The sequence below is a fragment of the Dorea sp. OM07-5 genome, assembly GCF_003481355.1.
Taxonomy (GTDB): domain Bacteria; phylum Bacillota; class Clostridia; order Lachnospirales; family Lachnospiraceae; genus Dorea_D; species Dorea_D hominis.
The window spans coordinates 57,672-173,014 of sequence record NZ_QUKZ01000002.1 but is presented as its reverse complement, the minus strand read 5'-3'; the positions used below and the strand labels follow the sequence as shown (position 1 = coordinate 173,014).

The 115,343-nt window shown below is 41.8% G+C and carries 120 protein-coding genes (2 of these 120 cut by a window edge); 56 read left to right on the top strand and 64 right to left on the bottom strand.

Annotated features, from left to right (window positions below; genetic code table 11):
* The 11 genes from DXC04_RS02655 to DXC04_RS02610 all read left to right on the top strand — a co-directional run.
* Nucleotides 1-648: the 3' portion of a DUF2953 domain-containing protein gene (locus DXC04_RS02655; protein WP_118659793.1), read on the top strand. It extends 381 nt beyond the left edge of the window; 648 of the gene's 1,029 nt are visible here — the last part of the coding sequence; its start codon lies beyond the left edge, outside the window; the stop codon is at nucleotides 646-648.
* 17 nt (nucleotides 649-665) lie between these two features.
* Nucleotides 666-1,049 (top strand): GerW family sporulation protein, encoded by a 384-nt coding sequence (locus DXC04_RS02650; protein WP_021860477.1) that lies wholly within the window; start codon nucleotides 666-668, stop codon nucleotides 1,047-1,049.
* Nucleotides 1,050-1,129: 80 nt separating this feature from the next.
* A complete protein-coding gene (locus tag DXC04_RS15685) occupies nucleotides 1,130-1,267 on the top strand; it encodes a hypothetical protein (RefSeq protein WP_186855190.1) in 138 nt (45 codons plus the stop codon).
* 166 nt (nucleotides 1,268-1,433) lie between these two features.
* On the top strand, nucleotides 1,434-1,622 hold the full coding sequence (rpmB, locus tag DXC04_RS02645) for a 50S ribosomal protein L28 (RefSeq protein ID WP_021860476.1): 189 nt from the start codon (nucleotides 1,434-1,436) through the stop codon (nucleotides 1,620-1,622).
* A gap of 194 nt (nucleotides 1,623-1,816) precedes the next feature.
* The gene (locus DXC04_RS02640; RefSeq protein ID WP_118659791.1) at nucleotides 1,817-2,176 is read left to right on the top strand and encodes an Asp23/Gls24 family envelope stress response protein; all 360 of its coding nucleotides are present in this window, start codon (nucleotides 1,817-1,819) and stop codon (nucleotides 2,174-2,176) included.
* 19 nt (nucleotides 2,177-2,195) lie between these two features.
* Nucleotides 2,196-3,857: a DAK2 domain-containing protein gene (locus DXC04_RS02635; protein ID WP_021860474.1), complete on the top strand. Its 1,662-nt coding sequence runs from the start codon at nucleotides 2,196-2,198 to the stop codon at nucleotides 3,855-3,857.
* 72 nt (nucleotides 3,858-3,929) lie between these two features.
* Complete coding sequence (gene recG / locus DXC04_RS02630; protein WP_021860473.1) at nucleotides 3,930-5,960, top strand: ATP-dependent DNA helicase RecG; 2,031 nt, start codon at nucleotides 3,930-3,932, stop codon at nucleotides 5,958-5,960.
* An 84-nt stretch (nucleotides 5,961-6,044) separates the two neighbouring features.
* Entirely contained in the window at nucleotides 6,045-6,251 is a 207-nt protein-coding gene (locus tag DXC04_RS02625) for an alpha/beta-type small acid-soluble spore protein (protein ID WP_021860472.1), read from the top strand.
* A gap of 152 nt (nucleotides 6,252-6,403) precedes the next feature.
* Nucleotides 6,404-6,970 (top strand): 16S rRNA (guanine(966)-N(2))-methyltransferase RsmD, encoded by a 567-nt coding sequence (gene rsmD, locus DXC04_RS02620; RefSeq protein ID WP_021860471.1) that lies wholly within the window; start codon nucleotides 6,404-6,406, stop codon nucleotides 6,968-6,970.
* Nucleotides 6,964-7,458 (top strand): pantetheine-phosphate adenylyltransferase, encoded by a 495-nt coding sequence (gene coaD, locus DXC04_RS02615; RefSeq protein WP_021860470.1) that lies wholly within the window; start codon nucleotides 6,964-6,966, stop codon nucleotides 7,456-7,458. The genes rsmD and coaD overlap by 7 nt, the downstream gene beginning before the upstream one ends.
* Nucleotides 7,458-8,102 (top strand): hypothetical protein, encoded by a 645-nt coding sequence (locus DXC04_RS02610; protein ID WP_021860469.1) that lies wholly within the window; start codon nucleotides 7,458-7,460, stop codon nucleotides 8,100-8,102. Before coaD ends, DXC04_RS02610 begins: the two co-directional genes overlap by 1 nt.
* A 36-nt stretch (nucleotides 8,103-8,138) precedes the next feature.
* Here the strand turns inward: DXC04_RS02610 and DXC04_RS02605 are convergent, their stop codons facing one another.
* Nucleotides 8,139-9,056 (bottom strand): nucleoside recognition domain-containing protein, encoded by a 918-nt coding sequence (locus tag DXC04_RS02605; protein ID WP_021860468.1) that lies wholly within the window; start codon nucleotides 9,054-9,056, stop codon nucleotides 8,139-8,141.
* Between the two features lie 111 nt (nucleotides 9,057-9,167).
* Between DXC04_RS02605 and DXC04_RS02600 the strand changes: the two genes are divergently transcribed.
* From DXC04_RS02600 to rsfS, 37 genes are all read left to right on the top strand, one after another.
* The gene (locus DXC04_RS02600) at nucleotides 9,168-10,616 is read left to right on the top strand and encodes an aminoacyl-histidine dipeptidase (protein WP_021860467.1); all 1,449 of its coding nucleotides are present in this window, start codon (nucleotides 9,168-9,170) and stop codon (nucleotides 10,614-10,616) included.
* Nucleotides 10,617-10,938: 322 nt separating this feature from the next.
* Nucleotides 10,939-11,619, top strand: a complete 681-nt coding sequence (locus DXC04_RS02595; RefSeq protein ID WP_117537406.1) for a M23 family metallopeptidase — start codon at nucleotides 10,939-10,941, stop codon at nucleotides 11,617-11,619.
* A 128-nt stretch (nucleotides 11,620-11,747) separates the two neighbouring features.
* Nucleotides 11,748-13,133, top strand: a complete 1,386-nt coding sequence (locus DXC04_RS02590) for an RsmF rRNA methyltransferase first C-terminal domain-containing protein (RefSeq protein WP_021860465.1) — start codon at nucleotides 11,748-11,750, stop codon at nucleotides 13,131-13,133.
* Nucleotides 13,133-13,846: a pseudouridine synthase gene (locus DXC04_RS02585; RefSeq protein WP_118519373.1), complete on the top strand. Its 714-nt coding sequence runs from the start codon at nucleotides 13,133-13,135 to the stop codon at nucleotides 13,844-13,846. Before DXC04_RS02590 ends, DXC04_RS02585 begins: the two co-directional genes overlap by 1 nt.
* 74 nt (nucleotides 13,847-13,920) lie before the next feature.
* Nucleotides 13,921-15,882, top strand: a complete 1,962-nt coding sequence (locus DXC04_RS02580) for a YgiQ family radical SAM protein (protein WP_021860463.1) — start codon at nucleotides 13,921-13,923, stop codon at nucleotides 15,880-15,882.
* Between the two features lie 4 nt (nucleotides 15,883-15,886).
* A complete protein-coding gene (locus tag DXC04_RS02575) occupies nucleotides 15,887-16,648 on the top strand; it encodes an SDR family NAD(P)-dependent oxidoreductase (RefSeq protein ID WP_118519372.1) in 762 nt (253 codons plus the stop codon).
* A gap of 63 nt (nucleotides 16,649-16,711) precedes the next feature.
* The gene (locus DXC04_RS02570; protein ID WP_021860461.1) at nucleotides 16,712-17,287 is read left to right on the top strand and encodes a hypothetical protein; all 576 of its coding nucleotides are present in this window, start codon (nucleotides 16,712-16,714) and stop codon (nucleotides 17,285-17,287) included.
* Nucleotides 17,288-17,310: 23 nt separating this feature from the next.
* Nucleotides 17,311-18,333: an RluA family pseudouridine synthase gene (locus DXC04_RS02565; RefSeq protein WP_118659789.1), complete on the top strand. Its 1,023-nt coding sequence runs from the start codon at nucleotides 17,311-17,313 to the stop codon at nucleotides 18,331-18,333.
* Nucleotides 18,291-18,836 carry a Holliday junction resolvase RecU gene (locus tag DXC04_RS02560; protein WP_021860459.1) on the top strand — a complete coding sequence of 182 codons (546 nt, stop codon included), beginning with the start codon at nucleotides 18,291-18,293 and terminating at the stop codon, nucleotides 18,834-18,836. Before DXC04_RS02565 ends, DXC04_RS02560 begins: the two co-directional genes overlap by 43 nt.
* A gap of 106 nt (nucleotides 18,837-18,942) precedes the next feature.
* Nucleotides 18,943-20,202: an ATP phosphoribosyltransferase regulatory subunit gene (gene hisZ / locus DXC04_RS02555; RefSeq protein WP_118519370.1), complete on the top strand. Its 1,260-nt coding sequence runs from the start codon at nucleotides 18,943-18,945 to the stop codon at nucleotides 20,200-20,202.
* A 25-nt stretch (nucleotides 20,203-20,227) separates the two neighbouring features.
* Entirely contained in the window at nucleotides 20,228-20,863 is a 636-nt protein-coding gene (gene hisG / locus DXC04_RS02550; protein ID WP_021860457.1) for an ATP phosphoribosyltransferase, read from the top strand.
* Between the two features lie 18 nt (nucleotides 20,864-20,881).
* Complete coding sequence (gene hisD, locus DXC04_RS02545; protein WP_118519369.1) at nucleotides 20,882-22,177, top strand: histidinol dehydrogenase; 1,296 nt, start codon at nucleotides 20,882-20,884, stop codon at nucleotides 22,175-22,177.
* Between the two features lie 14 nt (nucleotides 22,178-22,191).
* Nucleotides 22,192-22,779, top strand: a complete 588-nt coding sequence (gene hisB / locus DXC04_RS02540; protein WP_118519368.1) for an imidazoleglycerol-phosphate dehydratase HisB — start codon at nucleotides 22,192-22,194, stop codon at nucleotides 22,777-22,779.
* An 18-nt stretch (nucleotides 22,780-22,797) separates the two neighbouring features.
* Nucleotides 22,798-24,081 (top strand): bifunctional phosphoribosyl-AMP cyclohydrolase/phosphoribosyl-ATP diphosphatase HisIE, encoded by a 1,284-nt coding sequence (hisIE, locus tag DXC04_RS02535; RefSeq protein ID WP_021860454.1) that lies wholly within the window; start codon nucleotides 22,798-22,800, stop codon nucleotides 24,079-24,081.
* 75 nt (nucleotides 24,082-24,156) lie between these two features.
* Complete coding sequence (locus tag DXC04_RS02530) at nucleotides 24,157-24,459, top strand: hypothetical protein (protein WP_118519367.1); 303 nt, start codon at nucleotides 24,157-24,159, stop codon at nucleotides 24,457-24,459.
* Nucleotides 24,460-24,498: 39 nt separating this feature from the next.
* Entirely contained in the window at nucleotides 24,499-25,356 is an 858-nt protein-coding gene (rfbD, locus tag DXC04_RS02525) for a dTDP-4-dehydrorhamnose reductase (protein ID WP_118659787.1), read from the top strand.
* Nucleotides 25,349-26,638 carry a dicarboxylate/amino acid:cation symporter gene (locus tag DXC04_RS02520; protein WP_118519365.1) on the top strand — a complete coding sequence of 430 codons (1,290 nt, stop codon included), beginning with the start codon at nucleotides 25,349-25,351 and terminating at the stop codon, nucleotides 26,636-26,638. Before rfbD ends, DXC04_RS02520 begins: the two co-directional genes overlap by 8 nt.
* Before the next feature lie 21 nt (nucleotides 26,639-26,659).
* A complete protein-coding gene (gene bioB, locus DXC04_RS02515) occupies nucleotides 26,660-27,643 on the top strand; it encodes a biotin synthase BioB (RefSeq protein WP_118519364.1) in 984 nt (327 codons plus the stop codon).
* A 9-nt stretch (nucleotides 27,644-27,652) separates the two neighbouring features.
* The gene (locus DXC04_RS02510) at nucleotides 27,653-28,219 is read left to right on the top strand and encodes a chromate transporter (protein WP_118519363.1); all 567 of its coding nucleotides are present in this window, start codon (nucleotides 27,653-27,655) and stop codon (nucleotides 28,217-28,219) included.
* The gene (locus DXC04_RS02505; RefSeq protein ID WP_021860960.1) at nucleotides 28,216-28,776 is read left to right on the top strand and encodes a chromate transporter; all 561 of its coding nucleotides are present in this window, start codon (nucleotides 28,216-28,218) and stop codon (nucleotides 28,774-28,776) included. The genes DXC04_RS02510 and DXC04_RS02505 overlap by 4 nt, the downstream gene beginning before the upstream one ends.
* 376 nt (nucleotides 28,777-29,152) lie before the next feature.
* Complete coding sequence (locus DXC04_RS02500) at nucleotides 29,153-30,412, top strand: DUF819 family protein (RefSeq protein ID WP_021860961.1); 1,260 nt, start codon at nucleotides 29,153-29,155, stop codon at nucleotides 30,410-30,412.
* A gap of 141 nt (nucleotides 30,413-30,553) precedes the next feature.
* The gene (locus tag DXC04_RS02495) at nucleotides 30,554-31,525 is read left to right on the top strand and encodes a dipeptidase (protein WP_021860962.1); all 972 of its coding nucleotides are present in this window, start codon (nucleotides 30,554-30,556) and stop codon (nucleotides 31,523-31,525) included.
* A 202-nt stretch (nucleotides 31,526-31,727) separates the two neighbouring features.
* Nucleotides 31,728-33,593 carry a TIGR03960 family B12-binding radical SAM protein gene (locus DXC04_RS02490; RefSeq protein ID WP_118659785.1) on the top strand — a complete coding sequence of 622 codons (1,866 nt, stop codon included), beginning with the start codon at nucleotides 31,728-31,730 and terminating at the stop codon, nucleotides 33,591-33,593.
* A 19-nt stretch (nucleotides 33,594-33,612) separates the two neighbouring features.
* The gene (locus DXC04_RS02485) at nucleotides 33,613-34,323 is read left to right on the top strand and encodes a TIGR03936 family radical SAM-associated protein (RefSeq protein ID WP_243112088.1); all 711 of its coding nucleotides are present in this window, start codon (nucleotides 33,613-33,615) and stop codon (nucleotides 34,321-34,323) included.
* 54 nt (nucleotides 34,324-34,377) lie between these two features.
* Nucleotides 34,378-34,863 carry a Cys-tRNA(Pro) deacylase gene (ybaK, locus tag DXC04_RS02480; protein WP_118659781.1) on the top strand — a complete coding sequence of 162 codons (486 nt, stop codon included), beginning with the start codon at nucleotides 34,378-34,380 and terminating at the stop codon, nucleotides 34,861-34,863.
* 79 nt (nucleotides 34,864-34,942) lie between these two features.
* Nucleotides 34,943-35,551 (top strand): HAD family hydrolase, encoded by a 609-nt coding sequence (locus DXC04_RS02475; protein ID WP_118659779.1) that lies wholly within the window; start codon nucleotides 34,943-34,945, stop codon nucleotides 35,549-35,551.
* A gap of 48 nt (nucleotides 35,552-35,599) precedes the next feature.
* Nucleotides 35,600-36,952, top strand: a complete 1,353-nt coding sequence (locus DXC04_RS02470; protein WP_118659777.1) for an aspartate kinase — start codon at nucleotides 35,600-35,602, stop codon at nucleotides 36,950-36,952.
* Between the two features lie 15 nt (nucleotides 36,953-36,967).
* Nucleotides 36,968-37,390: a CBS domain-containing protein gene (locus DXC04_RS02465; protein ID WP_118519359.1), complete on the top strand. Its 423-nt coding sequence runs from the start codon at nucleotides 36,968-36,970 to the stop codon at nucleotides 37,388-37,390.
* On the top strand, nucleotides 37,380-38,183 hold the full coding sequence (locus tag DXC04_RS02460) for an amidohydrolase family protein (RefSeq protein WP_118659775.1): 804 nt from the start codon (nucleotides 37,380-37,382) through the stop codon (nucleotides 38,181-38,183). The genes DXC04_RS02465 and DXC04_RS02460 overlap by 11 nt, the downstream gene beginning before the upstream one ends.
* 95 nt (nucleotides 38,184-38,278) lie before the next feature.
* On the top strand, nucleotides 38,279-38,587 hold the full coding sequence (gene rplU / locus DXC04_RS02455) for a 50S ribosomal protein L21 (RefSeq protein WP_021860970.1): 309 nt from the start codon (nucleotides 38,279-38,281) through the stop codon (nucleotides 38,585-38,587).
* A 15-nt stretch (nucleotides 38,588-38,602) separates the two neighbouring features.
* Entirely contained in the window at nucleotides 38,603-38,935 is a 333-nt protein-coding gene (locus tag DXC04_RS02450; RefSeq protein WP_021860971.1) for a ribosomal-processing cysteine protease Prp, read from the top strand.
* Between the two features lie 5 nt (nucleotides 38,936-38,940).
* Nucleotides 38,941-39,225 (top strand): 50S ribosomal protein L27, encoded by a 285-nt coding sequence (gene rpmA / locus DXC04_RS02445; protein ID WP_021860972.1) that lies wholly within the window; start codon nucleotides 38,941-38,943, stop codon nucleotides 39,223-39,225.
* A 126-nt stretch (nucleotides 39,226-39,351) separates the two neighbouring features.
* Nucleotides 39,352-40,635 carry a GTPase ObgE gene (gene obgE, locus DXC04_RS02440; RefSeq protein WP_021860973.1) on the top strand — a complete coding sequence of 428 codons (1,284 nt, stop codon included), beginning with the start codon at nucleotides 39,352-39,354 and terminating at the stop codon, nucleotides 40,633-40,635.
* Between the two features lie 25 nt (nucleotides 40,636-40,660).
* A complete protein-coding gene (gene yhbY / locus DXC04_RS02435) occupies nucleotides 40,661-40,951 on the top strand; it encodes a ribosome assembly RNA-binding protein YhbY (protein WP_021860974.1) in 291 nt (96 codons plus the stop codon).
* A 46-nt stretch (nucleotides 40,952-40,997) separates the two neighbouring features.
* Nucleotides 40,998-41,606 carry a nicotinate-nucleotide adenylyltransferase gene (nadD, locus tag DXC04_RS02430; protein WP_118659773.1) on the top strand — a complete coding sequence of 203 codons (609 nt, stop codon included), beginning with the start codon at nucleotides 40,998-41,000 and terminating at the stop codon, nucleotides 41,604-41,606.
* Nucleotides 41,596-42,180: a bis(5'-nucleosyl)-tetraphosphatase (symmetrical) YqeK gene (gene yqeK, locus DXC04_RS02425; RefSeq protein ID WP_118659771.1), complete on the top strand. Its 585-nt coding sequence runs from the start codon at nucleotides 41,596-41,598 to the stop codon at nucleotides 42,178-42,180. Before nadD ends, yqeK begins: the two co-directional genes overlap by 11 nt.
* Before the next feature lie 2 nt (nucleotides 42,181-42,182).
* Complete coding sequence (gene rsfS, locus DXC04_RS02420) at nucleotides 42,183-42,524, top strand: ribosome silencing factor (protein WP_118659769.1); 342 nt, start codon at nucleotides 42,183-42,185, stop codon at nucleotides 42,522-42,524.
* 200 nt (nucleotides 42,525-42,724) lie between these two features.
* On the opposite strand, the gene lexA is transcribed toward rsfS, so the two are convergent.
* Nucleotides 42,725-43,342 carry a transcriptional repressor LexA gene (lexA, locus tag DXC04_RS02415; RefSeq protein ID WP_021860978.1) on the bottom strand — a complete coding sequence of 206 codons (618 nt, stop codon included), beginning with the start codon at nucleotides 43,340-43,342 and terminating at the stop codon, nucleotides 42,725-42,727.
* Between the two features lie 271 nt (nucleotides 43,343-43,613).
* Between lexA and DXC04_RS02410 the strand changes: the two genes are divergently transcribed.
* From DXC04_RS02410 to DXC04_RS02400, 3 genes are all read left to right on the top strand, one after another.
* Entirely contained in the window at nucleotides 43,614-43,973 is a 360-nt protein-coding gene (locus DXC04_RS02410) for a LysM peptidoglycan-binding domain-containing protein (protein ID WP_118659767.1), read from the top strand.
* A 344-nt stretch (nucleotides 43,974-44,317) separates the two neighbouring features.
* Entirely contained in the window at nucleotides 44,318-45,313 is a 996-nt protein-coding gene (locus tag DXC04_RS02405) for a dipeptidase (protein WP_021860980.1), read from the top strand.
* A gap of 444 nt (nucleotides 45,314-45,757) precedes the next feature.
* On the top strand, nucleotides 45,758-46,813 hold the full coding sequence (locus tag DXC04_RS02400) for a tyrosine-type recombinase/integrase (RefSeq protein WP_021860981.1): 1,056 nt from the start codon (nucleotides 45,758-45,760) through the stop codon (nucleotides 46,811-46,813).
* A gap of 71 nt (nucleotides 46,814-46,884) precedes the next feature.
* On the opposite strand, the gene DXC04_RS02395 is transcribed toward DXC04_RS02400, so the two are convergent.
* The 8 genes from DXC04_RS02395 to DXC04_RS02360 all read right to left on the bottom strand — a co-directional run bounded on the left by DXC04_RS02395 (nucleotide 46,885) and on the right by DXC04_RS02360 (nucleotide 53,474).
* Entirely contained in the window at nucleotides 46,885-47,529 is a 645-nt protein-coding gene (locus DXC04_RS02395) for a cytidylate kinase-like family protein (protein WP_021860982.1), read from the bottom strand.
* A gap of 117 nt (nucleotides 47,530-47,646) precedes the next feature.
* Nucleotides 47,647-48,567: an RluA family pseudouridine synthase gene (locus DXC04_RS02390; RefSeq protein WP_118287870.1), complete on the bottom strand. Its 921-nt coding sequence runs from the start codon at nucleotides 48,565-48,567 to the stop codon at nucleotides 47,647-47,649.
* On the bottom strand, nucleotides 48,533-49,054 hold the full coding sequence (gene lspA / locus DXC04_RS02385; RefSeq protein ID WP_118287871.1) for a signal peptidase II: 522 nt from the start codon (nucleotides 49,052-49,054) through the stop codon (nucleotides 48,533-48,535). Before lspA ends, DXC04_RS02390 begins: the two co-directional genes overlap by 35 nt.
* Before the next feature lie 18 nt (nucleotides 49,055-49,072).
* On the bottom strand, nucleotides 49,073-49,828 hold the full coding sequence (locus DXC04_RS02380) for a YlmH family RNA-binding protein (RefSeq protein ID WP_118287872.1): 756 nt from the start codon (nucleotides 49,826-49,828) through the stop codon (nucleotides 49,073-49,075).
* Nucleotides 49,829-49,848: 20 nt separating this feature from the next.
* The gene (locus tag DXC04_RS02375; RefSeq protein WP_021860986.1) at nucleotides 49,849-50,400 is read right to left on the bottom strand and encodes a cell division protein SepF; all 552 of its coding nucleotides are present in this window, start codon (nucleotides 50,398-50,400) and stop codon (nucleotides 49,849-49,851) included.
* A gap of 24 nt (nucleotides 50,401-50,424) precedes the next feature.
* Nucleotides 50,425-51,120, bottom strand: coding sequence for a YggS family pyridoxal phosphate-dependent enzyme (locus DXC04_RS02370; protein ID WP_021860987.1), 696 nt, complete (start codon nucleotides 51,118-51,120; stop codon nucleotides 50,425-50,427).
* A gap of 12 nt (nucleotides 51,121-51,132) precedes the next feature.
* Complete coding sequence (locus DXC04_RS02365) at nucleotides 51,133-52,512, bottom strand: HlyD family efflux transporter periplasmic adaptor subunit (RefSeq protein WP_118659765.1); 1,380 nt, start codon at nucleotides 52,510-52,512, stop codon at nucleotides 51,133-51,135.
* Nucleotides 52,513-52,523: 11 nt separating this feature from the next.
* Nucleotides 52,524-53,474 carry a TIGR01212 family radical SAM protein gene (locus DXC04_RS02360; protein WP_021860989.1) on the bottom strand — a complete coding sequence of 317 codons (951 nt, stop codon included), beginning with the start codon at nucleotides 53,472-53,474 and terminating at the stop codon, nucleotides 52,524-52,526.
* Nucleotides 53,475-53,568: 94 nt separating this feature from the next.
* Here DXC04_RS02360 and DXC04_RS02355 point away from each other — a divergent pair, with 94 nt between their 5' ends.
* The gene (locus tag DXC04_RS02355; RefSeq protein ID WP_021860990.1) at nucleotides 53,569-53,772 is read left to right on the top strand and encodes a DUF378 domain-containing protein; all 204 of its coding nucleotides are present in this window, start codon (nucleotides 53,569-53,571) and stop codon (nucleotides 53,770-53,772) included.
* Between the two features lie 51 nt (nucleotides 53,773-53,823).
* Here the strand turns inward: DXC04_RS02355 and DXC04_RS02350 are convergent, their stop codons facing one another.
* The 31 genes from DXC04_RS02350 to DXC04_RS02205 form a co-directional block, all read right to left on the bottom strand.
* Entirely contained in the window at nucleotides 53,824-54,858 is a 1,035-nt protein-coding gene (locus DXC04_RS02350) for a D-alanyl-D-alanine carboxypeptidase family protein (protein WP_118659763.1), read from the bottom strand.
* Nucleotides 54,842-55,237 carry a methylglyoxal synthase gene (gene mgsA / locus DXC04_RS02345; protein WP_021860992.1) on the bottom strand — a complete coding sequence of 132 codons (396 nt, stop codon included), beginning with the start codon at nucleotides 55,235-55,237 and terminating at the stop codon, nucleotides 54,842-54,844. The genes DXC04_RS02350 and mgsA overlap by 17 nt, the downstream gene beginning before the upstream one ends.
* A gap of 12 nt (nucleotides 55,238-55,249) precedes the next feature.
* Nucleotides 55,250-56,374: an FtsW/RodA/SpoVE family cell cycle protein gene (locus tag DXC04_RS02340; protein WP_118287875.1), complete on the bottom strand. Its 1,125-nt coding sequence runs from the start codon at nucleotides 56,372-56,374 to the stop codon at nucleotides 55,250-55,252.
* Nucleotides 56,371-56,583: a cell division topological specificity factor MinE gene (locus tag DXC04_RS02335; protein ID WP_118287876.1), complete on the bottom strand. Its 213-nt coding sequence runs from the start codon at nucleotides 56,581-56,583 to the stop codon at nucleotides 56,371-56,373. Before DXC04_RS02335 ends, DXC04_RS02340 begins: the two co-directional genes overlap by 4 nt.
* A 12-nt stretch (nucleotides 56,584-56,595) precedes the next feature.
* Complete coding sequence (minD, locus tag DXC04_RS02330) at nucleotides 56,596-57,387, bottom strand: septum site-determining protein MinD (protein WP_021860995.1); 792 nt, start codon at nucleotides 57,385-57,387, stop codon at nucleotides 56,596-56,598.
* On the bottom strand, nucleotides 57,369-58,031 hold the full coding sequence (locus tag DXC04_RS02325; protein WP_118659761.1) for a septum site-determining protein MinC: 663 nt from the start codon (nucleotides 58,029-58,031) through the stop codon (nucleotides 57,369-57,371). The genes minD and DXC04_RS02325 overlap by 19 nt, the downstream gene beginning before the upstream one ends.
* Before the next feature lie 19 nt (nucleotides 58,032-58,050).
* Nucleotides 58,051-60,990 (bottom strand): penicillin-binding transpeptidase domain-containing protein, encoded by a 2,940-nt coding sequence (locus tag DXC04_RS02320; protein WP_199692516.1) that lies wholly within the window; start codon nucleotides 60,988-60,990, stop codon nucleotides 58,051-58,053.
* On the bottom strand, nucleotides 60,983-61,501 hold the full coding sequence (gene mreD, locus DXC04_RS02315; protein ID WP_118519354.1) for a rod shape-determining protein MreD: 519 nt from the start codon (nucleotides 61,499-61,501) through the stop codon (nucleotides 60,983-60,985). Before mreD ends, DXC04_RS02320 begins: the two co-directional genes overlap by 8 nt.
* Before the next feature lie 16 nt (nucleotides 61,502-61,517).
* Nucleotides 61,518-62,387, bottom strand: a complete 870-nt coding sequence (gene mreC / locus DXC04_RS02310) for a rod shape-determining protein MreC (RefSeq protein ID WP_021860999.1) — start codon at nucleotides 62,385-62,387, stop codon at nucleotides 61,518-61,520.
* A gap of 1 nt (nucleotide 62,388) precedes the next feature.
* Nucleotides 62,389-63,411, bottom strand: coding sequence for a rod shape-determining protein (locus tag DXC04_RS02305; RefSeq protein WP_021861000.1), 1,023 nt, complete (start codon nucleotides 63,409-63,411; stop codon nucleotides 62,389-62,391).
* Between the two features lie 17 nt (nucleotides 63,412-63,428).
* Complete coding sequence (gene radC, locus DXC04_RS02300; protein ID WP_117537200.1) at nucleotides 63,429-64,130, bottom strand: RadC family protein; 702 nt, start codon at nucleotides 64,128-64,130, stop codon at nucleotides 63,429-63,431.
* Between the two features lie 42 nt (nucleotides 64,131-64,172).
* The gene (locus DXC04_RS02295; RefSeq protein ID WP_021861002.1) at nucleotides 64,173-64,433 is read right to left on the bottom strand and encodes a DUF4321 domain-containing protein; all 261 of its coding nucleotides are present in this window, start codon (nucleotides 64,431-64,433) and stop codon (nucleotides 64,173-64,175) included.
* A 96-nt stretch (nucleotides 64,434-64,529) separates the two neighbouring features.
* Nucleotides 64,530-66,155 (bottom strand): NAD(P)/FAD-dependent oxidoreductase, encoded by a 1,626-nt coding sequence (locus DXC04_RS02290; RefSeq protein ID WP_118659759.1) that lies wholly within the window; start codon nucleotides 66,153-66,155, stop codon nucleotides 64,530-64,532.
* A gap of 29 nt (nucleotides 66,156-66,184) precedes the next feature.
* Nucleotides 66,185-67,450, bottom strand: a complete 1,266-nt coding sequence (locus DXC04_RS02285; protein ID WP_118659757.1) for an NAD(P)/FAD-dependent oxidoreductase — start codon at nucleotides 67,448-67,450, stop codon at nucleotides 66,185-66,187.
* A 22-nt stretch (nucleotides 67,451-67,472) separates the two neighbouring features.
* Entirely contained in the window at nucleotides 67,473-68,756 is a 1,284-nt protein-coding gene (locus tag DXC04_RS02280) for a methionine gamma-lyase family protein (protein WP_021861005.1), read from the bottom strand.
* Nucleotides 68,757-68,780: 24 nt separating this feature from the next.
* On the bottom strand, nucleotides 68,781-69,731 hold the full coding sequence (gene miaA / locus DXC04_RS02275) for a tRNA (adenosine(37)-N6)-dimethylallyltransferase MiaA (RefSeq protein ID WP_118659755.1): 951 nt from the start codon (nucleotides 69,729-69,731) through the stop codon (nucleotides 68,781-68,783).
* On the bottom strand, nucleotides 69,731-71,851 hold the full coding sequence (gene mutL / locus DXC04_RS02270; RefSeq protein WP_118659753.1) for a DNA mismatch repair endonuclease MutL: 2,121 nt from the start codon (nucleotides 71,849-71,851) through the stop codon (nucleotides 69,731-69,733). Before mutL ends, miaA begins: the two co-directional genes overlap by 1 nt.
* A gap of 3 nt (nucleotides 71,852-71,854) precedes the next feature.
* Entirely contained in the window at nucleotides 71,855-74,500 is a 2,646-nt protein-coding gene (gene mutS, locus DXC04_RS02265) for a DNA mismatch repair protein MutS (protein ID WP_330426408.1), read from the bottom strand.
* Nucleotides 74,501-74,578: 78 nt separating this feature from the next.
* Nucleotides 74,579-74,998, bottom strand: coding sequence for a putative ABC transporter permease (locus DXC04_RS02260; RefSeq protein ID WP_118659751.1), 420 nt, complete (start codon nucleotides 74,996-74,998; stop codon nucleotides 74,579-74,581).
* A gap of 82 nt (nucleotides 74,999-75,080) precedes the next feature.
* Nucleotides 75,081-76,514 (bottom strand): tRNA (N6-isopentenyl adenosine(37)-C2)-methylthiotransferase MiaB, encoded by a 1,434-nt coding sequence (gene miaB, locus DXC04_RS02255; protein WP_243112083.1) that lies wholly within the window; start codon nucleotides 76,512-76,514, stop codon nucleotides 75,081-75,083.
* A 27-nt stretch (nucleotides 76,515-76,541) separates the two neighbouring features.
* Nucleotides 76,542-76,718, bottom strand: coding sequence for a DUF4250 domain-containing protein (locus DXC04_RS02250; RefSeq protein WP_118659748.1), 177 nt, complete (start codon nucleotides 76,716-76,718; stop codon nucleotides 76,542-76,544).
* The gene (locus DXC04_RS02245) at nucleotides 76,718-77,275 is read right to left on the bottom strand and encodes a 5-formyltetrahydrofolate cyclo-ligase (protein ID WP_243112082.1); all 558 of its coding nucleotides are present in this window, start codon (nucleotides 77,273-77,275) and stop codon (nucleotides 76,718-76,720) included. The genes DXC04_RS02250 and DXC04_RS02245 overlap by 1 nt, the downstream gene beginning before the upstream one ends.
* On the bottom strand, nucleotides 77,253-77,486 hold the full coding sequence (locus DXC04_RS15815; protein WP_021861013.1) for a DUF896 domain-containing protein: 234 nt from the start codon (nucleotides 77,484-77,486) through the stop codon (nucleotides 77,253-77,255). Before DXC04_RS15815 ends, DXC04_RS02245 begins: the two co-directional genes overlap by 23 nt.
* 61 nt (nucleotides 77,487-77,547) lie before the next feature.
* Nucleotides 77,548-77,898, bottom strand: coding sequence for a hypothetical protein (locus tag DXC04_RS02240; protein WP_021861014.1), 351 nt, complete (start codon nucleotides 77,896-77,898; stop codon nucleotides 77,548-77,550).
* 58 nt (nucleotides 77,899-77,956) lie between these two features.
* Complete coding sequence (locus DXC04_RS02235) at nucleotides 77,957-79,615, bottom strand: putative polysaccharide biosynthesis protein (protein WP_021861015.1); 1,659 nt, start codon at nucleotides 79,613-79,615, stop codon at nucleotides 77,957-77,959.
* Nucleotides 79,616-79,628: 13 nt separating this feature from the next.
* Nucleotides 79,629-80,123, bottom strand: coding sequence for an rRNA maturation RNase YbeY (gene ybeY, locus DXC04_RS02230; protein ID WP_118659746.1), 495 nt, complete (start codon nucleotides 80,121-80,123; stop codon nucleotides 79,629-79,631).
* The gene (locus tag DXC04_RS02225) at nucleotides 80,123-81,121 is read right to left on the bottom strand and encodes a PhoH family protein (RefSeq protein WP_021861017.1); all 999 of its coding nucleotides are present in this window, start codon (nucleotides 81,119-81,121) and stop codon (nucleotides 80,123-80,125) included. The genes ybeY and DXC04_RS02225 overlap by 1 nt, the downstream gene beginning before the upstream one ends.
* On the bottom strand, nucleotides 81,096-82,403 hold the full coding sequence (locus tag DXC04_RS02220) for a sporulation protein YqfD (protein WP_118659744.1): 1,308 nt from the start codon (nucleotides 82,401-82,403) through the stop codon (nucleotides 81,096-81,098). Before DXC04_RS02220 ends, DXC04_RS02225 begins: the two co-directional genes overlap by 26 nt.
* A 16-nt stretch (nucleotides 82,404-82,419) precedes the next feature.
* Complete coding sequence (locus DXC04_RS02215; RefSeq protein WP_021861019.1) at nucleotides 82,420-82,668, bottom strand: YabP/YqfC family sporulation protein; 249 nt, start codon at nucleotides 82,666-82,668, stop codon at nucleotides 82,420-82,422.
* A gap of 82 nt (nucleotides 82,669-82,750) precedes the next feature.
* Nucleotides 82,751-83,437, bottom strand: coding sequence for a SanA/YdcF family protein (locus tag DXC04_RS02210; protein WP_118519346.1), 687 nt, complete (start codon nucleotides 83,435-83,437; stop codon nucleotides 82,751-82,753).
* A gap of 94 nt (nucleotides 83,438-83,531) precedes the next feature.
* Nucleotides 83,532-83,975 (bottom strand): GNAT family N-acetyltransferase, encoded by a 444-nt coding sequence (locus DXC04_RS02205; protein WP_021861021.1) that lies wholly within the window; start codon nucleotides 83,973-83,975, stop codon nucleotides 83,532-83,534.
* Between the two features lie 325 nt (nucleotides 83,976-84,300).
* Here DXC04_RS02205 and DXC04_RS02200 point away from each other — a divergent pair, with 325 nt between their 5' ends.
* The gene (locus tag DXC04_RS02200; protein WP_021861022.1) at nucleotides 84,301-84,579 is read left to right on the top strand and encodes a type II toxin-antitoxin system HicB family antitoxin; all 279 of its coding nucleotides are present in this window, start codon (nucleotides 84,301-84,303) and stop codon (nucleotides 84,577-84,579) included.
* A gap of 140 nt (nucleotides 84,580-84,719) precedes the next feature.
* Here DXC04_RS02200 and DXC04_RS02195 read toward each other — a convergent pair whose 3' ends face one another.
* Nucleotides 84,720-86,039: a M18 family aminopeptidase gene (locus DXC04_RS02195; RefSeq protein ID WP_021861023.1), complete on the bottom strand. Its 1,320-nt coding sequence runs from the start codon at nucleotides 86,037-86,039 to the stop codon at nucleotides 84,720-84,722.
* 220 nt (nucleotides 86,040-86,259) lie between these two features.
* On the opposite strand from DXC04_RS02195, the gene DXC04_RS02190 reads away from it, so the two are divergent.
* Both DXC04_RS02190 and DXC04_RS02185 read left to right on the top strand, forming a co-directional pair.
* Nucleotides 86,260-86,592 (top strand): PadR family transcriptional regulator, encoded by a 333-nt coding sequence (locus tag DXC04_RS02190; protein ID WP_117537206.1) that lies wholly within the window; start codon nucleotides 86,260-86,262, stop codon nucleotides 86,590-86,592.
* Entirely contained in the window at nucleotides 86,589-87,206 is a 618-nt protein-coding gene (locus DXC04_RS02185; RefSeq protein ID WP_117537207.1) for a hypothetical protein, read from the top strand. Before DXC04_RS02190 ends, DXC04_RS02185 begins: the two co-directional genes overlap by 4 nt.
* A 57-nt stretch (nucleotides 87,207-87,263) precedes the next feature.
* Here the strand turns inward: DXC04_RS02185 and DXC04_RS02180 are convergent, their stop codons facing one another.
* The 18 genes from DXC04_RS02180 to DXC04_RS02095 form a co-directional block, all read right to left on the bottom strand.
* Entirely contained in the window at nucleotides 87,264-88,622 is a 1,359-nt protein-coding gene (locus DXC04_RS02180) for an MATE family efflux transporter (RefSeq protein ID WP_118659742.1), read from the bottom strand.
* 102 nt (nucleotides 88,623-88,724) lie between these two features.
* Nucleotides 88,725-89,204 (bottom strand): 23S rRNA (pseudouridine(1915)-N(3))-methyltransferase RlmH, encoded by a 480-nt coding sequence (gene rlmH, locus DXC04_RS02175; protein WP_021861027.1) that lies wholly within the window; start codon nucleotides 89,202-89,204, stop codon nucleotides 88,725-88,727.
* 17 nt (nucleotides 89,205-89,221) lie between these two features.
* Entirely contained in the window at nucleotides 89,222-91,261 is a 2,040-nt protein-coding gene (locus tag DXC04_RS02170; protein ID WP_118659890.1) for a HelD family protein, read from the bottom strand.
* Between the two features lie 49 nt (nucleotides 91,262-91,310).
* Nucleotides 91,311-92,084 (bottom strand): ZIP family metal transporter, encoded by a 774-nt coding sequence (locus tag DXC04_RS02165; RefSeq protein WP_021861029.1) that lies wholly within the window; start codon nucleotides 92,082-92,084, stop codon nucleotides 91,311-91,313.
* 158 nt (nucleotides 92,085-92,242) lie between these two features.
* Complete coding sequence (gene gltA, locus DXC04_RS02160; RefSeq protein WP_021861030.1) at nucleotides 92,243-93,628, bottom strand: NADPH-dependent glutamate synthase; 1,386 nt, start codon at nucleotides 93,626-93,628, stop codon at nucleotides 92,243-92,245.
* The gene (locus DXC04_RS02155; protein ID WP_021861031.1) at nucleotides 93,628-94,515 is read right to left on the bottom strand and encodes a sulfide/dihydroorotate dehydrogenase-like FAD/NAD-binding protein; all 888 of its coding nucleotides are present in this window, start codon (nucleotides 94,513-94,515) and stop codon (nucleotides 93,628-93,630) included. The genes gltA and DXC04_RS02155 overlap by 1 nt, the downstream gene beginning before the upstream one ends.
* A 282-nt stretch (nucleotides 94,516-94,797) precedes the next feature.
* Complete coding sequence (locus DXC04_RS02150) at nucleotides 94,798-95,979, bottom strand: iron-containing alcohol dehydrogenase (protein WP_021861032.1); 1,182 nt, start codon at nucleotides 95,977-95,979, stop codon at nucleotides 94,798-94,800.
* Nucleotides 95,980-96,327: 348 nt separating this feature from the next.
* On the bottom strand, nucleotides 96,328-97,869 hold the full coding sequence (locus tag DXC04_RS02145) for a chitobiase/beta-hexosaminidase C-terminal domain-containing protein (protein ID WP_118519341.1): 1,542 nt from the start codon (nucleotides 97,867-97,869) through the stop codon (nucleotides 96,328-96,330).
* Between the two features lie 82 nt (nucleotides 97,870-97,951).
* The gene (locus DXC04_RS02140) at nucleotides 97,952-100,381 is read right to left on the bottom strand and encodes an FtsK/SpoIIIE family DNA translocase (protein ID WP_118519340.1); all 2,430 of its coding nucleotides are present in this window, start codon (nucleotides 100,379-100,381) and stop codon (nucleotides 97,952-97,954) included.
* 68 nt (nucleotides 100,382-100,449) lie between these two features.
* Nucleotides 100,450-101,136, bottom strand: a complete 687-nt coding sequence (locus DXC04_RS02135; RefSeq protein ID WP_118519339.1) for a ClpP family protease — start codon at nucleotides 101,134-101,136, stop codon at nucleotides 100,450-100,452.
* A 71-nt stretch (nucleotides 101,137-101,207) separates the two neighbouring features.
* A complete protein-coding gene (locus DXC04_RS02130; RefSeq protein ID WP_117537210.1) occupies nucleotides 101,208-102,488 on the bottom strand; it encodes an O-acetylhomoserine aminocarboxypropyltransferase/cysteine synthase family protein in 1,281 nt (426 codons plus the stop codon).
* 40 nt (nucleotides 102,489-102,528) lie between these two features.
* Nucleotides 102,529-103,287 carry a CFI-box-CTERM domain-containing protein gene (locus tag DXC04_RS02125; RefSeq protein WP_243112081.1) on the bottom strand — a complete coding sequence of 253 codons (759 nt, stop codon included), beginning with the start codon at nucleotides 103,285-103,287 and terminating at the stop codon, nucleotides 102,529-102,531.
* A 27-nt stretch (nucleotides 103,288-103,314) separates the two neighbouring features.
* The gene (locus tag DXC04_RS02120; RefSeq protein WP_117537212.1) at nucleotides 103,315-104,046 is read right to left on the bottom strand and encodes a YebC/PmpR family DNA-binding transcriptional regulator; all 732 of its coding nucleotides are present in this window, start codon (nucleotides 104,044-104,046) and stop codon (nucleotides 103,315-103,317) included.
* Between the two features lie 57 nt (nucleotides 104,047-104,103).
* Nucleotides 104,104-104,895, bottom strand: coding sequence for a hemolysin family protein (locus DXC04_RS02115; protein ID WP_021861094.1), 792 nt, complete (start codon nucleotides 104,893-104,895; stop codon nucleotides 104,104-104,106).
* A 24-nt stretch (nucleotides 104,896-104,919) separates the two neighbouring features.
* Complete coding sequence (locus DXC04_RS02110) at nucleotides 104,920-105,267, bottom strand: type II toxin-antitoxin system PemK/MazF family toxin (protein WP_021861095.1); 348 nt, start codon at nucleotides 105,265-105,267, stop codon at nucleotides 104,920-104,922.
* Nucleotides 105,268-105,343: 76 nt separating this feature from the next.
* Entirely contained in the window at nucleotides 105,344-106,510 is a 1,167-nt protein-coding gene (gene alr / locus DXC04_RS02105) for an alanine racemase (protein WP_117537213.1), read from the bottom strand.
* Nucleotides 106,511-106,522: 12 nt separating this feature from the next.
* Entirely contained in the window at nucleotides 106,523-108,022 is a 1,500-nt protein-coding gene (locus DXC04_RS02100) for an NAD(P)H-hydrate dehydratase (RefSeq protein ID WP_118659738.1), read from the bottom strand.
* 173 nt (nucleotides 108,023-108,195) lie between these two features.
* Nucleotides 108,196-108,852 (bottom strand): redox-sensing transcriptional repressor Rex, encoded by a 657-nt coding sequence (locus DXC04_RS02095; RefSeq protein WP_118519335.1) that lies wholly within the window; start codon nucleotides 108,850-108,852, stop codon nucleotides 108,196-108,198.
* Between the two features lie 134 nt (nucleotides 108,853-108,986).
* Here DXC04_RS02095 and abc-f point away from each other — a divergent pair, with 134 nt between their 5' ends.
* Complete coding sequence (abc-f, locus tag DXC04_RS02090) at nucleotides 108,987-110,912, top strand: ribosomal protection-like ABC-F family protein (protein WP_118659736.1); 1,926 nt, start codon at nucleotides 108,987-108,989, stop codon at nucleotides 110,910-110,912.
* Between the two features lie 157 nt (nucleotides 110,913-111,069).
* Here abc-f and ppk1 read toward each other — a convergent pair whose 3' ends face one another.
* The 4 genes from ppk1 to DXC04_RS02070 form a co-directional block, all read right to left on the bottom strand.
* On the bottom strand, nucleotides 111,070-113,154 hold the full coding sequence (ppk1, locus tag DXC04_RS02085; RefSeq protein WP_118659734.1) for a polyphosphate kinase 1: 2,085 nt from the start codon (nucleotides 113,152-113,154) through the stop codon (nucleotides 111,070-111,072).
* Nucleotides 113,155-113,243: 89 nt separating this feature from the next.
* The gene (locus DXC04_RS02080; RefSeq protein ID WP_117537217.1) at nucleotides 113,244-114,449 is read right to left on the bottom strand and encodes an NADP-dependent isocitrate dehydrogenase; all 1,206 of its coding nucleotides are present in this window, start codon (nucleotides 114,447-114,449) and stop codon (nucleotides 113,244-113,246) included.
* Nucleotides 114,450-114,493: 44 nt separating this feature from the next.
* Nucleotides 114,494-115,147, bottom strand: a complete 654-nt coding sequence (locus DXC04_RS02075) for a GntR family transcriptional regulator (RefSeq protein WP_117537218.1) — start codon at nucleotides 115,145-115,147, stop codon at nucleotides 114,494-114,496.
* Between the two features lie 28 nt (nucleotides 115,148-115,175).
* Nucleotides 115,176-115,343, bottom strand: the final stretch of a protein-coding gene (locus tag DXC04_RS02070; RefSeq protein ID WP_117537219.1) for a 2-isopropylmalate synthase. It continues 1,224 nt past the right edge of the window; only the last 168 of its 1,392 coding nucleotides appear in the window; the start codon falls outside the window, past its right edge; the stop codon is at nucleotides 115,176-115,178.

Here is a 115,343-nt window from a genome sequence, read left to right as displayed (position 1 = left end):
GAGCCAGAGAAAAAGAGGTCTGTTGAAGCGTATGAAGAGCCAGAAGTGGAAGAAGAATTACAGGTGGCTGAAAAAGCACAAGATGTTAAGAGACTTCCGCAGACGGTACAGTGTGAAGAAGATAAAGAAAAATCTGGACAAGTTTCAGAAGATCCTGAAAAAACTGAAAAGAAAAAATCTAAACGGAAGAATCCGGATAAAAAAGAATCTTACATTCAGAGGATTGTAAAGAAGATAAAGAGAACGCGCGATAAGATGCGTGAGCAGAAGCAGACAGTTGTGGATAAGAAAGAGCAATTGATGTCCTTTCTTCGGGACGAGACGCATAAAGCTGCATTTGAAAAAGCTAAAAAAGAGCTTTTCCGTTTTCTGAAAGCGTGGAAACCAAAGAAGCTGGAAGGAAAGATAAGATTTGGATTTGAAGATCCGGCTTATACCGGTGAAGTGCTGGCTGTATTAAGTGTATTTTATCCGCTCTTTGGGTCGGCATTTGAAGTGCATCCGGATTTTGAACAGGCAGTATTTGGAGGAAGCCTTCTCTGCAAAGGAAACTTACGGTTAAATCATCTTGCGAGACTTGCATGGGTATTGTTCTGGAACCGGAATATCAGAACGACCTATCGGGATATAAAAAATTATGAAAGATAAAGTCAGGAGGAAATAATATGGCAGACAATAATTTTAAAGGAACAGTAGAAGCATTGTTCCGGGGAATGGATAGTGTTGTTTCATCAAAGACAGTTGTCGGAGATGCAATTCACATCGGAGATACGATCATTCTTCCACTTGTAGATGTCTCTTTTGGTATCGGAGCCGGCGCATTCAGCGGCGATAAGAAGGAAAAAGGGGCAGGAGGTGTCGGCGGTAAGATGTCTCCGTGTGCGGTGCTTGTGATCCAGAATGGTAAAACAAAACTTGTAAATATCAAGAATCAGGATACGATGACGAAGATCCTGGATATGATTCCGGATGCCATCGACAAGTTTACCGGCGATAAAGATGACAAGATGACGGAGAAAGATGTTATGGATATTCTTGATGAGGAATAACCAGGCAGAGAACTTTGTAATGTTTTCCGGCAAATTTGCATAAAATAATATGAAAAGAATTGATAAAGGCAGTGAGAATTATGAAGAAAGTAATCGGATTTGCTTTGTTCTGGGTTGCTGTCGGGCTTATTCTGTCTATGATCTTACCGAATGCTTTTATAGAAGTGATCTGTATTATTTTATGTATACTGGCAGGGTATAATCTGTTCTGCTGCTAGCAGGCGGTGCAGACAGGAGAGAACACTTTTGCCGCCTTGAAAACATATTTTCATCTTAAGATTACATTTTTATAAAAAATACTTGCAATTAGATAACAAGTCTGTTACAATGTCAATGTTGCGAGTCTGGAGAACAGACTTATTATGAGCGTTAGGAGGTGCAGTCATGGCTAAATGTGCTATTTGTGAAAAGGGTGCTCACTTTGGTAACAATGTAAGTCACTCACATAGAAGATCACCAAAGATGTGGAAATCAAACGTAAAATCAGTTCGTGTTAAGACAGAAGGCGGAGCTACAAAGAAAATGTATGTTTGTACTTCTTGCTTAAAATCAGGCAAAGTTGAACGTGCTTAATCAAGAATGTGATTGGAATTAAAAACTCAGGTTCGATTTGGAATCTGAGTTTTTTATATGACAAAAAATTACATTTTTATGACAGAACAGGCGCTGTCTGCTATGCGTGACTTGTAATAAATGAGCAAACAGGGTATAATATAGAAGATTAGACTATACTTAAAATGATAAATAGAAGAAGTGGAGGTTGCAGTATGAAGGGATGCGTTAGTACAGATCTTGGAATTATTACAATTGATCCTGAGGTTATTGCAAAATATGCCGGAACCGTTGCAGTAGAATGCTTTGGTATCGTTGGTATGGCTGCTGTTAATATGAAGGATGGTTTTGTACATTTGCTTAAAAGAGAGAGCCTGACACGTGGTATTCAGGTTCACATTTCTGATGACAATCACATCAGTCTTGATTTTCATGTGATCGTCGCATATGGTGTCAGTATCTCTGCAGTAACAGAGAACCTGATCAGCAATGTACAGTATAAAGTAGAAGAATTTTCAGGTATGCCGGTTGATAAGATCAATATCTATATCGAAGGTGTAAGAGTCATCGATTAGTTAAGGAGGAACATAAGAAGTGGCTACAAAGACAATTAATGTGGACATGCTTGCAAAGATGTTTCTTGCAGGTGCACAGAATATAGAGGCAAAGAAAGAATTTATCAATGAGCTGAATGTTTTTCCGGTTCCGGATGGAGACACAGGAACGAACATGTCACTGACAATTATGTCTGCAGCAAAGGAAGTAACAGCACTTGAGAATCCGGGTATGAAAGAGCTTGCAAAAGCAATCTCATCCGGTTCCCTGCGTGGCGCAAGAGGTAACTCCGGTGTTATCCTGTCACAGCTTTTAAGAGGATTTACCAAGTCAATCCGCGAAGAGAAAGAGATTGACGTGATCGCACTTGCAGCAGCATGCACAAGAGCGCGTGATACAGCTTATAAAGCAGTTATGAAGCCGAAGGAAGGAACAATTCTTACAGTTGCCAGCGGTATTGCTGAGAAGGCTTCTGAGCTGGCACAGGAGACAGATGATCTCGAAGAGTTCATCCCGGCAGTGATCGAACATGCAAAAGAAGTGCTTGCAAAGACTCCGGAGATGCTTCCGGTTCTTAAAGAAGCCGGCGTTGTAGATTCCGGCGGACAGGGACTTCTGGAAGTGATTTCAGGAGCATATGATGCATTCCTTGGAAAAGAAGTAGATTACAGTGCAATCCAGCCTGCCGGCGGTGTGACTGTAACGAAAGTGAATGCAGAAGATACGGCAGATATCAAGTTCGGATATTGTACAGAGTTCATTATCCTTACAGAGAAAGAATTTACAGAAGCAGATGAACATGATTTTAAAGCATATCTGTCATCCATCGGCGATTCTATCGTATGCGTTGCAGATGACGATGTTGTGAAGATCCATGTGCATACAAATGATCCGGGACTTGCGATTCAGAGAGCGTTGACTTACGGACAGCTTTCCCGCATGAAAATTGACAATATGCGCGAGGAGCATCAGGAAAAACTGATCCGTGATGCCGAGAAACTTGCGGCAGCACAGGAAGAAGAGAAGGCTAAAGAGCCTAGAAAACCAATGGGATTTATTACGGTATCAATTGGTGAAGGACTGAATTCCATTTTCAAAGAACTTGGAGCTGATTATATTATCGAAGGCGGTCAGACAATGAATCCGAGTACGGAAGATATGCTCAAGGCAATTGATGCAGTGAATGCAGACAGTGTATTTATCCTTCCGAACAATAAGAATATTGTCCTTGCTGCAAATCAGGCAAAAGCGCTTGTGGAAGATAAAGAGATCATTGTAATTCCGACAAAGACAGTACCACAGGGAATCACAGCACTGATCAATTTTGTGCCGGACGCAGATGCGAAGAGCAACGAAGAGACGATGCTGGAAGAGATTAAGAATGTTAAGACCGGACAGATCACATATGCAGTCCGTGATACGAAGATTGATGAGAAAGAGATCCATGAAGGAGATATCATGGGAATCGGTGACAGCGGAATCCTTTCTGTTGGAACGGAAGTGGAGGCAACAGCGCTGGATATGCTGGAGCAGCTTGTAGATGATGATTCGGCACTGATCAGCCTGTATTATGGAGCTGATGTATCAGAAGAAGATGCAGACGCATTTACAGAGAAAATAACGGAGAAATATCCGGATGTAGATGTTGATGCGCAGTTTGGTGGACAGCCGATCTATTATTACGTATTGGCAGTTGAATAGAAAAAAAGCAGGATAAAAGGGGACTTTAAGCGGTCCTCTTTTTGTTATTGATGTTACTACGCAGGAGCAGTTATGATCACAGAAACAAGTATTAAAGAATTAAAAGGAATCGGAGAGAAAACAGAAAAACTGTTTGCGAAGATTGGTATTTCTACGGTAGGAGATATGCTCCGTTATTATCCGAGAGGCTATGATATATATGAAGAGCCGGTGCCGATAAGCGATGTAAGAGAAGGACAGATAGTGGCAGTAAACGGCATGATTTTTGGCCGTGTTCAGGTATCCGGGAGCCGCAGCCTGCAGGTGACGACGATGCATGTGAAAGATCTGACCGGAACGATTAAGGTTATCTGGTTCCGGATGCCGTATCTTCGTAATACATTTCAAAAAGGCGGTGCAGTTACGCTCCGCGGTAAGATTGTGCGAAAACGAAACGAACTTGTCATGGAACATCCGGAGGTCTTTTATCCGCCGGAACAGTATGACGGGAAAAAAAATACGCTGCAGCCAATCTATGGTCTGACAGCCGGACTTTCCAATCATGCCATTATGAAAGCAATGCATCAGGCGCTTGACGGGATGGATCTGACCAGAGAACGTCTGCCGAAGGAACTGCGTATGCGTTATGAACTTGCAGAGTACAATTATGCGGTCCGGGGAATTCATTTTCCAGAGGACAAAGCTGTTTTCATGCATGCAAGAAAGCGTCTTGTATTTGAAGAATTTCTTCAGTTTATTCTTGCAATCCGAAAATTAAAAGATAAGAATGAAAAACTGGAAAATGAATATGTGATCCCGGTACACCCGGATATAGATGCATTTATAGCGAAGCTTCCATATAAACTGACAAATGCACAGAAGAAAGTCTGGAAAGAGATTGCAGCAGATATGGCGGGAGAGATGACCATGTCACGTCTGGTGCAGGGGGATGTCGGTTCCGGAAAAACGATCGTTGCAGTTCTGGCGCTTTTTAATACAGCGCTTTCAGGATGCCAGGGCGCAATGATGGCTCCGACAGAAGTTCTTGCAAGACAGCATTACGCGTCAATATGTAATATGCTGGAAACCTATGATATTCCAGTGAAAGCAGTGCTCCTGACAGGTTCCATGACCGCAAAGGAAAAACGGCGTGCCTATGACCGGATAGAGTGCGGATTTGCGAAGATTATCATCGGAACCCATGCGCTTATACAGGATGCGGTAAATTATGATAATCTGGCGCTTGTTGTGACCGATGAACAGCATCGTTTTGGCGTGAAGCAGAGAGAGAGTTTCGCGCAGAAAGGCGGTACACCGCATGTGCTTGTTATGAGTGCGACACCGATTCCGCGCACGCTTGCAATCATTTTATACGGTGAACTGGACATATCGGTGATCGATGAGCTTCCGGCAAATCGTATCCCGATCAAAAACTGCGTCGTAGATACCGGATACAGGCAGACTGCCTATCAGTTTATGAAAAAACAGATCGCAGAAGGAAGACAGTGTTATGTTATCTGTCCGATGGTCGAAGAGAGTGAGAACATGGAAGCAGAAAATGTCACGGACTACAGCAGGATGCTTCAGGATGAGATGGGCGCAGATGTGCAGGTGGGCTGCCTGCATGGAAAGATGAAACAGGTATACAAAGATGAGATCATGCAGCAATTTGCAGAAAATCAGATTCAGATCCTTGTATCCACTACGGTAATTGAAGTCGGAATCGATGTGCCGAATGCGACAGTTATGCTGATTGAAAACGCGGAACGTTTTGGACTTGCCCAGCTCCATCAGCTCCGGGGACGTGTCGGAAGAGGTGCATATCAGTCTTATTGCATTTTTATGACCGGTTCTGATGCAAAAGAGACGAAAAAAAGACTGGATATTCTGAATCATTCCAACGATGGTTTCAAAATTGCAAGTGAAGATCTGAAGCTTCGTGGTCCGGGTGATCTGTTTGGCATCCGTCAAAGCGGTCTTATGGATTTTAAAATCGGAGATATTTATCAGGATGCGGCAATCTTGCAAATGGCAAATGAAGCGGCAGACTGGATTTTAGAAGAATATCCGGAATGGTTGAAAAAAATTCCAGATTATGAAAGAACTTCTAGTGTAATAATTTAATTCCTCCATATACTAGGATTGTAACCAAAACAAATATTACAAAAGGTTACAGAACAACACAGAGATTAAAAGGAGGAGTATAAAATGGCAAATCGTTCATCAAACAGAGCCGCCGTACCGGAGGCAAAAGGAGCATTAGACAAATTCAAATACGAGGTAGCAAGTGAACTTGGTGTACCATTATCAGACGGGTACAACGGAGACCTGACATCAAAACAGAACGGATCTGTTGGTGGTTATATGGTTAAGAAAATGATCGAAGAACAGGAAAAACAGATGTCCGGTAAATAAGGAAAAGAAAAATCGGCGCATGGCAGAAAATGCTGTGTGCCGATTTGACTTTTATATAGTAAATACGTATAATGAACGGGAAAAAGATATTTTGCTGAAAGAAGAAATATTAATAGAAGAACTATATAATAAGCGAAGCAAGTGAGGATGTTATGAGAGTAATAGCAGGATCTGCCAAAAGATTACAACTGAAAACGATTGAAGGAATGGACACACGTCCGACAACCGACCGGATCAAAGAGACATTATTTAATATGATTACACCGAGCCTTTATGACTGCCGGTTTCTGGATCTGTTTGCCGGAAGCGGCGGTATCGGAATCGAGGCTTTAAGCCGTGGCGCGAAGGAAGCCGTGTTTGTTGAGAAAAATCCGAAAGCAGTTTCATGTATCAAAGAGAATTTAAAATATACAAAACTGGATTCCAATGCACAGGTAGTGGCAACAGATGTATTAAGTGCACTGGCAAGACTTCGCGGAACCAGTGCGTTTGGCATTATTTTCATGGATCCGCCGTATAACCATAATCTGGAGAAACAAGTACTTGCGAGTCTGAATGATTCAAATCTGGTGGATGAAGATACACTGCTGATCGTAGAAGCGTCCAAAGAGACAACGTTTGACGATGTAGAAGCACTCGGTTATTCGATTATCAAGGAGAAATTATATAAGACAAATAAACATGTATTTTTGGAGAAAACAGGAGGAACGGTATGTTAAGAGCAATTTATCCGGGAAGTTTTGATCCGGTGACGAACGGACATCTGGATGTGATCAGAAGAGCAAGCGGACTTGTTGACGAACTCATTGTCGGAGTGCTGAATAATAAGGCAAAAACCCCGTTGTTTTCCGTAGAAGAACGTGTTAAAATGTTAAAAGAAGTTACAAAAGAACTGCCGGGAGTGAAGATTGTACCATTTGAAGGACTTCTGATCGATTTTGCGAAAGAGATGTCAGCGAAGATGGTCGTGCGTGGCTTGCGTGCTGTGACAGATTTTGAATATGAATTGCAGATGGCACAGACGAATCACAAGCTGGCAGAGGATATTGAGACAGTGTTTTTAACAACAAGTCTGGAATATTCTTATCTCAGTTCCACGATAGTAAAGGAAGTGGCAGCTTTTGGAGGGGATATATCTCAATTTGTTCCAGAACATGTTGAGGAGAAAATAAAATCGAAGATCACGAAAAAAGGAGAGTGTGAATAATGAGCAGCCGTATTGAGCAGATTATTGAAGAAATTGAGGAGTATATCGACAGTTGTAAATTTCAGCCGTTATCTACAACGAAGATTATTGTAAATAAAGACCAGATGGACGAGCTTCTTCGTGAACTGCGTATGCGTACGCCGGAAGAGATCAAGCGTTATCAGAAGATTATTGCAAATAAAGATGCAATCCTTGCTGATGCACAGAACAAAGCAGACAATATGATCGAGGAAGCGCACATTCAGACGAATGAACTTGTCAGTGAGCACGAGATCATGCAGCAGGCATATGCCCAGGCAAATGAAATCGTAACCGCAGCAACTGACCAGGCACAGGAGATTCTGGATAATGCGACAAGAGATGCGAATGATATCCGTATCGGAGCGATCCGTTATACTGATGATCTGCTTGCCAATGCAGAGAGCATTATTGGACATACACTGGACAGCTACACTACAAAATATGATGGGCTTGTCAATTCTCTGCAGGAGTGTTATGACCGCGTACATAACAATCGTCAAGAATTAGAAGTTCCGGATCAGAATATGGTTCAAGAAGAACCGGTCTACGAAGAGGCGGAAGAGATTCCGGAAGTAGAAGAACCGGTCTATGAAGAGGCAGAGAATGTTGAATACAAGGAATAATTTCTGTATAAAACAGAATATAATATAGATCCTGTTTTAAAAACAAAAGATATATATGTAAGCAAGCAAGCTGGTTATCCCTGTGATGATCAGCTTTTTTGCTATGTAATCGCCAATAGAAAGACCGCTTCCACGGATCATGCTGTACGTCTGTGCCACGGAACACCAGCCTCCAAACGAAGCCAGTCCGGTTGCAAGTACAAAAGCCAGGTCTGTCGGAACTCCCGAATTACAGATTAAAGCAATACCATTTGTAATTTCAAGGGAAGGAAGAAATAGGAAGGTCAACAACGGATGTGTAAATGGCAATTCTTTACCAAACTGCAGAAAAACGGAAAAGATAATAATATAACCGCCAATTTTTGTGATTGTCTCAAAAGACTGCATGATGCAGTCATCCAGCATATTCCAGGTAAAATGAGGTGAAGGAGAAGAAGCGCTGGATGTGACAGCGGGGCAGTATATTTTGCGGAACGGAATACTCATAAGGATAGGAACGCCCTCGATCAGGAGCATACCGGGGAACAGAAGATCCGGACGCTTTAAATGAATGTAGAAAATGTAACTGATCAGAAACATTGGACTTGTCTGGTTGCAGAAAGAAAGCAGATAAGAGGCTTCGTTTACTGTGATTTTACCTTCTCTTTTTAAATCAGCCGTGACTTTACTTCCCATCGGATAGCCGCATAAGAAACCGACAAGCAGTGCGAAAGAACCATAGTCGGAGATACCGAACAGAGGACGGAGTATGGGACGGACAAGTCTGGAGATCAAGAAGAATCCGTTGCTTTTTAAAAGCAGGGCTGTCAGTATTAAAAATGGCAGCAATACAGGAAGGACTGTCTGAAACCAGAGCATCAGACCAAGGCTTGCCCCACAGATCGCAGTCTGCGGAAAAAACAGCATCAGGAAAAAAATGATAATTGTAACTACGATAAAAAAATAACAATCCATAATTCAGACTTTCGTAAGAAGATTCTTAATTTATTTTATGAATTAAGTTGATTTTTTATGATTTGTATACCATAATATAGATAGAATTTGTCGAAAAGAGAGGTAAGAAAAATGGCAGTATTAGAAAATTTAGAACCTAAGAAAGTATTTCACTTTTTTGAGGAAATCAGCAAAGTTCCGAGGGGAACATTTGATACGAAGAAGATCAGTGACTTTTGCGTTGAGTTTGCAAAAGAAAGAAATCTTGAGTACATTCAGGACGACACGAACAATGTAATTATCAAGAAACCGGGAACAGCAGGATATGAGAACAGCGATCCGGTGATCATTCAGGGACATCTGGATATGGTCTGCGAGAAGAGACCGGGAAGTACACATGATTTCAAAAAAGATGGACTGGAGCTTTATGTAGAAGATGGTTTTGTAAAAGCCAAAGATACAACGCTTGGTGCTGATGATGGTATTGCGGTTGCGATGGCAATGGCATTATTAGACAGTGACGATATTCCACATCCACCGATCGAAGCAGTTTTTACAATTGATGAAGAAACAGGCATGTATGGTGCGATTGCTTTAGATTTCAGTAACTTAAAAGGCAAGACACTGATCAATGTGGATTCTGAGATTGAAGGCATTCTGACAACTGGATGTGCAGGTGGAATTAACATTGAAGCAAGAATTCCATTCCACAGAGAAAAGATGGATGGAACAGAGGTGTTGGTGAAAGTTCACGGACTGCTTGGGGGACACTCCGGTATGGAGATTGACAAACAGCGCGGTAATGCAAATAAGATGATGGGACGTCTTCTGGATGCCGTTTCCAAAGAAGTTAAATTCCATATGGTATCCATCAATGGAGGATCCAAGGATAATGTTATTGCTCGGAATTGTGAGGCAGTTTTACTTGTAGCTGAGAGTGATATTGAGAAAGTAAAAAAATGTACAGATCAGATGAGAGAAATCTGGACAGCTGAATTTGTCGGTGAAGAACCAACATTGGAACTGGATGTAGAAGTCAAAGGTCAGACAACGATGGATGCTTTTGATGATGAAGCAACAGATCATATTATTACATATATTATAATTTCGCCAAACGGATTGGTTGAATTCAGCCGTTCCCTGAAAGGTCTTGTAGAGACTTCCCTGAATATGGGTGTTGTCAGCACGGATGAAGATCATGTAAAAGTAAGATACCAGATGCGAAGCTCTTTCGAATCCAAGAAGCAGGAGATGCGTGCAGAAATCGAACGGTGCTGTAAAGCAGTCGGAGCGGAAGCTGTTATCAACGGAGAGTATCCGGCATGGCAGTACAATCCGGAATCTAAATTACAGAAATTGATGTCTGATATATACGAAGATATGTATGGAAAGAAAGCGGTTGTATTTGCTACGCACAGTGGGCTGGAATGTGGTTTCTTCATGGATAAGTGTCCGGGATTGGATTGCGTATCTATGGGACCGGATATGCTGGATGTACACTCTTTCAATGAAAAACTGGATATTGCTTCTACAGAGAGAACATGGGATTATCTGAAAGCAATTCTTGCGAAATTAAAATAATACGCAGTATCTGAAGAGTAATAATACAGAACGCTGAAGGATGTTTAATTAGCAGTTTAATAAGTTTAATAATTGAATAAGAAAAATAAAACACGGGCACTGTGGATCATAACGATCTGTAGTGCCTGTGTTTTGCTTTTTCAATCATTAATCGAAAGCAGAGTCGCTATAACAGAAGATTATATAAAGAATTATGTTGTATGATACGCCAGGGCATAATGATATGCTTAAAATACATATAGTGGTATTAAAAAGAACTAATAATAAATGCGAAATGAAACGAAGATTCAAAACAAAAAGAAATAACTGCCGAAAAGTGGGAATGTATATTTTGATAATGCTGATAGTGGTTCTAATTAAAACCACCTATGATAATAGCGCGAATAAAAGCATAGAAAAGAATATGCTTGTTGAAGAAATACGCGCGGGATTCGCGTCGGAAAAACTTGAAAAATCCAGTAGCAAAAATACAGATGTCCTGCAAAAATACCACAGGTGGACGAAACAGGTAAAAAAAGAAGTGGTGTATTTTCCACTGCCCGAACCGGTAGATAATGCAAAATTTAAAATCACTTTTGAAAACTCCTGGATGTTGGAACGCACTTATGGTGGGAAAAGAGGACACGAAGGCTGCGACCTTATGGTTGCGAACAGTAAAGCGGGAACGTGTCCGGTTGTAAGTATGACGGATGGGACGATTACGAATCTTGGGTGGACAGAAAAAGGCGGATATAGAATCGGCGTAACTTCTGACAGTGGTACTTATTACTACTACGCACATTTGCATAGCTTTGGCAATAAGAAAAGAGGGGATACAGTTATAGCGGGAGAGGTGATTGGGTTTATGGGGGATTCCGGTTATGGGGAAGAGGGGAAAACAGGAAAATTCCCAGTACATCTGCATGTCGGAATTTATAAATACGATAAAGGAATGGAAATCAGTGTAAATCCATATTACATTTTACAAAAATGCAAACGACAAAAGCTTAAATATCATTTTTGACGGTGCCGATTTTGCAATCAGTATTGTTATATGTTATACTAAAAAAGCGTATAGGCATTTGCGAAACGGATGATGAATCAGCGATATGTTATGCGTATATTTTGCAAAGAACATAAGGAAGGTAAGACATGAAACTGCCCGATAAATTTGAAGAAAAGATGCAGGCACTTTTAGGAGATGAATTTCCGGAGTATTTGTCCTGCTATGATGAGCCGAGATATTACGGCTTGCGTGTAAATACAAATAAAATATCTGTAGAAGATTTTAAGAAGATCTGTCCATTTGAGATCACGCCGATTCCGTGGATTGAAAATGGGTTTTATTACGATGGAGACAAGGTAACACCATCCAGACACCCATATTATTTTGCTGGATTGTATTACCTTCAGGAACCAAGTGCCATGACACCTGCCAATCGTCTGCCGGTAGAACCGGGCGATAAGGTGCTGGACGTTTGTGCAGCTCCGGGTGGCAAGGCGACAGAATTAGGTGCAAAGCTAAAAGGAGAGGGGGTTCTGATAGCCAATGATATCAGCAATTCCAGAGCAAAAGGATTGCTAAAAAATATAGAAGTATTTGGTATTGGCAATGTTCTGGTGCTGAGCGAAGAGCCTGGAAAGCTGGAAGATTATTTTGCGGAATATTTTGATAAAATTCTGATCGATGCACCGTGCTCCGGCGAAGGTATGTTCCGGAAGGACAAAAAGATGGTGAAGGCATGGGAAGAACATGGCCCTGAATTTTTTGCTAATATCCAGAAAAGTATTATTACGCAGGCAGCGAGAATGTTAAAACCTGGTGGCATGCTGCTCTATTCTACCTGTACCTTTGATGGCAGGGAGAATGAAGGGACAATTGAATATTTATTGAAAAAATATCCGGAATTTGAGATATTAGGTATAAAAGGCTACGAAGGATTTGAAAAAGGAATGCCGGAGCTTACAGCTTCAAAGTCTGAAGAATTTGCAAAAACAGTCCGTATCTTTCCTCATAAGATGAAAGGGGAAGGACACTACCTTGCACTTCTGAGAAAAGGAAAGCCACTCCCTGCAACCGATAAGAAACTGCTTCCTGGCAAGAAAAGCAAAAAGAAATTACCGGAAGATCTGGAAGTGTTCCTTGAGGATACTACGTGGGAACTGGATGCAGCAAGGCTGGATGTCCATGGAGAACGGGTTTACTACATGCCGGAAGATCTGCCGGATGTATGTGGCATTCGTTTCCTGCGAACAGGGCTGTTGCTTGGCGAACTTAAGAAAAAACGGTTTGAACCAAGTCAGGCGCTTGCCATGTGCCTGAAAAAGGACGAGTACAAAAAAGTATTAGATTTCCCGGTATCAGATGAGCGCGTGAAACGTTATCTGAAAGGGGAGACACTGGATGTAGAAGATATGACTGGATCAAAGGAAAAAGGCTGGTATCTGGTTTGCGTAGACGGCTATCCGCTTGGATTTGGTAAATTATCAGGACAGACGCTGAAAAATAAATATCTTCCGGGATGGAGGCTTTGCTAATGATCAGACTGGATAAATATCTGGCAGATATGAGTATCGGTACACGCCAGGAAGTAAAGAAATATATCCGTCAGGGACGCGTGAAGATAAATGAAGATATTATAAAGAAGCCGGAATATAAGATCCGGGAAGACGAAGATAAAATTACGTTTGACGGTGCACCGGTTGCTTATGAAACATTTGAATATTATATGCTGAATAAGCCGGCTGGTGTGATATCTGCAACAGAAGACAAAAGAGATAAAACAGTTCTGGATCTCATAAAAGAGAAAAAACGTAAAGATTTATTTCCGGTCGGTCGTCTGGATAAAGATACAGAGGGGCTTCTTCTTATAACAAATGATGGAGCACTGGCACATAGACTGTTATCGCCCAAAAAACATGTCGATAAGTGCTATTATGCGAAGATCAGCGGTGGCGTGACGGAGGAGGATGTCCGTGTATTCAAAGAGAGAATCAATATTGGTACTCAGGAAGAACCAGAGTGGACAATGCCTGCGGAACTGAAGATTCTGGAAAAAGGCACGGTTTCACGTATCCGGCTGACAATCCGGGAGGGGAAATTTCATCAGGTAAAACGTATGTTTCTGGCTGTTGGTAAGGAAGTTGTCTATCTGAAACGGGAACGTATGGGTGCACTTGTACTGGATGAAGAGCTTGCTCCGGGAGAATACCGGAAACTTACAGACAGCGAATTGAAGAGTATCCTATAATTTAGTAAGATAACTAGTAATTAATATGAGAAAACATGAATCTCAGAAGAGATAGATAAGAGGTATAACGATTAATGAAACAGCAATTTTTGCCAATCTGCAGACAAGACATGATCGACCGTGGATGGGAGCAGGTGGATTTTGTATATATTTCCGGTGATGCTTACGTAGATCATCCGTCTTTCGGACATGCAATTATTACGAGAGAACTGGAAGCTTTTGGTTACAAAGTCGGGATCATTGCACAGCCGGACTGGAAAGATAAAAACAGTATAATGATATATGGAGAACCAAGGCTTGGTTTCCTTGTGTCTGCGGGCAATATGGATTCGATGGTCAATCATTATTCTGTATCAAAAAAACGAAGAAGCAAAGATTCCTTTACTCCGGGCGGCGTAATGGGAAAAAGACCGGATTATGCGACAATCGTTTACAGTAATCTGATCCGGCAGGTCTATAAGAAGACGCCGATCATTCTGGGGGGAATTGAAGCGAGTCTCAGGCGTATGGCGCATTATGATTACTGGTCAGATAAATTAAAACGATCCGTACTCTTAGATTCCGGCGCAGATCTTATTTCTTATGGAATGGGAGAGCGTTCGATCATCGAGATCGCTGAGGCTCTGGACAGTGGGATCGATGTGAAAGATATTACTTTTATTGATGGAACAGTCTGCAGAGTAAAGAGTCTGGACAGTGTGTATGATGCAGTTATGCTGCCGGCTTTTGAGGATTTAAAAGCGGACAAGCTCAACTATGCCAGAAGTTTTTATACGCAGTATTGTAATACAGATCCATTTACCGGAAAGAGACTGGTAGAGCCGTACGGCGAACATATGTATATCGTACAGAATCCGCCTTCAAAGCCTCTTTCCCAACAGGAGATGGACGAGACATATAGCTATCCTTACATGCGGACTTATCATCCGTCTTACGAGAAAGATGGTGGCGTCCCGGCTATTTCGGAAGTCAAATTCAGCCTGATCAGCAACAGAGGATGTTTTGGCGGCTGCAATTTCTGTGCGCTTACGTTCCATCAGGGACGCATCATACAGACGAGAAGTCATGAATCCCTGCTGGAAGAAGCAGAACATATCACACAGGATAAGGATTTTAAAGGTTATATCCATGATGTGGGCGGACCAACGGCTGATTTCAGACATCCATCCTGTGAGAAACAGTTAAAATATGGAGTCTGCAAGAACAGGCAGTGTTTGTTCCCGACACCTTGCAAGAACCTTAAAGCGGATCACAAAGATTATGTATCGCTTCTCAGGAAACTGCGGAAGATTCCAAAAGTAAAAAAAGTCTTTATCCGTTCGGGAATCCGATTTGATTATGTGCTTGCAGATAAGGATGATACATTTTTTAAAGAGCTGTGTAAATATCATGTGAGCGGTCAGCTTAAGGTAGCGCCGGAGCATGTTTCAGATGCGGTACTTACCTGTATGGGTAAGCCGCGGAATGAAGTTTATCAGAAATTTACTGAGAAATATAAAAAAATCAATGAACAGCTTGGTATGAAGCAGTACCTTGTGCCCTATCTGATGTCTTCCCATCCGGGATCGACATTAAAAGAAGCTGTTGAGCTTGCGGAATATCTGAGAGACCTTGGGTATATGCCGGAACAGGTACAGGATTTTTATCCGACACCGTCAACGATTTCTACCTGTATGTATTATACAGGTGTGGATCCAAGGACGATGAAACCGGTGTATGTTCCGAAGAATCCGCACGAAAAGGCGATGCAGCGTGCTTTGATCCAGTATCGCAATCCGCAGAATTATGATATCGTGCTGGAAGCGCTTAAGAAAGCGGGACGTATGGATCTGGTAGGTTATGATAAACACTGTTTGCTGCGTCCAAAACGGCACGGTGGGAAGAATCAGGGAACATCCTATAGTAAGAGCCGTGCGCCGGAGCGGGGAAATGATTCCGGTCACAGAAATACATCTGGTAGTGGAAATGCTTCTGGCGGAAAGCGCCCGTATAAAAAGAAAGCAATCCGTAACGTACACAAAAAGAAAGGCAGATGATCCTATGAAAATTGCATTAGTAACAGGAGCTTCTTCTGGCATGGGCAGAGAATTTGCAAGACAGATTGTAAAACTGTACCGGAATCTGGATGAGATTTGGCTTGTGGCAAGAAGAACAGAGCGCCTGCAGGAACTGGAAAAGGAATTTACTGTTCCGGTACGGATCTTTGACGGAGATCTGAACCGAGATTATATTTATGAAAGAATCGAAAAAGAGCTGGAACGTAAAAATGCAGAGATCCGGATACTTGTTAACAGCGCGGGCTGCGGATTGTCCGGCTGTTTCGGAGAAAGAGAGCAGGATACAGAACTTCGCATGGTAAAACTGAATTGTCAGAGTCTTACAAGAATGCTTCTGCTCTGCCGGCCGTTTCTTGGCAGAGGAAGCCGCGTGATCAATCTGGCGAGTGCAGCGGCATTCGCACCACAGCCGGGATTTGCAATATATTCTGCGTCAAAATCATATGTTTACCGTCTGTCCATGGCGATCCGCGAGGAATGGAAACCGGCGGAGATATCTGTAACAGTGGTGTGCCCGGGTCCTGTGGACACAGAATTTTTTGCACACAGCGGTGAACTTCTTGGAAAAAGTAACAAAGTTACAAAAGTGGATCCAAAAGCGGTTGCCAGAAAAGCATTGCTGGATGCGGTGGATCGTAGATGTGTTTCTGTATACGGCACATCTATGAAAGTTGCCAGAATTGCAGGAAAATTGCTGCCGGATGTTCTTAGCGCATATTTGATGCGTAAGTTAAATGGAATCTGATTCGTATCAGGCATGCTGATTGATAAAAGAGGATAGAATAACAGGAAAGAAGGATAATAATAAATGAAGATTGAAAAAGGACGTCCGGGATATATCCGTTTCCGCAAAACAAAATATCTGCTCTGGGCGGTCATTGAATTTGCAGTGGTCATAGCGCTTGTTGTGATCGGTATTGTACAGAGTGGTTCCCGCATGAACTTGCTCACTGTAGTAGCAGTTGTCGGATGTCTTCCGGCTGCAAAGATGCTTGTTGAGTATATTACAATGGCTCCTTATCAGAGCATTGCGTCGGACAAGTGCAAAGAAATTGAAGAAAAAGCACCCCTTCTGACAAGAGTCTATGATCTTGTCATTACAAGTCCGGAAAAAGTCATGCAGGTAGATGCAATCGTCATTTCCGGACATACGGTGTGCGGCTACACCAGCAATGAAAAAACGGATGAGACAAAGGCGGCAAGATATATTAAGGAAATGCTTCACAACCATAAATATGAGAAAGTTACTGTAAAAGTTTTTCATGATTATGTTGCGTTTTTATCACGTGCGGAGGGAATGAACAGTATTGCAGCAATCGAGAAGCCGGATAACCGGAGAAGAGAACGGCGGATACGGCATCTCCTTCTGACAACATCCATGTAAAATATTTATATAAGGAATCGTGTATGAGAAAAATATATATTAAGGAAAATGAATCCGGACAGCGGTTCGATAAATTTTTAAAGAAATATTTAAGTGAAGCTCCGGGAAGTTTCCTGTATAAAATGCTGCGTAAGAAGAATATTGTGCTGAACGGCAGAAAGGCAACAGGTAGTGAAAAGTTAAAAAAAGGGGATCAGGTGAAACTGTTTCTTGCTGATGAAACACTGGAGAAATTTACCGGAAAGCAGGAAACTGCACATAGTAAGAAAAAGCTTCCAAAGATCCAGATGCCTGTTGTGTACGAAGATGAAGATGTTGTTTTTTATAACAAACCGGCCGGGGTGCTATCCCAGAAAGCAAAGCCTTCGGATGTATCGGTTGTCGAATATTTAATGGAACATTTGCTTGAAACGAAAGCTTTGAGGCAAGATGATCTTAAGACATTCAGACCATCCATCTGCAACCGGTTGGACCGGAATACGAGCGGCCTTATTACTGCCGGAAAAAGTCTGGCGGGATTACAGAAGCTTTCAGAACTTTTCAAAGACAGGACACTGAAAAAATATTACCTCTGTCTTGTGAAAGGAACAATCGATAAAAGAGCACATATCTGCGGCTATTTACAGAAAGACAAAGCGACCAACCAGGTGCGAATTGCAAAACAGGCCGGCGCTGATGCAGTTCCAATCGAGACAGAATATGTTCCGGTTGCATGGAATCAGGAAATAACACTTTTGAAAGTGCATCTGATCACCGGACGGACGCATCAGATCCGCGCACATCTGGCATGGCAGGGACATCCGCTTCTTGGTGATCCGAAGTATGGTGATCCAAAGTGGAACCGGAAATGGAACGGAAGAATGAAGACAGCACAGACAAGACAGATGCTGCATGCATATGAACTTGTAATGCCGGAGATGAATAAGACATTAAAGAAACTTTCCGGGCGAACGTTTACAGCTCCGGTTCCGGAAGATTTCTATAAAATCATAAAGGAGATAACATGGGAACATGGAACTCAAGAGGTCTTAGAGGTTCAACATTAGAGGATTTCGTAAACCGGACCAATGAATATTATATGGAAAAAAATCTGGCGCTGATCCAGAAGATCCCGACACCGATCACGCCGGTCCGCATGGATAAGGAACACCGGCAGATCACACTGGCATATTTTGAACAGAGAAGTACAGTTGATTATATCGGTGTTGTGCAGGGCATTCCGGTATGCTTTGATGCAAAAGAATGTGTGGCAGATACCTTTCCATTACAGAATATCCATGAGCATCAGATAGAGTTTATGGGCAGATTTGAAAAACAGGAAGGAATTGCATTTTTTTTGCTTTATTATTCAGCAAAAAATATACTGTATTATATGCGCTATGAAGAAATGATGAAGTTCTGGAACCGTGCAAAAAAAGGCGGCAGAAAAAGCTTCCGTCTGGAAGAACTGGATCCGGAATTTTTTATGGAATTAAGGCGTGGAAGTCTTGTTCCGTATCTGGACGGGATTAATAAAGACCTGGATGTCCGGGAGCAGAAACAGAAGTAATGGCAGGCTTTGTCATATACTTGACAAAGAATCAGAAAATGTATATAATACGGAAAGGGTTTTAACGTATTAGCACGCTAAAGTGAAAGAGCTAACAGGAGGTCATATGAAGAAAGTATTGCATACACCGGAAGGAGTCCGGGATATATATAATGTAGAATGCGGAAAGAAACTTGCACTGGAGAGCCGTTTAAAGAAGACGTTCCATTTATATGGCTATCATGATATCCAGACACCGATGTTTGAATATTTTGATGTGTTTCGTAAAGAAATCGGAACAACGGCATCCAAAGATTTATATAAGTTTTTTGATAAAGATGGAAATACACTTGCACTGAGGCCAGATATCACACCGTCCGTTGCAAGAGCAGCAGCAACACTGTTTGGTGAGGAAGAAGTGCCGATTCGGCTTTGCTATACAGGTAATACATTTATTAATCATTCCAACTATCAGGGGAGATTAAGAGAAGTCACACAGATGGGCGCAGAGCTGATTGGTGATGATTCCGTGGAAGCAGATGCAGAGATGCTTGCACTTGTGATTGAATCGATGCTTACAATTGGCGTGAAGGAATTTCAAATCAGCGTGGGGAATGTTGATTTCTTCCAGAGCCTGATTGAAGATGCATCGCTGGATGAGGATGCAAGAGAACGCGTCATTGAACTAATCAATAACCGGAATTATTTCGGTGTGGAAGAATATCTGGACAGTATTCTTGTAAAGAGAAGCTCCAAGGAAGCTTTTGCAGCACTTGGAGAAATGGTTGGCGGAGTAGAGATCCTTTCCCAGGCAAAAGATCTTGCGCCTAACTCTGCCGGTATTATGGCAATCAGACGTCTGGAACATATATACGACATTCTAAAATTATATGGAATGGAAAAATTTGTAACATTTGATCTGAGCATGACAGGAACTTACGGATATTATACCGGTATTGTTTTCCGCGGTTATACTTTTGGAACCGGAGATGCGATCGTAAAAGGTGGACGTTACGACCATCTGTTGGAGAAGTTTGGTAAGAAATCACCTTCTATTGGATTTGCAATTGTCATTGATGAGCTGATGAATGCGATGAACCGACAGAAACTCCGCATCGTATATACAAGAAAGAATACGATCATTTTATATGATGAAGGGAAGACAAAACAGGCGGTTATGCTTGCAAAAGATTTCCGTAACAAAGCAAAGAATGTGGAACTGATCAAGAAAGCGGATGGCAAGATCCTGGAAGAATATATTACTTATGGAAAAGAGTATTATGCAGGAAACCTTGTATATATAAGAGAAGATGGAGAAGTGGTCATGATCAATCTTGTGACAGGTGAACACAAGATTGCCGGAAACGGAAAGAAGACCACATCATAATATATAAGAGAATGGAGTTTTTACTATGAGATATCTTACATTTGCCCTTGGAAAAGGGCGTCTGGCAAGACAGACGCTGGAACTGTTTGAGAAAATTGGTATAACCTGTGAAGAGATGAAAGACAAAGATTCCAGAAAACTGATCTTTACAAATGAAGAATTGAAGCTTCGCTTCTTCCTTGCAAAAGGACCGGATGTACCGACTTATGTAGAATATGGTGCAGCGGACATCGGAGTTGTCGGAAAAGACACGATCCTTGAAGAAGGACGTAAAGTTCATGAAGTTCTGGATCTTGGTTATGGGAAATGTAAAATGTGTGTGTGCGGTTATAAAGATGCAATACCGTTATTGAAACATCATGAGCTGATCCGTGTCGCAACAAAATATCCGAATATTGCAAAAGACTATTTCTACAACACAAAACACCAGACTGTAGAGATCGTAAAATTAAACGGTTCGATTGAACTGGCACCGATCGTTGGTCTTTCTGAAGTGATCGTGGATATTGTAGAAACGGGTTCCACACTGCGTGAAAACGGTCTGGAAGTTCTGGAGGAAGTTTGCCCACTGTCTGCGCGTATGATCGTCAATCCGGTAAGCATGCGTATGGAGAGTGACAGAATTAAGGCATTATTAATGAAATTACGCGCACAAATATAGGAATATAGGAGTGATAAAATGAGAATACAGCATCTCGATAAGAATACAAAAATGAATCTGCTGGAGGATCTTTTAAAGAGAAGTCCGAATAACTATGGCAAATATGAGCAAGGTGTTGCAGAAATCCTGGATCATGTACGCAGCGAAAAAGATGCGGCTGTATTTGCATATACAGAAAAATTTGACGGAGCAAAGATTGATGCATCGAATATTAAAGTAACAGAAGAAGAGATTAAAGAAGCTTACGAATTAGTCGGCGAAGAGTTAACAGGTATTATCCGCAAGGCATTATTTAATATCCGTGATTATCACGAGAGACAGCGTCAAAACAGCTGGTTTGAGAGCAAACCGAATGGAACAATGCTTGGACAGAAAGTTACACCTCTTCAGAGAGTCGGCGTCTATGTACCAGGCGGAAAAGCTGCTTATCCGTCTTCTGTCCTTATGAATATCGCACCAGCGAAAGCTGCAGGAGTTGACGAAATCGTAATGGTAACACCTCCGGGAAAAGACGGAAAAGTCACACCGACAACACTGGTTGCAGCACATGAAGCAGGTGCTGATGTTGTATATAAAGTCGGCGGCGCACAGGCGATCGCTGCACTTGCTTATGGAACGGAGAGTATCCCGAAGGTTGACAAAATTGTAGGACCTGGAAATATTTATGTTGCACTTGCAAAGCGTGCTGTATACGGACATGTAAGCATTGATGCGATAGCAGGCCCAAGTGAAATCCTTGTAATCGCTGATGAGACAGCAAATCCACGCTATGTAGCTGCGGATCTTCTGTCCCAGGCAGAACATGACGAGCTCGCTTCTGCAATTTTAGTGACAACCAGCCAGAAGCTTGCAGAGAAGGTATCTGAAGAAGTAGACGGATTTTTAAATGAACTTTCCAGAAGTGAGATCATCCGCAAATCACTGGATAATTATGGATACATACTGGTAGCAGATACCATGGAAGAAGTGATTGACATTGCGAATGAGATTGCTTCGGAACATCTGGAGATCCAGACAAAGAATCCGTATGACATTATGACACGCATCCGCAACGCAGGAGCTATTTTCATTGGCGAATATTCCAGTGAACCGCTTGGAGATTATTTTGCAGGACCGAACCATGTCCTTCCGACAAACGGAACAGCAAAATTCTTCTCACCGCTTTCTGTTGATGATTTTATTAAAAAATCAAGCATTATTGCCTACTCACAGGAGGCACTTGGTGCGATCCATACCGATATTGAAAAATTTGCAGAAGCAGAACATCTGACAGCACATGCAAATTCCATCAAAGTACGTTTTGAGAAGAAGTAAGGAGGATGTAAAAAATGAGCAGAATCGTTACTTGTGAAAGAAAAACAAAAGAAACCGACATTTCCATTACGCTGAATCTGGATGGAACCGGAAATAACGATATTCATACGGGGATTGGATTTTTTGACCATATGTTGGACGGATTTGCAAGACATGGACTGTTCGACCTGACTGTTCGAGTAAATGGCGATCTGGATGTAGACAGTCATCATACGATCGAAGATACAGGAATTGTGCTTGGAAATGCCATTTTAAAAGCCATCGGAGATAAAGCCGGTATCAAACGCTTTGGGAATATGATCCTTCCGATGGATGAGACGCTAGCACTTTGCGCGGTAGATCTGTCCGGTCGTCCATACCTTCGCTATGATGCAGAATTTACAGTTCCGAAGATTGGTGACATGGACACAGAGATGGTGAAAGAATTTTTCTATGCTGTTTCTTACAGCGCAGGAATGAACATCCATCTTAAGATCATGGATGGTGAGAACAATCATCACATGGCTGAAGCACTTTTCAAAAGTTTTGGAAAAGCGCTTGATATGGCAACTATGGATGAACCACGGATCAAAGAAGCGTGGACGACAAAAGGAAGTCTTTAAAGGAGTTTTTGAACATATATGAGTTATAAAAGATTGATTCCCTGCATTTTTATTGCAGGTGGGAAGGCTGTAAAATGGTTTAATGATAAGAGCGTATTACAGGACGATGTGATCGCACTTGCAAAATACTACAGCGATCACGGGGCAGATGAGTTGCTTGTGTTCGATCTTTCTACATCTGATGATGAGCACGAAGAAGCCATTGACTTGATGCGCCGTATTAATCGCTTGATCCGTATCCCAATGGTAGCGGGTGGTAATATCAAACGGCAGGAGGATGTAAAGAAGATTTTGTATGCCGGAGCAAAGCGTGCAATGCTGAATTTTTCCAAACCGGACAGTGCGAAGGCAGTGGAAGAGGCGGCAAAACGTTTTGGAAAAGAGAAAATTGCAGTATCGCTGAATGATTTTGATGCGCTTTTCAAACATCAGCATCTAATTGATGAATATTCCAGTGAGATTGTGTTCATGCATCGTCTGGATCTTAATTCGGTTATGGACGTAACGGATATTCCATGTGTAATCGTAACAGATACGCTGGAAAAACCGGAGTTATTCAAGATACTTAAATGTCCGGGAGTGAAAGGGCTTTCAGGAAAATATGTCAGTCAGCCGGATATGGATTTTGTGGAATTTAAGAAAGAGTGTTCAGAGGAAGGCATCCAGATGACTTCTTTTGAAAGTATTATGGAATTTTCACAGTTTAAGACAAATGAGCAGGGGCTGATCCCGGTTATTGTACAGCATTATAAGACGAGAGAAGTATTGATGTTAGCCTATATGAATGAAGAATCATTTGATCAGACGATCAAAACAGGGAAAATGACTTACTTCAGCAGAAGCCGCCAGAAGCTCTGGGTGAAAGGTGAGACAAGCGGGCATTTCCAGTATGTCAAGTCGCTGACAATTGACTGTGATTATGATACGTTACTTGCAAAAGTAGATCAGGTTGGTGCGGCATGTCACACCGGTAATCCGACCTGCTTTTTCCAGCACCTTGCAGGAACGGAATATAACGAAGCAAATCCGCTGGAAGTTTTTGAAATCATCTATAATACCGTTGTAGACAGAAAAGAGAATCCAAAAGAGGGTTCTTATACGAATTATTTATTTGATAAAGGAATTGATAAGATTTTGAAAAAAATCGGCGAAGAGGCAACGGAGATTGTGATCGCTGCCAAGAATCCAAGTGCAGAAGAGACGAAGTATGAGATCTCGGATTTCCTTTATCATATGATTGTATTAATGGTTGAAAAAGGACTGAACTGGGAAGATATTGTAAAAGAACTGGCAAGCCGCTAATGCGCGTGCACTGTCTTTTCAGGTATAGAACCGAATATCCATGCATATCCTAGAGTGGAAAGGATGTGACCGGGATTGAATGAAGCAGAAAGACGAAGGCAGAAATTATTAATGCGGACACGGGAACTGTACCGGGATTCTTATGACTCTCCGGCGGTACACCCGAGATATGGAGTGGCATACCGTTTGCTTTATGAAGAGCCGCAGGAATTTAAGAGCGGTACACTGGGGCTCCGGCTTTTCATAAGCTTTCTGCTGTTTGCTGCATTTGTTGCAATGGATTACAAAAAGGATGAGTTTATGAGTGTGAACAGCTCAGAAATCATTCAAATGATCTCTGAAGATACATCGGCGTTTCCGATTCTGGAACACCGGTAATTTCATGAGTAAATGAGGAACGAAAGAGGAGGATGAAACATGTTAAAAATATGGATTGCAGGATCGGCAGGACAGATCGGAACTGCTATTAACGAAGTGTTAGATCCACTGGAGATGGAAGTTTTTAACACAGATAAAGATGAGTTGGATATCACACAGACAGATGAAGTATTAAGCTTTGGTGAGATCAACCGTCCGGATGTGATCATCAACTGTGCCGGAATCACAGATATGGAACTTTGTGAAAAAGAACCGGAACTGGCGTACCGTGTTAATGCGCTCGGTGCAAGAAATTTAAGTATTGTCGCACGTAAGATCGGTGCTAAAATCGTTCAGATATCTACAGATGATGTCTTCGATGGTAACAAAAATACGCCTTACAGTGAATTTGATGATACGAATCCGAAGACCGTGTACGGACGCTCTAAGAGAGCCGGTGAAAATTATGTGCGGGAATTTACACACAAACATTTTGTGATTCGGAGTAGCTGGATTTTCGGACATGGCGATAATTTTGTGACATATGTATTGCGGAAGGCGGAAAGTGGAGAACTAATCGAGGCTGCAATAGATGAGACCGGATGTCCGACCAGTGCGAAGGATTTGGCACGTATTATTTTGTATCTTGTTACAACGAATGAATATGGAACCTATCATGCAACATGTAAAGAACTTTGCAGTCGATATGATTTTGCAAGAGAGATTCTATCTCTGGCAGGTCTTCATGCAGAAGTAAAAGAGATTTCAATTGCAGATTCTAAAGAACATCTGGTACGGCCAGCATATGCGGTTCTGGATAATTTTATTTTACGGATCATTGATGTATATGAAATGCCGAAATGGAAACAGTCTCTTGAGGAATACATTGCCGAGTGGAAGGAGGAGACTCATGAGTAATACAAAAGAAAAGAAAAAGATGGGACTTACTACGAAAATATTCATTTCCCTTCTTGCAGGAGCGCTGTTTGGTGTGATTTTATGTTATCTTGTCCCGAAAAGCAGTATCAAAGATGATGTAATCGTAGAAGGAATTTTATATGTAATCGGACAAGGATTCATCCGTTTGATGAAGATGCTTGTTGTTCCACTTGTATTTTGTTCGATCGTATGTGGAAGTATGTCGATTGGAGATACAAAAAAACTTGGAACAGTCGGCGTGCGTACACTCGTTTTTTATCTGTTTACAACAGCCGTTGCAGTTACAGTTGCGTTATCTGTCGGTAATTTGATTAATCCTGGCAAAGGACTGGATATGAGCAGTATTCAGCAGAATGCTGCGGAAGTGGAGTCCATGAAAGCAACTACACTGACAGAAACGCTCCTGAATATCATTCCGGACAATCCGCTGAATGCGCTGGCAAACGGAACAATGCTTCAGATTATTGTATTTGCACTGATCGTCGGTGTTATTCTGGCAAAGCTAGGAGAGCGTACAGAGACAGTCAGCAATTTCTTCAGTCAGTTCAATGACATCATGATGGAAATGACAATGATGGTCATGGGACTTGCTCCGATCGGAGTATTCTGCCTGATCGCACGTACTTTTGCCAATATCGGTTTCAGCGCATTCATTCCGCTTGCAAAATACATGATCGGTGTCCTGCTTGCACTTGCCCTGCAGTGTTTTGTTATATATCTGGGACTTTTAAAAGGATTTACAGGACTGAATCCGTTCAAATTTATTAAAAAATTCTTCCCGGTTATGGCGTTTGCATTTTCAACAGCAACATCCAATGCTACCATTCCGCTTTCCATCGATACGCTGTCTAAAAAAATGGGTGTATCCAAGAAAATTTCGTCCTTTACGATCCCGCTTGGTGCGACGATCAATATGGATGGAACAGCGATTATGCAAGGTGTAGCTGTTGTGTTTGCGGCACAGGCATTTGGAATCCATCTTTCTCTTACCGATTATGTTACGGTTATCGGGACAGCGACACTTGCATCTATCGGAACGGCCGGAGTACCAAGTGTAGGTCTTGTTACACTTACAATGGTATTTAATTCTGTAGGACTCCCGGTTGAGGCAATCGGACTGATCATGGGTATTGACCGTATTCTTGACATGACACGAACAGCCGTTAATATTACAGGTGATGCTGTATGTACAACAATCGTTGCACATCAGAACAAGGCGCTGGATCGTGAGGTATTTAATAAAAAGGAAGAAAAAGCTTAAGATAAAAGGAGAGATGCTTCTATGAAAGAATGGTTGAAACACTGGGATGAGACAAAGAGACTTACGAGAGAGGAAGCAATTAAAATTTTAAATCTTCCAAAGGAAGACATGGATGATCTGATCGCATGTGCCTATGCGCTCCGTACAAAGTATAAAGGCAAGAAAGTAAGCGTACAGCTTCTGACTAATGTCCGCAGCGGAAACTGTTCACAGAACTGTGCATATTGTGCACAGTCCTGCGAGTCGCATGCGGCCATTGAAAAATATCGTCGTGTTTCGGATGAAAAACTTTACGGGGATAACGATCTGGTAGATGACAAGCATCTGGCAAGACACTGTATCGGTCTGAGCGGAATTCAGTTTTCAGATGCAGAGATTGAAGATCTTGCAGAACGTATCCGGGAAATGAAGAAGAAAGGAACGCAGATCTGCTGTTCTATTGGATTTCTGACGGAGAAACAGGCGAGACTTTTAAAAGATGCCGGACTGGACAGGATCAATCATAATCTGAACAGCAGCCGGAGATTTTACCCGGAGATCTGTACGACGCACACTTACGAGCAGCGTGTGGCAAATATACATATGCTTCAGGATATCGGCTTCGAGATCTGCAGCGGTGGTATTATCGGAATGGGAGAGAGCAAAGAAGATGTTGTGGACATGCTTCTGGATCTTCGTGAAATTCATCCGGAATCTGTACCAATCAATTTCCTGCTTCCGATTCCGGGGACACGACTTGCAGACAGGGATATTTCCGGACTTACACCGGAATACTGCATGAAAGTTTTATGCCTTGCAAGACTTATGATCCCGACTTCAGATATCCGTTGTGCGGCCGGAAGAGAAGTATATTTTAAAGGAATAGAGCCGACGCTTTTCAAAGTTGTTGATTCGATTTTCGCATCCGGATATCTGACCGCAGACGGTCAGGGGATTGATGCTACAATGCAGATGATTCGAGATGCCGGATTTGATGGTGAAATAGAGTCTACAGACGAAGAGTAGGATAATACAATGAAAAAAAAGAATAGTAAAATACTTCGGACTTTATTTTTATCAACTTTATATTTAAGCACATTCACCTTTGGAGGTGGATATGTCATTGTGTCATTAATGAAAAAAGATTTTGTCGATGCCAGACACTGGATCGATGAGGAGGAGATGCTGGATCTTGTGGCAATCGCCCAGTCAGCGCCGGGGGCAATTGCTGTCAACGGCGCGATTGTTGTCGGATATAAACTGGCAGGAATTCTAGGCGCATTCGTTGCTATTTTCGGAACAGTTATCCCTCCTTTTGTCATTATATCGATATTATCTGTCTGCTATCAGGCATTCCGCTCCAACCTGCTGGTTGCACGGATGCTGGAAGGTATGCAGGCGGGTGTGGGAGCTGTGATTGCTTCTGTTACTTTTGGGATGGGATGTTCGGTTATAAAGGAGAAAGATGTGATATCCTTGCTTGTTCTGATTCTTTCATTTCTTCTTGCATGCAGCGGGGAAATTAATATCGTCTGGATTATTCTCGGATGCGGAATCCTTGGTGTTATACGGACTATGCTTGAAAGGAAGGTGCGGAAATGATTTATATCCAGCTTTTCCTTAGTTTCCTTCAGGTTGGATTATTCAGCTTTGGCGGTGGTTATGCAGCGCTTCCGCTTATTCAGAGCCAAATCGTCGATGCGCACAGATGGCTGGATGTTAAAGAATTTACAGATCTTATTACATTATCACAGATGACACCCGGACCGATCGCCATCAATTCGGCAACATTTGTCGGAATTAAAGTAGCAGGAGTGCCGGGAGCGCTTGCAGCAACACTTGGGAATATCCTTCCGTCCTGTATTATTGTGACAGCTATTGCGAAACTATACTTAAAATACCGGAAATTAGATTTGTTGCAGGGAGTTTTGAAATCCCTGCGCCCGGCAGTAGTCGCACTAATTGCCTCTGCAGGAGTCAGTATTTTAAAAAATGCTTTCTTGGAAGCAGGCAGTGTACTGTCTGTCACTGGTATAAATATACCGCTTTTCGTAATTTTTCTGATTTGTCTGATATTATTATGCTGGAAAAAATGGAACCCGATTATAGTCATGCTACTGGCAGGCATACTAAATGTCATATTTTGTTATGTCAAATAGTGAAGAATTTTTGGGGATTTTACCAAAGACTAAGGTACAGATTTTATTCATTTGCATATACGATTTAAAACACCTTTTTGCAAAATATACAAAAAGGTGTTTTTTTTATGTACAATCAGATTAAAATAGATCAACTTAAAGTGTATGAATTGTGGAAAAGATGAAAAAACTATCTAATTTTTATACAAATAAGATAATATCAAACAGCTTTCACAATGCTACAGTGAATTGAAAATATTTTTCAGCATATTTACCAAAATTTCAATAAACTATTGTTATTGTTGAAAAATGTATGTATAATAGGGATAAATCAGATGAATATATAAGGTTCATCTATAACAGTCGTGAAACAAATGAGAACGAAGGAGGGTATTCTATGTTAAGTTCAGTATTTCAAAATCTAGTCGGGCGGGAATCGCTCATCGCAGCAGAAGATACATGGGCATTACTCGCAATCATGTGTCTTGGTGTTGCTTTTTCTATCTACTTAGAGCAAAAGTACAATTGGGCATCGAAAGTTTCCGGTGCGATCCTGGCACTGATCATTGCAATGGTACTTGCAAACTTAAGTATCATTCCTATTCACAGTGTACTGTATGACGATATTGTCTGGGGTATGATCGTACCAATGGGTATTCCGTTATTGCTTCTTCAGTGTAACCTTTCCCGTGTATGGAGAGATACCGGTAAGATGTTGATCGTATTCCTGATCGGTGCAGTTGGTACAGTATGTGGTGCAATTATTGCATTCTTTGCACTGCGTGGACCATTCGGTGATGCAAGCGGACTCGCAAAAGTAGCAAGTATGATGACCGGTTCTTATATCGGTGGTGGTGTAAACTTTGCAGCAATGGCATCACAGTATGCGGCAGGTGAAGATTTAACAGCGGCAGCAACAGTTGCAGATAACCTTTTGATGGCTGCATATTTCTTCGTATTGATTGCATTTGCAGGTATGAAATTCTTCCGTTCACACTTCGCACATCCACATATTGACGAAGTAGAAGCGGGAATTTCAAAAGACGCTGCTCAGACACAGGCTGCAGCATTTTGGAGCCGTAAAGATATCTCTTTGAAGGATATCGCTTACAATGTTGCATATTCTGTAACAATCGTATGGGTTTCACAGTTTATCGCTGGAACGATCAGCGGAGCTGTTGGTGAGAATGCAACTGGATTTATGGATTTCATCGGTAAATTCTTCGGAAGCCAGTATGTATGGATCACAACATTCTCAGTAATCGTTGCAACATTCTTCCATAAACAGGTAGAAGAGAATCTGCATGGATCACAGGAGATTGGTACTTTTTTAATCTACTTATTCCTGTTTGTAATCGGTGTTCCGGCAAACATTATCACAGTAGTTACAAAGTCACCTCTGCTTCTTGTACTTACAGCTATCATGGTTTGTGTAAACATGTTATTCTGTTTCATCGGAGCAAAGATCTTCAAATGCGATTTGGAAGATGCGATTATTGCCTCCAATGCAAATATCGGTGGACCGACAACAGCTGCCGGTATGGCTATTTCACAGGGATGGAGCCGTCTGGTTGGACCTGCAATGTTAGTAGGTACTCTCGGATATGTAATCGGTAACTACCTTGGAACTATGATTGGAGTTCTCTTAGGAGCATAAGAATTACATAATATATTGAAAGCGACTGGTAAACGGCGCGTTCCCGTAAAAGGGGACGCGCCGATTATAAAAAATGGGATTTTATAAATGTCGGAACTGAAAGCAGAATGGATTAGACAATGTAAGAAAGGATGGTAGATTATGTATTTTGACGCACATTCGGATATTTGGTGTGATGTAACCGCACGTAGATTAAAGGGCGAAACCGATGTATTACGCAGACGTCATCTGGAAAGGCTTAGAAAAGGCGGCGTAGAAGGAAGCATTTTTGTAATCTGGGTAGATCCGCCGTATGATGTAGATTATGTAAAGAGAACAAAAGAGATTATGCAATGTGCAAAAGCGGAGGCTGAGGAATGTGATGAAATCCGTATTGTACATAACTACGCAGAGATGATGCAGGCGAAAGCTGATGGCAAGATTTATGTATTTCATGGAATTGAAGGACTCGCAGCAATCGGGGAAGATATTTCTAAGATCGATGAATATTATGATTTTGGCTGCAGGCATGCAATCCTTACGTGGAATGAAGCAAATGCACTTGGCGCAGGCGCAAACTCCGGCGAATCCTACGGACTTACGGAAACAGGTAAGAAAGCTGCCAGAAAAGTACAGGATAAGGGCATGATCCTTGATATGTCACATCTGAATGAAGCTGGTTTCTGGGACTGCATGAAGCTTGCTACGAAGCCAATCATTGCTTCTCATTCAAACTGCCGTGCGCTCTGTGATGTGCCGCGTAACCTGACAGATGATCAGCTTCGTGCCATCCGTGATGTAGACGGTGTTGTCGGACTTAATTCTTTCAAAGACTTCATTGATCCGAGAGGACCGGAACAGACCGTTGAGAATCTTGCAAGACATGCAGATCATATGATCAATGTAATGGGCATCGATCATGTTGGCTGTGGATTTGATTTCTTTGAGTTTATCAATGATGAGGCGATGGGAACTATGACAGAAGATTCCAGCCCGGCAGCACACGGTATGAAGGATGCTTCAGAGATTCCGAATCTCTTTAGCTGTTTCGAGAAGATGGGAATGACCAAAGAAGAGATGGATAAGATTGCCAGAGTTAATTTCCAGAATCTTGTTAAACGGACAATTGGATAATAAAAAAATTTAAAAACATGCAATTCGAAGGCTCCCTTTTGAGGGAGCCCTTTTTAGGTTTCCATAATAACCAGTGAAAGCTGCCGGTGACAGGTTATGAAGTGATTTGGGAAAAAATACTTCCTATTTACCAATGTATTCAATTTGTGGTACAATTAAACGAGTGTATGCAAAGAGAACATTTAAAAACCAAGGAGTAACCATGAGAAAATTAGCATTAACTGATGATATATTGATGAAGATCGAGAAGCCGGCGCGCTATATCGGAAACGAAGTGAATTCGGTCATGAAAGATAAGACGAAAGTCGATATCCGGTTTGCCATGTGTTTCCCGGATGTGTACGAGATTGGAATGTCACATCTTGGAATCCAGATTCTCTATGATATGTTTAACCGCAGAGAGGATGTCTGGTGTGAGAGAGTTTATTCACCGTGGACGGATCTGGATGCGGTTATGCGCGAGAAGAAGATTCCGTTGTTTGCGCTGGAATCGCAGGATCCGATCAAAAATTTTGATTTCTTAGGCATTACGATCCAGTATGAGATGTGTTATACGAACATTTTACAGATTCTGGATCTGTCCGAGATCCCGATAAAAACAAAAGACAGAACAGAAGAAGATCCGATCGTGATCGGTGGTGGTCCATGCACGTACAATCCGGAGCCACTGGCAGATTTCTTTGACCTGTTTTATATGGGTGAAGGCGAAACCGTTTATGATGAATTACTGGATCTTTACAAGAAGAATAAAGCAGCAGGAGGCTCCAGATGGGATTTCCTTGAGATGGCTGCAGAAGTAGAAGGAATATACATTCCGTCTTTTTATGATGTAGAATATAAGGAAGATGGTACCATCCTCTCTTTTACACCGAACAATGTTCATGCAAAAGAGAATATTAAGAAGCAGGTTGTAATGGATATGTCCAGTGCGCCATATCCGGAAAAACCGGTTGTACCTTTTATTAAAGCAACACAGGATCGTGTTGTACTGGAGATCCAGCGCGGTTGTATCCGTGGCTGCCGTTTCTGCCAGGCAGGAATGCTATATCGCCCGACAAGAGAAAAAGACGTAGAAGTTTTAAAAGATTATGCATATAAGATGCTGAAAAATACAGGACACGAAGAAATCTCTCTAAGTTCTTTAAGTTCCAGTGATTATAGTCATTTAAAAGAGCTGGTCACATTTCTGATTGATGAGTTTAAGTCCAAGGGAATTAACATCAGTCTGCCATCGCTTCGAATAGATGCATTTTCGCTGGATGTAATGGGACAGGTGCAGGATATCCGCAAGAGCAGCCTGACATTTGCGCCGGAGGCTGGGTCCCAGCGTATGCGTGATGTCATCAACAAAGGACTGACAGAGGAGATTATTTTAGATGGCGCAGGACAGGCTTTTGAAGGAGGCTGGAATAAGGTAAAACTTTATTTCATGCTGGGATTACCGACAGAGACCGAAGATGATATGCGTGCTATTCCAGAGCTGGCAGATAAAATTGCAAGACGTTATTACGAGATCCCGAAGGATCAGCGGAACGGAAAATGCCAGATTACGACAAGTACATCGTTCTTTATACCGAAACCGTTTACTCCGTTCCAGTGGGCGAGAATGTATACGAATGAAGAATACATCTCCAGAGCTGCGATTGTAAAACACGCATTTAACGATCAGTTGAACCGGAAGAGTCTGAAATATAACTGGCATGATGCAGAAGTAACGGTATTGGAAGGTGTTTTTGCCAGAGGAGACCGTAAGACTTCCGCAGTTATCGAAGAAGCTTATCGTCTGGGATGTCTGTATGATTCCTGGAGCGATCAGTTTGATAATAATAAATGGATGCAAGCGTTTGAAAATACAGGACTGGATATTGCATTTTATAATCACAGAGAGCGTTCACTTGATGAAGTGTTCCCGTGGGATTTCATAGACATTGGCGTGACGAAAGATTTCCTGAAACGGGAATGGAATCATGCAATGAACGCAGAAGTTACACCGAATTGCCGGATGAAATGTTCCGGTTGTGGTGTGGCAAAATGGAAAGGAGGTGTCTGTATTGAAAGCAAGAATTAAATTCCGTAAATATGGAGTAATGCGTTTTATTGGACACCTGGATGTGATGCGTTTCTTTCAGAAAGCGATCCGCAGGGCAGAGATCCCGATTGCATTTACGAGTGGATACAGCCCACATATGATCATGTCATTTGCGCAGCCACTTGGTGTCGGTGTGACAAGTGACGGAGAATATTTTGATATTGAGTTGACAGAAGCAATCGCCTCAGAACAGGCAGTTGCACAGTTAAATGCTGTGATGGTCGAGGGGATTGAAGTTACCGGTTTCCGTGAGATCTCTTCGGATAAAAAAGCGAGCGGTATGACGATCGTAGCTGCGGCAGATTACAAAGTGACTCAGCCACAGACTTTTCAGCATGCGGAAGATATAAGAGTACTTTCGAAAAAATGGAAAGACAGTGTGTGTGCATTTATGAAAGAACCGCAGATCATCGTATGGAAGAAAACAAAACGAAGTGAGAAAGAAGTCGATATCAAACCGATGATTTATGATATGCATGCAGAGGATGACGGCATTTTTCTGTTCCTCGCAACAGGTAGTGAGCAGAATTTGAAACCGGATCTCGTAATGGAAGCGTTCCTGCGCTTCATCGGTGAAAATCCGGAGGAAGTACCGCTTCATTTCCACCGCCTGGAAGTATATGCGAAGAATCCGAAATCAGCAGGTGGAACAACAAAAAACGATTTCATTTCGTTGGAAGACCTGGGAAAAGACATTGTAACTACTTAAATATGTGTGCTTATACAGATATAAACATGAATGATATAAAGGAGTGAACTTCTTATGAGCAAGAAGGAATTAAAGACAAATGCCATGCGTATGCTGGACCGCATGAAGATTCCTTATGAATATGAAACTTATGAATGTGAAGACTTCACGGATGGTATTGAAACTGCAGATAAACTTGGATATGACCATGCGCTTGTATACAAGACGCTTGTGACGACCGGTAAGAGCGGTGAACATTATGTGTTTGTCATTCCAATCGAAGCAGAGATTGATTTTAAGAAGGCAGCAAAAGCGGTCGGTGAGAAATCGCTGGAGATGCTACATTTAAAAAATCTGACAAAAGTAACCGGATATGTGCGTGGCGGCTGTACGGCAATTGGAATGAAAAAACAGTTTCCGACAGTTATACAAAAAGATGCGGAAGAACTTACGCAGATGCATGTCAGCGGCGGTAAATTAGGAATGCAGTTAAAACTTGCTCCGGAGGATCTTAAGAAGGCAGCAAAAGCACAGTTCGCAGACGTTATCCGCGATCATTAAAAATCTGCGGATATATTGGAAATATTTCCGTATACAGTTTTTGGAAACAAAGTACAATCAAGAAGAGAAGGAAGAAAAAATGATACCTGAATTAAGGGAGAATACCAATACAGTTATTTTTGATATTGGAAATGTATTAATTTATTTTGCGTGGAAAGAATATCTGGAATCATTAGGATTTTCAGAAGAGACGAACAAGCATGTGGCGGATGCTATGTTTTGTAATAAAGACTGGGATGCAGGAGATTCCGGTCTGGTAACAACCGAAGAATGGCTGGAACTTTTTATAGAAAATGATCCGGCGTATGAGAAAGAGATACGGACAACCTTTGCTGGATTCGGAGCATCTATCGTACCATTTCCTTTTATTGAAGAATGGTTTGCATATTTTCGCGAAAAAGGAATGAAGCTTTATTATCTGTCTAATTATTCGGATGAAATGTTCCGTCAGTCAGAAGAAAAGCTTGCGTTTTTAAAGAGTTTTGACGGCGGTGTGTTTTCATGGCAAGAAAAATGTATGAAACCGGATTCAAAGATTTATCAGATATTATTAGACCGATATAACATAGATCCAAAACATACAGTATTTTTTGATGACCGTGTCGCGAATGTGGAAGCTGCCGAGAAATTCGGCATACAGGGCATCCTGTTTCATACAGATATTCCATTGCAGATGATGGGAAAATAAGGTAATATAGTAGCAGCAAAAGAAAAGGCAACCTGGAGGAATACAAAAATGTTAATTAAAGTTGTTAAATTCGGAGGAAGTTCACTGGCAAGCGCCGAACAGTTTGAAAAAGTCGGTGCGATCATCAGAAAAGATTCCAGCAGACGTTATGTGATTCCGTCTGCGCCGGGAAAACGTACCTCTGACGATACAAAAGTAACGGATATGCTGTACAGTTGTTATGGACAGGCAATCCTTGCATATGACGACGAAGAAAAAGAAGAACACATGGAGAATTTTGAGAATCTTCTGACTGCGATCAAAGCACGTTATCAGTCAATTATTGACGGACTTGGACTTAAAATTTCGCTGGAGGAAGATTTCAAGATCATCCGTAAGAATTTTCTTGCCAAGATTGGAAGAGATTATGCGGCATCCCGCGGTGAATTTCTGAATGGTAAGATTATGGCTGAATATCTCGGATATACATTCATTGACGCAGCCGAAGTTGTTTTCTTTGATGAAGAAGGTAATTTTGATGCAGAAAAGACCGATGAGGTGTTGACTGCAAAACTTGCAGATATAGAACGTGCGGTAATTCCGGGATTTTACGGTTCTAAACCGGATGGAAGTGTGAAGACATTTTCCCGTGGTGGATCGGATATTACCGGATCTATCGTTGCAAAAGCGGTTCATGCAGAGATGTATGAAAACTGGACAGATGTATCCGGATTCCTGATTACGGATCCAAGAATCATTCCGAATCCGAAACCGATCGATGTGATCACATACCGTGAACTTCGTGAGCTGTCCTATATGGGCGCTACGGTTCTTCACGAAGATGCCATTTTCCCGGTGCGCAAGGAAGGTATCCCGATCAATATCCGCAATACGAATGCACCGGAGGATAAAGGAACTCTGATTGTGGAAGCAACATGTCAGAAACCACGTTTTGTTATTACCGGTATTGCGGGTAAGAAGGATTTCGCTTCTGTAACTGTGGAGAAAGCGATGATGAACTCTCAGGTTGGGTTCTGCCGTAAAGTGTTGGAAGTTTTTGAAGAGAACCATGTTTCTATCGAACATATGCCATCCGGAATTGATACGATGACAATTTTTGTTCACCAGGAGGAATTTGAAGAAAAAGAGCAGAAAGTGATCGCAGGCATTCACAGAGAAGTGGAACCGGATTATCTGGAACTGGAATCTGACCTTGCACTGATCGCAGTTGTAGGACGTGGAATGAGAGCAACCAGAGGTACTTCCGGACGTATTTTCTCTGCGCTTGCACATGCAAATATTAACGTCCGTATGATCGACCAGGGTTCCAGTGAGCTGAATATTATCATTGGTGTCAGCAACCATGATTTTGAAGGTGCGATCAAAGCAATTTATGATATTTTTGTAACTACACAAATTTAGGAGGCTGTTCAAAAGATGAATATTTTATTTTTCCTGAAGCCAAAGAGTGAACTTGCATTTATTTATGATTATCATACACTCAGACAGGCTTTGGAAATTATGGAACACTACAGATATACATGTGTCCCGATTTTGAATAAAGAGGGAAAATATGTCGGCAGTATCACAGAGGGTGATCTTTTGTGGGCTGTCAAAAAATTAAAACTATTGAATCTTAAAGATGCTGAGAATATCAGTATCATGAAAATTGACAGAAGAAATGATTACCAGTGTGTCAATGCCGAATCTAAGATGGAAGACCTGATCGGACGTGCAATGGAGCAGAACTTTGTGCCGGTTGTGGATGATCAGGAACATTTTATCGGAATGATCACAAGACGTGATATTATCAAATATTGTTACGACAAGATAAAAGAGTATGAAAAAAATGGTAATTGATTTTCATACACATATGTTTCCAGATAAGATTGCTGACAAGACGATTACATTTCTGGCAGAGGTCTGTCAGATGCCACCGCAGACAGATGGAACATACACGGGACTTTCAGAGTCTGCGAAAAAGGGTGGTGTAGACTTAAGTATTGCACTTCCGGCTATGACAAAGCCTTCCCAGTTTGATTCGGTCAATACATTTGCCGCTGCACATCAGGAAGGAAATGTCATCTCTTTCGGAGGCATCCATCCGGCGACAGAACATTACCGAGAAGAACTCCGGCATATAAAAGAACTGGGACTTAAAGGGATCAAATTACATCCGGATTATCAGGATATGTATTTTAATGATATCCGTTATAAAAGACTGGTAGATTATGCCACAGAACTTGGACTTATCATTGTCGTCCATGCGGGACTTGACCCGAAATGCCCGGATGACGTTCACTGTACACCGGAGATGGCCGCAGAAGTTATAGATGAGGTTCACCCTGCGAACCTTGTCCTTGCCCATCTCGGCGGCAATGAGATGTGGGATGATGTAGAAAAATACCTGGTCGGAAAAGATGTATATTTGGATACTGCCGTGGTACTTGATGTGATAAAAGAAGATCAGTTTCTTCGGATCGTGCGTAATCACGGTGCTGATAAGATCCTCTTCGGAACCGATGTTCCGTGGCGAGATCAGGGGGTATTTGTACATCTGTTAAATGATTCTAAACTTACACAGGAAGAAAAAAATAAGATTTTTTATAAAAATGCTTGTAAACTGCTTGATTTTCAGGGAAACATGTGCTAATATACAATAGTATGCCGCACAATGAGGTTGAAGTTCTGCCATAATTCATGTGACAGACACCGTAATTGGCGAGTAATGATAATAGGAGGTGCCATATGTACGCAATTATAGCAACAGGTGGTAAACAGTACAAAGTAGCCGAAGGCGATATCATTAAAGTAGAAAAGCTTGGTGTAGAAGCCGGAGAGACTTTTACATTTGACCAGGTGCTTGCAGTAAGTGACAACGGATTAAAGATCGGTAATCCTACAGTTGAAGGTGCAACTGTTGAAGCTTCTGTAGTTGAAAACGGAAAAGCTAAAAAAGTAATCGTTTACAAGTACAAGAGAAAAACAGGATACCACAAGAAAAATGGTCACAGACAGCAGTACACAGCAGTAAAGATTGAAAAAATCAATGCTTAATATTGGAGAATATCCATGTTTCATGTAACAGTATATGTGAATTCAGCAAAAGAATACATCGGTTTTCAGACATCAGGTCATGCAGGATATGCACCGGAGGGACAGGACATTGTCTGTGCAGCAGCGTCGGTTCTCACGATTAATACAATAAATGCGATTGATCAGTTTACAGGTGATCGTGCAATACTTGAGGCAGAACAGACGGAAGGATACATTTCCTACCGGATTGACGGAAAAGTGTCTGCGGATGCGGAACTTCTTCTTAAGTCGATGGTTCTCGGATTGACAGAGATGTCACATGATGAAGACTATGCACAATATATTGATCTAACATTCGAGGAGGTGTAACAACCATGATGAAATTAAACCTTCAGTTTTTCGCTCATAAGAAAGGTGTTGGTTCTACAAAGAACGGTAGAGATTCTGAGTCTAAAAGACTTGGCGCCAAGAGAGCTGACGGACAGTTTGTAAAAGCTGGTAACATCCTTTACAGACAGCGCGGAACAAAGATTCACCCAGGTGTTAACGTTGGACGCGGTGGTGATGATACATTATTCGCACTTGTTGATGGTGTAGTTAAATTTGAGAGAAAAGGAAGAGATAAGAAACAGGTTTCTATCTATCCAGTTGCTCAATAATTAAGAATCAGAGGAGAGTGTTGCGATATAACTGATCACAGTTATGAGGCAGCACTCTTTTTAAATAACAGAAAATTGCATTGTAACCGATTAGACAGGTTTTTATATATTTAAGGAGAAAGATTTATGTTTGCAGACAGAGCAAAGATATTTATCAGATCAGGAAAAGGCGGAGACGGACATGTCAGCTTCCGCCGGGAGCTCTATGTCCCGAACGGCGGTCCGGATGGCGGTGATGGCGGCCGCGGTGGCGATGTCATCTTTGAAGTTGATGAAGGTCTTAACACACTTCAGGATTTCAGACATCGCAAAAAATTCTCTGCAAAAGACGGAGAACAGGGCGGCAAGAGACGCTGCCATGGAAAAGATGCTGAAGATATCATTTTAAGAGTACCGGAAGGTACTGTGATCAAAGAGTCTGAGTCCGGAAAAGTAATCGCAGATATGTCCGGAGATAATCGCAGACAGATTGTTTTAAAAGGTGGCAAAGGCGGTCTGGGAAATCAGCATTTTGCAACAGCTACAATGCAGATTCCCAAGTATGCACAGCCTGGTCAGCCTGCACAGGAGCTCTGGGTGAACCTGGAGCTGAAAGTAATTGCTGATGTGGGACTTGTCGGATTTCCAAATGTAGGCAAATCTACATTGCTATCCAGAGTAACAAATGCTCAACCGAAAATTGCAAATTATCATTTCACAACACTGAATCCAAATCTTGGTGTTGTCGATCTGGAAGGAGCAAGCGGTTTTGTAATCGCAGATATTCCAGGATTGATCGAAGGCGCTTCTGAAGGAGTCGGTCTTGGGCATGAATTCCTTCGCCACATCGAGAGAACAAAGATGATGATCCATGTAGTAGACGCTGCCGGAAGTGAAGGACGTGATCCGGTTGATGATATTCATAAGATCAATGCCGAACTTGAAGCTTACAATCCTGAGATTGCAGCTCGTCCGCAGGTTATTGCTGCAAATAAGACGGATCTGATATACAGCGAAGACGAAGATCCGGTTGCAAGATTAAAGGCCGAATTTGAACCAAAAGGAATTCGTGTATTTCCAATCTCAGGTGCAACCGGAGTCGGTATTTCAGAGCTTTTATATTATGTATCCGGCGAAATTGCCAAGCTGGATGATACACCGATTGTATTTGAACAGGAATATTTCCCTGAGGAAGAACTTTTATATATCGATCTTCCATATACCGTTGAAAAGGAAGATAATGTATATGTTGTAGAAGGACCAAAGATTGAGAAGATGCTTGGTTATACAAACCTGGATTCTGAGAAGGGATTTGCATTCTTCCAGAAATTCCTGAAAGACACCGGTATTTTAGATGAACTGGAAGAAGCCGGTATCCAGGAAGGTGATACAGTAAGAATGTATGGATTGCAGTTTGATTATTATAAATAAATGATAACAAAATAGGAGAGAAAGCATGACAACGAAACAGAGAGCTTATTTAAAAAGTCTTGCCATGACAATGGATCCGATCTTCCAGGTCGGGAAAAACAGCATGACACCGGAATTTACAAAAGCGATTGCTGAAGCTTTGGAAGCACGCGAACTAATTAAGATCAGTGTGCTGAAAAACTGTGCAGATGATCCGAAAGAACTGGCGTCACTGCTTGCTGAGCGTACACGCTCCCAGGTTGTACAGGTGATCGGCAAGAAGATAGTCCTTTACAAAGAAGGAAAAGATAAAAACAAAAAAATACAGCTTCCATAGTGAAATTGAAAAACAGCGGAACAAAGTAAGCAGGAGAGAAGCAACCATGAAAATAGGTATTATGGGTGGTACGTTTGATCCGATCCATAACGGACATTTAATGCTCGGAGATACGGCAAGAGATCAGTTCGGTCTGGACGTTATATGGTTTATGCCAAACGGACGTCCTCCACACAAGGCATTGGATTCTATAGGATCAGACACAGATATGCGTGCAAAGATGGTGGCACTGGCTATCAAAGATCACAAATCATTTGAATTACAGGATTATGAACTAAAAAGAAAAGAAGTCTCCTATTCGTATGAGACACTGGAATATTTTCATGCAGTATATCCGGAAGATGAATTTTATTTTATTATTGGTGCGGACTCTCTTCGTGATATTGAAAAATGGGTGCATCCAGAGCGGTTGCTTGCGGTCTGCCACGTGCTGGCTGCTTACAGGGATGGGTGGAATACCAGACAGACAATGCTGGAACATATTTCTTACCTGAATGATAAATACCATGCACGTATCAAGCTTTTACAGTCTCCGCTGATTGCAATATCTTCTCACGAATTGCGTGCAAAGATAAGAGCCGGAGAGCCTATTACCGGGCTTGTTCCTGCGGAAGTGGAAGCATTTATTGCAAAGGAAGGTTTGTATGAATCATAAAGTACGTAAAATACGCAAAAAATTAAAGTCAGAACTGGACACAGACCGTTATGAACATACATTGGGCGTTATGTATACAGCTTCATCGCTCGCTATGTGCCATGGCGAAGATATTGAGAAGGCATTGCTTGCCGGACTCCTGCATGATTGCGCCAAATGCATTCCTTCAGAAACCAAGATCCGTCTCTGTGACAAATATCACCTGAGCATATCTGAAGTAGAGATGAAGAATCCAAGTCTCCTTCATGCGAAATTGGGCGCCTTTCTGGCTGCCAGAAATTATCATGTTGAGAATCGGGAGATTGTAGATGCAATTGCCTGTCATACGACAGGAAGACCGCATATGTCCCGTCTGGATAAGATTTTGTATATTGCCGACTACATTGAGCCTGGGCGCAGGGAATTGCCGAATATGGAGGATGTGCGGGAAATGGCATTTCAGGATCTTGATGAATGTCTCTACAGAATTTTAAAAGATTCGCTGGTATATTTAAACAGCCGGAATCTTCCACTGGATCCAATGACGGAAAAGACATATTTATATTATAAAGAAAAACTCGGAAAGGAGAGTTGATGATGGATCAGGCATTAGACATGGCTAAAATCGCTTATGAAGCACTTGACGAAAAAAAAGGCGAGGCGATCAAAGTAATCGATATCTCACAGATATCTGTAATTGCTGATTACTTTATCATCACAAACGGTACCAGTGACAGTCAGGTGAAGGCACTGGTCGAAAATGTACAGGAAAAACTGGCAAGAGTCGGTCATCATCCAAAGCAGACAGAAGGAAACAGAAGCGGAACTTGGGTACTGCTGGATTATGGTGATATTATTGTACATGTATTTGATAAAGAGAACCGTTCTTTCTATAATCTGGAGCGCACCTGGAGCGATGGGACAGAGATAGAGATGTAAAATAACAATTCTTTTAAAGGATTTAAAAGGCGTTTGTGAAAATAATTATAGAATAAAGAATAGAAATGATAAAAGGCCTGCAAGTGCGTCTGTTAAAGTCAGCGCTTGCAGGCTTTTTTGTTATGACGACGCTTAAAATGCATGCACTCGTACAGATGCAGCCTCCAACCGCCAGCGAATCTATGATAAAATTATTAATCTTAGCGCATAAAGCGAAACACACCGATAACTTTACCTAAGATCGTACAGTCCGGAACAATGATTGGATCCATAAAATCATTCTCCGGCTGCAGACGAATGACACCTTCCTCTTTATAAAAGGTTTTAACTGTAGCACCATCTTCAATCATAGCAACAACCATATCACCATTGTGTGCAGTATTCTCTTCCTGAGCAAGAACATAATCCCCATTCAGAATTCCGGCATTAATCATACTTTCACCACAAACTTTTAGAAGAAATGTCTGCTTATTCGGCATAAATTCCATTGGGATAGGAAAGTATTCTTCAATATTCTGTTCTGCGAGAAGTGGTTCTCCGGCTGCGACACGCCCTACGATCGGGACGTTGACCATCTCACGTCTTGTAAAGTTAAATGCTTCATCTAAAATCTCAATCGCACGAGGCTTTGTCGAATCACGGCGGATATATCCGTTCTTCTCCAGTGTTTCTAAGTGGGAGTGTACAGAAGAAGTAGATTTTAAATGAACAGCCTCGCAGATATCACGAACGGCAGGTGGAAAACCACGTTCCAGAATCTGTGACTTAATGTAATCCAGAATCTCCTGTTGTTTTGCGCTTATCTTTCCCTGTGCCATATGTCATTGCCTCCGTATTCTATAATATATTATATAAGATATCAAAGCAAAACCCTCCGCAGTGATACCTGTAGTTCGTTATATGTCAGGAACTATCTAATACTTAAAAATATTTTATCATAGAGATATTAAAAAAGCAAACAAATGTTTAGAAAATATGTTCGATTATCTGAAATAAATCTATTGACAACCGAACATTTGTTTTGTATAATGCATTTAGAACAAATGTTCAGGAACATATATTCGAAACTGTACAGAGGGGGAATCAGTTATGCGTAAGGGAAGTAATCATAGAACAATAAAGAGAAGAAGAGAAGTGTTTTTGAAAAAAATATGTATTACGCTTGCACTGGCAGGTATTGTATTAACCGGTAGTATTGTCGGTGGAAGCCGGCTTGTATCAGCACATGATAACGCAGCGAAGGAATCTGTTGAATATAAGTACTACAAGAGCATTGAAGTTTCCAGAGGAGACAGTTTATGGAGCATTGCAAAAGAATATATGAGTCAGGACTATGATTCCATTTACGATTATATAGATGAATTAAAGCAGATGAATCATCTGGATTCGGATGATATTCATGCAGGACAGTATTTGACAGTATCATATTATGAGGCGAATTTCCAGTAATCAGGTAAGAATGTTTAATTGTTATAGCATCTTGAGAAAGTTGTCAGTTGCAAGTCATGTAAGTTATTAATCCTATGGATTTCAAAGGATTAATAATTAGTAACCTATTTTGATATATAAGGGAAACCCTATCTTATATATATTATACTCACCAAAAGAACAGATTTTGATAATGGTATTTCGTTATCTGAATTTGTTCTTTTTTATTTTAATTTTTCAAAATGTTGTTTATTTTCGCAAAAAGATGTATAATGAATTTAGAATTTCAATACGGATATAGGGATAATAAATATACAAAACGTCAATGAAAAAAGACGTTAATATAAAAGAGGAGGAATGTTACAATGAAAAAACAACTTTTTGATGCACATGGGGATATCTGGTCAGATGTTACAATTCACAGTCTGAAAGGAGAACGCGATATTTTCAGAAAGTACCATTTGGATAAGTTCAAAAAAGGTAATGTTTTTGGTGGTACGTTTGTAATGTGGATTGATCCACCATATGATGAAGATCCAAAGAAACGTATCAAACAAATTGAAGCTGCCGTACGTCAGGAGATTGAAGACTCAAAAGATATTCTGAATATCGTTAAAAAGTATGAGGATTTTGAGAAAGGTACAGCGGAGGGTAAGATTAATGTATTGATGGGACTGGAAGGTTTATCTTACATAGGCGAAGATATTGATCAGATCAATTATTATTATGACGAATTTGGTGTACGTGATATCATGGTAACATGGAATGAAGAGAATGCTCTTGGTTCCGGATGGCCGGGAGACAAGAACAGAGGCTTAACTCCAAAAGGGAAAGAAGCAATCAAACGTATGAATGAACTTGGTATTGTTCTGGATGTTTCTCATCTGAATGACAAAGGTTTCTGGGATATTATTGAATTATCAGACGGACATCCGGTTATTGCATCCCACAGTAATGCAAGAGCATTATCTGCACATGGACGAAACTTAAGTGATGAGATGATCAAAGCTTTAGCTGCAACCGGCGGTGTAATGGGAATGAACCGTCTGGATGCATTTATCAGTCCTGATAAAGCAAAACAGTCCGTAGAAGGTCTGGCAGAACATGTAGATTATATCGTCAATCTGGTAGGTATTGATCATGTCGGATGCGGATTTGATTTTGAAGATTATCTGAGTTCAGATGCACTTTCTAAGAATGGTGCACCGGACGAGAATCCGCTTGGAACAAAAGGTCTGTTATCTGCAGCAGATGCGTGGAACTTCATTGAGACATTGAAGAAAAAAGGCTACAGTGATGAAGATCTTGAAAAGATTGCTTATAAGAACTTCTACAGAGTATACAAACAGGTATTAAAATAAGAGATGCAGATAAAAAATATTTTATTATAATTTAATTTATGAATAAACGCATAATCTCTTCATAATATTTTTTAGCAGGAAGGTCAGATGATTCTCTATCAACTGACCTTCCTGCTGTATCAAACATCCATCTTTTCTCTCATTATAAAATAAAAGTTTTTATTTTCCATATTCATAATATTATATCTCGTAGTTTGTTATCAAAAAGAGAATATGGTTCATAATATATCTATACGACAAATACCGATTTTTCCAAAAGATATAGACACGAAATTCAAAAATATGGTATAATACAGATGTCAATATAATACACGGCAATTAAAATTAATCTTGATACTAAGTCTTTTCATATTGATGTTAGTTAGCTTTTAAGTTAAGTATATCTATATTATGTAAATAAGTTCAAATAGTAAATAAATTGTATAATAAGGAGTCACAAGATATATGCAGACCAAAACATACCACGAACAGATTCAGATTGATGAAACGATACGATTAAGAGAAATCCTGCAGACGCTGCCGCCATTTGCCAAAGATTATTTTCGTGCCATAGAGCCCAGATCTTCCGCAAAAACAAGAATGAATTATGCATATGATATCCGGGTTTTCTTTCATTTCCTGATGGAAAATAATTCGTTTTATAAGAATTACACAATCGATCAGTTTAAAGTCAGTGATCTGGAGCGTTTAAAACCGGTAGATATCGAAGAATATATGGAATATTTGAAAGTATATAACCGTGAAGGCGAACGGATCACGAACAGTGAAAAAGGGCTTTCCAGGAAGATGTCGGCTCTGCGTAGCTTTTACCAGTATTATTTCAAACATCAGATGATTGAGAAAAATCCAACATTGCTGGTTGATATGCCCAAATTACACGAAAAAGCGATTATTCGTCTGGATACGGACGAGGTAGCGCTCTTGCTTGACTATGTAGAACATGCAGGCGAACATTTAACTGGTCAATCACTAACATATTACAGGAAAACAAGAGATCGTGATCTGGCAATCCTGACATTGCTTCTAGGCACTGGAATCCGTGTTTCAGAGTGCGTGGGACTGGATCTTACAGATGTAGATTTTAAAAATAATGGAATTACAGTTACACGAAAAGGTGGTAATCAGATGGTTGTTTATTTTGGGTCAGAAGTTGCGAATGCATTGGATACTTACATCTGTGGAGACAGAAAAGCAGCCACACCTCTCTCCGGTCATGAAAATGCACTTTTTTTATCTACTAGGCGCACACGTATGGGTGTTCAAGCTATAGAAAATATGGTGAAAAAATATGCCAGACAGGTGACACCGAACAAAAAAATAACACCGCATAAGCTGCGCAGCACTTATGGTACGGCGCTCTATAAAGAAACCGGTGATATTTATCTTGTTGCGGATGTTCTAGGACACAAAGATGTAAATACGACAAAGAAGCATTATGCCGCAATTGACGAAAACCGGCGTCGTCTTGCCGCTTCTGCTGTAAAATTAAGAGAGAGCTGACCGGCTTTCTCTTTTTCTTGTATTAAGAAAACCACGCGATAGTCGCGTGGTTCTATAATTAAATTCCGATATTACAGCTTCTTATTACTGTCGCGTTCTTTCAGTTCTACAAGTTTCTCAATAGCCTCTGCAGTTCCATCGATGCCAAGCACGGAGCTGTCCAGGCTCATATGATAACTTTCTGCAGATCCCCATTTCTTATTGCTGTAGTAATTATAATAGCTTGCACGCTTTTTATCTGTTTTCATGATCATATCTTTTGCTTTTGCATCTGTCAGATCATAGATTCTGGCAATTCTGCGGATCCTTGCATCCAGATCGGCATGAATAAATACACTCAATAAATTCTCATTATCTTCCAATGCGTAATCTGCACATCTTCCTACAAGAATACACGGTCCTTCAGAAGCAATCTTCTTGATCGCATCAAACTGTGCAAGAAATACTTTATGGTTGATTGGCATATCTGCATAACTTCCGGATGAATATCCAAGAGAATAAGTATCCATTACAAGAGAATAAAGGAAACTGTTTGTTGGTTTCTCATCATGTGTCTCAAATAATTCTTCGCAGAGCCCACTTTCTTTTGCTGCTCTTGCAAGCATTTCTTTATCGTACAGCTTAATTCCAAGATCTTTTGCAACTTTATATCCGATCTCACGTCCGGCACTTCCAAATTGTCTTCCTATTGTAATGATTGTATTTGTTTTTTCCATATCCATCACGCTCCTTTTTTATACCTGCGTATACAAGAGAAGCTGAAGATAACAGGTTCTCTGTATATCTATTATTATACAATAATTCAAGTAGAATGTATATAATTTTTAGATAATTTATGCTTTTTTTCTAAGTATATCGAGAAGATTGTTAAAATACTCTGGAATTGGTGCATCTACTTCAATATATTCACCGGAGCGCGGATGAATGAAACCAAGCGTTTTTGCATGAAGTGTCTGACCGGTAAGTCCTGGAAATGGACATTTTTTCGGTCCGTACACCTGATCCCCTAACAGTGGATGTCCGATACTGGACATATGCACGCGGATTTGATGTGTACGTCCGGTCTCCAGCTTACATTGGATATAAGTATAATTGCCGAAACGTTCCAGTACTTTATAATGCGTTACTGCATGCCTGCTTTGCTTTGCATGCGTACTCATTTTTTTCCGGTCAATGGGATGTCTGCCGATCGGAGCATTTACGGTGCCTTCGTCTTCTTTTATATTGCCGTGTACAATTGCAATATAAATCCGGTGGATTGAGTGTTCTTTAAGCTGTTCAGACAGGTTCTGGTGTGCCAGATCGTTTTTACAGACGATCAGAGAGCCTGTCGTATCCATATCGATACGATGGACAATACCAGGTCTTAAATCACCATTGATTCCGGACAACTGATCTTTGCAATGATACAACAATGCGTTTACCAGCGTACCTGTATAATGGCCTGGAGCCGGATGGACAACCATCCCCTTTGGTTTATTTACAACGATAACATCCTTGTCTTCATACAGAATATCCAGTGGAAGTGCCTCAGGGAGGATATCCGGCTCTTTTAGCTCCGGAATGGACAAAGATATTACATCATCTGTAAGAAGCCTGTAATTGGATTTTACAGGCTTCTCATTGACAGTAATGTGTGCATCTTTTATTAACTTCTGAATCCGGGAACGGGAAAGCTCCGGTGCTGCATCAGCGAGAAAACGGTCAATCCGAGCCCCGTTATTTTCCTTTTCGATTATGAAAGATCTGCTCAAGGTCTTCCTCCTTATAATAAAATAATAATAAAATAATCAGTCCAAATGCCGAAACCGTTACATAAATATCGGCAACATTAAATATAGGGAAATCAATGAGAGAAAAATAAAAGAAATCTACTACATAATGCCGGATCACACGGTCGATCATATTACCGAACGCCCCTGCTAATATAAATACCGCACAGATACGAAGTGGCAAAAAATGTTTCGTCATCGGAACTGTCCTGTAAAAATATATGGAAAAAAACGCAATAAGAGCGACACAGAAAATAAAGAAAAACTGTTTGCCCTGCAGCATTCCAAAAGCAGCGCCTCTGTTTTCCAGATATTCAAGTTCAAATACATTTTTTATAACAATATAAGAATCGTGTCCTTTAAGATGCGTAAGTACCAGCAATTTGGTCCACTGATCAAATAAAACTCCGGCAGCAACTGCGATAATTGCGATGAAATAATGTACCGGACGTGATTGTTCTTTCTTCATAATTTTCCTCTTTTTCTTTTAAATATATTTTCTGACAGTTACCATATAACGCCCTTTTTTCGTAGCAGCAATTGTTTCTTCATACATGATCCTGCCGAGCCCGCGTACGGAAATAAAATCTCCTTCTTTCAGATGGCATCCGTTGCTTGTGATAAGCTTTCCATTTACAAATACTTTCCCAGCTTGAATATAAGCGGTCAGCTTGCTGCGGGACAATGGATATGCCACAGAAAGGATCGTATCCAGTCTTACCGACGGAACCGTCCCCTTTATCTGTTGGTATTTGGGTTCATAGGAAATGTCTCCTGGTTCCTGAATCTTAGTCTGTACTGTAGTGTGACGGATACGTGTCAGATTATCGGCGATAAAGTCAGCAATCTCCGGTTTAACAAATACGATTGCTCTCTGGCCGTCAATGAGAATATCGCCCATACGGCTTCTTTCAATACCAAGATTCATTAAAGCGCCAAGGTAATCTCGATGTGTCAGTGATTCTGAAAAATTCAGATTTAACGGTTCGATTATCACTGTTTTCATTGGATAAAAATATTCATAACAAAGAGCATCAGGTAGAAATGCAACCATCTGACGCTCTGCTGTGTCATACCCACCGTAAGTTTCGTAGGCAACCGGAAACTGATCCTTTGGCGTAGTATGAAGTATATTTAATTCATTCAGATTCAGAAAATCTGAAAATGTTACGATATCTCTCTGATAAGCCTGATTCGATAATTCAATCAGACGTTTTCTTAACATAAGTTCTTCTTTGTTCATAGCTTCGCTGTTAAAGATCCTTAAAATCTTGATCGCATGGAAGAAGCATCAAAAGAAGTATTTAAAAGATCCTGAAGATCACCGGAAATATCTACATCTGTCGGTGTTACCAGGAATATGTAATTTGAAATCTTCTGAAGATTACCGCTGATTGCAAACGCAGCTCCGGAAGTAAAGTCGATAATACGCTGAGCCACTTCCAGATCCAATCCTTCCAGATTCAGAATTACAGTTCTTCCACTCAGAAGTGTCTCTGTAATCTCGCGTGCATCTTCTACGGAATTTGGTTTGATAACACAAACTTCCATATTAACATTGCTTCTTCTTGCAGGCTGACGCATCGGAGTAACTTTATTGCTTGAATGAACCGGTTTTGTAGATTTTTCCGGAAGATCAAAGTCCTCTTCTGCTTCTTCATCATCAAAATCTTTTCCCTTATTATTTTTTTTGAAAAAGCTCTTTTTCGGTTTTTCTTCAAAATCGTCATCATACTCATCATCATAAAAGTCATCATCGTAATCTTCGTCATCGCTTAACTTCATGATGTCTAAAAACTTATCTAATACTCCCATTTTCAATAATCTCCTATCTTCCGTTTATACTTGAGCATAATTGCGCGCACCGAAAATACCTGTTCCGACACGAACCATTGTTGCCCCCTCTTCTACGGCTACTTGATAATCATTCGTCATACCCATAGAAAGTATACTCACATTAACATTATCAACGTTTTTCTTTGCAATGTCAACAGATAATTTACGTAAATCAGCGAAAACTGTACGATTTTTTTCTGGATTTTCTACAAATGGAGCAATTGTCATAAGTCCTTTTACCTGAATATGTTTTAAGTTTGCAATTTCATCAATGAAGCCGTCTACTTCTTCCGGCATAAGTCCGAATTTGCTTTCTTCTTTTGCAACATTGACTTCTACAAGAATGTTTGCGATCAGATCATGTTTCTGCGCTTCTTTGTCAATTGTCTCAGCAAGACGGATGGAATCTACAGAGTGGATCAGATCTACTTTATCAATAATATATTTGACTTTATTGCGCTGCAGATGACCGATCATATGCCAGTGTATATCTTTTGGAAGTGAGTCGTATTTTTCTGTCAGTTCCTGTACTTTGTTCTCTCCGAAGACACGGACACCAAGATCATAAGCTTCCTGAAGTGTCTCTACAGGTTTTGTTTTACTGACCGCGATCAGTGTTACATCCTCTCTGTTACGACCACTTTTTTTACATGCTTCCTGAATTTTTTCTTCTACGCTTTCCAGATTTTCTTTTAACATGTTGTACCTCCTTTATTCAAAGACGATATCATTATCCTGAACAGATTTACCGTCTAATGCAATATGGTCATAATTAGACAGACCATAATCGTTTCCCTCTTCCACAATGTAATATTCATCGCTCTTACATAAAATATTGATCTGTTTGAATACAGCATAACCTTTGTTAATATTATAAACGCCTTTCAGCGATTTTGTCTCACTTAATGTATATTTCTGTGTAGAATCCGGCTTGATCAGTACAGCCCCTTCTTTAAAATCAGCTGGATTCAGATAAACAAGTCCCTTTTTCGAATCGCGGTAATAAATCGTTTCGACCTGAAATTCCGCATTCTCCGATCCATTATCCAGCAGGACGCCCGTACTCTTGCTGTTGCCGCCCTGTGTCAGGTAATCTTCCGGAACTGCATAAAAATCTTTGGAAACAACAGAGGATTTTGGAATCTTAAGTCCTGATTCGTCTTCCAGTATAAGTTCCAGGTCAAGGAATCGTTCATCTGCATAACGGATCATCCCATTCCGGAAACTTAAATATGCAAGATAGCCTCCATCCTTCTCTTTGATCGTGAGACCTGCGGAAGCTGTTTCATTATCTTTCAGAAACCGCACTTTGACCATGGACTGCTTTTTCAGAGAATCTGCAGTTGTGGAATCCAGCGGAATAATCACTGTCCAGGAATCTCCTGTAACAAGACGGTATACCGGGTTCTGCGCTTTTACATACTGGTTATTGGATAAAATCTTTTTTTCATAAGATTTACCGGAAATCATCTGCTCCGTGACCTGGTTCGCCGTCATGCTTTCATATCCGTCATAAGAATAAAAAACAACGCCATCCTTCGTTCCTTTATATACACTCACGGTTCCGGTATTGGAAGTCAGAATATCCGACAACTGTGCCTGACGATTCTGACTGGATTTGTTGTCCAGTACGGATTTTACAGAATCCTTTACGGAATATACATCCCGAAAAGAATCTTCTTTGAAATTCTCGCTGAAATTCTGAATCTTTACAAGCATCGCCTCTTCTTCTTCACTGCTCAGTTCATTTGTTTCAGTGGAAGTACTGTTATTTAGATTTAATTTCTTCGCAGATGATGTATAAACACTGGTTCTTGCACCGACTTTGCTCTCCTCCGGAGCAAAATAATTCACGTAGCCATCCCGGTCTGCGGTGATGGTACTCTCCTCACGAATTACAAATCCGGTATAAGTATTATCTTTTACAATGGATCCCTCTCTTACTTCATAAGCAGAAACATGCTTATTGGTCAGATACATCAGTACTGTTGCAAACAGGTAAATGAAAACAGCACCAAATATAATAATCCCGACATTTATATGTGTTTTTTTGCGGTAAACCGCAATATTTGTCATTTTGTTATCTGCCAAAATACAGCCCCCTATTTTTCATTTAGTGCAGCACCGTCAAGATATCCGGATAATCTTCCCTGATAATGCTCTCCGGCTATCATATGTGCTTCAAGTTCGTCTTTTAATTTCCACCAGCTTGTCTGCCAGTTGCAGAATACAGCATCTTTTTCCGGAATACGGCTGAAAAGCCGCTCTACTGCAATGCGTGGTTTCAGATACTCAAGAAATACCGTTACACGCCGGAAATATTCTTCTTTGGAACACAAAGTTATTGTACCATTTTCGTATTCTTCACACAACCGCGTGTTTTTTGCAATGTAAAGGGAATGTACCTTCACGCAATCATTAGAAAGAGCACTTAAGATTTTTGCGGTTTCGATGCTGTCTGTGATTGTATCTCCCGGCAGATTTAGTATTACATGTGTGCAAAGATCAAAACCGTATCGTTTTATCTGTATTGCGGCATCGATATATTCTGCAAGTGTATGTCCACGGTCAATCTTCAAAAGTGTATGATAATTTGCGGTCTGCAGTCCTAGTTCAATCGTGATATTACAGTGGTATTGTTCAGAAACACTACGTAAAGCATCAAGATATTCCTCTTTGATACAATCCGGTCTTGTAGAGACAGCAAGCTCTGTAATATCTGGAAACTGTGCTGCTTCTTCCATATATTTCCGGAAATCATTAAGTGGAAGAAATGTATTTGTATAATTTTGGAAATAAGCGATATACTTCTTCGCTTTGTATTTCTTTGCAATATGTTCCTGATTTTTTGCAAGCTGTTCGGTAACAGTATAAACTGCATCTAAAGATTCAAATCCGGTTCCACATTCTGCACAGAAGCTGCAGCCACGTTTGCCGTTTAAACGGTTTGGACAGGTGATTGGCAGATTAATCGGAAGCTTGTATACTTTCTCTCCATATTTATTTTTTAAATAATCCGAATAAGGATAGTATAACGGTGATTCTTTTACCATTTTGAATTTCGTCCCTCTAAAATAGAATAAAATGACAGATCCTGTATATTTTTCGTTATATTAGTAATACTAGCAAAAAGGAGGTATTTCTAATATGAAATGGTTTGACAATACATCATTAACACTTGTCATTATTGGCGCCGTCAATTGGCTTCTGATCGGTATTTTTCGCTTTGACTTTGTGGCATTTCTTTTTGGAAATCTGACATGGCTTTCCAGAATTATCTATACACTGGTAGGTCTCTGCGGGCTGTATCTGATCAGTCTGTATGGAAGAATCGGTTCCATGTCCGATTAATCATACACACAAAAGGGGCAATCATTTCTGGCTGCCCCTTACATATAAATTCTAATTCGTATTTGGTATCTGATCAATAATGGCTGACATATCTTTATATAACAATTCTTTTGATGTAGCCCCCATTACAATCGATATATATGGTGCCTTCTCATCTGTCTGGTCAAGAAGAACAAGGCAGTTTCCAGCTTTTGCGGTAGTTCCGGTCTTACCGCCTACTACAGTCGCTCCTGATGGGCGTTTAGCTTCTCCGGTTGCATAGTAGTTCGTCGGTTTCCAGGTTACTTTTCGTGTTGTTCCATTGGCACTCTGAATGTCCGCAGTATAAGATGATCTTCCGATGATATCTGTAAACTCTTTGTGTTTGACACACTCATTGAAGATCAGATAAATATCATAGGCAGTCGTATAATGGTTCTCATCATGTAATCCGCTTGGATTTGCAAAATGAGTGTTAGTAGCCATTAAATCCTGTGCTTTCTTATTCATCATATCTGCGAAGCCTTCGATACTTCCGCCAATGTAATAAGCGATTGCCTCTGCATTGTCATTGCCGGAATACAGAAGTAATCCGTTTAACAACGCTTCCAGTGTCAGTTTGTCTCCTTTGTGGATTCCGCAGGTCTGTTCATCGGCTGCAAAATCTGAGGAATCTACTTCTACGGTGACCTCTTCGGATAGATCTGCACTCTCTATTGCAACAAGAGCCGTCATAATCTTCGTAATACTTGCAGGATACATCTTTGCAGTTGCATTATATGCATACGTGGTCTTAGAATTGTTCACATCAAACAGCGCCGCAGCTTTATACGTGGAAGTGTCCGGAGCACCGGACATCTCTGTATCGCCATTCACAAGACACAGATCCTTTGCAAATAATTCACCGGTATATATTGCTTTATTATACTGCTTCTTTTCATAGGCATAGACAAGCTGTTTCGTTCCCATTCCGCCGGAAATGATAAGATAGCCGGCAACAACACATAACACAAGAAAGATTCCTGTCATCAGACGCAGAGTCCGCTGACGTTGTCTTCTCCTTCTGGAATATGATTTCTTTTTTCTGTTATTATCGGTACATTTCACGCCAGTCAAGATCTCCTCTGTCAATTGATAAAATAATAAGTTCAGCCGTAGCAAGATTCGTTGCTAACGGAATATTATAAGTATCGCACATCCGAATCACATCATTAAGATCCGGATCGTTTGGCTTCGGTGCATATGGTTCTCTTAAGAAAATCAGTGCATCGATATCATTCTGTGCGATCTGTGCTCCTAACTGCTGCTGTCCCCCCAGGGAACCTGCAAGATATTTGTGAATATTAAGATTCGTCACTTCCTCGATCAAACGTCCGGTCGTCCCGGTTGCATATAAATGATGTCTGCTTAAAATACCTCTGTATGCGATACAAAAATTCTGCATTAATGTTTTCTTTGAATCGTGTGCAATTAGACCTATGTTCATTGTATTCTCTCCTTATTTGTATTTTTTCGGCTGTAAACCAACATTCAATACAATTCCGATACCAATGTACAGACTGACAAGAGAAGTCATTCCGTAACTGACAAACGGAAGTGGAACTCCTGTGTTCGGAATCAATCCTGTTGCAACACCGATATTGATAAAGCTCTGGACTCCTATGAGTCCGCCTACCCCGCAGCAGATGATCCTCCCTGCGAGGTCCTTCGCTCGAATTCCTATCAGAATACATTGTAGCACAATTAATAATAATAAAGCAATAACAACGCAACTTCCAATGAAACCTAATTCTTCACCAATGATCGCAAAAATAAAATCAGTCTGTGGCTCCAGAATAAAGTTACCATTTTTTACAGAGGTTGTTGTATTATTATTCAGTCCTTTTCCGGAAAGCTGTCCGGAACCAATTGCCATAACAGAGTTGTTCTGCTGATAGGCTCCATCATCTGCATATTTATCCGGTTCAAGGAAGGAAAGAATACGTTCCTGCTGGTAATCTTTCAGGAATGGCTGGTTCGGCTGCACAACAATGCTCAAAAAGATAATTGCTGTCGGAATCAGAATTATCAAAACAGTTCCGATAAAGCGGTAACTGAGTCCTGCAATATAAATCAGAAAACAGATTACCACAGCAGTACAGATCGTTGTGGAAAGGTTTGGCTCCATAATGATAAGCGCCAACGGTAATCCCGCAAGAATCGCATATTTGCAAAGTGTGCTACGGTCGTTTACATCCCGTTCATGTTCCATCAGGAACTTTGCGAAAAAAAGTATCAGCAGGATCTTTGCCATCTCAGATGGCTGGAAGGTAGTAAATCCCAGATCGATCCATCTAGTCGCTCCGCCGACCTTTTTACCTGCAACAAGTACCAGCCCCAGTATAAAAATAGAAAAGCCATAGAAAAACCAGTAAAAATCAAGCAGCCAGACATAATCAATGAATGTGACGATCATCATAAAGACGATTCCGATCATGACCCCCAGTACCTGACGGCTCTGATATACCTGCTTGGCACTTCCTACAACAAGTATTCCAATTACAGATAAGATAAAAACAAGTGTAACTAATGTAAAATTGTAATCTCTTAACCGATACGGTTTCGTAAATTTTGGTAATTTCACTCTTCTTCTCCTGAAAAACTAATTAAAATTTGTGTTCTGAATATTTCTACTTTAAAATCCTCTTCTGTAAATTCCATATACTTGGAAAGCGTCTCATACAATTCCCGACATATTTTATCATAAGAATCTGGTGTGCATTTCACCCTGTCGCTGGTAACCAGTGCTTTTAAACGGTTTTTTGCAACAAAAACAGAAGATTTTTTTAACATAGGCTCTGCCTCCTACCCTTTCCGGAAAATTCCAGAAAGCTTTGAAAAGAATTTGTGGCTGCTGTTAAGATCCATAAATGGAACATCTTCACCCATAATTCTTCTGCTGATATTACGATACGCTTTTCCAGCCAGAGAGTCAATTCCGATGACGGGTTCTCCCTGGTTTGTGCCAATGACGACGTGTTCATCATCCGGCAATGCACCGATCAGAGGAATCGACAGAATCTCTGTCACATCATCCACGGACATCATATCGCCGCGTCTGACCATATCCATGCGGATCCGGTTAATGATCAATGCGTTATCCCTGAGACCGCTTTTTTCCAGCAGTCCGATGATACGGTCTGCGTCACGGATCGCAGACACTTCCGGAGTTGTGACTACAAGTGCGCGGTCAGCACCTGCGATCGCATTATGGAAGCCCTGCTCAATTCCCGCCGGGCAATCCAGCAGGATATAATCAAAATCTTCTTTTAATTCAGAAGTCAGCTTTTTCATTTGTCCCGGTGATATTGCCGACTTGTCCTTCGTCTGTGCAGAAGGCAGAAGATATAGATTCTCATATCGTTTATCTCTTATAAGCGCCTGTTTTAAGCGGCAGGAGCCTTCGATCACATCTACCAGGTTGTATACGATGAGATTTTCCAGTCCCATGACTACATCCAGGTTCCGAAGGCCAAGATCGGTATCGATCACGACAACCTTCTTTCCGGCTTCTGATAAGCCGGCACCGATATTTGCTGTTGTAGTTGTTTTACCTACACCGCCTTTTCCTGAAGTAATTACAATAACCTCGCCCATGAATAACTTCCTCCTATTACTGGTTTTACTTCGATCTCACCGATTCGAAGCAATTCTGGCTTCATATCAACTGCTGCGATCATCGCATTATAATCTCCAGTTGCGCCTGCAATGACTGTTCCGTATATCGTCCCGGTCACTGTAACGCTGCCCTTACATATGACAGTTGCGCCTGTCTCAATATCTCCAACAATTACAATGCTTTTATCCGCTTCAAGGATGGCACGTCCTCTCAGATTGCCTCTGTAGAACAGTCCATACTCTGTGTGTATTGTCTCTGCGGAGTCATAAGCTTCACCTGCTGTATCATTAGAAGTATTGTCTCTTGTCTTACGGCACAGATGTCTGCCAGACACCGGAGTATCTGCTATAGTATGTGTTTCCTGTGTATTATCTTCCGTGTCTGTCAGGCACAGAATCTGAATCCCGGCAGATTCTTCAATTGTCTCTACCATTGCCTGTTCTTCCTCTTTCGTAAACGTACGCCCTTCAAAAGTTACTACCATACATGCATGATTAAAAAAATGAGTAAATGCATGCAGTTTTTCGTGAACCCGTTCTCTTAACAGATCAAACGGAAGTTCCGGATCAAAACGAAGAGTCATACCATATCTGTTACTTTTGATCAGAACAGGATCTTTCACATAGAACCACCTCTTTCTTTTAGTCGCCTCCGGAACCGCTTCCAATCGTTGCAGCTTCTCCGGTGATGATCTTCTTCTTGTCGCCTTTGTTGTAATAGTATTTCATAACATCTCTTCCGACTTCGGCCGCACGGGAAGAGCTGTATCCGTTTGCAATACGGATTGCCCATGCGACTTCCGGAGAATTGCTTGGCGCAAATCCGACAAACAATCCGTGATCCGGATGTGTCTTTCCCTGCTGTGCAGTACCGGTTTTACCGGAAATTGCGAGATTTGTATGATTCAGGCTCGAGAAAATATCATTATGTTCCAGAAGTACCACATTACGCATACCTGTGTGTACTGCACTCCAGGTGGAATCCGGAACATCTGTGATCTTATTCTTTACTTTGGCTTTGTAAGATTTGATCCTCTTTCCTTTAACATTGGTTACTTTATCAAGAACTGTCAAATTGTATACAGTTCCTTTATTTGCAACAGTTGTAATATATCTTGCAAGCTGGCTGGTCGTGTAGTTATTTGTACCCTGTCCAATTGCTGACGGAACAGAAGAATCATCAGAAATCTGTGGCTGCGCCTCCGGAATCTCAATACCGGAAGTACTTCCAAGTCCGAATTTTTTCGCATATTTCTTCAGTACATTAAGTCCACGGTCGCTGGAATAATAAGAAGAAGTTGCTTTTCCTTCTGCATTGTCTGACTGTATCTGATTCAGTCCATTCTGTTTCAGACTCAGACGGTATCCGACTTCATAGAAGAAGCTGTTGCAGGAATGCTGGATTGCCTGTGAGACGTTCAGACTTCCATGCGCACTCGGATAAGCCCAGCATTTTGGATTCGGTGTTACTTTCTTATAAATACCGGAACAATTAATAATAGATGATGTTGTAATAACACCTTCCGATAATCCGGCAATTGCAGACAGTGGCTTGTATGTGGAACCGGGCGCTGTCTTTTCCTGCGTTGCACTGTTATATAACGGTCTGGAACTGTCATTTAACAGCTTGCTGTAATAATTGGAATCCATTGTATTTGCCAGCTTGTTATTGTCATATCCCGGATAAGATACACATGCCAGCACATCTCCATTATTTGGATCCGTCATGACAAGTGAGCCTGTAGATGGTTCCAGTCCCAGCTCGCCCGGCGTGATTTCCAGTTTCTTGATCTTTGCACGGATAAAATCATAAGAGCCAAGACTACCGGCTTTTAACTGTGCATACTGTGCATCACTCTTCTTCAGCACATTCTGCTCATATAACATCAGACAAATCTGGCGTCCGGTGATTGTACCGGCTTTGATCATGTACTTGTATATCATCTTATCAAAACTGCTGTTTGATTTCAGTCCGTCCATGATATACGAAACAAGTGCTTTGTATAGCTCTGTAGAATCCGAATATTTTCCGCTCTTCGGCATATAATTTGTTAATTTTGAAGTATCAATCCAGTTCTTGGAAATCGCATAGTTCAGATACTTTTTAATGTTGATTGTCTCAGAATCATGCCATGCTTTGTAAGTTTTGTCACTGGAATCGATTTTTCCTGAAAGCAGTACTTTATTATTGCTTGTCAGCATATCATTAACAAGGTAACTCAAGTATGCCTGATATTCCTTTGACTGATCTTTATATGCGGCAGCACCTGAACTGTTTAACATTTTTTTGAGCTTTTTAAGCACTGCTTTTTTATTGGATGAAAATGTTTTGTGAACTGCCTTTTCTGTAGACTTGGCATCATCATCCGAAAAATGTGTCATATCCAGAATATCATTGGAAATGAAGGAATTATATACATCACCAACCGGAATGATCACATCACTTCCGTCGGATACCTTCGTACGGTCATAATTCAAAGTATTCTGCAATTTACTTAATATAATTCCGGCAAGTTCCTGTTCCAGAATATTATAAGCTGCAACCTGCAAATCCGCATCAATTGTAAGATAAAGGTCGTTTCCTGCTTTTGCCTTCTTGCCCTGAACAGTATCCAGAACTTTACCTACGTTATTAACATACAGCTTGACTGTTCCTTTTTTACCTTTTAAGGTTGTATCCATTGTTTTTTCAATACCGGCTTTACCAACGGTATCGGTCCTATCATATTCTTTCTGTTCTTTTTGGCTCAACGCATCATATTCTTCTGTAGAAATCTGTCCGGTATAACCGATCAGATTGGCGAAACATTTGTTGTTCGTATATTTACGGAGTGATTTCTCATCGATATTGACTCCCTGTAAATGATCCATATTTTCCATTACATCTGCAACGGTATCATCGCTGACATCTTCTGCAATCGTTGTTGCAATGTATTTCTGATAACTGTTCAAAGCGATCGCATAGCGAATATTGATCAGCTTAAGAACACTCTGCTTATCCAGCTTCTTCTCATTGATTCCGTAACCACTCCGCTTGTCTGTGCAGAGATAATGGATAATATCTGCAGCAGATTCATTTTTCTGCTCTTTGCTGAGTTCATCGATCGTCTTCTTGCCGTAAACATCGGCAACAAAACGAAGTCTCTGTGTATCTGATTCTGCGGCAAATACATATTCTTTATCCTTGTCAAGAATAATACCAAAGTTATTGATCACCGTATCACCATTTGATTCAACCATCTTGATTACCGTTGTGATGATCTTGTTCAGAGCTTTGTTCTTTTCTTTTAAAGTATCATACTCTCCGTTATCTTCAATCGTAACAGAATATGCCAGTTCATTATAAGCAAGCAGCTTTCCGTTACGGTCATAAATATTCCCGCGGGTACCTTCAACATCTTTTGTTTTCTGGATTTGCAGTTTATAGTTATCCAGATATTCCTGTCCTTTTACAATCTGCAAATAAAAGACACGTTGTACCAAAACCGCAGACATAATACAGAATACAACCACGGCAACAAATATTCTGGATTTAAATATTTCTGCAATACGATCTCTCAATCGTTCGAATAAATTAGACAAATTTACTAGCACTCCTTTGTTCTTCTGATTCAAGTTTTCGGTTAATATGAAGGATCACCTGATAAAGGATCAGGGTTACCAGTATGGTGTATACAAGTTCCGGTATAATAATACTGAACAGGTATGTTCCAAATGCAAAGTCTCCCTGCAGCATATATACAAATACATAGATACAGATTCCATATAAGAATTCGCTTGCGGAGATCAGTACGATCGGAAGTTTGACATCTTCATCGTAAAAAAGGCGCTCAAACGAACCGTTCAGATATCCGATCACGGTATATAGCAGTGTATGAAATCCAAGGAGCTGTCCCCAGAATATATCTACTAAAAGTCCGGATATGGCACCGACAGCTATTCCGGATTTGCGTCCTCTCATAAATCCGAAGGAGGACGTTACTACGAGCATAAGATTCGGACTTACTGCACCGAATTTCAGTTTGACAAATAGCGTACTTTGCAAAAGGAAACTGATTAATATGATGAAAAAAGTAATTACTTTTCTTTTCATGAATCCTTACTCCTTCTTACTTCTTTTTTGACCGGCTGCTGATCATCTCCTGCTTGGTTTTTGTAATGACAAGCACTTCCTGGATCTTGCTGTAATCAACAGCTGGTGTAATATAACCAGAACGCGTCAGATTGTTGGAATCCACCTTCACTTCACTGACATATCCGATAAACAGTCCCTGTAAGTAGCGGTCACTGACGTGGGATGTGACAACCTGCTCTCCCACTTCAATCTTATTGTCGTTATTGGCAAGTTTTTCAAAACGGAGTCGTCCGTCAGAAGCAAGTTTTAAATCTCCGCGGACAATACAGGTATCTGAAGTAGAAAGCATCATTGCACTGACATTGCTTGCATCATCAATCAATGCACGAACTCTTGCATAATGTGGTCCGACTTCTGTGACAATACCGACCAGACCGCTTCCGGCAAGAACGTTGCAGTTCTTTTTGATACCGTCTTTGCTTCCCTTATCAATTATAAAATCACTGAACCAGTTCGTGCCATTATCGGCAATGACATGCGCTCCGATCTTCTTATAATCAGAGTAGTTTTCATCCAGTTTGTATAACTGCTTGAGCCTGTCCAGTTCATACTGTTCCTGACGGAGCCTTGTATTATCGGTTGTAAGCTCATCTACTTTTTTCTGTAATTTTTTATTTTCCTTCGTCATATCTTTCATTGTCTGAAAGTTTTTGGATACGTCACTCATCCATGTACCGGCATAGCTGATCCCTTTTTCCATTGGAATAACCGTATAGTTGGCAACAAAAGTAACCGGACCGGCATGGCCGGTAAAATGTTCAATTCCCATCAGAAGTATACAGACAACCGCTATGATCAGAAGCCAGTATTTGCTTGGAAGTGACGATTGATTCTTTATCTTCATATTATCTCATCCACCTATAATTTTGATCTAACATTGAGTATGCAAGTTTGCTTAATTCTTTTGATTTAATGATTTTCTCCAATCCGTTTACGACACAAATGTCCGGTTCCGACGACGTCGATGTATGGATACCGGTTGCCTTCTCGATATAGGTCTCAAGTCCCGGCATATATGCCATGCCACCAGTCAGGTAGATCCCGTTCTCATGAATCGCTTTGCGTACTTCCGGTGGTGTCCTGTCAAGTAAGGAATGAATGGCGCGTACGCAGTCCAGCAAAGGATCACGAAGCGCTGCACGGATCAATGTATAAGAAATTGTCTTACGCATTGGAAGTCCTGTGATTAGATCACGTCCTGCAACAGACAGTGCTGCATCTTTCTCGCCGGTAAAAACGCCGAAACGTTTTCTTAAGATCTCAGCTGTATGATGACCGATCAGGAAATCATGGCTGTGCCGCACCAGATTGACGATTGCCTGGTCATAGGCTGTTCCGCCAAGCTTTAACAGCCGGTTCAAAACCATACCGCCTTCTGCAAGAACCGATAGTTCTGTCGTCTCACCGCCAAAATTCACGATAAGCACACCCTTTGTCTCTTTGACATCAAGTCCGAGCCCGACTGCATCTGCAATGGAACGCTCCACGATATTTACTTCTTTTGCCTTTGCAGTAGAATGGATCACCAGGTCAAAGAATGCCTTTTTCTCAACTTCTGTCACATCCGTCGGAACTGCGATTACATATTCCGAACCTCTGGCGAACTGTCTTCCTTTCTTCAACAGATTCTGGAGCAAAAACTGCATATCATTAAAATGGGAAATTACACCCTCCTTCATTGGAAATACAACATTAATGTTGTCCGGTGCTTTCTCATACATGCCATATGCATCATCTCCGACAGCGAAAATCTCCGTACCGTCTTTGATCGCAATTACATCTTTTTCTTTCCAGATCGTATCTTTTTTCTTATCATATACCTTGATCTCATAAGATCCAAGATCCAGTCCGTAAGTATTTCTTGCCATCTGATATTTATCCTTTCTCAAGCATTTTCTAATAGTCCTTCTTCGCGAAAGCTCATATAACAATGATTGCCAATAATAATATGATCTAACAAATCAATTCCAACCAGCGCTCCTGCCTGTGCGATACGACCTGTGATCAGTCGGTCATCCGCGCTCGGAGTCGGATCTCCGCTCGGATGATTATGTAACAGCACAATGGATACAGCTTCCTGTTTCAAAGCTTCCACAAAAAGCTCTCGCGGCGTAATGATCGATGCTTTCACTGTTCCTTTTGAAATGTTTCGTTCACAGATCAGTTCCGCTTTTGTATTCAGCATCAGAAGTTTCATAACTTCCTGACTCTCATGCCGTAAATCTTCCATATAATAATCAGCTATTGATGTGGGGGATGAAAATCTGAGATGCTCTTTCGCAGACGCTTTTGCCAATCGTTTTGCCAGCTCTGACAGACACAGAATCTGTATGGCTTTCACTTTCCCTATTCCCTTAAGCTTAAGAAGCCTGGGTAAGGAAAAATGGTGAATACCCAGAATCCCGTTCTGACCGGAATCATATAAGATCCTTTTCGCCAGTTCAACAGCATTCTCACCTTTGGTCCCCGTACGGAGAAACACTGCCAGAAGTTCGATATCTGTCAAACTCTCCGGTCCCATCTCCACACATTTCTCATAAGGCCGTTCCACACTTGGAATTTCTTTCATGGTATTTGATTGATTCATCTCATCTTTAGATTCGTACGACGATCCCTTTAAAATCTTAAATTAAAGGAAACGATAAATGAAAATTGCTACAATCACGCCAATGATGCTTGCAATGGTAATTTTAATTGTAAGTCCGAATGTCACAACAAGCAGTCCCAGATTCAGAACCACCGGATCATCCAGTCCGAACGTCTGTCCATAGCTGAGCCAGTTCAGTGAAGATACACCGTCTGCCAGCATGCCGATAAAACCACCAAGAACAATCCCTGCCAGTAATAGCAGAAATAAAGCCCAGGCGTTTTTGCCTCCTTTTCCCTTCATAATATGTACTCCTCCTCGTGTTTATCTCTTCGAAAAACTCAATACATTTTATCATATTTCCGAAAAAGTGTATAGAGTTATCCCATTAATTTTTTCTTAACATGTACCAGATATGTCGAAAGGACGGTAAACCCGGCTGATTGCTTCGGCTGTCTTAAGCCCGTCCATTGCAGCGGAAGTAATTCCTCCGGCATACCCTGCGCCCTCTCCGCAAGGGTAAAGTCCGCGCACGCTGCTCTGCAGTGTCTCATCCCGCAGAATGCGTACCGGAGAGGATGTCCTGCTCTCCACTCCTGAAAGCACCGTATCCGCATCCGCATATCCCTTTATCTTCTGATCAAACGAGCGTATCCCCTCTTCCAGTGAATCAGCGATCACTTCCGGGAATACCGGACGCAGGTTCGTCCAGTGATATGCACCTTTCATCTGTGGGGTAACTCTGCCTTCTGCTTCAGAAGCTTTGTCTTCACAGAAATCTCCGAATAACTGCACCGGGATTTTCCCTTCTCCTGCTCTGTATGCGGCTTCCTCGAGTTTCCGCTGAAATGCCATTCCTGCAAGTACATCATCCGTGCCGTAATCTTCCGGTGTTACCGTGACAATAACTGCACTGTTCGCATTTTGACCATCTCTGCCACTGTAACTCATTCCATTTACGGCAAGTCTTCCGGCTTCCGAAGATGCATTCACGACATATCCGCCCGGACACATACAGAAAGTATAGACGCCTCTTCCATTTTCCAGATTGGCAGTCAATTTATATGGAGCTGCCGGAAGTCCATCCGGCTGTGCGCTTCCATACTGATTTTCATTGATCATGGACTGTTTATGTTCCACACGGACACCAACCGCAAAAGCCTTTGTTGTCATCGGAATTTCTTTTCTTTTCAGCATTTCAAATGTATCTCTTGCACTGTGTCCGATTGCAAGGACAAGTGCCTGCGTTGGCTTGTCTGTCACTTCGCCACTATGTGTATCCTGAAGTTTTATTCCGGTAAGCTTTCCCTCTTCTGTTAAAAGTTCTGTTACCTGTGTATGAAAATGGACTTGTCCGCCCAGACGGCAGATTTCTTCTCTCATACGTTTTACAACAACAGCAAGAATATCTGTCCCTACATGTGGTTTATTATCATAAAGAATTTTTTTAGGCGCTCCGAATTTTACAAATGTTTCCAGAACAGCTCTGCCTCTGCCCTCTTTATCGTGAACCAACGTATTCAGTTTTCCGTCTGAAAACGTTCCGGCTCCACCTTCTCCGAACTGGACATTGGAATTGGGCTTTAAAGAGCCTCCGTTCCAGAACGCTTCTACATCCTGCATTCGTGTATCCACATCTTCTCCCCGCTCTACAAGAACCGGTGCATAGCCCATTTTTGCCAGGCTATATGCACAGAATAATCCTGCCGGTCCGCTTCCGGCGATTATCGGCGCATGTGCAAGTGTTTCTGTGCCGGTTGGAACCGGTGCATATATCGGCTTTGCTTTGCAGACGTTTACATTTTTCGGCAGATTTTTCTTCTGTAATCCTGCTTCGTTTTTTACTGACAGTTCCAGTGTATAGACATAATACAACACCGGCTTTTTCCGTGCATCCAGAGAACGTTTTGCAATCCGGAATCCGATAAGGTCCTGCTCGCGGATGTGCAGTTGTTTCAAAGCTTTTTCCTTAAGACGCTTTGTTGTATGTGGAATCTGTAGTTTCAGATTTGAAATTTGGATCATCCGTTTTAACTCCTGTTATTTTATTACTTTTATTTTCCGGTGTTTTTCTTACCTGCGGCAGCACATCCGGCAAGATACCCACTTGCCCATGCCCATTGCAGATTGTAGCCTCCGCAGATGCCGTCAACATCCAGCAGCTCTCCGGCAAGATACAGGTCCTTACAGATACGCGACTCCATTGTATCAGATGCAATCTCTGTAAGATTTACACCTCCGGCGCAAACCTGTGCATTGTCAAACCCATTCGTGTCAGAAATGACAAGTTCCAACCTCTTTAATGTAGAAATAAGTCTATCCCAATCCGGTGTTTTCAACTTTTTCACATACAGTTTTTCCGGTATTCCGGCTGTTTTTAAAAGCACCGTGATTAGTTTCTGATTCAGAAGACCGAGCAGAAATTCGGAAACCATATAAGTTTCACGGTTCTGCGTACGTTTCTGTAAATAGGATTTTAACTCTTCTTCAGACATTCCAGGAAAGAAATCTATCCGTACAACCGGCGTTTTTTTCTCATACAAAAGTTTTGCCGCCAGACGGCTGATCTGAAATACCGGTATACCGGAAATGCCATAAGCAGTGATCTGAACTTCTCCGGTGTCGCTTCCGAGAATTACGGGGTGATTGTTCGTATCGCTTCCATCAAAGATTTCAACTTTTGTTTCTGTACGCACACCGGAAGCCTTTGCCAGTGGATGCGATTTTACTTTTAACTGCACAAGTGCCGGAACAACCGGAACAAGCGAATGTCCAAGCATCTTTGCAAGTGTATATCCGCTTCCGTCTGAACCGAGAACAGCCGCTGCGCGTCCACCACATGCGAGAATCAACCGATCGGCATGAATACTCATTCCCGGTGTATCTGTAAAAATGCGGAATCCTTTTTTATTTCGTTGCACTTCGGTTACATGAATGTCTGTCTTATATGTTACGCCCAGTGCTTTTAATTCAAGAATCAACAGCCGCTGGATTGTCTGTGCCTGATCCGATCTCGGATAGTAATAACCGTTCCGGTCTTTCGGATATACACCTAATTTTCGAAAGAAATCCAGCGTCTCATCTGTTCCGAATTTATCAAGAACACATGGTATCACATCTTTCGAATCACTGTAAAAACATTCTTTTTCCATATAAGCATTTGTGAAATTACAGCGACCGTTTCCGGTAGATAATAATTTCTTTCCTAATTGATTTTTATGTTCTAATATAAGAATCTCATGAGACGGATCTGCCCAGGCTGCTGCGATCGCTGCCGTCATGCCTGCCGCACCGCCTCCGATGATTACGATCTTTGCCATAAATACTCCTTATATTTATTGCTTATAATTTTACAATACCGGCTCTTACAAGATGTTCCAGAGACATCAGGATTCCAAGTTTTGCGCTTGGCCATGTTAAACCGCCCTGGAAATAAACCGCATACGGCGGTTTGATTGGTCCGTCTGCACTCAGCTCAATCGAAGAGCCCTGTACAAATGTACCCGCCGCCATAATTACATCACTGTCATATCCCGGCATTGCCCACGGTTCCGGAGCAACATAGGAATCTACCGGTGCGGCCGCCTGGATACCATGACAAAAGGCAATCATTGCCTCGGCAGAGCCAAGTTCTACTGCCTGGATAATATCATGACGGCTTTCCGTTCCGTTTGGTACAACCGGGTACCCCAGTTTTTCATAAATTTTTGCCGCAAGAATAGCACCCTTTAATGCACTTGCTACAACTGTCGGGGCAAGGAACAGTCCCTGATAGAATGACTGCATGATTCCGAGAGATGCGCCGACTTCTTTTCCAAGTCCTGGAGAAGTCAGACGATATGCACAGTTTTCAATCAGTTCTTCTTTACCGGCAATATAGCCGCCGATCGGCGCAAGTCCGCCTCCCGGATTTTTGATCAGAGAACCGACAACCATATCCGCACCTACATCACTTGGCTCGATTTCTTCTACAAATTCTCCGTAGCAGTTATCAACCATGCAGATCACTCCTGGTTTGATCTCTTTGACAAAACGGATCACTTCCCCGATCTGTGCAACAGAAAAGCTCGGACGCGTCTGGTAACCTTTGGAACGTTGTACCGTAACCATCTTTGTTTTTTCATTGATTGCTTCACGGATGGAATCAAAATCAAATGTCCCATCTTCCAGAAGGTCTACCTGTCTGTAAGAAATCCCATATTCTGCAAGCGATCCTTTGGAAGGGCGGATACCGATTACTTCCTCCAGTGTGTCGTAAGGCTTGCCGCCAGCCGCCAAAAGCTCGTCTCCCGGGCGTAAATTCGCTGCAAGAGAAAGTGCCAGCGCATGTGTTCCACAGGTAATCTGTGGGCGAACCAGTGCACTTTCTGTATGGAAGACATCTGCGTAAATTTTCTCCAGTGTATCTCTTCCATGATCGTCATATCCATATCCGCTGACATAGTTAAAGCAGTCTGCACTTACGTGATTTTTCTGCATAGCGTGCAATACTTTTAACTGATTGTACTCGGCACGCTGATCAATCTCGCCAAAACGTTCTTTTAAATCTTTTTCAATAGTATTTCCAAATTTCAGTACTTCTGGGCGAATACCCATTTTTTCATACATATTTGTAATCTCTGACATGTTCTTATCCTCTCATTATATATATCATTTTTTTTCTGCTTTCCACGGGAGTTTTGAAAGCATTTCGTCTAAAATCTGCTCCGCATCATAACCAAATGACTGTTTGTTGATCCAGATTACATCCCGCTCTCTCTTAAACCAGGTGAGCTGACGTTTGGCGAAATGCCTTGTATCCCGCTTAATTGTATAAATAGCTTCTTCCAGCGTACAATTGCCATCCAGATAATCCAGAATTTCTTTGTAGCCAAGTCCCTGCATGGAAACAAGCTGCTTTGTATAGCCCTTGTCTTTTAAAGCCTGTACTTCATTTACCAGACCTTCCTCAATCATTTGATCGACACGCCGGTTAATACGTTCGTACAGATGTGCTCTGTCATCTGTCAGCACAAAATAGGCAAATGCATACGGGGACTCCCTTTGACGCTGTGTCTCGTTGTGTTCGGAAATTCGTTTTCCGGTCTGCTCATAAAATTCCAGCGCACGTATCACACGCTTGATGTTATTTGGATGAATCATTTCAGCAGATGACGGATCAACAAAAGCAAGCTTCTCATGCAAAGCTTCTGCTCCATGTTCTCTGGCATAAGCTTCCAGTTCTTTCCGGCATGCATCTTCTTTTTCATTTTCATCAAAATCAATATCATAAAGCAATGCCTGGATATAGAATCCGGTTCCACCGGTAACGATCGGAATATGCCCGCGTTCCCAGATTTCCCGCATCGCTTTTTTGGCAAGCTGCTGAAATTTTACAACATGAAATTCATCATCCGGCTCCAGTACATCAATCAGGTGATGCGGTATGCCTTCCATCTCTTCTGGTTTTATCTTCGCAGAGCCGATATCCATATGCCGGTAAACCTGCATCGAGTCAGCGGAAATAATCTCGCCGTCAACTGCTTTTGCAAGTCCGATGGAGGCCTTTGTTTTGCCAACGGCCGTCGGACCGGTAAGAATGATCAATGGTTTTTTCTTCATTATACAATCCTCTTAAATTTCTTTTCTAACTCCCGTTTAGTCATGGAAATAATCGTCGGTCTTCCGTGTGGACAATGATACGGATTATCCAGAAGAAGCAGTTCGCCGATCAAGGTGTCGACTTCTGCAGCAGAAAGACTCATATTGCCTTTTACTGCCGCTTTGCAAGACATAGACGCAATCTTCTCATCAATCAGGTCGGACGGCTGGTTTCTGTTAAGCTCATCCGATAAATGGTCAATCATTTCCAGAAGCAGATCTTTTTTGGCAATGCTGAACAGATTATCCGGAACACTTCTTACCGCAAAAGAATCCTGCCCGAATTCTTCAAACTCAAATCCAATTCTTGTAAAGCGATCCATGTACTGTCTGAGCAGCTCCGCCTCTTGCATCGTCAGGTTCAGAATGATCGGCGGGCTGATCATCTGGGATGTGAATTCCCGGTTTTTCATTTCCCGCAATGTCCGTTCATACAGAACTCTTTCATGTGCTGCATGCTGGTCGATAATATACAGACTATTTTCGAACTGGACAAGCCAGTAGGTATCGAAAATCTGCCCAATCAACGTATAATCTGCTTTCCGTTCTTTGTCAAGAAAACGATCTTCAAAGAGATCCATCTGTTCCGGTTTTTCATTTGCTTTGATGTCAATACCTTGTCCATTTGCTGTTGCCTTTTCAGCCGTTGTTTTAGCAGTTCCCGGTATTTCTGGTGTTACATCTGTCTTTTTAGGAAACTCTTGTTTCTTCGCATCCTTTGCAGCCGCTTTGTACTGCGACACCGCTTCTCTTATCCGGTCTGCCTGCCGTTCAGGCTTAAAAATATCTGACCGGCTCTTTACTTCCGCAGATGAATTCTGCTGGTGATAAGATGTTACACGCTTTTTCATCTGTTCCATGAAATAATCCAGATTCCGCTCTTCTTTCGGCGGTATTTTCGTTTTTTGTTTCACCGGTGTCTGCACCCCAGCCCACATTTCTGATTGCGCTGCCTGTTTTGTCATATTCCCGGCAGTTGATGCAAAGCTGACCGAAGATCCGGTTGTACGGAAATTTTGCTTTTCCTTCGTTACCGGCACAGCCTCTGCCCTCGGCACTTTCGGCTCATCTAGTGTCACCTTCGGAATCAGTTCTCTTCCGTGAAGTGCCGAGTCGATTGCTTCATAGAGTGTATTATACACTTCCTGCTGATTGTTAAACCGAAGCTCCATCTTTGTTGGATGGACATTCACATCTACATGTTCTCCATCAATCGTAATGTGAAAGACGGTAAATGGGAACTTATGCTGCATGGAAAAATCTTTATATGCATCTTCAATGGCACGGTAAATAATATTACTTTTCACGTAGCGGCCATTAATAAAATAATTTTCAAAATTACGGTTTCCTCTGGAAATGAGCGGCGCTCCAATGTAGCCGCTTAAGGAAAGCCCGTTATTCTTATATTCCAGAGGAATGAGATTAGCAGTAATCTCTCTTCCATATACGTGATAAATGACATCTTTTAAATTTCCATTTCCGGATGTATGCAGTCTGGACTGCCCGTTATTGATGAACTGGAAAGAAATCTCCGGGTGCGACAGTGCAAGTCTCGTCATCAGATCGCCGACATGGCTTGCTTCGGTGATCGGTGTCTTCAAAAATTTCCGTCTTGCCGGCACATTATAAAAAAGCTGACGGATCAGAAATGTTGTTCCATCCGAAGCTCCGGTATCTTCCAGTTCTTCTTCTTTTCCACCGGCGATCTGGTAACGCGTTCCAAGAAGCTGTTCCTTTGTTTTTGTAATCATCTCGACCTGTGAGACAGCCGCAATACTGGACAACGCTTCACCACGAAAGCCTAAAGATGCAATATGTTCCAGATCTTCGGCAGCGCGGATCTTGCTCGTAGAATGTCTGAGAAATGCATTCTGAACATCGTCTCGTGCAATTCCGCAGCCGTTGTCAGCAATGCGCATATAAGAAATGCCGCCTTCTTTGATCTCTACAGTCACAGAACCGGAACCGGCATCAATGGCATTTTCTACCAGCTCTTTTACAACAGAAGCCGGACGTTCAATCACTTCTCCGGCTGCGATCTTATCAATTGTTATCTGATCTAATACATGTATGTTTGACATAAACTACCACCTGTTTTTTAACTTGTTCTGCAACTGATACAGTGTATTCAGTGCGTCAATCGGCGTCAGATTCGTTACATCCAGGTTTTTGAGTTCCTGAAGTACATCATCATCTTTGACGGTATCAAACAATGACATCTGTGCCAGATCCACATCATCATATTTCTTCGCTTTGTGTTTCGACTCACTTCCTGCCACTGCAATATCTTTGATCCGTGACGTGATGTCTGCCTGCACCAGTTCTTCTACAATTTCTTTTGCACGGTCTGTAACAGAAGCTGGGACACCGGCAAGACGCGCCACCTGAATACCATAACTTTTGTCCGCACCACCGCTTACGATTTTACGAAGGAAGATAATGTCATCGCCTTTTTCTTTCACGGCAATGCAGTAATTATTCACGTTATCAATCTTTCCTTCCAGTTCCGTCAGCTCATGATAATGCGTTGCAAATAATGTCTTTGCTCCCAGCAGTTTACTGTTGCTGATATGCTCAATCACTGCCCACGCAATACTCAGTCCGTCAAAGGTACTTGTTCCACGCCCAATCTCATCAAGGATCAGGAGACTCTTGCTTGTCGCATTTCGTAAAATATTCGCGACTTCTGTCATCTCTACCATAAAGGTACTCTGTCCGGAAGCCAGATCATCCGATGCTCCCACTCGGGTGAAAATACGGTCAACAAGTCCGATATTTGCCGAAGATGCCGGAACGTAGGATCCAATCTGTGCCATCAGTACGATCAAGGCTGTCTGGCGCATATAAGTTGACTTTCCAGCCATGTTCGGTCCGGTGATGATAGAAATTCTTTTCTTCTTATCATTCAGATAAGTATCATTTGTAATGAACATATCATTCGGAATCATCTTCTCTACGACCGGATGTCTGCCGTCTTTGATATCAATGACACCTTTCTCATTGATCTTCGGACGCACATAATTATTACGTTCAGCGACCAGTGCCAGAGAAGCCAGAGTATCAATCTTCGCAACCGCTTTCGCTGTTGTCTGGATACGCACAACTTCTTTTGCAATCGTGTCACGCACCTCACAGTAGAGCTGATATTCCAGCGCATACAGCTTATCTTCTGCACCGAGGATCGTGTCCTCCAGTTCTTTTAATTCTGGAATAATGTAGCGTTCCGCATTGGCAAGTGTCTGTTTCCTTGTATAGTACTCCGGCACCAGATTCTTGAAAGAATTAGTTACTTCCAGATAATAGCCGAATACTTTATTATATTTGATTTTGAGATTCTTGATTCCGGTCTTTTCCCGCTCGTCTTCTTCCAACTTGGCAAGCCATTCTTTTCCGTCAGACTTGGCATGTCTTAACTTGTCTACTTCTGCATTGTAACCATCCCGGATGATGCCACCCTCTTTCATGGCAAGCGGTGGCTCATCCTTAATTGCCTTTTTCACCAGTGTACACAGATCTTCCAGTGGATCTAACGCATCGTACAGTTCCCGGTTCAGGGTACTTTGCATATCACTTAAGATCGTCTTTACATGTGGCAACATGGAGAGGGAACTCTCAAAAGCGGTCAGATCTCTTGGATTGGCAGACTGGTATGTAATCTTGCTGACGAGACGTTCCAGGTCATAGACCGGTGTCAGGTATTCTCGGATCTCTTCTCTTGCGATCGCATTGTTTTTAAATTCCTCTACCGCATCCAGTCTCTCATCAATTTCTTTTTTATGTAACAATGGCTGTTCAATATACTTGCGCAGTGTCCGCGCTCCCATCGCAGTTTTCGTCTTATCGAGAACCCAGAGCAGGGAACCTCTTTTCTGCTTCTCACGCATTGTTTCACAAAGTTCCAGATTCCGTCTTGTAGAACTGTCGAGAAGCATATATTTGCCATTCGTATACGGTATCAGTCTGGACATATGTGTCAGTGCATTCTTCTGCGTCTCCTTCAGATACTGGAACAGTGCACCTGCCGCTACAACACCGCAGTCATAATCCGCAAGTCCAAGCCCTTCCAGTGTTGCACAGTGGAAATGCTCTTCCAGCGTCTTCGTGCAGATTTCATCATCAAAATACCATGCATCCAGCGAGTAAACGGTGATACCAAGACGTTCTCTTAAATCGTCAAAATCCATGCCACTCATATAAAAAGCCTCATTGCAAATAAGCTCTGAGGGCATAAATTTGTAAATTTCATCAAATAACTTTTCACTGTCTTCTATCTCGGTCACAAAATAATCTCCGGTTGTCACATCCGCAACCGATACACCATACCGGTCTGCAATGTATGCGACACACATAAGATAATTGTTCTTCGTCTCATCCAATGCCTGGGTATCCAGATTCGTACCAGGTGTTGCGATCCTGACAACTTCTCTCTTTACAATTCCTTTCGCTGTCGCAGGATCTTCCATCTGTTCACAGATTGCAACTTTATATCCTTTGGACACAAGCCGGTTCAGGTAACTGTCCACAGCGTGATAAGGTACTCCACACATTGGTGCCCGTTCCTCTAGCCCGCAGTTCTTCCCTGTCAGGGTGATCTCCAGTTCTTTTGATGCTGTGATTGCATCGTCAAAGAACATTTCATAAAAATCTCCCAGTCTATAAAACAAGATACAGTCTTTGTATTCTTCTTTTGTTTTCATGTATTGCTGCATCATTGGTGTTAATTCAGCCACATCTATTCTCCTTTGTATCGATTTTAAGTTTACATTTTATTATAACATTATTTTTCCGGTGGGAAAAGATAGAATTTCTCATCTCAGAACATGAAAAACAGGTTTTTCTTCGCCGAACAGGTAACAGGCAAGGTAGCTGGAAAGAAAAATTCCAACCGCACAGAGTCCTGCAAAAATGATTGCAAAAGGCAGACAGATCTGCCCTAAGATCTGAAATGGCATATCTGTATAATCCCATACCTTCATATGCCACATACAGTTTACAACGATTCCTGTCATAAATTCCATGGAAACTACAAAAATATCGCATCTCAAGATCTGTTTCCACAGTGGTTCATCCCATCCAATCTTGCTGCCCTGCAGATAAATAAACAGGAAACAGATTCCACCAAGCAGAAACATGCTCCAGTGCGAAAATCCGCGAAACAATTGTTCAAATACATAATACAGACTGCCTCCGATTCCGATGAGGCAGAGATATTTTCCGGTTCTACCCATAAAAACGCCCTCACTATCCTTCTTACCAGATAGTTTGAGCGTTTTTGTATCTCTTTATAGGTGGAAGATATTGCAAATGATTTTATTCTGCAAGTTCTCCCAGATAATAGAATCCTTTACATTCTGTCAGGTGTGCATTGACATAGCTTCCGATCATGGAGGCCTCTCCTTTTAAATGTACAAGCAGGTTATTACTCATACGTCCGGTCACCATAGTCGAATCATGATCGCTGACAGACTCAATCAATACTTCCTGTGTTGTTCCTTCATGAACCGCACATACTTCAGCTGCGATGGATTGAACTTCATGAAGAAGGCGGTCAAATCTCTTTTTCACAACATCTGCTGGTACCTGGTTTTCCATTTTTGCGGCAGGTGTTCCGGTACGTTTGGAATAAATAAACGTAAATGCGCTGTCATAGCGAACTTTTCTTACAACGTCCAGCGTCTCTTCAAAATCTTCTTCTGTCTCCCCCGGGAATCCGACGATAATATCTGTGGTAAGAGAAATATCCGGCACTTTCGCACGCAGCTTTTCTACCAGTTCCAGATAAGATTCTTTCGTATAATGACGGTTCATTTTCTTTAAGATTTCTGTACTTCCTGACTGTACCGGAAGGTGCAAATGCTTACAGATTTTCTTGGAAGTTGCCATTACATCGATCAGTTCATCAGAAAGATCCTTTGGATGGGAAGTCATAAATCGGATTCGTTTAAGTCCTTCAATCTTTTCAATTTTCTGCAATAACTGCGCAAAACTTATCGGCTCATCCAGTGTCTTTCCATAGGAATTGACATTCTGTCCGAGAAGCATAACTTCCGTAACACCGTCTGCAACAAGGCGCTCAATCTCCCGGATAATATCTTCCGGCTTTCTGCTTCGCTCACGGCCTCTTACATATGGTACAATGCAGTAGCTGCAGAAGTTATTACAACCGAACATAATATTGATTCCCGATTTGAATGAATATTTTCTCTTGTTCGGAAGATCTTCTACGATTTTATCGGTATCTTTCCAAATATCGACAACCATCTTACCGCTTTCATAGCGCTGGCATATAAGCTCTGCAAATTTATAAATATTATGCGTTCCAAATACGAGATCCACAAATGAATAGCTCTTCTTTAATTTTTCAATAACTTCCGGCTCCTGCATCATACAGCCACAGAGTCCAATCTTCATATGTGAATTTTTCTTCTTATGAGGCTTTAACTGTCCCAGTCTTCCGTACACACGGGTATTGGCATTCTCACGCACGGTACATGTATTGAAGATTACAAAATCTGCTTCGTCTTCCGGCGCTTCCACATATCCGATATCCAGTAAGATCCCCCTTAATTTTTCAGAATCTCTTGCATTCATCTGACATCCAAAAGTAGTAATACATGCAGTCAGTGGACGTCCTGCTTCCTCAGACTCCTTCTGTACATATTTTTTTGCTTTTTCTATGTAATAATACTGTCTCGCAGTATCTTCCTCTGGTGGAGTCTGCATAAGATCGATGTTGTATTTCATATGATCTGACATATTGTTTCCTTTCTTCTATACAAATTGATTGGTATTTTCGTCGTAAGTGTAATCAATGTTCTGTAATTTAGTTTCCATCTCTTCTCTGTCTGCCTGCATATCCTCACACAGCGCATCAAGAGATGTAAACTGGTCGCGCAGTTTTGTATTCACGACGCTTAAAAGCAGCATTGGATCTTTTGGTAAATTCATTATTCATATATCCTTTCTTCTGTGATCAGTTTCTGTGGACGGATATCATTTGCCTCTATCGGCACACCTTCCACAATCTGAAAGCCGAATGCAACCGCAGCCGTAAAAAGCTCCGGGTACAGTTCCAGATATTTGTCATAGTAACCACCGCCGAAGCCGATGCGGTTTTTGTCTGCATCAAAAGCAACACCCGGCACAACCATGAAGCCATCTCTTGCTTCTTTCTTCCCGGCTTTGCTCTCGCCTTTTGGCTCCAGGATTCCGTATGCTCCGATCTCGAAGTCATCTTTCGATCTGACCCGAAAGAAATCCATAATATCACCGTTCACTCTTGGAAGCCAGAGATTTTTGCCAAGTCGGAGAGATTCTTTCAGTATCACCTCTGTCTTTACTTCCCCCGAAAAATCCATATATGCGTAAATATTCTTCGCTTTCCGGTACTCCGGCAGGGCAAGCAGTTTTTCGGCGATCGCCATGCTTGATTTCTCGCATGTCTCTTTGGACTGTGCTCTCCGCTGTTTTAAAATGCGGAATCTAATTTCCTTTTTTGTTTCCATATTTTTCTGCATGTCTTTTTCCCAGATCTGTAACACTTCCGTCATGTTCTTTGATAGAAATATTATTAAGCTGACCGCGCAGGTTCATCCGGACAGAATCAATATATTCGCGGCGCAGGATCTGCTGTTCCTTTCTCTCTTCTTCAGTAAGTGTTCCTTCTTTTGATTTATGATATAATTCGTTAATTCTTGCGATTTTCTTCTCGTCCATTCTCTTTTGTCCTTTCCATCATTTATCTGTATTCGTTTAAATCTTTTCATTTTCTATAGTTTCAGCTGGAATAATTTTCCAGAAATCCGTACAGATCTGCCTGGGAACGGATATATTTTCCATAGCGGATCTCATTGCGGACATTCTCCGGCAGATCATCATAAGCAATATCTGTATATTCATATACAGTTTTACGATCACTGGCATATACAACCAGGAATCCGCCTTCCTCTATCAGATAATATCCTTCTTTTTTATTTGCATCCGCAGGAACTGTCTGCGTCTCTCTTTTTACTTCCGCTTCTTCCTGTGCATGTTCTCTTGCCTTCTGGAAACTGAACTGATAGGCAAATGTCAGGATCAGCACTGCCAGAACTGCTGTCGTGAAAAAACCAATACCATACTTATTCATAATAAGGACAACTCCTTTTTAGTATAGTATTGGCATGTAAAATCTTTTTTATACGCTCCTAAGACGGAAACAGACGGCATTTTTTACAAACGGCAACCAGTTTTGTTCCCATCGGCATCTGCCGCATTTCTGCTTCGGTAAGACCGCCAAGCAGGATGATTGCTGTACCATAAACAGCTACCGCCGCAAGAAGTGCCAGAATTGTAGCAATATGTGTTCCAAGGAACAACTCAAAGAACAGGTGTACAACTAATGCCACAACACCCATGATCACAGAGGCAATCGCAGGTATAATAAATGTCTTCTTGCGTTCCTGTACAAAGCCAGCATATTCTCTTAAGGCATGTGCATTGAAAATACAAGCAGTAACAGAGAATACAATCTTACTTAATACAACAGCATAAATGCCCCACTTAAATACAACCATCATAATAAACAATGAAATAATATGTACAACAAGTGCTGCCGCTGCACTGTATACCGGTGTCATCATACGATCCATGCCCTGTAACGCCGCATTTGTGATTGTTGACAAACAGTAGAAAATAACTGACAATGCTCCAAACTGCAGTGTCACGGCTGCAATCCGGTTATCTTCTGTAAAGAAAATAAGATCCAGAAGCGGTTTTGCCAGCACGATAAATCCTACTGCACTTGGAAGTGCCACAACCATTGTAAAACGGCTGAAAAGTTCAATCTTATTATGTAACTGTTTGCGGCTTCTGTTCTTAACTGCCGCTACAATACTCGGCATCATCGCAGATGCGATCGCACTGGAAAAGGCAAGTGGAACGTTGATCAGCGTATCGTACTTACCACTGATGATTCCAAGAAGTGCTGCGTATTCACTCTCCTTGTGCCCCTGTGCTGCCATGATCTTGCCAAACATTGCATTGTCAATAACACCACAGATATTATATACCGTCGCACTTAAAATAACCGGTGCGATCGTCAAAAGCAGAACCCGGAATATCTCTTCATAAGTTTCCTTGTGCCTGCTTCTGTCTTTTTTCATTTTTTTCTTTACAACTCTCTGGTAAACGAGAAAGATAAAGACTACAAGCACAAGTGCTGCGGCTGCACCGGCAACTGTTCCTAATGTACCACCGGCCGCACCATAAGCTTCTCCGTAAGAGGAATCACCTCTTGTCTTTCCAACCGCACGTCCTGCTTTTAATAAGACATAAGCGCCACCGATGCTGACAACCGCATTGATGATCTGCTCTAAGATCTGCGAGATTGCCGTCGGCATCATAGAGCCGTTGCCCTGAAAGAAACCACGGAATACACCAAGAATCGCTACAATCAGAATACAGGGTGCAAGTACGCGAAGTGCATAGACACTCATGCTCATCGCCATAATATTTTTGGCAATGACTCCCGCGCCGAAGAATATAATCAGTGCTGCCGTTCCTCCTACTGTGATTGCAAATGCAAGCGCACCACGGAATACTTTATATGCATTTTTATATTCGCCGACTGCAACTCTGGCGGATACCAGTTTGGAAACAGCAACTGGGAGACTGTACGAAGTCAGTGTCAGCGCAATCGCATAGATCTGGAACGCAACACCGTAATATCCCAGTCCTTTATCACCAAGAATACCAACCAGCGGAACTCTGTATACCGCACCGATGATCTTGGTAATCACTCCTGCGGCTGCCAGAATTGTCCCCTGGATCAGCAGATTTTTTTCGCTTTGTTGTTTTTCCGACATGTTCTACTCCATCTTAACGTAATATTTCTAATTTTTCTAAAATCTCTCTTTGCTTCTGTTCCATAACGAGGCGTTCTTCCTCCTCCATATGGTCATATCCACATAAGTGTAACACAGAATGTGCAATTAAAAAAGCATATTCTCTACGGGGAGAATGTCCGTATTCTTCAGCCTGTGCGAGAACTTTTTCCTTTGATATGACAATATCTCCAAGAACAAGCTCTCCGCTTTCCGGATCAAAAGCTTCCGCACAGTCTTCAAGAAAATCAAAATTACCTGCCTCTTCATAATCAAGCATCGGAAATGACAGGACATCCGTCGGTCTGTCAATCTCTCGGAATTCAAGATTCATCTCATGGATTTGTTCATTCATGGTAAGAAGCAGATTCACCTCCGCTTCATAAGGACATCCGATATAATCCAGTGCTCCTTCCACGACTTCTTCGGCAATCTCTTTTGCATTTACAGGCAATGTGAGGGCACCCTCTTCTTCAAAGTAAACCGTCATTATTTTCTCCTTTTTTCACGTCCGCGTACCTTGGCGGCATTTGCTTTATTTTCATATTCTTCATAAGCTTTTACAATCTTCTGTACAAGTGGATGACGCACAACATCCTTGCTTGACAAGCGGCAGATGCTGATATCATTAATGTTTTTTACAACTTTTACAGCTGTATCCAGACCGGAAATCTGACCGGACGGCAGGTCTTTCTGCGTCTCATCTCCGGTGATAATGACTTTGGAGCCAAAACCGATACGGGTAAGGAACATCTTCATCTGTGCCGGAGTTGTATTCTGCGCTTCATCCAGAATAATAAATGCATTGTCCAGTGTACGACCGCGCATGTAAGCAAGTGGCGCCACCTCGATCAGACCTTTTTCAGAATTTTTCAGAAAGCTCTCCGCCCCCATGATCTGATACAGTGCATCATACAGTGGCCTTAAATAAGGATCGATCTTGCTCTGCAGATCTCCAGGAAGAAATCCAAGTTTTTCTCCTGCTTCAATTGCCGGTCTTGTAAGAATGATACGTCCTACTTCATTATTTTTAAATGCCGTGATCGCCATCGCCATTGCAAGGTAGGTCTTTCCAGTTCCTGCTGGTCCGAGACCGAAGGTAATCATCTGCTTACGGATCGCATCGACGTATTTTTTCTGTCCCAACGTCTTTGGCTTGATCGGCTTACCCTGGATCGTATGACAGATAATATCTTTATCAATCTCCAATACACTGTCTTCGCTGTCTTCCATTGCAAGTGAAAGTGTATAATCTACCTGCTGTTCTGTGATACCACCACCACGTTCGGACAGTTTTACCAGATTCGCAAGTACGCTTTTCGCTTTCTCAACGCGGGCAGCTTCACCCATGATCTTTACATGTTCATCTCTTGCTATAAGTGTGACATGTAAAGATCTTTCAATTTTTTTCGCATAAACATCGAACTGACCGAACACATTCTGCTCATGCTCGGTCGGAATCTCAATGACTGTTTCCATCATGCCCATCTATATTCTCTCCTTGTTGCGATTTTGAATTTCGCGGAATCTTTTTTATCTTCGACGGTCTCAAAACACCGATACTCCTGACTGCAGTGATTGTGCCTCTCGCACTGGCGTTTCCTGACCCTGTGTATATTTTAACATCATTCTCCAGAATTTCTACCCCTTTTTTCTCCAAATCACGGCAATATTGTGAAAATGTATGGCTTAAAAGCTGCTGTTTTTCCTTTGTTGTATGATTTTTCTGACTTATTCTGTAAAAAACCGTTGTTTTCGTGCCATAAGAAACCGGCAGTTTGATGCGGTCAAAAAGGCAGAGTGGATGATTTGTGATATAAATTTCCTGTTTTTTCGTCTGTTCCGTCTGTTTTTCGGGGAAAATATCTCCGGTCTGAAACTGCCAGTCTGCAATCCTTATATAGTCTTCTTTCTTCTTTATTGTTCCATAAACTTTTTTCGCATAACTGTTTGCTAAAACCTCTTTATATGGAATCGTTACTTCCGCTTTGATATCCGCATCTGCCCTGTGATACTGGTAATCGATCACTGTCTGACTGTCGTCCTTTACCGGAACCTGACCGGATACAAGCACCTGTCCCTTTCTGATCTTCTTTCCTTTCCGGATTCTGGGAATACCTTCCCTTGGAACAATTTCTGTGATCACACCATCTGTATCTGCGACAAGATCATAAGGGGACACGGCTTTCTCTTTTCTATTTTCCGTCAGTTTCTTTGTCTTACTTCTGTATGCATCCATATTTTCCCGGACACGGATACAGAGCCGATTGCCGTCAATGCTCGCTGAAACCCATATGATATTTTTATAATTCCTTCTAAGATCTGCTGCAATCTTGCCGCAGTTTACTTTCGATTTCACCATTCCGGTATGTACCTTATTATTTTCCAAATAATGAAGAATCTGCTCTCTCGTATAGATCTGATTTCCCGACAGATCAATATCCCAGATAAAACGTGTCAGCATGACCAGTAATGCAAAACACAGTACACATCCCGTAAAAAATAATTTTCTCCTGCGATAGCGGAGCAGAAAAAAAGGAAGACCAATACGCTTCACGATCGTGACTTTCGTACCGGTCTTTCGAAGAATCGTTTTCAGTTTTTTGAAATCGCATACGAACATATTTACTTCATATGCGCCATTTACCACCTGCAGATTCCAGAGACGGATGTTCCTGTGACGACAGCCATTAATAAAACGCTCGGTTCCGGAGCCTGTAATACGGATTCTTAAATATCCCCGGGTATATCTCCACAAACGGATCAGCATCTTTTCCGACACCTCCTTATTCACTGCAATGATATTCGATATCCCGGATCCATCCGGTCATTTTCATCTCATCATTCGTATAATAGGAGATCATCAGATGCTCTCCGGTAACTTTTAACTGGCCGCCTTTTACCTGCACCCGGACAAGTTCGCCTGTATATTCCAGAATCCCACGGTAGTTCTCCAGCGTAAGCTCCACATTACCGGTTACTGTCAGAACCGACAGCCCCGGAAGTACATCTTTCGGTATCTCTGCAAACTCCATACACACCGACTGCCTTCTTATGGATGTTATTGTAATCTATGCAGATCTTTATTTCAATATGCTCACATCCACGCAAAAAACTTTACTGATCGTTGGTTGCATCCCCGTCTCCGCTCACCGGGATCGCTTCTCCAAGATATGTCGGTTTTGTCTTGCGCAATACCGATACAACGTCTTTATCTCTTGCCAGAAGTTCCCGCAGATCCCGGTACATCTGTCCTGCATAGCGCGTTTCCTTTGCCGGAACTCCGGTCACCTTCATTCCAAGCCCCTTGCCACTGTACAGTGCACGATACAGATGATATTTCTGTGACACAACGATCATATTCTTTACCTGAAAAACCGCCTTTGCACGATACATACTCTCATAAGTGGAAAATCCGGCATGATCCATAAAAATATCTGAAGACGGAATCCCTTTGTCTATGGCATAATCTTTCATAACCTGTACTTCGTCATAGTCTTTTCTGCCATGATCGCCACTCATAATGATCTTGGATGCTGCTCCTTCTTCATAAAGTCTGCATGCCGTCTCCAGACGGTCCCGTAACATAAGCGACGGTGAATTGTCCTTGTGTACGCCTGCTCCAAGTACAAGGATACAGTCTGCTTTTGAAGATTTCACTTCAGATTCCTTTTTGATCAGACCTTTCGTGCTTCCGATCACCCATGCATTTCCAAGAAGTGCTGCAAGAATAACAAACAATCCGATACAGATCAGATTTCTGAAAATACGCAGTATCAATCTTTTTTTCTTTTGTCTTTTCATATACTTCCCCATTTCTTTTTTACTTAACTACAATTCTTTGTCGCCATAGCATCTGAAGAAAACTGCCAATAGCAAATTTTGCATGTGCTGTATTTTAACGTTCCTTAATCATTTGATAATAATCAAGTCCTTCATATCCAAGCCTTTTGTATAACGCGATTGCTTTTTCATTGCACGGTGTTGCCTCCAGGCGGTATCTCTTAGCATCCGGGTATTCTTCTTCTACCCATGCAAATACTTTTGTTCCATAACCTTTGCCTCTCGCTTCCGGTTTGAAGAAAAGTTCTTCTAAGAGAACTGTCTGTCCTCCCGCCTCGTTGCTCCAAGTAAGAGACATATTAAAATATCCGACAACGCCGGTTTCATCTTCCAGCATCAACATTCTCGCATACTGTCGGCTGCGCAGGCATTCCTTAAGTGTTGCCTCAAAATTTTCTTCCGGAACCGTGTGGTCACACGCCGGTCCTTCATAAAATTCCTTCTCCATCGCAAAAAGGACTTCTCTGTCTGTCTCTTTAACATCTCTGATTGTAAACATAAAAACCTCCGATACTTTTCTTATTTCACATCTGTTATATACAGATTCCATACGAATTGTTTCGTACTTCGTACTCTCACAATTCTACCCAATATTCGCATATCGTGAAGCTTACGCTCCACTTTTATGCTCATATCGGGGCGGGGCATTAAGCCCTAAAACTACTCATGTGCAAGCACATCGTAGTTTTAGGCTTTTGCCCCTGGCATCTAACATTATACATGAGTTTATTCCGCCTGTATAGTCTCTTAGACCTTGCATTCTGATTTCTGGATGCTATAATAGTACAAGATATGCATTTACCGAATGAAGGAGGAACTATTTTATGAAATTTATATATCCTGCCATCTTCCGTCAGACTGAAGAAGGCAGCTACAAAGGTTATTTCCCGGACCTGGAATATTGTTACGGAGAAGGGGAGACTCTGGATGACGCCATCGACAGTATCAACGATGCCGGAAAAGACTGGTTGACACTGGAATTATCCGAAGACGAACCACTCATCCCATATGTCAGTGATCTGGAAGATCTGACTTTGGAAGAAGGCGATATTGTCCGCAACATTTCCATGAACATCCGTTTTTATGAAGGATGGGATGAATAAAGAGATAACAGAAAGCATGTAAGATAAAAATCTCTGGAAATAAAGAGCGTGACTGCTCCTGTTTTCCCAGAGATTTTCTTTTATTATTATTTCGTTCAGCGAACTCTTTCACACAATGTTTTGTAAATTTATTTCTGATTTTATTCTTTGAGAATGTAATTTCCATCCGCGTTTGCTTTTATGTGCGTTTGATAAAATTCCTGTATGGCACGTATCATAGAATCCACATCTTTGACACCGGCTGTCTCATATGCGGAATGCATGCCAAGCTGTGGCAGCCCGATATCAACTGTGTTCATGGACACCTGAGCCATAGCAAGATTACCAAGCGTACTGCCACCTGCTTCATCCGAACGGTTTGCGAAAAACTGTACCGGAACACCTGCTTTTTCACAGATCATCTTAAATACCGCAATACTGACCGCATCACTTGTATATTTCTGACCGGCATGTGATTTCACAACAATTCCTTCGTTCATATAAGTACAGTTCGTCGTATCTGTTTTCTGCCTGTAATTCGGATGCACAGCATGTGCATTGTCGCAGCTTAACAGAAAGCTTCCTGCAAGTGCACGGTAAAAATCTTCTTCGCTGTATCCCAGTGCTTGATTTGTGCGCCACAATACATCAAAAAGGAAGGTAGACTTGGCTCCTTGTTTCGTTCCGGAACCGACTTCTTCATTATCAAAGCAGGCAAAGACATTGATATTTTTCTGATTACCGGCTGTCAGGAATGCTTTTGCAGAAGTAAATGCACACTCTAAATCATCCAGTCTCGGACATCCAATAAATTCTTCTTCACTTCCCCAGCGTACCGCTTTCATACGGTTATATAAGAAAAGATCCATTCCATAAATATCCTCTGTTTCTACATCCAGTTCTTTTGCAATGATCGCTTTTATCTCGCCGGATTCTTTTACACTGCCGGACAGAACCGGAAGCATGTCGATCTGTTTGTTGTAGGATTTTCCATCGTTTACTTTGCGGTCCATATGAATGGCAAGACTTGGGATCATAAGCAGATCACGATTAATTTTCACTAATTTTGTTTCAATACTGTTTCCATCTTTTACCATAACACGGCCTGCCAACGAAAGCGGTCTGTCGAACCATGTAGAACAGATCATACCGCCGTATCCTTCTGTGTTGAGCACGGTATACTTTCCAGCGACATTTATCTCGATATTTTCTTTTAATTTGAATGTCGGTGAATCGCTGTGGGATGCCGTCACATGAAAGCTGTATTCATCCAAAGCATTTCCTATTTTCAATGCAATAATGCTGGAATTATTTCTTGTGACATAGTATTTTCCGTCTGGTTCCAGATGCCATTTTTCAGCTTCCTTTAATTCCTGGAATCCATCTTTATCCAGCATGGTTTTCAAATTTTGTACCGCATGGAAAGCGGTCGGTGACTGCTCTATAAAATCCGTTAATTCAGTTATCCTGTTTATTTCCATTTTATTATGCCCTCTCTAATTTTTATTATATACACATCATACAGCAGATCGCATTTTCTCACAAGGACTATTCCCAGACGCAATATATGCTTTCCTTATCTGTAAATCATTTTTATGTTTCACTTGACATCTCGCTACTATGTGTTACAATATAGTCAATAGCTACTATGTATTGTAAGGTAGTAAATAAAGAATTTGAAAAAAGGATGGTGATTACAATATGTATGACAAGTCACAGCTTATGCGCGGGACACTGGAAGGTTGTATTTTACAGATTCTGTATCGGGAAACCACTTACGGCTACCAGATTGTAACCAGCCTTACAGAGTATGGTTTTGAGGATATTAAAGAAGGAACGATTTATCCACTTCTCGTCAGATTGGAGAAGAAGAATTATATTAGTTCAACTCTGCGTCCGTCTCCTCTTGGACCAAGGCGCAAATACTATTCCATTACCGACGAAGGACTTACCTATCTGCATGGATTTATAAACTGTTGGAATCAGGTGCAGAAATCAGTAAATGAAATCTTAAATATGGAGGAATCATTATGAAACTAACAAAGGAAAATGAAAAAATTATGAGAAAAGCAAAACGATATATCCGTACGTTCCCTCTTTCTACTGAAGAGATTCGTCAGATTGAAGAGGACATTACTGGAATGGCATTAGAATCACAGGAACGAGGGGAAGATTTTATGGAGGTTATCGGAAAACCGATTCGGGAATTCTGTGAAGATCTTGTATATTCCATCGGCGGAATGCAGGCACTTGGCGGCAGAAAATTATTGCGAATCAGCGGAATCTATTTTCAGCTTTATGGACTTCTCCCAATCTCAATGGGACTGGTGGCTGTATTTGGTGGTCTTTCTGCGACGGAAATTATTTATTATAATATATTTGCAGCTTATGCTTTCTTTATGGGATATTATGCCGAACATGGCTGTAATACACCAGAAAAGGGAAATAAAATCCTTGCACTTGGACTTATTTTCCTCATATTCATAGCCGGAAATGACATTTATAATGCCATTATGAGTATTGACAGCCCGATTGAAACGGGTGATTGTATTATTTTCCTTTTCGGGTTGATATTAGATTATCCGATGACGCTTATCTATATCATCGGAGCCAGACGTAACCGAGCACACTCTCCAAATGAAATTTAATATACTGCAACGTATAATCTGCTAATGACAGATTATGCATCCGATTCAAAAAGGCGCCTAGATTGCTCTAAGCGCCTTTTTGAATCGAACAGAAAATAAAATTGCCGTAAATGTAACTGCGATCAAATCTGCGACCGGCTCTGCCATATAAACCGCTGTTGTCTGATCCGCGCGGAAGATCTGCGGAATAATATAGATAAGCGGAATCAGAAGCACGAACTTACGTACAACTGCAACGATAATGGATTCCACAGCTCTTCCAAGTGAATTAAACGCCATCTGGCAGGAAATCTGGATACCGAACAGGAACATCACTGCAAGATATACACGGAGCGCTTTTGCTGTAAATGCAACCAGTGCCGTATCTGTTGTGAAGATTCCGGCAAAAATCTGCGGGAAGAACATGACGCAGCCCCATAAAATAACTGCATAGATCATACTGATCTTTAATAGTAATAAAAAGGCGGCTTTTACACGCTTTACATTTTTTGCGCCGTAATTGTAACTCATGATTGGCTGTGCCCCCTGGCCGAATCCCTGAAGCGGAAGCATTGCAAACTGCATGACGCTTGTAAGGATTGTCATAGCTCCAACTGCCATATCTCCGCCGTATTTCTGAAGCGAAGAATTGAAGCATACCGAAATAACGCTCTCACTTGCCTGCATAATAAATGTTGCAGATCCAAGTGCAAGACACGGTAAAATTACTTTCGGTATCAGTTTCAGATTCTCTTTCCGGATACGGATAAATGTCTTCTTCCCACACAGAAAACTCACGACCCAGATGCAGGAAAGAGCCTGCGAAAGTATTGTAGCAAGCGCCGCTCCTCTCACTCCCATACCCAGTAAAAAGATAAACACAGGATCCAGGATGATATTGGCAACTGCACCAATCAAAACGGAATACATTCCAGTCTTAGCAAATCCCTGTGTCGTAATAAATGCGTTCATACCAAGTGTCAGTTCTACAAACAGCGTTCCAAGTGCATAAAGATTCATATAGCTGTTCGCATAGGGAATTGTATTTTCACTGGCACCGAATGCAAGCAGAAGATCCCGATTCCAGATAATCAAAACCGCTGTCAGTATCAGCGATACAAGAATCTGCATTGTAAAGCAGTTTCCTAAAATCTTCTCTGCCGATTCAACATCTTTCTTTCCGAGATAAATGGATGCTCTCGGCGAACCTCCATATCCGACCAGTGCCGCAAATGCAGACACGATCATAATCAGTGGCATGCAGACACCGACTCCTGTCAGTGCCGCCGCACCTACATGTGGGATATGCCCGATATAAATACGGTCCACAATATTGTACAGCATATTGATAATCTGAGCCGCTAGGGTTGGAAGCGCCAGTCTTAATAATAATTTTCCAATTGGTTCTGTTCCTAAAAATTCTTTATCTTCGTTCATGTTCTAACCTTCTGTTCTATATAATCTATATAATGTTGATGTTGTGATGTCTGCAGATAATTACGTACTATGCACTTTCACCACACCTTATCTGATATCATCTTATTTATGATACGGCTCTCCATTGATAATGCGATAACTTCTGTAAATCTGCTCCAGCAAAATGACGCGCATAAGCTGATGCGGAAATGTCATTTTGGAAAAACTGAGTGCATAGTCGGAACGCCTTAACACTTCTCTTCCAAGTCCGATCGATCCGCCGATCACGAATACCAGGTGGCTTTTCCCCTGGATTCCAAGTGTCTCGATCCGGTCTGCCAGTTCCTCGGAAGTTAACATCTTTCCGCTGATTTCCAGCGTGATGACATATGCGTCCTCTTTGATCAGCTTTAAAATCCGTTCGCCTTCTTTTTCGCGGATATTCTCTTCTACTATCTCACTTGCACCATCCGGTGTCTTCTCATCAGCAACTTCCAGAATTTCCAGTTTGCAGTAACGGCTGAGCCGTTTGCTGTATTCTGCAATTGCATCTTTCAGATATTTTTCTTTTATTTTCCCTACGGTTATCACTGTTATTTTCATAGATTTCTTATCTCTCCTTATATCTGATAGACAAAAAGTTCATGCAGCGCCCTTGTCGCACTGATGTAAGCCGCCTGCTTGTAAAGTGGATTGTCACGATGGAAAAATGCAGTGAATACCTGGTCAAATTCCAGCCCTTTTGCCAGATAAAAGGTTGTCACGGTAAGCCCTTTTTCAAACGCAGATGTATTACGGTCAATATAATGATAATTTTCTTCCCTGTCCTTCAAAATCTGACAGACGGTTAAAGCATCTTCTTCTGTCAGTGTTAAAATGGCAGCAGTCTCGTATTTTTCCAGGTTTACATCTATAAGAACCTGATCCAGCAACGCTTCTTTTGAAACAAATGTCTGTTCTGTAACACCCTGTCCATGACGCATCAGAAGTTCCAGCTCCTGATCGCCGCTCAGTGCTCTTGCATACTCTGCGATCTCGACAGTATTACGATAACTTTTATTCATCTCCAGTTTCCTTACTTTCCGGTCAAAAATCTTCGGAAGAAACCGGGTGACATCCTGTTGCTTTTCATCCATTGTCTGCATGCGGTCGCCGAGGATCGTCATTCTGCACGGGAATAACATGGCAAGAATACTGTACTGCAGATAAGAATAATCCTGCATCTCATCGATGACAAGATGTTTGACATTTTTATGCTGTGTGGCTCCGCACAGGCGGTATTTTAAATATAACATCGGATAGACATCTTCATAAGAAAGGATCCTTTTTTCATATGGCAGATCTGGTAATGTTTCATAACCTGCAAACTCCAGAAAGCGGTTATAAATATGATAAATATCACGTTCCATATACATCTGCCCTGCCTTTTCTTTCAGATATTCCTCTTCTTCCTCGGAGAGTTCCCTGCCTCTTAAAGTCACAAATTCATCTTTAAAATAATCCATGACTGCATCCATTCTTGCGAGCAGCGGTGTATTCTGGAATTTGAAATAAAAGAGAGAGATAATTTCACTCTCTGACTTAGTATATCCTTTATAAGAGATCTCTTTCAGATCAACCAGCTCTTCTTCCAAAAGTGCAAGAAATGCCTCCATCATTCCGATGATCTCCGGTGACTGTTTCAATTCATACTGCTTCTTTGCAGCTGCGTCCGGGAACTGCATCTGATGTTCCAGTTCGTCATAGCGGTCTTCACAGTCATTTACAATACTATGCAGTTCTTTGTATGCAAAAAGATCAAAGCTCATCTCCCGGATGTTTTCTTCTCCAAGTTCCGGCAGAATATGTGAAATATAATCCGAAAACACACTGTTCGGCGATAAGATCAGCACATTTGACGCTTTCAGATGTTCTCTGTCATGATACAGAAGATATGCCACACGATGAAGCGCTACCGATGTCTTGCCACTTCCTGCCACACCCTGGATCACAAGGATCTGGTCTTTGCGGTTACGGATAATTGCGTTCTGTTCCTTCTGGATCGTGCGCACAATATTCTTTAACTGTACATCGCTGTTGCTTCCAAGCTCCTGTTTTAAAATCTCATCATCAATCTTCGTATCGCTCTCAAAGGCATAGATCATTTTTCCCTTACGGATCTTATACTGCCACTTGGATGCAATCTTTCCTGTGATCGTACCGGATGGCGCCTCATAGGAAGCTTCTCCGGCATCATAATCATAGAAAAGTCCACAGACCGGCGCACGCCAGTCATAGATCAGCGGACACATACCCGCTTCCGGCGCAAAATTTCCGATTCCAATATAAAATGGCTCCGATTCGTCTTCTCCATCATAGATGAAATCCACTCGTCCAAAAAACGGGGCATCCATGAGCCTTGCAATTCTCTGCTGCATGCGCAGTTTTTCCTGATTTGCATTCACCTGATGCAAAAGTGCCTGCTGATTATCATAATCTTCATATCCATACTGGTCCATCTCGGTATAATTTTCCCAGTAATAGTCATGCATCTGGCGGATCTCCTGTTCCCCGGCAGTCAGCTCCTCTTTCAGTTCATCCATCTTTTTATGTAATTTTTCTAATACGTCTTCTAAAAAAAGTTCTCCGTCAAAGCGGATATCCTCAAGGTTCTGTCCCATAGCTGTTCGTGTCCTTTTATTTATTGTAACTTTCTGATATACAGCACTTTTATCCCAGTGCCACATCCAGAATCATCATTAATACGAATCCTGCTGCAAATCCGATGGTTCCAATATTACTGTGTTCACCTTCCGCTGCCTCCGGAATCAATTCCTCAACGACAACATAGATCATCGCCCCTGCCGCAAATGCAAGCAGATACGGCAATCCCGGTGTAATAAAAGAAGCAAATAATACAGTAATCCCACCCGCGATCGGTTCAACGATTCCAGAAAGCATACCATAGAAAAATGCCTTTCCACGTCCATTTTCACTTCTTATTGGCAGAGAGACAATAAATCCCTCCGGAAGATTCTGGATTGCAATACCAATAGACAGAGCAAATGCTCCCGCCAGAGTTATATTGGTATTGCCGCTGACGATACCGGCAAATATGGCACCGCTGGATATTCCTTCCGGAATATTATGAATCGTTACAGCAAGAATCAGCATCGTTGATTTTTTCAGACTGCATGCCGGGCCTTCTGCCTCCTCGCATCCGATGTGCAGATGTGGAATAGCCCGGTCCAGAATCAGCAAAAACAGGATTCCGATAATGAATCCAACCGCAGCCGGAAGAAATGCAAGCCTGCCCATTGACCCGCTCATTTCCATTGCAGGTATCAGAAGAGACCACACAGAGGCTGCAACCATTACTCCCGCTGCGAATCCGAGCAGCGATTTCTGGATCAACGGTTTTAATTCATTTTTCACAAAAAATACGCAAACTGCGCCAAGAGTTGTTCCGATAAAAGGAATGATAAGTCCTAAAAATACAGTCATAAATACTCCTTTCTGCTTGCTGTTTCCATCACGTCATATTTCAAAATTATACCACACCCAGAAAAAAAGACAAGGCACAGAATTACCTGTCCTTGTCTTTTCGTCTTCATAATCTTAATGATTAATGTCTGTATAAAACTTTAAGATTTTTATATGTTCTATTTGGATAATGCTTCGTGGATACCCTTTGCTCCTGCTTTACCGGCTCCCATAGCAAGGATAACTGTAGCAGCTCCTGTAACGGCATCTCCGCCGGCAAATACAAATGCTTTGGAAGTCTGTCCGTTGTCTTCTTCGGCAACGATGCATCTTCTCTTGTTTGTCTCCAGACCTTTTGTTGTAGAAGCAATCAGTGGGTTCGGAGAAGTGCCAAGAGACATGATCACTGTATCCAGGTCAATATCATACTCAGATCCAGGAATCTCAACTGGACGTCTTCTTCCGGATGCATCAGGCTCACCAAGTTCCATCTTCACAACTTTCATACCTTTCACCCAACCGTTCTCATCAACGAGAATCTCTTTCGGATTGGTAAGAAGATCAAAGATGATACCTTCTTCTTTTGCATGGTGAACTTCTTCTGCTCTTGCCGGAAGCTCTGCTTCGCTTCGACGATATACAACATGTACTTCTGCGCCAAGACGAAGTGCCGTTCTCGCAGCATCCATAGCTACGTTACCACCACCGACAACTGCAACTTTCTTGCCTGCTGCGATCGGTGTATCATAAGAATCATCAAATGCTTTCATCAGGTTACTTCTGGTCAGATATTCATTTGCAGAGAATACGCCATTTGCAGTTTCTCCTGGAATACCCATAAACATTGGAAGTCCGGCTCCTGATCCGATAAATACTGCTTCGAAGTTCTCTTCTTCCATTAACTGGTCAATCGTTGTAGATTTACCGATTACAACGTTTGTCTCGAACTTAACACCGAGTTCTTTTACTTTCTCAATCTCTTTCTTAACAACTTTCTGCTTTGGAAGACGGAATTCAGGAATACCATATACAAGCACACCCCCGAGTTCGTGAAGTGCCTCAAATACAGTTACTTCATATCCTAATTTGGCAAGATCTCCTGCGCAGGTAAGTCCGGACGGACCGGAACCGATCACTGCAACTTTGTGACCATTGGTCTTCTCAGCTTTTTCAGGTTTAATATCATGTTCCAGTGCATAATCTGCAACGAATCTTTCCAGTTTACCTATAGATACGGCGTCGCCTTTGATTCCACGAATACATTTGCACTCACACTGTGATTCCTGTGGACATACACGTCCGCAGATTGCAGGAAGTGCAGAAGACTCACCGATTACTTTATATGCGCCTTCGATATCTCCTTCTTTTACTTTTGAGATAAATCCCGGAATGTTGATCGATACTGGACATCCCTGGATACATCTTGCATTCTTACAGTTCAGGCAACGTGTAGCTTCTTCCATTGCCTCTTCCTGATTATATCCATAACAAACTTCTTCGAAATTCGTAGCTCTTACTTTTGGATCCTGTTCTCTGACAGGCACTCTTTTTAATACATCTGCCATTAGTTCTCACCTCCGCACTGGCCACATCCACCGTGATGGGTGTCACCTTCCTGTAATTTTAACATCGCACGACCTTCCTGTGTCTTATACATCTGCTGTCTCTTCATAGCGTTGTCAAAATCAACGAGATGTCCGTCAAATTCCGGTCCGTCTACGCATGCGAATTTTACTTCTCCGCCTACAATCAGACGACAGGCTCCACACATACCGGTTCCGTCTACCATGATCGGATTCATACTTACAACTGTCGGGATCTCCAGTTTCTTTGTAAGCAGGCATACGAATTTCATCATGATCATTGGTCCGATTGCGATACAGACATCGTATTTGTTGCCTTCTTCTACAAGCTGTTCGATCTTTGTTGTAACCATACCTGCATGACCATAAGATCCATCATCTGTACATGGATAATAATTTCCTGCAGCTGCCTCCATCTGGTCTTCCAGAATTAAGAGGTCTTTTGTCTTGGAGCCGATGATAACATCCACATCGATTCCATGCTCTTTCATCCATTTTACCTGTGGGTATACCGGTGCGGCTCCGACACCACCACCGACAAATAAGATTTTCTTCTTTTTCAGTTCTTCCAGATCTTCATGAATAAATTCAGATGGACATCCAAGCGGTCCTGTGAAATCGCGGAAATAATCTCCGGCTTTCATCTCTGTCATCTTTGTTGTAGATGCTCCTACCGGCTGGAATACAATTGTAATCGTTCCGGCTTCTCTGTCATAATCACAAATTGTAAGTGGAATACGTTCCCCTTTTTCATCCATCTTAACGATAACGAACTGTCCCGGTTCACAGTGACGTGCAACACGTGGAGCTTCGACATCCATAAGATAAATGTTCGCAGCCAATTTCTCAGCTTTCAATATCTTGTACATCTTTCTTCCTCCTCGAATATAATCCTTTTATCATAATAAAATATTTTTAGAAAAATAGCAAGCAATACATCCTGTTTTTGTACAATTGTTTTGCAGTAATTCTCTTCTTTTGACTATTTATTATAATTATATACTTATAGATAAACATTTAACATTCATCAAATGCAGCCTGACGGACACATAAATGTTATATTTTTTATATTGCCCTGACGGCGATAAAAGAAGGAAGCGGAGTCAGGTTCCGCTTCCTTCCTTATGTATGGTAATTGGAAAAATGCCGAATTAAAAGTCAACTTCTGTTCCGTAATAAATGCATGTAAATAACTTTTCCATTGTTGCCGGATCGATGGCTCTTGGGTTAGATCCTGTACAGGCATCACCAACAGCATTTTCAGCGATTGTAGCAATCTTCTCTTTGAATTCATCTTCTTTGATTCCGAACTCTTTTAATGTTGCCGGAATGTTAAGTTTTACATTGAATGCCTGGATCTTCTCACACAAACTATTGATCAGTGCCTTTTCTGAAGCTCCCGGAAGTCCTACTTTACGTGCGATCTCCGCATAACGTTTTGCTGCGATCGGATCTTTTGCATTGTATTTGATTACATATGGCAGATACATTGCATTCGCAAGACCATGTGTGATATGACCGGTTGAGAAGACTGCACCCGTCTTATGTGCCATAGAGTGGACAATTCCAAGTAATGCATTGGAAAATGCCATTCCTGCGAGACACTGTGCGTCATGCATCTGTGCTCTTGCTTCCATATTTCCGTTGTAAGATGCCGGCAGGTAATCGAATACCATTTCAATTGCCTGGATTGCAAGTGGATCTGTATATACACAGTTCAGAGTAGATACATAAGCTTCAATCGCATGTGTCAGTGCATCCATTCCTGTATATGCAACCTGTTTTGCCGGAAGTCCTTCTACCAGTTCTGAATCAACGATTGCTACATCTGGTGTGATATTGAAATCTGCCAGAGGGTATTTGATTCCTTTTGCATAATCTGTGATAACGGAGAATGCCGTAACCTCTGTTGCCGTTCCCGATGTAGACGGAATCGCTGCAAATTTTGCTTTCTGTCTTAATTCCGGGAAACTGAACGGTGTGATCAGATCTTCAAATGTAATGTCCGGATATTCATAAAATGCCCACATTGCTTTTGCAGCATCGATTGGTGATCCTCCACCCATAGCAACGATCCAGTCCGGTTCGAACTCCTGCATTGCTTTTGCACCTTTCATTACAGTTTCTACAGATGGATCAGGTTCTACACCTTCAAACAACTGGACTTCCATACCAGCTTCTTTCAAATAACCGACAGCCTTGTCCAGAAATCCCTGTCGCTTCATAGAACCGCCGCCTACTACGAGGATTGCTTTTTTACCTTTTAAATTCTTAAGTTCTTCCAAACATCCTTTGCCGTGATATACGTCTCTTGGTAATGTAAATCTTGCCATTGTTCGCATCTCCTTTTCTTAAGATATATTATTTTGTTAATTCTTTAACACAATTATATATCTGTTAAAAAAATAACGCAATAGTTTTTTTATGACTTTTTGTACTTATTTTCGTACAATCTTTTTTCATATCGTCATAACAAAATAGAATGTGCCAAGGCATTTTCTTGCGATGAGCGCTGTTGCTTTTACACTCTGCCCTTTCACGTGAGTGCGCATCCTTCCGGAGAGTTTTTACGTAGTAGAAACGAAACTATTACACAAAAAAAGGACACATGATAAGCTTCACTTTCCATGTGTCCCTGCTCATTTCTTATATTATCTTTTTGCTTTATTCTGACATCGGTCCTACTCAGAAGCTCCTCCCTTTCCGGTGATCACACGGTTGGAACGGCTTCCGGTTGTTGTATCTGTTCCCAATCCGTCAGTATTACTGTCGGACGTAGATATATCCGAAGAATCGCTGTTGCTTCCGGATATATTGGATGAGGTATCTGAATTGCCCTTCGAGCTGCTGAGATCCAGCACGTAATTACGTGTTGTAACACCACTTGAACGTCCGTCACTGTTTACAAGAATCGCCTTAAACAATGTCTCGCCCTCCGGCATCTTAATCGGCCCGGTATATTTCTTTGAGGATGTTGTCGGTGTCTTTCCATTCATCGTATAGTATGCCGTATATCCATCCGGTACTTTAATTTCAATCGTCTGACTACTTTCGTACTGTCCGGTAGACGGTGAAATAGCCGGTGCTTCCTCAATCGGGAACACAATCTTATACACCTTCTGTGCAGTGCTGCTCGGTATCCCTTTTTTATTGACAGCAATTGCACGCACGTCATTTTCCCCTTCTTCAAGCTGAATCGGTTCTTTGTATTTGTCGCTGTCAAATGTCGGATCCGTTCCATCGGTTGTATAATAAATCGTCATTCCTTTACCGGCGGTAAGTGTCACCTGCTGTACATCATCATATGTCTTTTTATCATCCAGACTGTATGTTGGTCTGTCAATATCATATTCTGACAACTGTTCCTGTACAGAATCATCAGCGTCATCGAAAAGTTCCGGAATCTTAAGTGTCTGGTCTGTATCCAGATAAAACTGGAAACAGGCATCATAAAGGTCCGCATTTCCTGACTGCGTATCAATCGCGTCCAGGAATACATTCTCTGCCTTGTCATCTTCATCCTGACCGAGATATGTCTTTGCAAGACCGCTATAAGCCTCCGGCCGTTGCTTATTCTTTTTGATCGCTCTTTTAAAATAACTTTCCGCTTTTGAATATTCCTGATTCTTAAGTGCATTATTACCACTTCTTACAATTCCCGTATAGGAATTGATATAAAGTGCATAACTGATACCAGCGATCGCAGCAATACAAAGAATAAGAACAAGAATGACAATCCGGCGCTTTCTCCTAAGTCTTGCCATCTTCTGTTCTTTCTTCTTACGACTCACAGACCTTTTACCGCCTCCGGTACGGTCTGCGATCTGACCGGTACGTCCGGTTCTGCCTGTATTTCCTGTTCTTCCGGTCTGGCGAAGCACCGTAGTTTTACCGGTTGCCCGGATAGATGTATCGCCCGTCACACGCGTATTCATCGTTCGTCTTGTCGTGCGGGCAGATACTCCTGTTATTCTACCGGTTGCGCCAGATCTTCCGCTGGTACGTCCACCCGTATTACTTCGGACATCCACCCGGGTACGGTCATATGCCAGATAATCCGGATCTTCTTTCCCTTCATTTTGTTCATCTATCGAAAACCGAACCTGCTCGGTTAACATATCATCAAGAGGATTATAATCAGGAACAATACGGACTTCATTCCCACATGCATCACAATACAACACACCATCCGGTATCTCATGTCCGCAGAATTTACATTTCATGATTCATCATGTCCTCCTCCCTGTATATTTTCTCGAAACTCCACTATTATACTTCAAAGTTTTTCTGCTTGCAACTGGAAACTTATGATTTTTTTGTAATATACTGCTCAAATTCCTCCGCAGACATCAAAATCTTTCGTGGTTTCGTGCCTTCTTCGCCGCCTACAACTCCGGCTTCACAAAGCTGATCCATAATGCGCGCTGCACGATTAAATCCAATCTTAAACGTACGCTGCAACATACCAATAGACGCCTTGTCCTTTTCAATGATCAGTCTTCCGGCCTCTATAAAATGCACATCCGTCTCCCCGGTATCTGCACTTCCGATGCTTCCACTTCCGATCTCCGAAGTATTCACATGGTTTACAACGTTTTCATCATATCCGGAATCATCATTATGTGATTTCAGATACTCCACAACATCCTGCACTTCTTTATCTGTTACAAACGCACCCTGTACTCTGGCTGGTTTCTGATAACCGGACGGGTAGAAAAGCATATCACCTTTTCCAAGCAGTTTCTCTGCTCCGTTCATATCGATGATTGTTCTGGAATCAACACCGGATGATACGGAAAATGCAATTCTTGACGGCATATTTGCCTTGATCAGTCCGGTAATAACATTTACGGATGGACGCTGTGTTGCAACAACCAGATGGATTCCGGCTGCACGGGCAAGCTGCGCCAGACGGCAGATTGCTTCTTCTACATCTCCCGGCGCTACCATCATCAGATCTGCAAGCTCATCTACGATAATGACAATCTGTGGCATCAGAACCGGTTTTGCCGGTTCACCCTCAGCTGGTTCCGGCATTGCTTCTACTTTCGCATTGTAGCCTTTCATATCACGTACATTGTATTCTGCGAATGCCTGATATCTTCGCGTCATCTCTGCAACCGCCCAGTTAAGAGCACCTGCTGCTTTCTTCGGATCGGTCACAACCGGAATCATCAGATGCGGAATCCCGTTATATACACTTAACTCTACAACTTTCGGATCAATCATGATAAGCTTCACTTCATCTGGTCTTGCTTTATATAAAATACTCATAATGATTGTGTTGATGCAGACAGATTTACCGGAACCGGTTGCACCTGCGATCAGAAGATGTGGCATCTTCGCAATATCCGTCACAACAACTTTGCCACCGATATCTTTTCCAGCTGCAAATGAAATATTTGACGGACTGTTCTGGAACTCTCCTGTCTCCAGCAAATCACGGAGCATAACTGCGGAATTTTCCTTATTCGGAACTTCAATTCCGACTGCCGCTTTTCCGGGAATCGGCGCCTCGATACGAATGTCTGCCGCTGCAAGATTCAGTTTGATATCATCGGCAAGCCCAACAATCTTGCTAACTTTAACCCCCATCTCCGGCTGTAACTCGTACCGTGTTACCGCAGGGCCGCAGCTTACATTCGTCACTGTAACCTGGACTCCGAAATTCTGCAGTGTCTGCTGTAACTTCATTGCGGTCTCTCTAAGGCTTGCATCAGATTCTCCACCTTTATTCTTTCCTCGTTTCAAAAGTGAGATTGGTGGGAACTGATATGCTTTCTTTGATTTTCTCTCTCCGGAAGCAACCGTAGCCGCAACCTGTGCAGTCTCCTTCGCCAGTTCTGCAGCCGCTTCACGTGTTTTGCGTCTGCGCGGTTTCTCTTCCTGAACATCTGCGTCTGCCACTGACGGCATCTCATTCTTATCAGCCGGCATAGACGCATCATCCCCGCGGTGGATCACGAACTGTGGTTCTGCTGAAACTTCATGCATATCTTCGTGTGCCGGTGTTTGTCCGCCGCCAAGTGTTGTATCAAACGAAACACCTTCCACATGCTTCTCACTGCGCTTACTTTTTCCGACACTCTTTGGTGGTTTCTCTGCCTGGAATTTCTTCTGTTCTAGCACTTCTTTTGCTTTCTGTTCACGCAGTCGCTCCCGCTCTTTACTGCGTTCTTCCCGGCGCTCTTTTGCAATCTTCCTTCTTCTGGCAGAATCTTCTTTTGCTTTGCCGTATGCTCGGTCTCCACTTTCTTTTACTCCCTTAAGCAAAGACTTTCCAGTCATAATGACAAAACAAATGATCATGAAAATAAGAACAACAACATATGTACCTGCGACTCCGATAACCGGTGCCAGTACATTCGTAATCTTTTCGCCGATGATACCTCCGATCTTGTCCACCAATTCCAGAAGTGCGCAGGTCAGGACAACAAATATAAGTCCTGCCGCTGTCTTTAAATATGCATTTACATTCCCTTTGTTTGAGATAAGAAATGCAACAATTCCAAATAATAGAAACGGAACTACATAGGCAACTGCTCCAAATGCATAATATAATCCGTGGGAAGCCTTTGCTCCCGCCGAGCCACCCAGGCCGAAATTACTGAGCATGATCAGAATGCTGACTGCCAGTGTCAGCCAGATTGTCACTTCATCCCGCAGGAAACTCTGTTCCTGTTTTTTCTTTTTGGTCTGCCTTGTACTCCTCTTTTTCCTTGACTTTGCAGCCATTTATATTCCCCCTTATTCTTGGCAATACTATTATTAGTATAGCATTATTAAGAAGGGATGTCATTACGTTATTTTGCTCTTTTTTGCTTCTCCTGCGCGATCATTTCATGCAGTTTGCCAAGTGCATCCTTAAGACCCCCAACCGCATCGATCAGACCTTCCCTCACAGCATCTTCACCTTCCAGCAAAGTACCGACATCTTTTACAAGTTCTGTAGGATTGAGCATTAATTTTTCAATTCTCTCCTGACTCATTTTCGAATGATCTGAAAGAAATCGGGTGATCCGATCCTGTGTTTTCAGCATATTGCGAAGGCTCTGTTCCACGCCGATAAACATGCCGTTCGTACGCACCGGATGAACAACCATCGTGCCGCTTGGAACAATAAAAGAATATCTGGCTGATACTGCAAGCGGTCCGCCGATAGAATGGCTGCCTCCAAGAACAAGCGATACGGTAGGCTTGCTGAGCGATGCGATCATCTCTGCAATAGAAAGCCCCGCTTCCACGTCACCGCCCAGTGTGTGCAGAAGCACAAGCAGTCCATCAATCTCTTCGCTGTCTTCTATTTCCGCAAGCACCGGGAGAAGATGCTCATATTTCGTTGCCTTTGTATTGCCTGATACTGCCTCATGACCTTCGATCTCGCCAATAATCGTCAGTAATTTAATCCTGTCTTTCTGTTTATTTGTTCCCAGATCAAGACTCCCCATTTCTTTGATCTGTTCTCTCTCTTCTGACTGCTTCTGATCCATAAAAAACACCTCCATACTTCTTTATTGTTAGTATGAAGGTGTCCTGTTATTTTTATTCGTAAATCAGAAAATTAAGCCTGCTCAAGAGCCTGTGCAAGATCCGCAATAATATCTTCTGCATTCTCGATTCCGACGCTGAAACGGATCAGATCCGGCTGTACGCCAGCTTCTTTAAGTTCCTCATCATTCATCTGTCTATGTGTGTGGCTTGCCGGATGCAGTACACAACTTCTCGCATCCGCTACATGTGTCACGATCGCGATCATCTTCAGGCTGTCCATCATGCGTACAGCAGCATCTCTTCCGCCTTTTAAGCCGAATGTGATTACACCACAGGTTCCGTTCGGCATATACTTGGATGCCAGATCGTAGTATTTGTCACCTGGCATGGACGGGCAGCAAACCCATGCAACCTTTTCGTGGTTTTTCAGATATTCAGCTGCTTTTAAAGCATTCTCACAATGTCTCGGTACACGCAGATGTAAAGTCTCCAGTCCGATATTCAGAAGAAATGCATTCTGCGGTGCCTGGATTGAACCAAGGTCACGCATTAACTGAGACGTTGCTTTTGTAATATAGGCGCCTTTTCCAAATCTCTCTGTATAGACAATTCCATGATACGTCTCATCCGGCGCAGTCAGTCCCGGGAATTTGTCTTTGTGCGCTTCCCAGTCAAAATTACCACTGTCTACGATTGCCCCACCGACACAGGATGCATGTCCATCCATGTACTTTGTTGTAGAATGTGTAACGATATCTGCTCCCCACTCAAACGGGCGGCAGTTGACTGGAGTTGCAAATGTATTATCCACGATAAATGGAACTCCATGTGAATGTGCAGCTTTGGCAAATTTCTCCAGATCAAGTACAACAAGCGCCGGATTGGCGATCGTCTCACCGAATACAACTTTTGTATTCTCCTGGAATGCTGCATTTAACTCTTCTTCGGAACATTCCGGATCAACAAATGTTGCATCCACACCCATTTTCTTAATCGTATGGGCATACAGGTTATAGGTGCCTCCATAAAGCGCAGATGCGCATACGATATGGTCTCCTGCTTCTACAATATTCATAATTGCGTAAAAGTTTGCAGCCTGTCCGGATGAAGTCAGCATTGCGGCAACACCGCCTTCCAGATCACAGATCTTTGCTGCTACGGCATCATTTGTCGGATTCTGCAGACGTGTATAAAAATATCCGGATTCCTCCAGATCAAACAGTCTGCCCATCTGCTCACTGCTGTTATACTTAAATGTTGTGCTCTGATAAATCGGAAGCACTCTCGGTTCCCCATTTCCCGGTTCATAACCGGACTGAATACATTTGGTTTCCAGTTTGTAATCACTCATTTCCTTTTCCTCCTGACTATACCTTATAATATTCTGATATTTAGATATACTGCATTTTAAGATTCTGTACCATCTGCATATATAATGCCTGGCACTGTGCTTTCTTCCCTTGCTCGATCAGTTGCACGCATGGTAGCAAATATTTACAATACAGTTGCTTATAGATGGCAGCTGCATCTTTCTGCATATTTAAAATCATCACAATTCCCGGCGCAACCTCATAGTAGTCCTTTATAATACTACGTCCTTCATCCGTCCGCATCAGATATTCATCTCGGAATCTGCGCATCACTTGCATTTCATAGCAGTCGTCTTCTTTCTGCATATGTTCACACACTGCTGTAGTGATATAACATAGTTTGCTGCGAAATCCTTCCGCAATATCATCATAAGAAGAATGAGAAAGTGTTAAGGATGTAACCTTCTTCTCATTCCATACTTCTACAATGCGACGGGACAATTTCTCGCAGTCTTCATTTCTGGAGTAATTCAGAAACGGAATAACATATACTGCCATATTCATATTATAATCTACACCCAGACGCTCTCTGTTTTTTTTCGCTTCTTTCTGCATCTTATCATATGCATAAGCTGGAATCACCTGCGAAAGTTTTTCTATTAGCGCATCTTTCTCCTCATCTTCTGTCTCAGCTAAAAGCTGCTCAAGACTTACAAGTACAGGGCGGTATTTCAAATATCCTTTTTCAAAAACTCCGTTGTATGTTTTTCTGCGAAAGCCTTTGACATGTGTCAACATCTCGTCAAACAGCTCTTGCAGTGTCTTTTCTATATTGTCCATGCTTCTCCTCCGAAGTTTCCAGATATCCTATTCATCCCAGTTGTGATATACATCCTGTACATCATCGTCATCATCCAGCATATCCAGTGTCTTCTGAATGCTTGCAATATCTTTTGCATCTGTCAGTTCTACATATGTCTGCGGGATCATAGTTACTTCTGCGGAAGCCATAGCGATTCCTGCATCTTCAAGAGACTGACGTACTTCACTGAATGTATCCGGATCTGTAACAACTTCATAGCTGTCTTCCTCTTCTATAAAATCATCTGCACCCGCATCCAGTGCCTGCATCATCAGCTCATCTGCGTCCCCTTCGTATTCCTCTTTATCAATGATAATCTGACCTTTGCGGTCAAACATGAAGGATACACATCCAGGAGTTCCGACATTACCGTTTCCTTTAGTAAATGCATTCTTAACATTCGTAGCTGTACGGTTTCTGTTATCTGTCAGTGTCTCTACAATAATAGCTGTTCCGTTTGGTCCATATCCTTCATATGTAATATGCTCATAATTCGCTGCATTGGCATCTCCGGATGCTTTCTTGATATTTCTGTCGATTGTATCATTCGGCATATTATTAGCTTTTGCTTTAGCAATAACATCACGAAGTCTGCTGTTATTAGCAGGATCTGAACTTCCTCCTTCTTTTACTGCAACGGCAAGCTCTTTACCGATTTTTGTAAAAATCTTTCCCTTTGCTGCATCATTTTTCTCTTTCTTATGTTTGATATTGGCAAATTTTGAATGTCCAGACATAAATCTTATCTCTCCTTGTATCTATTCTTAATTATTTCACATCGTTTTATTCTAGCACTATTCAAGTACTTTTTCAATCTTAACTCTCTGTATTGTATTATTATCTACGGATAAGATTGTAAATCGGTAGGAATTGTAGAGAACTGAGCAGTTTTCATCCTCTCCGGGAATACGTTCAAGTTGCCGGATCAGGAATCCATTTAACGTGTCACATTCCTCTTCCTCAAAAGAAATCTGCAGAATATCTTCCAGATCTTCCAGTTCCGTCAGCCCATCCACAAGGTAGCTTCCGTCCAACTGCGCATGGATCATCTCTTCTTCTTCGTCGTATTCGTCCAGAATATTTCCAACAATCTCTTCCAGAATATCTTCCATCGCAACAAGACCGGAAGTCTGTCCATATTCATCCAGAACGATAACAATGTGATTTTTCTTTGTCTGCATTTCTTTAAATAATTTATCAATACTTTTCGTCTCTGGTATGAAGGAAACCGACCTTATATATGTATCCAATTCTTTTACCGGACGTTTTCTGAGCGATTCATCCAGATAACAGGTCGCCGCCTCCCGCAGATGGATAAAACCGATGATCTGGTCTATATCCTCCTCGTAAATCGGGAAGCGGGAATAGCTCTCTCCCAGCATGAACTGAAATGCATTTTCCAGTGTTTCTGTCGCATCAATCGCAACGATATTTTTCCGGTGTGTCATAATATCCTTTGCATCTTTGTCCATATAACGGAAGATATTGCGGATCAGACCTGCCGCCTTTCGTATCTGTGCTTCGTCCATCTCGTCATCGAGTTTGAGACTCTGCCTGATCCGTTGAAATAAACTTTTCTTTTCCATAGTAAATTATCTTGTACTCCTTTTCTATGTATGAAGACTGAGACTGATTTTCAGTGCTTCATCAACTTTTGTCATTATATTTTTATCTAGGTGGCATACCAGATCTTTTAACCGCTGCTTATCGATCGTGCGAATCTGTTCCAGAAGGATTACTGAATTTTTCACTAGCTGGTACTGCCTTGCATCAATCTCCACATGCGTAGGAAGTTTTGCCTTATTCATCCTGGACGTGATCGCTGCACAGATCACAGTCGGACTGTGCCTGTTACCTGTATCATTCTGAATAATTAAAACCGGCCGGATTCCTCCCTGTTCTGATCCAACAACCGGACTTAGATCCGCATAATATATATCACCGCGTCTTACCTGCACGTCTTCTTCACACTCCGCTCAAATTAAGATACTTTCAGTATTCCCATATTTTTCGGATGTATGCTTTTCTTTTATATTATGCGAAACAATCAGCCTGCTCTACAACTTTTCCGTCACGGATATATTCTCTCGGAATCCGCTTTCCGAGGTCACATACAAATTCATAGTTGAATCTTCCTGACAGCTCACTTAATGTCTCTACCGGCAGGAATTCGTCTCCGTCATGTCCGACAAGTGTGATCTTATCACCAAATTTCACGTCATCAATCTCTGTCGCATCCACCATAAACTGATCCATGCAGACACGTCCGATGATCGGTGCTTTCTTTCCGTGGATCAGGACATAACCTTTGTTGGACAGACTTCTCGGATAACCGTCTCCGTAGCCGACCGGAACCGTAACAATCTTTGTCCTTTTTGTTGTCCTATAAGTTCCGCCATAACTTATCAACTCATCCGGATCTTCCCATTTTACATATGCAACGTGACTGATCAGTTCCAATGCCGGCATCAACGCAACGTTTTCCTTATGAACTTCCTCAGACGGATACATACCATAAGTGGAAATACCTGCACGAACAAGGCTCAGATTATCTTCTTTGCAGTCAATGATCCCTGCACTGTTGCAGCAGTGATAATAAGTAAAATATACTTTCTTTTCATCCAGTGCATGTTTCATCCGCATATATTTCTCAAACTGACTGTTTGTATATGTCTTATCTGTCTCATCAGCTTTGGAGAAATGTGTAAACATTCCTTCCAGTACAAGTCCCGGAAGTTTGCTGATTCTTTCAATCGTATCAGCGCTTTCGTCATTGATTTTGAATCCGATTCTTCCCATACCGGTATCCAGTTTGATATGTACATAAGCTTTTTTGCCAAGTTTCACGGCAAGATCAGACAGTTCTTTTGCCATCTCTTCTGTATATACTGTCATTCGAATCTCGTTATTGATAAGATCTTCTCTCTGATCCTGGAAGACGCATCCAAGAATCAAGATCGGTTTTGTCACATCTGCTTTACGAAGTAATACTGCTTCATCTAATGTAGCAACTGCAAATCCCCATACATAAGATTTTGGCTCCAGAAGATGTGCTACCTGAGCAGCACCGTGTCCATACGCATCTGTCTTAATAACAACGATCATCGGAACATTTTCCTGTAAATTATTCTTCATATTCTCTACGTTTGATTCAATTGCATCCAGATTGATTCTTGCACACACTCTTGTATAATTCTTCATTTTTCTTCCTCCTTATAAATTACTATTTGTAATGTCCGTTGTTGCAAGGCTCTCAAGCAGATCCCTTGCCAGAATACTGTAACTGTTTTTCTTTCTCGCAGCTGTTTCACCACTTAATCCATGTATATAAGTTCCGAGAGTTGCCGCCTCGAATGTACTGATTCCCTGTGCCAGAAGTCCGGCGATCACACCGCAAAGCACATCTCCGGAACCGCCTTTTGCCAGCGCCTGACAGCCACTTGTATTGACACAGGTCCGTTTTCCGGCTTCTCCAATCAACGTTCTTGAATCTTTCAGGACACAGGTAACGTTCCATTCTTTCGTCAGAGATTCCAGCACCTGCTGTCTGTTAGCTCTGATTTCAGGAACAGAAAGTCCGGTCAGTCTGGACATCTCTTTCATATGCGGAGTCAGGATAAACCTTCCTTCTGTAAGATATTCTGTATATTTCAAATGCTCCGCAAGCAGATTCAGTCCATCTGCATCGATCACACATGCTACTTCCACATTGGACAATACGGTTTTTAAAATCTTCTTTGCAGTCTTGGATCTACTAAGTCCGGAACCAATGCATACCGCATCTGCGTGACTTAAAAGCCGTTTCACTTCTTCCTTGTCAAATTCTGTATAGGTTGTGATGATTGCTTCCGGCAGGAGTGCCTGTAAAATGATCCGGTTCGATTCCTCCGTATAAATCTGCACCAGTCCGGCTCCCATCCGATAAGCTGCCATTGCATTAAGAAATGCAGCTCCGCTCATCCCTTTACTTCCGGCGATCACAAGCAGCCTTCCATAAGTACCCTTATTGGAATCTTCCGGTCTGTCCGGCAGCATTCTGATATATTCCTCTCTGTCCGGCAGATATGCAATGTTCTTGTTCTTCTCCATCGTCCGGAGTGATATTCCGATATCTGTCACTGTGACTTTACCTGCATATTCTTTTCCAGGATAAAAGATAAGTCCGATCTTCTCAACCTGAAACGTCACTGTATAATCTGCGCGGAATGCAATACCAAGCACACAACCATTTCCGGCATTGATTCCCGATGGAATATCCACTGCAACTTTTGTTCCGGACGCTTCATTCATCCACTCAATAACTTCCCGGTAATGCCCGGTTACTTCCCGACTCAGACCAACACCGAATATAGCATCAATGATCAGGCTGTATGTGCCATCCGGGTAGTGGTCGCGGATCGATCCTCCAATGCTTTCAAAAAGCTTCCACTGATATCGGCATTCCGCACTTAAATGTGCCGGATTCCCCGCCATAAAAACAGTAACCGCACATCCTTCTTCTTTTAAAAGTCTCGCGACAGCAAAACCATCTCCGCCATTATTTCCCGATCCACAGACAATCAGAACATCTGTAAAATCCAGCTTTTCCTTTTTCATGGAATCAATACAACTCCTCGCCGCACGTTCCATCAGTTCCAGTGATGGGATACCGAGATTCTCTATCGTATCCTTATCTGCCGCCTTCATACTGTCTCCATCCGGTAAAAACCTCATATGCTCATCTCCCTAATATAATCGTACTTATGACACCTGCGGAGTCACAAAACCTTACATCCGCTTACTGACAAGCTCACATGAATGCAGGCTTTTCTGCTCTGGTATCATATAAAAAGGACGTATAAAAACAAGCCTGTATACACATGCCTGTTTCTATACGTCTGCTTTTACTAGTTCTTTCCTTTTTTGCGCTGGTCTTCATTATAACGACTGATGTTATAAGATAACTGCATCAGACTCTCTGACAAATGCACATTCTCAACAATGATATTATCCGGCAGATTGAGGTCTGTATGTGCAAAGTTCCAAATCGCGCGCACGCCGTTCTCCACAAGCATATTCGCAACTTCGATTGCCTTCTCTTTTGGAATTGTAAGTACAGCAATCTCTACATCATTCTTCTGGACAAAGGACTTCAACTCGTCCATCATGCGGATCGGCACTCCACGAATCGCAACTCCCTCCAGACGCGGATTTACATCAAAAATTCCGGTCAGGATAAATCCACGTTTTTCAAACGCTGCATAATTTGCAAGTGCCTGTCCCAAATTACCTGCACCAATGATTATGATCTTATGATCTTCTTCCAGTCCCAGGATTTTGCCGATCTCTGTATATAGATATTTGACATTATAGCCGTATCCCTGCTGTCCGAATCCTCCGAAATTGTTAAGATCCTGACGAATCTGAGACGCAGTAACCTTCATCCTTTTGCTCAGATCGTTAGAAGAAATACGTTCTACCCCATTTTCAAGGAGTTCTCCTAAATATCTATAATATCGCGGCAAACGTCGGATGACTGCCTGTGATATTCCTCGATTATCCAATTTTTTCACCTTCCCATATATATTCTAACTGTTATTATATAAAATTGTATGAATAAAGTCAATTTTTTAGTAGTTTTTTTATTACGTTTTCGCTATAATAAGAACGTATGTGAACAGATAAGGAGGAATTTTTTATGATACTCGCCTGTCATGGAATTAACAAAGCATTTGGTGAAGAAATCATTGTGAAAGATGGTTCTTTTCATATAGAAGATCATGAGAAAGCTGCCCTTGTAGGCCCGAACGGAGCCGGCAAATCTACTATTTTCAAGATAATTGCCGGAGAACTGCCGTCAGATGGTGGTTCCGTCATCCTGACCAAAGGAAAGACTATGGGATATCTCGCCCAGCATCAGGACATGAATACAGATCGTTCGATCTACGAAGAAGTGCGCACGGCAAAAGCAGATATCATTGCCATGGAACAGAAGATCCGTCAGCTGGAACTGGAGATGAAGGATTTAAGTGGAGACTCTCTGGAAGACCACATGGACTCCTACAACCGGCTGACCGCAGCATTTGAACGCGAAAATGGATATGCTTATGAAAGCGAACTGACTGGTGTCTTAAAGGGACTAGGTTTTCAGGAAGAAGAATTTACCAAACCGGTGAATACGCTCTCCGGAGGACAGAAAACCCGTGTTTCTCTCGGCAAACTTCTGCTTACTAAACCGGATATTCTGCTTCTGGACGAGCCGACCAACCACCTGGATCTGAATTCAATCACGTGGCTGGAAACTTACATATTAAATTATCCGGGTGCAGTACTGATCGTCTCACACGACCGTTATTTTCTGAACCGGATTGTTACGAAAGTCATCGAAATAGAAAACGGTGAACTGATGACTTATTCTGGTAATTATACTGATTACTCTCAGAAAAAACAGCAGATCCGCGAAGCGCGTATCAAAGAATATCTCAACCAACAGCAAGAGATCAAGCATCAGGAAGCTGTTATTGAAAAGCTCCGCTCTTTCAACCGCGAGAAATCAATCAAACGGGCGGAAAGCCGTGAGAAAATGCTTGAGAAGATCAAGCCGGTAGAAAAACCGATAGAAACAAACAAAGACTTTCAGTTAAAGCTGGAACCTGCAACCATCAGCGGTAATGATGTACTGACGGTAGAACATTTAAGTAAAGCTTTTCCACCACAGACGTTATTTTCAGATATCAGTTTTGAGATCAAGCGTGGCGAACACGTTGCGATCATCGGCGATAATGGAACCGGCAAGACGACTCTGCTTAAGATTTTAAATCAGGTTCTCCCTGCAGACAACGGAACTTTCACCCTTGGTACGAATGTCCAGATTGGCTACTACGATCAGGAACACCATGTGCTCCATATGGAAAAGACAATCTTTGAAGAGATTTCGGATGATTACCCGACTCTTACAAATACGCAGATCCGGAACATGCTTGCAGCATTCTTATTTACCGGAGACGATGTCTTTAAACGGATTTCCGATTTAAGCGGTGGTGAAAGAGGACGTGTTTCTCTTGCAAAGCTTATGCTCTCTGAAGCAAACTTCCTGATCCTCGATGAGCCGACCAACCATTTAGACATTACCTCAAAAGAAATTCTGGAAAAAGCGCTGAATAATTATACCGGAACACTGCTCTATGTTTCGCATGACCGTTATTTCATCAATCAGACTGCCACAAGAATCCTGGATCTTACGCATCATACGTTTGTCAATTACATTGGAAATTACGATTATTACCTGGAGAAAAAGGAAGAACTCACAGCTGCATATACAGAAAATATCGATATGACTTCTGATTCTTCCACCGATTCCGGTGAAGTCTCCGCTTCCAAATTAAGCTGGCAGGAACAAAAAGAACTGCAGGCTAAGGAACGCAAACGCCAGAATGAATTAAAAAAGACGGAAGAACGCATCAGCGTACTCGAAGACCGCGACCGGGAAATTGATGAACTTATGGTACAAGAAGAGATTTTCACAAACTCTGTCAAATGCCAGGAACTCGCCAAAGAGAAAGTACAGATTGCGGAAGAGTTGGAAACTCTTTATAAAAACTGGGAAATTCTTGCTGAAGACTAAATTATCTTAGTCAAAACTACTGTTCTTATCGCATAAGATAAATAATACAAAAAGGCTTTGACTGCGAGAAGTTAAAGCCTTTTTTACTTAACGGTGCAATTCCAATTATATAATCATACCGAATCATCACTTCATCTTTATTCGATTGTCCATCTCATTATGATTCTGCCGTTTCCGTTTTCACCTGTGGCTGCTCTTTTTTTCCGGCTTTTTTATAAGCCTCCTCATAAAAATATTCCTGGGCAGAAAGTGGCTCTTTGTCATTCCTTATTCTTGTATAATTTCCATCCGGGTTCATTTTCCGCGCCTGGACATTGTCATTTAACATAATCCGGAAATCTTTAAGCAGACATTCCTTCAATCTTACATCCTCCACCGGCGCAGCTACCTCCACGCGGCGTACCGTATTTCTTGTCATAAAATCCGCCGATGCGATATAAACTTTACTGCGCTCTTCTGTTCCGAAAATATAAATACGGGAATGTTCCAAAAAACGTCCTACAATACTGATCACGCGGATATTTTCTGTCTTTTCCGGAACTCCCGGCAGCAGACAACAGATTCCACGTATTACAAGATCAATTTTTACACCTGCTTTTGACGCTTCCGCCAGTTTATCAATGATTTTCTTATCTGTCAGCGAATTTAATTTCACACCGACATATGCCGGTTCTTCATGTCTGGCGTGTTCAATTTCCTCATCAATCATTTCCAGCACACGGTTCTGCAGGCATTTTGGTGCGACAAGAAGTTTCTCTGACTGTTCAACAACTTCACCTTTCAGAAGTGCCTGGAATACATTGGATGCTTCCAGACCAATTGCAGGATCTGATGTCATCAGGGATAAATCTGTATACAGTCTGGATGTTTTCTCATTATAATTTCCCGTTCCGATCTGTGTAAAATATTCCACATGATTATCATTTTTTCTTGTGATCAAACACAGCTTGGAATGCACTTTATATCCATCCAGCCCATAGATTACCTGACATCCGGCATCTTCCAGTCTTCTGGACCATTCAATATTATTTTCTTCATCAAATCTTGCACGCAGCTCTACAAGAACAATAACCTCTTTTCCATTCTCTGCCGCCTCTACCAGTGCTTCCACGACTTTGCTCTGCTTTGCAAGGCGGTACAGAGTCATTTTTATTGAAATAACATCCGGATCTTCTGCCGCCTCATTTAACATATGAAGAAATGGGCGGATAGACTCATATGGATAGGAAAGTAACTTATCTTCCCTGCGTATCTGCGCAAGAATACTCTCACCATCCTGAAACATCGGTGATTTCTGCGGCACCTTTTTCTCATAAAACAGTTCCGGATTTTTTCTCAGACGGTCCTGGATTTCAAATACAAATGAGAGATCCAGCGGTGCATCCGACAAAAACACATGCGTCTTGTCCATTTCCAGATATTTACACAATGTTGCAACAACATTTTTATTCATTTCTCTTGAAAATTCTATGCGAACCGGAGTCAGTTTTTTACGCTTTTTGATAAGATCTGCCATAAAATCACGATAATCCAGATCTTCATCATACAATGCATCCGCATCGATATCCGCATTTCTTGTAATACGGATCACAGATTTTGCCTTGATACGGTATCCTTTAAATACTTCCGGCACATAATGCAGGATAAATTCTTCTGACAGCATAAAAGTGCCCGGATGATCCGGCAGTTCGATCAGACGTTTAAACACATTGTTTGAGCACGGAATGATACCGAGACGCTCTTTTTTACTCTTCGTTTCCAGTACTGCAACAATATATATATCTTTGTTCCTAAGAAATGGGAACGGCTGTCTCTTGCTGATGATCGTAGGCGAAATGAGAGGTGCAATCTCTGTCTTAAAATATCGTTCCAGTCTCTGACTGACTCCCTCGTCGATATGCCGGAAATCTACAAAACGTACGCCATACGCTTCCAGTTCCTGCAAAAGATTTTCGAAAGCTTTCCCGTGTCTTTTGCCAAGCCGCTTTACTTCTTCCAGAATTGCCTCGATCTGTTCTTTGGCTGTCTTCTTTGTTTTGTTGTCACGGATTTCTTTGTGCAGTAACATCTGATCCTGCAGCGATCCGACTCTGACCATAAAAAATTCATCCAGATTTGTCTGAAAAATAGAGGCAAAGGTAAGACGTTCACATAATGGAACGTCTTTACTCTCTGCCTCTTCTAATACACGTTCATTAAACTTTAACCACGATAATTCCCGATTACAATATATATTCTTCATAACAGTACTCCTTTTACTTTTTTGCCTTTTACAAAAATACCATAGTTCTGTTTGAAGTATATCTGTTTTCCGTAAAATCTCTGTAAAGTTTAGTCCTCTTTTAATTTTTCTGCAATCGCTTTAATAAAGTCTTCGCTGTTCAGCACAGTCGGATTCTCAAGTGTTGTAATAAGTGCCAGGTCTTTTGTCATTTTGCCGCTTTCAATTGTATCAATCGTTGCTTTTTCCAGCTTGTCTGCAAATGCCATCAGCTCTTTGTTTCCATCCATCTCACCACGTTTACGTAGTGCTCCTGTCCATGCAAAAATTGTTGCCACAGAGTTTGTGGATGTCTCTTCACCTTTCAGATGTTTGTAATAGTGGCGCTGTACGGTTCCGTGTGCTGCCTCGTACTCATAATATCCTTCCGGAGACACAAGCACAGATGTCATCATTGCAAGTGAACCAAATGCAGATGATACCATGTCACTCATAACATCTCCGTCATAATTCTTGCATGCCCAGATATAACCACCCTCGGATTTCATAACACGGGCAACCGCATCGTCGATCAGTGTGTAGAAATAAGTAATTCCTGCTTCTTCAAATTTGTCTTTATAATCTGCATCGTAGATATCCTGGAAAATATCTTTGAATGTATGGTCATATTTTTTGGAAATTGTATCTTTCGTAGCAAACCAGAGATCCTGTTTTGTATCCAGTGCATAATTGAAACAGCTTCTTGCAAAGCTCTCAATCGAATGATTGATATTATGCATTCCCTGTACAACTCCGGCACTGTCAAAATTATGTACGAGTTCTCTTGTCTCACTGCCATCTTCTGCAGTATAAACAAGCTCTACCTTTCCTGCTCCTGGAATCTTCATCTCAGAACCTTTATACACATCTCCATATGCATGTCTTGCGATGGTGATCGGCTTCTTCCAGTTTTTTACACAAGGTTCAATGCCCTTTACAACGATCGGTGCACGGAATACCGTTCCATCTAAGATAGCACGGATTGTTCCATTCGGGCTCTTCCACATTTCTTTTAAGTTATATTCTTTTACGCGGGCGGCATTCGGTGTAATTGTTGCACATTTTACAGCGACTTTGTATTTTTTCGTCGCATTTGCCGAATCAATCGTCACCTGATCATCTGTCTCGTTTCTGTGTTCCAGTCCGAGATCATAATATTCAGTATTTAACTCTATGAAAGGTTCCAAAAGATTTTCCTTAATCATCTTCCAAAGGATTCTTGTCATCTCGTCTCCGTCCATTTCCACAATTGGTACTGTCATTTTAATCTTAGCCATGTTCTTCTCCCTTTCTACGTTATTTTCTATATTCTATCTGATTATTATTCTTCCAGATGCAGGTTCTGCATTACATTTTTGATATGCTGATTCGCAAGTTCTTCTGCCTTGTCTGCGTCTTTCTGTTTGATTGCTTCCAGAATCGCCCGGTGTTCCTGAATGGATTTTTCGGCCCGGTGTTCTTCGCCAACAGAAGTCTTTCTTGCCAGCTTCACATACTTATGAAAATCTGTCAGGACATGTTCTAATATACGGCTGTCCGATGCTTCGTAAAGAACTCTGTGAAATCTTCCGTCAAGTTCGGATACTTGTTCTGCGATAGAACTCTGCTCCTTTTTCAGACGAAATTCTGACAGAAGAAGCATCTCTTCCAGCTCTTCAATCTGTTCATCCGTAATATGCTCAGTTGCCCATCTGGCGCACAGACCTTCTAACATCGAGCGGATCTTAAAGATGTCTGCTACATCTTTTCTTGTAATTCCGGTCACATAAGCGCCTTTATTCGGTACGATCCGTACCAGTCCTTCCAGTTCAAGCTGACGGAGAGCTTCCCTTACCGGTGTACGGCTGACTCCCAGTTCATCCCCGATGGAAATCTCCCTAAGCTCATCATTTTCTTTGTATTTACCATTTAATATATCTTCACGCAGTCTCTGAAAAACTCTTCCTCTCAGAGACTGATCCTGATATTCCATCATTTTTATACCTCTCTCAATTTGTTCGTTGTTATCTGAGACGGATGCCAAGCTCTTTGCACGCCTCATCAATAACACCTAACAGTTCTTCATCTGTCAGGACGGTGACACGACCGCTTTCATATTCCTTATCTACCCACTCTTTTACTTTGTCAACAAGCTTGCTGTTCTTGTCAACCTGCTTCTCTTCTTTCAGTCC

What these genes read in the sequence shown, in the direction of transcription:
- DXC04_RS02250 (WP_118659748.1), bottom strand. Translation starts at nt 76,718, where the DNA reads ATGAATTTACCAAAAGATCCAATGCTGCTTTTAAGCGTCGTGAATACA.
- yqeK (WP_118659771.1), top strand. Translation starts at nt 41,596, where the DNA reads ATGAATCATAAAGTACGTAAAATACGCAAAAAATTAAAGTCAGAACTG.
- rfbD (WP_118659787.1), top strand. Translation starts at nt 24,499, where the DNA reads ATGTTAAAAATATGGATTGCAGGATCGGCAGGACAGATCGGAACTGCT.
- DXC04_RS02115 (WP_021861094.1), bottom strand. Translation starts at nt 104,895, where the DNA reads ATGGAAAAGAAAAGTTTATTTCAACGGATCAGGCAGAGTCTCAAACTC.
- DXC04_RS02650 (WP_021860477.1), top strand. Translation starts at nt 666, where the DNA reads ATGGCAGACAATAATTTTAAAGGAACAGTAGAAGCATTGTTCCGGGGA.
- DXC04_RS02150 (WP_021861032.1), bottom strand. Translation starts at nt 95,979, where the DNA reads ATGGCAAGATTTACATTACCAAGAGACGTATATCACGGCAAAGGATGT.
- DXC04_RS02410 (WP_118659767.1), top strand. Translation starts at nt 43,614, where the DNA reads ATGCGTAAGGGAAGTAATCATAGAACAATAAAGAGAAGAAGAGAAGTG.
- bioB (WP_118519364.1), top strand. Translation starts at nt 26,660, where the DNA reads ATGAAAGAATGGTTGAAACACTGGGATGAGACAAAGAGACTTACGAGA.
- DXC04_RS15685 (WP_186855190.1), top strand. Translation starts at nt 1,130, where the DNA reads ATGAAGAAAGTAATCGGATTTGCTTTGTTCTGGGTTGCTGTCGGGCTT.
- DXC04_RS02470 (WP_118659777.1), top strand. Translation starts at nt 35,600, where the DNA reads ATGTTAATTAAAGTTGTTAAATTCGGAGGAAGTTCACTGGCAAGCGCC.
- rsmD (WP_021860471.1), top strand. Translation starts at nt 6,404, where the DNA reads ATGAGAGTAATAGCAGGATCTGCCAAAAGATTACAACTGAAAACGATT.
- DXC04_RS02600 (WP_021860467.1), top strand. Translation starts at nt 9,168, where the DNA reads ATGGCAGTATTAGAAAATTTAGAACCTAAGAAAGTATTTCACTTTTTT.
- DXC04_RS02355 (WP_021860990.1), top strand. Translation starts at nt 53,569, where the DNA reads ATGAAATGGTTTGACAATACATCATTAACACTTGTCATTATTGGCGCC.
- DXC04_RS02560 (WP_021860459.1), top strand. Translation starts at nt 18,291, where the DNA reads ATGGGAACATGGAACTCAAGAGGTCTTAGAGGTTCAACATTAGAGGAT.
- DXC04_RS02595 (WP_117537406.1), top strand. Translation starts at nt 10,939, where the DNA reads ATGTATATTTTGATAATGCTGATAGTGGTTCTAATTAAAACCACCTAT.
- DXC04_RS02225 (WP_021861017.1), bottom strand. Translation starts at nt 81,121, where the DNA reads ATGGGCATGATGGAAACAGTCATTGAGATTCCGACCGAGCATGAGCAG.
- DXC04_RS02295 (WP_021861002.1), bottom strand. Translation starts at nt 64,433, where the DNA reads ATGAAGGGAAAAGGAGGCAAAAACGCCTGGGCTTTATTTCTGCTATTA.
- DXC04_RS02100 (WP_118659738.1), bottom strand. Translation starts at nt 108,022, where the DNA reads ATGAGGTTTTTACCGGATGGAGACAGTATGAAGGCGGCAGATAAGGAT.
- DXC04_RS02605 (WP_021860468.1), bottom strand. Translation starts at nt 9,056, where the DNA reads ATGGATTGTTATTTTTTTATCGTAGTTACAATTATCATTTTTTTCCTG.
- yhbY (WP_021860974.1), top strand. Translation starts at nt 40,661, where the DNA reads ATGACAACGAAACAGAGAGCTTATTTAAAAAGTCTTGCCATGACAATG.
- ybeY (WP_118659746.1), bottom strand. Translation starts at nt 80,123, where the DNA reads ATGACGGTTTACTTTGAAGAAGAGGGTGCCCTCACATTGCCTGTAAAT.
- DXC04_RS02485 (WP_243112088.1), top strand. Translation starts at nt 33,613, where the DNA reads ATGCGTTTTATTGGACACCTGGATGTGATGCGTTTCTTTCAGAAAGCG.
- DXC04_RS02490 (WP_118659785.1), top strand. Translation starts at nt 31,728, where the DNA reads ATGAGAAAATTAGCATTAACTGATGATATATTGATGAAGATCGAGAAG.
- rpmA (WP_021860972.1), top strand. Translation starts at nt 38,941, where the DNA reads ATGATGAAATTAAACCTTCAGTTTTTCGCTCATAAGAAAGGTGTTGGT.
- alr (WP_117537213.1), bottom strand. Translation starts at nt 106,510, where the DNA reads ATGAAGAATTATACAAGAGTGTGTGCAAGAATCAATCTGGATGCAATT.
- abc-f (WP_118659736.1), top strand. Translation starts at nt 108,987, where the DNA reads ATGATACTCGCCTGTCATGGAATTAACAAAGCATTTGGTGAAGAAATC.
- DXC04_RS02220 (WP_118659744.1), bottom strand. Translation starts at nt 82,403, where the DNA reads ATGCTGATCCGTTTGTGGAGATATACCCGGGGATATTTAAGAATCCGT.
- DXC04_RS02285 (WP_118659757.1), bottom strand. Translation starts at nt 67,450, where the DNA reads ATGGCAAAGATCGTAATCATCGGAGGCGGTGCGGCAGGCATGACGGCA.
- coaD (WP_021860470.1), top strand. Translation starts at nt 6,964, where the DNA reads ATGTTAAGAGCAATTTATCCGGGAAGTTTTGATCCGGTGACGAACGGA.
- DXC04_RS02235 (WP_021861015.1), bottom strand. Translation starts at nt 79,615, where the DNA reads ATGTCGGAAAAACAACAAAGCGAAAAAAATCTGCTGATCCAGGGGACA.
- DXC04_RS02505 (WP_021860960.1), top strand. Translation starts at nt 28,216, where the DNA reads ATGATTTATATCCAGCTTTTCCTTAGTTTCCTTCAGGTTGGATTATTC.
- miaB (WP_243112083.1), bottom strand. Translation starts at nt 76,514, where the DNA reads ATGAAATACAACATCGATCTTATGCAGACTCCACCAGAGGAAGATACT.
- DXC04_RS02075 (WP_117537218.1), bottom strand. Translation starts at nt 115,147, where the DNA reads ATGATGGAATATCAGGATCAGTCTCTGAGAGGAAGAGTTTTTCAGAGA.
- DXC04_RS02140 (WP_118519340.1), bottom strand. Translation starts at nt 100,381, where the DNA reads ATGGCTGCAAAGTCAAGGAAAAAGAGGAGTACAAGGCAGACCAAAAAG.
- mutL (WP_118659753.1), bottom strand. Translation starts at nt 71,851, where the DNA reads ATGTCAAACATACATGTATTAGATCAGATAACAATTGATAAGATCGCA.
- DXC04_RS02500 (WP_021860961.1), top strand. Translation starts at nt 29,153, where the DNA reads ATGTTAAGTTCAGTATTTCAAAATCTAGTCGGGCGGGAATCGCTCATC.
- DXC04_RS02360 (WP_021860989.1), bottom strand. Translation starts at nt 53,474, where the DNA reads ATGGTAAAAGAATCACCGTTATACTATCCTTATTCGGATTATTTAAAA.
- nadD (WP_118659773.1), top strand. Translation starts at nt 40,998, where the DNA reads ATGAAAATAGGTATTATGGGTGGTACGTTTGATCCGATCCATAACGGA.
- mreD (WP_118519354.1), bottom strand. Translation starts at nt 61,501, where the DNA reads ATGAAAAGAAAAGTAATTACTTTTTTCATCATATTAATCAGTTTCCTT.
- hisG (WP_021860457.1), top strand. Translation starts at nt 20,228, where the DNA reads ATGAGATATCTTACATTTGCCCTTGGAAAAGGGCGTCTGGCAAGACAG.
- DXC04_RS02590 (WP_021860465.1), top strand. Translation starts at nt 11,748, where the DNA reads ATGAAACTGCCCGATAAATTTGAAGAAAAGATGCAGGCACTTTTAGGA.
- DXC04_RS02510 (WP_118519363.1), top strand. Translation starts at nt 27,653, where the DNA reads ATGAAAAAAAAGAATAGTAAAATACTTCGGACTTTATTTTTATCAACT.
- DXC04_RS15815 (WP_021861013.1), bottom strand. Translation starts at nt 77,486, where the DNA reads ATGGACGAGAAGAAAATCGCAAGAATTAACGAATTATATCATAAATCA.
- DXC04_RS02130 (WP_117537210.1), bottom strand. Translation starts at nt 102,488, where the DNA reads ATGAGTGATTACAAACTGGAAACCAAATGTATTCAGTCCGGTTATGAA.
- DXC04_RS02260 (WP_118659751.1), bottom strand. Translation starts at nt 74,998, where the DNA reads ATGGGTAGAACCGGAAAATATCTCTGCCTCATCGGAATCGGAGGCAGT.
- DXC04_RS02375 (WP_021860986.1), bottom strand. Translation starts at nt 50,400, where the DNA reads ATGGGAGTATTAGATAAGTTTTTAGACATCATGAAGTTAAGCGATGAC.
- DXC04_RS02370 (WP_021860987.1), bottom strand. Translation starts at nt 51,120, where the DNA reads ATGTTAAAAGAAAATCTGGAAAGCGTAGAAGAAAAAATTCAGGAAGCA.
- hisZ (WP_118519370.1), top strand. Translation starts at nt 18,943, where the DNA reads ATGAAGAAAGTATTGCATACACCGGAAGGAGTCCGGGATATATATAAT.
- DXC04_RS02245 (WP_243112082.1), bottom strand. Translation starts at nt 77,275, where the DNA reads ATGGAAACAAAAAAGGAAATTAGATTCCGCATTTTAAAACAGCGGAGA.
- rplU (WP_021860970.1), top strand. Translation starts at nt 38,279, where the DNA reads ATGTACGCAATTATAGCAACAGGTGGTAAACAGTACAAAGTAGCCGAA.
- DXC04_RS02165 (WP_021861029.1), bottom strand. Translation starts at nt 92,084, where the DNA reads ATGACTGTATTTTTAGGACTTATCATTCCTTTTATCGGAACAACTCTT.
- DXC04_RS02520 (WP_118519365.1), top strand. Translation starts at nt 25,349, where the DNA reads ATGAGTAATACAAAAGAAAAGAAAAAGATGGGACTTACTACGAAAATA.
- DXC04_RS02170 (WP_118659890.1), bottom strand. Translation starts at nt 91,261, where the DNA reads ATGGGACAGAACCTTGAGGATATCCGCTTTGACGGAGAACTTTTTTTA.
- DXC04_RS02180 (WP_118659742.1), bottom strand. Translation starts at nt 88,622, where the DNA reads ATGAACGAAGATAAAGAATTTTTAGGAACAGAACCAATTGGAAAATTA.
- DXC04_RS02450 (WP_021860971.1), top strand. Translation starts at nt 38,603, where the DNA reads ATGTTTCATGTAACAGTATATGTGAATTCAGCAAAAGAATACATCGGT.
- DXC04_RS02195 (WP_021861023.1), bottom strand. Translation starts at nt 86,039, where the DNA reads ATGGAAATAAACAGGATAACTGAATTAACGGATTTTATAGAGCAGTCA.
- DXC04_RS02475 (WP_118659779.1), top strand. Translation starts at nt 34,943, where the DNA reads ATGATACCTGAATTAAGGGAGAATACCAATACAGTTATTTTTGATATT.
- DXC04_RS02305 (WP_021861000.1), bottom strand. Translation starts at nt 63,411, where the DNA reads ATGGCAAGAAATACTTACGGACTGGATCTTGGATCTTATGAGATCAAG.
- DXC04_RS02640 (WP_118659791.1), top strand. Translation starts at nt 1,817, where the DNA reads ATGAAGGGATGCGTTAGTACAGATCTTGGAATTATTACAATTGATCCT.
- DXC04_RS02125 (WP_243112081.1), bottom strand. Translation starts at nt 103,287, where the DNA reads ATGGACAATATAGAAAAGACACTGCAAGAGCTGTTTGACGAGATGTTG.
- mreC (WP_021860999.1), bottom strand. Translation starts at nt 62,387, where the DNA reads ATGAAGATAAAGAATCAATCGTCACTTCCAAGCAAATACTGGCTTCTG.
- DXC04_RS02290 (WP_118659759.1), bottom strand. Translation starts at nt 66,155, where the DNA reads ATGATCCAAATTTCAAATCTGAAACTACAGATTCCACATACAACAAAG.
- rlmH (WP_021861027.1), bottom strand. Translation starts at nt 89,204, where the DNA reads ATGAAAATAACAGTGATAACCGTAGGGAAAATAAAAGAAAAATATCTG.
- hisB (WP_118519368.1), top strand. Translation starts at nt 22,192, where the DNA reads ATGAGCAGAATCGTTACTTGTGAAAGAAAAACAAAAGAAACCGACATT.
- DXC04_RS02380 (WP_118287872.1), bottom strand. Translation starts at nt 49,828, where the DNA reads ATGAACAAAGAAGAACTTATGTTAAGAAAACGTCTGATTGAATTATCG.
- hisIE (WP_021860454.1), top strand. Translation starts at nt 22,798, where the DNA reads ATGAGTTATAAAAGATTGATTCCCTGCATTTTTATTGCAGGTGGGAAG.
- ybaK (WP_118659781.1), top strand. Translation starts at nt 34,378, where the DNA reads ATGAGCAAGAAGGAATTAAAGACAAATGCCATGCGTATGCTGGACCGC.
- DXC04_RS02610 (WP_021860469.1), top strand. Translation starts at nt 7,458, where the DNA reads ATGAGCAGCCGTATTGAGCAGATTATTGAAGAAATTGAGGAGTATATC.
- DXC04_RS02240 (WP_021861014.1), bottom strand. Translation starts at nt 77,898, where the DNA reads ATGAATAAGTATGGTATTGGTTTTTTCACGACAGCAGTTCTGGCAGTG.
- DXC04_RS02465 (WP_118519359.1), top strand. Translation starts at nt 36,968, where the DNA reads ATGAATATTTTATTTTTCCTGAAGCCAAAGAGTGAACTTGCATTTATT.
- hisD (WP_118519369.1), top strand. Translation starts at nt 20,882, where the DNA reads ATGAGAATACAGCATCTCGATAAGAATACAAAAATGAATCTGCTGGAG.
- radC (WP_117537200.1), bottom strand. Translation starts at nt 64,130, where the DNA reads ATGAATCAATCAAATACCATGAAAGAAATTCCAAGTGTGGAACGGCCT.
- DXC04_RS02205 (WP_021861021.1), bottom strand. Translation starts at nt 83,975, where the DNA reads ATGTTTACAATCAGAGATGTTAAAGAGACAGACAGAGAAGTCCTTTTT.
- DXC04_RS02200 (WP_021861022.1), top strand. Translation starts at nt 84,301, where the DNA reads ATGAAATTTATATATCCTGCCATCTTCCGTCAGACTGAAGAAGGCAGC.
- lspA (WP_118287871.1), bottom strand. Translation starts at nt 49,054, where the DNA reads ATGAAGAAAGAACAATCACGTCCGGTACATTATTTCATCGCAATTATC.
- recG (WP_021860473.1), top strand. Translation starts at nt 3,930, where the DNA reads ATGATCACAGAAACAAGTATTAAAGAATTAAAAGGAATCGGAGAGAAA.
- DXC04_RS02215 (WP_021861019.1), bottom strand. Translation starts at nt 82,668, where the DNA reads ATGGAGTTTGCAGAGATACCGAAAGATGTACTTCCGGGGCTGTCGGTT.
- lexA (WP_021860978.1), bottom strand. Translation starts at nt 43,342, where the DNA reads ATGGCACAGGGAAAGATAAGCGCAAAACAACAGGAGATTCTGGATTAC.
- mgsA (WP_021860992.1), bottom strand. Translation starts at nt 55,237, where the DNA reads ATGAACATAGGTCTAATTGCACACGATTCAAAGAAAACATTAATGCAG.
- rsfS (WP_118659769.1), top strand. Translation starts at nt 42,183, where the DNA reads ATGGATCAGGCATTAGACATGGCTAAAATCGCTTATGAAGCACTTGAC.
- DXC04_RS02580 (WP_021860463.1), top strand. Translation starts at nt 13,921, where the DNA reads ATGAAACAGCAATTTTTGCCAATCTGCAGACAAGACATGATCGACCGT.
- DXC04_RS02335 (WP_118287876.1), bottom strand. Translation starts at nt 56,583, where the DNA reads ATGTTAAAAAAATCTTCTGTTTTTGTTGCAAAAAACCGTTTAAAAGCA.
- DXC04_RS02210 (WP_118519346.1), bottom strand. Translation starts at nt 83,437, where the DNA reads ATGAAAAGACAAAAGAAAAAAAGATTGATACTGCGTATTTTCAGAAAT.
- DXC04_RS02400 (WP_021860981.1), top strand. Translation starts at nt 45,758, where the DNA reads ATGCAGACCAAAACATACCACGAACAGATTCAGATTGATGAAACGATA.
- DXC04_RS02565 (WP_118659789.1), top strand. Translation starts at nt 17,311, where the DNA reads ATGAGAAAAATATATATTAAGGAAAATGAATCCGGACAGCGGTTCGAT.
- DXC04_RS02570 (WP_021860461.1), top strand. Translation starts at nt 16,712, where the DNA reads ATGAAGATTGAAAAAGGACGTCCGGGATATATCCGTTTCCGCAAAACA.
- DXC04_RS02280 (WP_021861005.1), bottom strand. Translation starts at nt 68,756, where the DNA reads ATGTCAGAGATTACAAATATGTATGAAAAAATGGGTATTCGCCCAGAA.
- DXC04_RS02190 (WP_117537206.1), top strand. Translation starts at nt 86,260, where the DNA reads ATGTATGACAAGTCACAGCTTATGCGCGGGACACTGGAAGGTTGTATT.
- ppk1 (WP_118659734.1), bottom strand. Translation starts at nt 113,154, where the DNA reads ATGAAGAATATATATTGTAATCGGGAATTATCGTGGTTAAAGTTTAAT.
- DXC04_RS02135 (WP_118519339.1), bottom strand. Translation starts at nt 101,136, where the DNA reads ATGGATCAGAAGCAGTCAGAAGAGAGAGAACAGATCAAAGAAATGGGG.
- DXC04_RS02460 (WP_118659775.1), top strand. Translation starts at nt 37,380, where the DNA reads ATGGTAATTGATTTTCATACACATATGTTTCCAGATAAGATTGCTGAC.
- DXC04_RS02575 (WP_118519372.1), top strand. Translation starts at nt 15,887, where the DNA reads ATGAAAATTGCATTAGTAACAGGAGCTTCTTCTGGCATGGGCAGAGAA.
- DXC04_RS02405 (WP_021860980.1), top strand. Translation starts at nt 44,318, where the DNA reads ATGAAAAAACAACTTTTTGATGCACATGGGGATATCTGGTCAGATGTT.
- DXC04_RS02395 (WP_021860982.1), bottom strand. Translation starts at nt 47,529, where the DNA reads ATGGAAAAAACAAATACAATCATTACAATAGGAAGACAATTTGGAAGT.
- DXC04_RS02120 (WP_117537212.1), bottom strand. Translation starts at nt 104,046, where the DNA reads ATGTCTGGACATTCAAAATTTGCCAATATCAAACATAAGAAAGAGAAA.
- miaA (WP_118659755.1), bottom strand. Translation starts at nt 69,731, where the DNA reads ATGAAGAAAAAACCATTGATCATTCTTACCGGTCCGACGGCCGTTGGC.
- DXC04_RS02155 (WP_021861031.1), bottom strand. Translation starts at nt 94,515, where the DNA reads ATGTACAAGATATTGAAAGCTGAGAAATTGGCTGCGAACATTTATCTT.
- DXC04_RS02625 (WP_021860472.1), top strand. Translation starts at nt 6,045, where the DNA reads ATGGCAAATCGTTCATCAAACAGAGCCGCCGTACCGGAGGCAAAAGGA.
- obgE (WP_021860973.1), top strand. Translation starts at nt 39,352, where the DNA reads ATGTTTGCAGACAGAGCAAAGATATTTATCAGATCAGGAAAAGGCGGA.
- minD (WP_021860995.1), bottom strand. Translation starts at nt 57,387, where the DNA reads ATGGGCGAGGTTATTGTAATTACTTCAGGAAAAGGCGGTGTAGGTAAA.
- DXC04_RS02080 (WP_117537217.1), bottom strand. Translation starts at nt 114,449, where the DNA reads ATGGCTAAGATTAAAATGACAGTACCAATTGTGGAAATGGACGGAGAC.
- DXC04_RS02185 (WP_117537207.1), top strand. Translation starts at nt 86,589, where the DNA reads ATGAAACTAACAAAGGAAAATGAAAAAATTATGAGAAAAGCAAAACGA.
- DXC04_RS02585 (WP_118519373.1), top strand. Translation starts at nt 13,133, where the DNA reads ATGATCAGACTGGATAAATATCTGGCAGATATGAGTATCGGTACACGC.
- DXC04_RS02495 (WP_021860962.1), top strand. Translation starts at nt 30,554, where the DNA reads ATGTATTTTGACGCACATTCGGATATTTGGTGTGATGTAACCGCACGT.
- rpmB (WP_021860476.1), top strand. Translation starts at nt 1,434, where the DNA reads ATGGCTAAATGTGCTATTTGTGAAAAGGGTGCTCACTTTGGTAACAAT.
- DXC04_RS02145 (WP_118519341.1), bottom strand. Translation starts at nt 97,869, where the DNA reads ATGAAATGTAAATTCTGCGGACATGAGATACCGGATGGTGTGTTGTAT.
- gltA (WP_021861030.1), bottom strand. Translation starts at nt 93,628, where the DNA reads ATGGCAGATGTATTAAAAAGAGTGCCTGTCAGAGAACAGGATCCAAAA.